Here is a 112,748-nt window from a genome sequence, read left to right on the forward strand (position 1 = left end):
CACGCAGCCAATAAGTGACGTCGTTGAGTGAAACGTGGAAGTGTGTCGCGATGAGGTCGGATCCGGCAGCTGCCCACATGACGCAGTACCAGGTGAAGCCGGCAACACCGATGGCCGTACGCGTCGGAGCGTTGCGGGGACGGTCGAGAACGTGGTGCTCACGGTTGTCCTTGGTGATCCAACGTTCGATCCACGGGTACATGAACAGCACCGTGAAGATGATGCCTGCCGGTACCAGCGCCGGGAGCAGGACATTCAACGTCAGTGTGTGCCCGAAGATGACGTATTCGAAGTGGAAGCCATTCACGACACCAGGCATCAGGCGCAGGGCACCGTCAACGAACCCGATGTACCAGTCAGGCTGGGTACCAGCCGAAACCGGGGAGGGGTCGTACGGGCCGTAGTTCCAGATCGGGTTGATGGTGAAAGCGGCTGCCATGAGCGCCAGGACACCGAAGACGATGAAGAAGAAGCCGCCGGCCTTGGCTGCGTAGACAGGACCGAGGGGGTAGCCAACAACGTTGCCGTCGTTGCGGCCCGGGCCAGGGTACTGGGTGTGCTTGTGGACAACAACCATGAACAAGTGCACGACGATCATCAGGAGGATGAGGGCAGGCACGAGCAGGATGTGCAGGACGTACAGGCGGCCGATGATGGCCGTACCCGGGAACTCGCCGCCGAAGAGGAAGAACGAGATGTACGTGCCGATGACCGGGATGGACTTGATGACGCCGTCGATGATGCGCAGGCCGTTGCCGGACAGCAGGTCGTCGGGGAGGGAGTAACCGGTGAAGCCTGCGGCCATCGCAAGGATGAGCAGGACGCCACCTACAACCCAGTTCATTTCACGCGGCTTGCGGAATGCGCCCGTGAAGAAGACGCGAAGCATGTGGACACCGAGGGAGGCTACGAACAGCAAGGCCGCCCAGTGGTGTACCTGGCGCATGAACAGGCCGCCGCGAACGTCGAAGGAGATGTTCAGCGACGAGTTGTAGGCCACGGACATTTCGACGTTGTACAACGGCGTGTACGAACCCTGGTAGTGCGTTTCCGCCATGGAGGGATCGAAGAAGAACGTCAGGAACGTTCCGGACATCAGCAGGATGACGAAGGAATACAGCGCCACCTCACCGAACATGAATGACCAGTGGTCGGGAAAGACCTTGCGACCGAATTCGCGCAGGATACCGGAGCCACCTACACGCTCGTCCACGAAGTCAGTAAAACGGCCAACCTTGGTCTTCGCTACGAAGGGGGCTTCAGCTGTTGATGAGGCGCTCATGCTCGTCACGCTCCCAGTAACTCGGTCCTACAGGTTCTTTGAAGTCGCTTGTGGCGACGAGGTAGCCCTCTGCGTCAACTGCGATCGGCAGCTGGGGAAGCGGACGGCTGGCCGGTCCAAAGATGACCTTGCATTCCTGCGTGAGGTCGAATGTGGACTGGTGGCAGGGGCACAGGAGGTGGTGGGTCTGCTGCTCGTAGAGGGCAACAGGGCAACCAACGTGCGTGCAGATCTTGGAGTACGCGACAATGCCGTTGTAGCTCCAGTTTTCGCGGCCCTCGGACGGGTTCAACGAGTTCGGGTCGAGGCGCATGAGCAAGACGACGGCCTTGGCCTTCTCGTTGAGCTTGCCCTCGTGAAGTTCGTTGAGGCCCTCGGGAATGACGTGGAAGGCCGAACCGATGGTGACGTCCGATGCCTTGATGGGGGTGCCATCGGGGTCGCGGGTGAGGCGCTTGAGCTTGCCATCCTGCGGAGCCCACATGGTGTGCGCCAGCTTGTCGTCGGGGCGGGGGCCGAGGTCGCCGAAGATCGCCAGCGCGGGCAGGGGAGCCAGTGCCACAGCTCCAAGGAGCGTGTTGCGGATCAGCGGACGGCGCTTGATGCCGGTCTCTTCGACGATGTCATCCACGATGCGGACCGCCGCCTGGCGGTCTTCCTCGGTGCGGATGGCGTGGCGCTCTTCAGATACTTCGTGGTCCGGCATGAGTGCCTTGGCCCAGTGGACGATTCCGGTGCCGATACCGAGCATGGCGAAGGCGGTGCCCAGGCCAAGCAGCAGGTTCTGCGTGCGGATCGTCGCGATCGTGGAGTCCTCGCCCAGATCGATGGCGAAGTACGCCACCAGGAACACCAGGGTGCCGATGACGGAAATGCCAAACAGAATGGCTACCTGACGCTCGGCGCGCTTTGCGGCTACCGGGTCCGTGTCAGCCAGGCGCAAACGATGCGGAGGAAGACCAGGATCCTGGAACTTCTCCACCTCATTCTGACCAGCCGTAGCTACGGTGCCCGAGTGGTTCGGACTGCCGTCACTATGGTTGCCCATAATTCGCCTCATCCTTCTCTCGTTGTCCCGGCCTGCGCCGGGTTTGTTTTCAGTTCAAAACTGCTGTCAGTGCAGCAGAAGTTTGTTTCCGCCTGGATCAGGACGTACGGGACGTCAGCCAGATGGTGAATGCGATGATCACGCCAAGGCCGGCCACCCACACGAACAGGCCCTCAGACACCGGACCGAGTGAGCCGAGGTCGGCTCCACCGGGCGAGCCGTTGGCTTCGATCGTCTTGAGGAAGGTGATGATGTCGCGCTTGTCTTCCGGGGTGACGTTCGAGTCGTTGAACACGGGCATGTTCTGCGGTCCCGTGGCCATTGCCTCGTAGATGTGCTTGCCGGTGACATCGGCAAGGGCGGGTGCGAACTTACCGCGGGTAAGTGCACCACCTGCAGCTGCGGCATTGTGGCACATGGCGCAGTTCACACGGAAGAGCTCGCCACCCTTGGCGGCGTCACCCTTCTCATCCAGGAGGTGTTCCTCGGGGATGGCAGGGCCGGCGCCGAGCGATGCGACGTAGGCCGAGAGCTGCTTGGTCTGCTCGTCGTTGAACTGAACGGGCTTCTTCTGTGCCTGCGGGCCATTCATCTGCATGGGCATACGGCCAGTGCCAACCTGGAAGTCAACTGCTGCTGCACCCACGCCGACCAGCGAAGGGCCGTCCTGGGTTCCGCTTGCACCCATGCCATGGCAGGTGGCGCAGTTGGCGGCAAAGAGCTTGCCGCCTTCCTCTACGTCACTGGCGCTGTAGCTCGTGGTGTCGGCTTTGGCCTGGTTGACGGAAGTGGCGATGGCGTAAAGCCCACCAGTGAGGAGGAGGCCCATCAGCAGCAGCGCAATGGCTGCCAGTGGGTGACGTCGCTTCTGCGAGAGTGCCTTCACGTGGTGGTTCCTTTATTCGATCCTGCGTCGGCTCCGTGAGCCGCTTCTTGAAATTCTGCCTCTTGTAGAAAAAGAGTCAAGGCCGGCTACTTGAGGACGTAGATGACCAGGAAGAGGCCGATCCACACGACGTCGACGAAGTGCCAGTAGTAAGAGGTGACGATCGCCGAGGTAGCTTCGAAGTGTCCGAACTTCTTGGCTGCGAAGGCGCGGCCAATGATGAAGAGGAACGCGATCAAACCGCCGATGACGTGAAGGCCGTGAAAGCCGGTGGTCATGTAGAAGGCGGAACCGTAGGCGTTGGAGGACAACGAAACGTGCTCGGAGACGAGCATGGCGTATTCCGTGGTCTGACCGGCTACGAAGAAGGCACCCATGATGAAGGTGAGGATGAACCATTCATTCATGCCCCAGCGGGTGAACTGGAAAGGGCCGCCCGTGCGGCGTGGTTCGAGCCGTTCGGCGGCGAATACGCCCATCTGGCAAGTGAAGGAACTGGCCACGAGGACGATGGTGTTTACGAGCGCAAACGGGAAGTTGAGCTTGGCCGTCTCTTCGGCCCACATCGCTCCCGAAGTGGAACGCAGGGTGAAGTACATGGCAAAGAGGCCGGCGAAGAACATCAACTCACTGGACAGCCAAACAACGGTTCCAACAGAAACCAGGTTGGGGCGGTTCAGCGTCGGGTGCGCCGGGGTACTGGGGGCATGGGTCGCAGATGTCACAAGGACATTATGTCTGTAAAAGTCCAGAGTTCCCAATGCAAACCACCGTTTGGGGAGACTTTTTCTACAAAGACGCGAAATCGCGCGGAAAAGTTCCCGGGCAGGTTCACATTGGTCATCAGCGCTGCTCGGTCGATAGCATCGGGGAGTGACTTCTCCGGCATCGGCACCTGCAGCCAGCAACACCTGGCCAGGGCTCATCTCTGCACTGATCAATGGCGACGACCTTGCGGTGGAGAACACGCAGTGGGCCATGAACACCATCATGGCCGGAGATGCGACTCCGGCGCAGATCGCCGGCTTCCTTGTGGCCTTGCGCGCCAAGGGTGAGACCGTGGAAGAACTCGCGGGCCTGGTGGAAGCCATGGTCCAGAACGCAAACCCCATAGAAATCTCCGGTGAGAAGCTGGACATTGTTGGTACCGGTGGCGACCGGCTCAACACGGTGAACATTTCCACCATGGCGGCCCTTGTTGCCGCCGGCGCCGGGGCCAAGGTTGTTAAGCACGGCAACCGTGCCGCATCATCCGCCTCGGGCTCCGCCGATGTCCTCGAAGCGCTTGGGGTCCGTTTGGACTTGTCCATAGAGCAGGTGGCCCGCAATGCGGAGGAGGCAGGAATCACCTTCTGCTTCGCGCAGGTCTTCCACCCGTCCTTCCGGCATACCGCTGTTCCCCGCAGGGAACTTGCCGTTCCTACGGCCTTCAACTTCCTGGGTCCCATGACCAATCCTGCCCACGTGCAGGCTTCCGCCGTAGGTGTGGCCAACGCCCGCATGGCCCCGCTGGTGGCCGGCGTGCTTGCGCGACGTGGCAGCCGCGGACTCGTTTTCCGCGGTGACGACGGATTGGATGAACTGACTCCCACGGGTCCCTCGACTGTCTGGGAGATCCGTGACGGCGTGGTTGCCGAGCAGGTCTTTTCTCCGGCGGACCTTGGAATCGGTCCGTCCACCGTGGCGGACCTCCGCGGCGGTGATGCCGGGGCAAATGCCCAGGTGGTTCGGGAAATCCTCGACGGCAGGACCGGCCCCGTGCGTGATGCCGTGCTGTTGAACGCGGCCGCAGGGCTCGTCGCTGCTGACCTTGCCGCGGAGGGGACGCTCGTGGACCGGATGCGGGCTGCTTTCGGCCGGGCCGCCGAGTCCGTCGATTCCGGTGCTGCCGCCGGTGTCCTGGCAAAATGGACGGACCTCAGCCGGAGCTAGGCTCCAGGGGATTTCAGGACGGGATCCCGGGGATTTACTCGAACCCGAGCGCAAAGGCAGCATCGAGGTCGTGCTGCGAGTAGGCGCGGAAGGCGATATGCGTGGTGGTGTGGACCACCGACGGAACCTTGGACAAGCGGTCTGCGATGACGTCTGCCAGGTCTTCATGCTTGGACACGCGTGCCACCGCGATCAGGTCCCATTCGCCAGTCACTGAATAGACCTCGCTGATGCCCTGGATGGCCGAAATCTGTTCGGCGGTTTCCGGGATGCGGGAAGCGTCGGTCTTGATCAGGACAAATGCGGTGATCACGTGGGGCCTTTCCGAAAAAAGCGTCATTGCGGACGCTCTCCAGCGTAGTGCATATGGTCTGTTCCGGTCCCTGTCAGGAGCGGCTGTGGCGTTTCCCCGAAAGCCTGCCTGCGATCGCCACAATCCCGCGGAAACCCAAGAGCAGGATGCCCAGGGCAAGGAGTGCCACAATCACGAAGGGCAACACGACGCTTTGGCCGGTGAGTGCCCTGAGCAGCATTCCCACAACGAGCGCGCCCATCCACACGGCGACTCCGGCGGGCCAGATTGCAAAGGGCCTGGCCCACACCCGCAAGGCCAGCCATGCTGCGGCGGCGCCCACCAGGAATGGCCAGGCGGTGAGGAACGCGCCGCCGATGATGTCGCCACGGGCATGGGCGTCACGTCCTATGGCGGCGAAAACAAGGATCAGGATGAGGTCACCGGCGGCAGCGAAAATCCACCGGCTCTTGGGGGTAGGCATGCAACCGACACTATCCATGCCCGGCGGATATCGCGAAGCGGGGGAACTTCCGTTGATTGGCGGGCTCCTTACCGGGACGTCCGGCGACCAGGCTGCGTTTCGCGGATCAGCGCCGGTGACCCGCGCCGCCGTCGGGCATTGTTCCGAACGCTCCGGAGCGCTAGCCTCAACCGGGGACGGCTTGTCCCGACGACATGGGAGGACCAAGGCAATGCAGAAGATTTCCACGTGTTTGTGGTTCGACGGCCAGGCGGCGGAAGCAGCCGATTTCTACACCTCGACCTTTGACAACGCAACCATGGGGCAGTCCATGCCAGGGCCGGATGGCCGGCCCTTGACGGTGGAGTTCGAGCTTGAGGGGCGGCAGTTCATGGCCCTGAACGGCGGCCCTGCCTTTACCTTCAACGAGGCCATTTCGCTGGTGATCAACTGCGATTCGCAGGAAGAGGTGGACCGCTACTGGGACGCCCTGCTGGTAGGCGGGGAGGAAAGCATGTGCGGGTGGCTGAAGGACAAATACGGGCTGTCCTGGCAGGTCATTCCCAAGGGCCTGACAGAAGTGCTCACCGGGCCGGATCCTGAGGGTGCCCGGCGTGCCATGGAGGCCATGCTTAAGATGCGGAAGCTGGACCTGGCGGCACTGCGGAAGGCTTACGACGGCGACTGAAGAGACACCGCGACAGGCACCTGATGCCGCTGCTAGCATGGCCGCACGGCGACTTGCGCGCCCACCACAACCATGAGGAGAACACTGCTATGACATCGCGCCTCAACCCCTACATCTCTTTCCGCGACAACGCCCGGGACGCCATCACCTTCTACGAGACGGTCTTCGGCGGAGAACTGACCATCAGCACTTTCGGTGACTACCAGGCCAGCCAGGATCCCGCCGAAGCCGACAAAGTGATGCACGGCATGCTTGTTTCGCCGAACGGCCTCACACTGATGGCTGCGGATACGCCCAACGGCATGGAGCACAACCCCGGAAACAACATCTCCGTATCCCTCAGCGGTGAATCGTCGGATGAAGCTGAACTCCGCGGCTACTGGGACAAGCTGGTTGATGGCGGCACCGTCACCATGCCACTTGAGAGTGCTCCCTGGGGCGACGTCTTTGGCATGTGCGTTGACAAGTTCGGCATTGCCTGGCTCGTGAATATTGCCGGAGAGCAGCCGGCACAATAGTTTCAACCGCAGGCTGGCGAGGTGCCCTCCCCGGAGTTCCGGGGAGGGCACCTGCATCTGGGGAACGGGGGAGGAAGATGGTTGATGTCCAGCATTTCCGCGTCCTGCTGGAGCGTGAGCGGGACGCGAAGCTGGCCCTGCTGGCCGCCCTTCGCGGTGACATAGCCTCGGTCAGTGCGGCGAGGGTGGACTCGAATGTGGATGACGAGCACGACCCCGAGGGCAGCACTATTGCCTTTGAGCTCTCGCAAGCGTCCGCGCTGATGGAGCAAAGCCGGGTCGGACTTGGCCACATTGAGGAGGCCTTGGCGCGTATCGCCGCCGGTACCTTCGGGATATGCATCGTTTGCGGGGTGGAGATACCGGAGGGGCGGCTCGAGGCGCGGCCGTGGACGCCGTACTGCGTCAATCACGCCTCGGTCGGTCGCTGAGCGTTCCTTCCTTCTAGGCCGCGGGGCCGGGTTGCCATTCGTCGTGTGCTGGCCCCTGTTGATCAGTGCCAGCCGGAGTCGAAGTCGAACGATCGGCCGCGGCCGACTGCCGCCGGCTGGCGATGAGGAACGGGACGGCGATGATCTCTATGACTCCGGCCATGGCCAGCGATGCCGGGTAGCCATAGAGATCGGCACCCCGCCCCAGCAGGGGCTGTACCACAACGCCACCGCTGGATCCTATGAGCGAGTCGAAGCTCAGGACCGTAGCACGCTGCTTGGAAGGAATCATGTCGTTGACGTAGGCCTGGCGCACCGGCATCGCGGCTGAACCCACAACGGCCCACACGGCAAGGAGCACCAAGGCAACCCAGAACACCCGGGTGAACCCGAGGACCAGCAGGATCACAGTGCCCGCCACACTGGAGAGGATCAGTACCGATGTGCGTTTGTGGAACAAGCTGCGGGCATGCGGCGCCAACCAACCTCCCAGTACCTGCGAACCGGCAACGATGGCGGCCGCAAGTCCGGCGATCGAATAGGCTTTCGGGTCGCCGAACAAATCCAACAGGAACGGCTGCAGGGCGTAGAAAACATAGATCCCGACGCCGGCACTGAAGGGAGCCGCCAGCATCACGTACCGTACGGGCGGGTTTTTCAGGCCGTTGTCGATCGAGGCGGCCAGGACCGTCCGGGTCGCCTCCAGGGGGTGCGTTGACCGCTCCGGCGAGAAGCCGACGTCGTGCATCAACCACAAAGCCACGGCGAACATCGCCACCAAGACCAGGACGCGCAACAGGAACGGCACACCGAGGTTGGTGGCCTGGGCAATGACGCCACCTGCCACGGAACCAACCAGCATGGCAACACCTTGGACCATCTGGCCCCGGCCGAGCACGGTCTCGAGGCCGCCCTCGTAGCCGGAGAAGCGCAAGGCATCGACGAGCCAGGCCTCCACCGCCCCTGAAAAGAAGGTGAAGCCGAGTCCCAAAAGCACCGAGACCACCGCCCACATCCAGAACGGTGCCGAGATCTGCCACATCACGTAGTACAAATAGGTGGACGCTGCCAAGGTGATGGTGCCCAGGAGGAACGAAACCCTTCGTCCCCATCCATCGGCCACCACGCCGGTGGGCACTTCGAAGAGCACCATCCCCGCGGTGAAGAACGCGTTCGCGGCGAAAGCCTCAAGGTTGCTCAAGCCAGCATCGAGCAGGAAGAGGGTGTTGATTCCCCAGATGAACGACGCGGCGATGGTATTGCCCAAAGTCAGCGTCAAATAGACGCGCTGGATTTTCCTGGCGGCATCATTCATGGTGTCGCCGCGTCCTTCACCACGAGGATTGGCCACCTGCTCATTCTCGTACCGTTCCCACCCTTTAGCCAGAGGCTGTGGGAGGGGCGGCGGCTAGGTTTCGTGCGTGGTGGGAATGTCCTGCGAGGCTGCCCATTCGCTGACGTCCCGGCGCTCAATGGCTGCGGCCATCAGGTCCGGAAACAGGTCCGGCGTGCAGGCAAAAGCAGGCACCCCAATCCCCGCCAAAGCGGCTGCGTGGCTGGAGTCATAGGAAGGATGGCCGCTGTCGCTCAAGGCAAGCAGGGCGATCATGGTGGTGCCCCCACCCACAATCGAGGCTGTCCGGCGAAGCATTTCCTCGGCAATACCGCCCTCGTACAGGTCGCTGATGAGTACCAGCACCGTTTCTGTAGGTTTGGTGATCTGGTCCTGGCAGTAGGCAAGGGCGCGGTTGATATCCGTCCCGCCACCAAGTTGCACGCCGAAGAGCACATCCACGGGGTCGTCGAGGTCCTCAGTGAGGTCCACGACTTCGGTATCGAACACCACCAGCCGTGTGCTGACAGAGCGGACGCTGCTGAGGACCGCGCCGAAGACACTCGAGTACACCACGGATTCAGCCATGGAACCGGATTGGTCGATGCAGAGGATGATGTCCCGCTGGATCTCGGTACTGCGGCGGGCATGGCCCAGGAGGCGCTCGGGAACAACCGTGCGATATGCGGGCTGGTAGTGCTTGAGGTTGGCCGCTATGGTCCGGTTCCAGTCAATGTCCCTGTGGCGTGGCCGACGTGTCCGGGCCGAGCGGTTGAGGGCCCCGGACACGGCTTGGATGGTCCGCGCCCGGAGCCGGTCTTCAAGTTCCTTGGTCACTTGCCGGACCACCGAGCGTGCCGTCTCCCTCGAGTGTTCCGGAATAACCCGGCCCAGCCCTACCAAGGTGCTGACAAGGTTGATGTCCGGTTGGACGGTGCGCAACATTTCCGGTTCGAGGAGAAGCTGCCGCAGGCCCAGCCTGTCCATGGCATCGGCCTGCATCACCTGAACCACGGACGACGGAAAGTATCCTCGAATGTCACCCAGCCACCGGGCAACTTTCGGACTGGAACCGCCCAGTCCGCCTCTTCCCTTGGTGGGCTCACCGTAAAGCTCTTCCAGGGCTTGGTCGCGCCGGGTATCTGCGGCCGAGAGCTCCACTGGCTGGCCGTTTGGCGTGGACACGCCGTCAGCGTCGTGTCCACCCAGCACCAGGCGCCACCGCCCAAGGCGTCCACGACCGCCGTCGTCTTGGGCCGGATTGGTGGTCATGCGGTGATCTCCCATCCCAGGAACCGGGTCATGGTCTTGATCGCGGGTCTTGCCCCGGCAAAGTCCAGCAGGTTTTCGGTCCCTTCGAGCGGCGCGCTCCCGTCGCGGCTGAGCTGTTCGCCGATTTCCCGGCGCTCCGGCTTGCTGAAGGCGGAGAAGGTCCTCCGCAGCAGCGGCAGGACGTCCTCAAAAACGTCATCCTGCACGCCATCAATCCAGTTATCGACGATCCGGAGGAGGCGGTGATCATGGATGAGCAGGGTGGCGTCGCCGGAAAGCAGGCCGTCAAGCCACGCTGCAGCCTGCAAAGCCGGCGTGGCAACCGACAGTCCACGGCTCAGGCTTGCCGCAACACGCTCTTGGTCGATGACACCCGCATCCAGGAGTAGCCTCGTGGCACGCCCCGCAACGGAACCATGGATCCGCTCCGAACGGGCCACCGCCATCAGTGCCGCATGCCAGTCGTCAAGGGGGAGGTCCGGGAGGAGGGACAGTCCGTCCTGTGCCGAGTCGATGGCGCTCCTCATGGTCGCAGCAGCGTCATCGTCAAGGCCGGCGCACGCCACGGGCAACCCAACACATGCCCGTACGGCGGTGACTTCAAGGATCTTCCGAACCGCGGTGACGTCCACTCCACGAACGTTTCCGTAACGGCACGTGCGGGCTAGCGGCGCGATGGTCTCCAGCAGGGGTGGTACATCATGTTGTAGCGCTGTGCGTTCCGCAAGGGCCTCGACGACCCCTGCAATGCCATCGGGCAGCTCGGCAAGCAGGCAGTTGGCCAGGAGTTCGCCCAGCTCTGCGAGCGATTCGGCCGACTGGGCCCGTTCAGAGACGATTGTCGCCGCTGCGCCGGAGACGGTGGTGCCGTACAGGCTGGCTTCCACCACGGTGATGGCCAGCTCGGGCCGCCACTGCAGCGTCCAGGCTTCCTTGAACGTTCCTGTGGTTCGCCCTGTTTCCGTTTCGACACCCCAGTCGATGCCAAGCAACGCGAGCCGATGGAGGAGCACAGACCGTGCCAGGTGGTTCGGCTTTCGCAGGTCAAGCACCATGGTTTCCTCCATGGCACTGGTTTTCATCCTTAGCTTGCGTTGGGTGGCGTTGAGGTCTGCCGCCAACGGAACGGTGGGGACGCTGTCCGGAACAGTTCCAAGGTCAATGCCGATGGTGAGTTCGCGGTGCACCAGGACCAAGGGCAAAGGAGAGCCGTCACAGAGCACGGTTTGGGTGGCGTCGTCCAGCTCGGGCAGGCCCGGGCTGGGGCGTCCCCGAACCGCCGCAAGGAGAGTCGCCATCCGGCTTGCCTCAACCACCGAGGCCGTGGACGCATCCAGGTTTTCGCGGCGCAGGGCGTGAGCCACCCTGACCAGCCACGTAGTGGCGACGTCGGCTTCCATTTTCGGTTCCGTCCAGTGCGCGAACAGGTGCTGGTACCAGCCGGGCGAGCTGACGCCGGCCCCGTAGCCGCTGCGCAGGCTCAGCCTGTCGGAGGTCCAGGGCACCCACGTTGCAGAGACTTTCACTTTGGGCAGTCCGGCCAGGACTCTGTTGTCCGCTGCAGCAGCCGGAAAGGCGTCGGGCAACAGCGCGGGCGCGTGGTAGGCGCCGCAGACCACTGCAATCCTTTTGTGGCCCTCCCGCATTGCGCTGCGCAGGGCCCGCCGCATGGAAGCTTCACGGCGGTGGTTCTCCACCACATCCGGGTGGTCATCCGGGCGTTCGTCCAGGACCCGTATTTCCGCGATCGCATCGATGAGGGCTTCAAAGCGATCGGTTGGCCTCGTGTTTCTGTGTTCTACGGCGTCTTCCCACCATCTCTCAGCATCGGTGTACCCGGCAGCGCTTGCAAGCATGGCGATGGCATCGGGCCGGTATGGTTGGCGATCCGATGCCGGCGGTTCGGCCACGGGCCCGTCTTTTGAGGCTCCTGATTCTGCCGCGGCTTCCACTTGGGCTTCCGCTTCGACTGCAGCGCGCCGCAGCGCGAAGCTGTTTGCGGCGGGAAGGTCGATCGCGCGGACCTGTGAACCAGTAGACAGGGCCCATTTGATCGCGACCCATTCCGGGGAAAAGGACGCCATCGGGTAGAACGAGGCAAGACGCGGCTCGTCGACCGCGTAAATGAGTCCGGCCACAGGAGGGACCATGCCGTGGTCTGCGATCAAGGGCAGCACCTGGTCCAGCTCCGGTGGCCCCTCCACGAGCACCAGACCAGGGCGGAGCTCCGCCAGGGCCTGCGCCACGGAGTGCGCGGAACCCGGTCCGTGGTGGCGGATCCCCAGGACGTGGACGTCACTCATGGCGTGAAGAACCCGTTCAGTTGCTGGATTCGAGGTCGCGGCAGGCCCGGTAAAGGTCCTTCCACTCCGGACGGTTCCGAACCACTGTCTCCAGGTACTCCTGCCAAATGACGCGGTCTTGGACGGGGTCCTTGACCACTGCGCCAACCAGGCTTGCGGCAACGTCGTCGGCACGGACCACACCATCACCGAAATGGGCTGCCAGGGACAATCCGTTGGTCATGACGGAAATGGCCTCGGCGGTGGACAACGTGGCAGACGGCGATTTGATGGTGGTCCGCTGGTCCTGGGTAACACCGGAACGCAGTTCGCGCATGACGGTCACTACCCGGCGGATTTCCGAGAGCGCGGCCAAGTCGGCAGGCAGCTCCAACGCCGTGCCGAGGCTGCGCACCCGGGTGCTGACGATGTCGACTTCCTGCTCAATGCTGTCCGGCAGTGGCAGGACCACGGTGTTGAAGCGTCGGCGCAAGGCCGAGGAAAGATCGTTGACGCCCTTGTCCCGGTTGTTGGCCGTCGCTATGACGTTGAAGCCCTTCCGGGCCTGCACCTCGGAGTTCAGTTCCGGAATGGGCAGGATCTTTTCGCTGAGGATCGTGATCAGGGAGTCCTGGACATCCGAGGGTATACGCGTCAATTCTTCAATCCGCACCAGGCTTCCGGTCTCCATGGCGCGCATGACCGGTCCCGCCACCATGGCAGCCCGGGATGGTCCCTCCGCGAGAAGCCGGGCATAGTTCCAGCCGTATCGCAGTGCTTCTTCGGGTGTTCCAGCCGTTCCTTGGACCACAAGCGTTGACGACCCTGAGATGGCAGCCGCGAGGTGTTCCCCGAGCCACGTCTTTGCCGTACCTGGAACGCCCAGCAGCAACAGGGCCCGGTCTGTGGCGAGGGATGCCACAGCGATTTCCACCAAACGCCCGGAGCCGAGATACTTGGGCGTGATGTCGACGCCGTTGGGCAGCGTGCCCCCCGTGATGTATCTCGTTACGGCCCACGGTGAGAGACGCCAATTCGGCGGCTTGGGTCGCTCGTCAACGGCTGCGAGGGCCTCGAGTTCGCCTTGGAATGCATCCTCGGCGTGGGCACGAAGAACATCGGTTCCGCTCTGCCCATCAGTTTGTTCATAGGTCATCGGAAGGCCTCCGTCAGGGATTGCAGGAACGATTGGTACTGGATGGCGTCGCGGAGGATGCGCCGGCGGGTGGCGTCGTCGTCGGAATGCCCAAGCATACTGCGGCACCGGTCCGCTGCCTCCGGTGGAAGCGCCGTTGGGAGCACCCCGGCCAGCCGGGCGGCCAGTAGTCCGCCGTTCTTTTCGGCAATGCGGTGGAGCACGGCTGCTGCCAGGTCTGCGGGCCAAGGACGCGGGATGTCAGCCAGCACGGGAACCAGCGTGAGCGTCAGTTCCGTACTGCTCCGGATGTGCTGTGCGAGGTAGTCGGACCGTTCGTCGGCCGGGAGGACGTTCAGCAGCGAAGTGTCAGTGAGGACTGTCAGCAGGGCCCGCACCCATGGCAGGTCGCCGCGCAGGGCCGCAGTGGCAGCCACTTGCCGCAGGATCCGGGCTTCGCCCTTGAGCAGCTTCACGGTGCCCTCGGGGTCCTTCCCGGATGCCGAGGACCACACCGTCAACGGGGCTCCACGAATGATGGTGTCGAGAAGGGCGAGCCTGTCCGGTTCACCCGATCGCGGGTGTGGTGCCAGCCCATCCCGCAGCCCGTCCGGGCCTGGCTCACCAGGCAGGTCAATCTCGATCCTCTTGGACAAGACGCCCCTGACGTGCAGCAGCGGCTCCAGGCGCCTGGCCATGCGGCCCGCCCGGGCGCTGTCCGGCAGCCGGTCCAACAATGCGGCGCCCACCTCCCGCACCGTCTTGGCTTTGTCATCCAGGGCGTGTTCAAGCAATGGCTCGTCGTCGGGGTTGAGGCCGGTGGCCAGGACCTCCAGGAACTTTGCCCGGTCGCGGGCGCTGAGTGTCTTCCACTGTGCCTGCAACTGCACGCGACCGTCGACAGGATCCTTGGCGCGCAGCCGTTCGAGTTCCACGGCGGCTTCGGCGCTGCCCAGCCCGGCCCAGTCCACTTCTGACGGGGCCGCCTCTGTGTCCTGGCCGACGGCATCCCGCCGTGACATCCGGCCGGCTGCGGCTCGCGTCCCGGGATCAAGACTTTGCAACCAGCGGCCTCGTGCGCCGATGGCAGGCTCCAAGTGATCCGCGACGGCGGTCCTGGCTGCAGCCAATCCGAACAACGCCGGCAGCAGCCGGTGCGGGACACGGCGTCGTGCATCTGCTGCCAGCTGAAGCCAGTCGACCACAAGCTGCCACCGCAGTTCCTGGCCCACAGGTGACTGGTTGAGCAGCAGGTCAAGGAGCCGGGCGGCCTCTGCGTTCGCTTCCGGTTGAGGATCGGCAGGAGCGGGTTCATGCCGGGGAGCACCCCTGGCTTCCGCTTTCCTTGAAGCCCGGGTGATTGCGTCGGCCAGCGCAGCCTGGCCAAGCAACAGTTCCTCGCTGGTCAGGCCAGGGGGCGGTTGGGCGGCAAGCCCGTCAGGAAGCGGCGGAACAGGGTGGCGTCCTGTTCCCACGAGCGCGGTGGTCCGAAGATCGTCGAACCAACTCATGGAGCCACCACCGCTTCGTCCACGACCACCGTGAGCGGGCGGAAGCGACCGTCCTCCATTTCGCCGAAAGCATCCACCGGGTGTCCACCAGTGATGGCGAGCAGCGCATCCAAGGGTGCGTCGACCAGTGGCAGCGCCCTGCCGGAGCCGTCCCGGACCCAGCCGGAGTCGTCGGGGGCGAAGCTGACGCCACCCAGGAGTATGGGGTGCCGTATGCGCCACGGCGATGCGGCGACGGCGGATGACTCGCGTTCCAGGGCTTCGTCGATGCTGACACCCGGCCCCAAGGTGGTGGCGAGGCCCTGCGTCTCAGCCGTGCCGGCGAACATGGCGCGACGCGGGGCGGAACCGGGATAGAGAGCCACTTTCGCGTCCAGGACCGCGCCGGCCAACTGCGGGACGGCGAGCCCTTGGCCTTGCCCGGCGAAATCGAGGACGACGACGATCATTGCGTCGGGCGCGCGCAGCCACGTCCGCTGCTGCTGCAGTCGTCCGTCGTCGCTCCGATGGGCTCCGAGAACCAGCCACGGTCCAGGGATCGCGTCGCCCGCCAGGACATCCGCCGACGCCGTGGCCCAGCCCAAGGCAGCCCGGACGTCTGCGAATTCGTCCTTCGTAAGGCCATCCCGCCCTTCCCAGGCCTTGGTGAGTGCCCACCAGCGGCCGGCGGTGAGGAACAAGTGATTGGTCCAGTCGGGCCGGCCATGAATGTCCGAGGCCATGCTCCGGACCTGATCGGCAAGGCCCGGCAATTGAGCGTCCACGAGCCTGGCCGCCACCCCGTCCCACCAGGAATAGGGCTGGTTTCGCGCGGCCGCAAGTCCCGTCCGGACAAGGTCCGTTAACCACCTGGAAAAATCTGCGATGCCCGCGTCCATCAACTCCAGCCGATCTGCCAAGCGCTTGGCCTGAGCCGCAGGATCGCCGGTTGGTTGTGCCTGCCGGCGCTCCCGTGCAGTGGCGCGTTCCGCCCGTTGGGCTGCCCAGTCCTCTGCGAAGTCCGCGGTAGCGGAACCGGAATCTGCTGCCTCACCCCGGGACCACATCAACAGCAAGGCCAACGCGTGCTTGCACGGGAACTTACGGCTGGGACAGGAACACCGGTAGGCGGGCGCCACGATGTCCACGCTGACTTGGTAGGGATTTTTCCCGCTGCCTTGGCATTTGCCCCATACCAAGGTGTCATTGCTTCCTGTTTCAGACCAAGGGCCGGGCTTGGCAAGCTTACGTGCGGCCGCCAGGGATGATGAGTCCGGGGCGGCGCCGACTACCCTCGCCTCGTCCCATCGCGCCATGGGAAACATTCTGCCCGAAGGCACTGACACAATTGAGCAAGACGGCTGCGTGGCCCGGAAGTTGCTCCAATCGCAGGATAAAGTGATGCCATGAAGTTGCCTGCCCCGAAGGTAGCAGTAGTGGTCATCGTCGGTGTGGTTGCGGCAGGCCTGGGCGTGGCCGTCGTCGCTGCCACACCAGGCTCCGAACCAGCGGACCCCGGCTATTGCAGCGCCCCCGGCAGCCGCGCAAGCCAGGTCAAGCAATACGTTGCTGACGGCTACAAGGACCCTGAGGACACCTCCAAGGCACTGCAAAAAGCCATTGACGATGCCGCAAGCGATGGCGGGGCAATCGTCCAGCTCCCTGAAGGGATCTTCACCTTGGACCGGCCCTTGGTCCTCAAAAACAACGTAGCCCTCAAAGGCCAGGGAGCATCCACGGTCCTGAAGGCCGGGCCGGGCTTCCTTGCTGGGAAGGGACCCTTTGGCGGGCATCCCCTCATCACCACCAACGGAGCCAACAACGTGACCATTGCGCAACTGACGGCCGATCAGAGCGGAAATGAGCTGAATGGCAATACTTCGGGGCGGTTGACCGAATATCTCGTTGACGTCAGGCATTCCACCAACGCGTTGGTTGAGGGCGTCCGGACCAGGAATCCCTTCACGTATTCCCTCGCCGTGGTGGCGAGCAGCAACTTCTGCGTCCGCAACAACGACACCCTGGCGGCCAGCAGTGGCACGTACGATCAGCTGGACGGAATCCACATCACCGACTCGCACGGCGGCATGGTGGAAGGCAACACGATCGACCAGGGCCAGGGAGCTGACGGCGACGACGGCTTGGTGGCCCAGTCCATCGGGGCGGCCGTTCATGACGTGACCTACAAGAACAACACCGTCCGCGGCGGCCCGCACGGATCAGGAATGCAACTGGCCGTGGGCAAGTTCGAGATCTACAACATCACCGTGACCGGCAATAAGTTCCAGGGTTCACCCAATGGCATCCAGACCGGTTACTACGACGGCAAGGCGGCGGTGCACGACGTCGGGATAGCCGGTAATACCTTCACGGACATGCCGGGTCCGTGGCTCGACTTCCACGGAGACCTCCGGAACATCAAAGTCACGGACAATACCCACTGCCGCACGGGCACCCTGCAACTCGGCAACGGCTCAGGAAATGTTGACTCCAACAACAGGGAAGCCTGTTAGCGGGGATTCTGCCCATGGGTTGGGTTTCAGCGGCTCCACGCAGGGACAAAATAGGTCTCCGCCCTTGCCGGTATATAGCCGTCAGGGAACAAGGCGTCAGCTTGCGTTGCGTATTGGCGGATCCGTTGCCGTTTGGCCGGGAGTCCAACATCCCAGGACCACGGCTCCAAACCCAGGCGTTGAAGCCTGGCGCTGTCCGGCCGTGATACCAGGTCATACGGGAAGTCCGAGTACAGGACGAGGCTGCGCGGATGGCCCGTCCCTGCTTCGCGGGTGATGAGGTGGTCCACGTGACGACCCACGCCGGCGGGGCAGAACAGGAGCTCGGCACCTGTCAGTGCCATGAGCTCGGCCACGTCTCCTTGGAGCCTGCCCATCATGTGGCGGTCTGCGCGGGAGACCCGGCCCAGGGCAATGTCGAAACGGTACGTGGGGTAGCAGTGGCTCAATTCGGGCAGGAGCCTGTCCCAGGCGGCGCTGCCGGGAGTCGCGGGCCGGCGCCTGCGGAACAAGGCATCCACGCCACCAAGATGAACGCAGCGTACCCCCATGGACTCCAGGACCATCTTGTCCTCGGCTCTGCGGGCCTCGAACAGCTCGCTTGCGACGCGGTGCGTGCACTGTCGCAGGAAGGACCGTGCAGCGCGGGTGTGTGGTCCCGGACTTGCCTCCGTGAACAGGGTCGCCACGATGATCTCCCGTCCGCGAGCCTGAGCTTCCATGAGGGCGCCGCAGGACAAGACCGCGTCGTCGAGGTGGGGAGAGAGGAACAGCCACGGAGCGTCGCCTTCGAGGGAACGTTCGATGCGGGATTTAATGGGCATGGGGCTCTCCTAGCTGGTGGCGTTCTCAAGGTCGCCGCAGGCATCCGCGACAGCAGCTCCGTGCGGGCTCAGGGCGGCCAGAGCGGAGCAGTAGGTGGTTGCTTGTTTGTCCGCGAGGGCGTCCCAGTCGTAGCCGGCAGCGAACTCCCGGCCTATGGCACCGGCCTTCTCCAGCCCGGGATCGTCGTAATGGCGCCGTATCGCCTGGGCGAGGGCGCCGGCGTCGAACGCGGGCACCACGCACCCGGCACCTGCCGGGACGTTCTCCCGCAAACACGGAATGTCGAAGGCTATAACGGGCGTACCAACGGCGAGGGCCTCGATAGCCACCAAACCGAAGGTTTCCTGCCTGGACGGAACCACCACCAGCCGGGCGTCTGCCATTGCCTGGAATTTCTGTTGACCGGAAAGCCAACCGAGGAACTGGACGCGGTCGGCAAGGCCTGCGGAGTCGATCGCCGCCCGTAATTTGGTTTCGTCCGGTCCGGTGCCGGCAATGAGGAGTTGTCCGTCAATGTAGCCGGCGGCTTCTGACCAGGCGGCGACGAGGAGATCCAGGCCCTTGCCGGTGAACTCGATCCGGCCAATACAGAGGACGTCCCGACCCCGATTGGACAGTACCTTCCGCGCAACGGGATCGACGCCGTTGCCGATGACATCCACGTGCAATGTGGGGTTCAGCATGGTGAGGCGCTCGGCTATTCCTTCTGAGACGGCGATGATCCGATGGTGGGTCCGGACACCAAACCGTTCCATCCAGTGCAGGGGGAGTTTGTATTCCCTGGCCTTATCGCGGGCGTGCAACCACTGAACGATTCCGATGGTGGGTGCGTTGGTCCATAGCGGAGCGGCCATGCTGGAGAAGGGGGCAAAGAAGTCTTCCACAACGAGGTCGACCGTTGAGCGGCGCCTACGCACTTCGAACGGCAAGCGTGCAACGTATCCCAGCAGGCGGGTGAGCCTGTTGTTTCCCTGGCCAAAACCCACCGGAATGTAGCGGACACCGTCCTGGACGCGTTCGGACCACCCCGGGAACCTCGTGGTCAGCACCGTCACGTCGAAGCCTTTGTTGGCGAGGCGCCGGTTGATCTGGTGGGTGCGGACGGATCCTCCGCCGGCGCCGGGCATCGCCGGATCCTCGAAGCCAAGATGGAGGATTTTCACGTTGCCCTACCGTTCCGTTTCATAGTTTTTGGACGGGATGCCGGTTCCGGTGGTTGCTCCGGAGTCCAGGACGGCCGGGGTGACATACCACAGGGTGGTGGCTCCGTTGGTAGGGCCGTCGACGCTGACCATGGGGGTGGCGTTTGCGGTGAGCCAGCGGAGCATTTCCGGTGTAGCGTATCCGTAGCCCTGGCTGGTGGGGTGCGATTGCGTGAGGATGTAGCTGGCTCCGGCGCCTTGCATGAGGGGCGCAGATGGCCACACTCCAAACCTCGGATCAGCTGCGAATGCGAATTCCGCGGTGCTGTTGGTCACACTGACGCGGGCGTCGGCGGGCAGGTTGCTGCTGACCCAGTCCCGTACCTGGACGAAGCCGTTGTCCACCGTCAGCACTGTCCGGACACCAAGGAACACGGTCAATGCCACAAATCCCAGGCCAAGGACGGCCAGCAGTTTCCGGCCCCTCACGAACCTTTCCCGCAGCTCCACCACAAGCAGTACGGAACAGAGCACCCCTGCGATCATGACGCCGTATCCGTACTGCTCTTCGAAGGTGCCAAAGGCGGCGCTGTAGGCCCCTGCGAACCCGAGGGCGAGCCCGGCCAGGCCGATCAGCCGGCGTCCGGCCCTGTGACTGAAGCAGAGCAAGGCCCCAGCGATCGGGCAAAGCGCCAGGAGGACGTAACTGGTGCCGAAGTGGCTGCTTTGGTCAAGGAGCCGCGCCACGATGTCGGGTGATCCCTCAGCCGTGAATCCGGTGCTCTTCTCAAGTCCGGAGGCCCGCAAGAGGCCGCTCGACTTCGCTGCCCACCAGTCCGGCAGGTGGCCTTGGGCTATGGCGACCGCGAGATAAACGGCGTAGGGGAGTGCTGCTACCGCGCTCACGACGGCGGCCTGCCGCCAAGGCAGCGTCCGTCGCCACAACACCGCCACGATCACGGGTGCCACGGTGCAGATGATGAAGAAGTCCTTGCAAAGGACCGCGTATCCGAGCAACAGGCCACCGGCGATCAGGCGTACGACGGCGGCCCGTCTGCCGGACCCGGTATTGCCTCCCAGGACCAGCAGGAAACCAGCCAGCACGGCGGTCATGGCCGATGTCTCCAGGAAGGCATGGCTGTTGTTGCGCAGGATGAAAGGTTCGAAGGCCAGGACGATGGCCGCAAGCCAGGCAGCAGCCGAACCGGCCAAACGGCGGACAAGCACGAAGCCCAGCCCCACCGTGATGGCTCCGAGGGCTGCATTAAGCCAGCGCAATTGCAGGACGATGTCCACGATTTCCCCGCTGATGCCGAAAAGCCGGATCACCCCGCCTTCGAGGAGGAAGTAGCCGGGCGGGTGCAGGAAGAAAGGCCCGTCCGGGAGCGTGGGGAACTGGCCTTGGCTGACGGATTGGCCCAACTGGACGTACAGCAGTTCATCCACCCACAGCTCGAACCCCCGGCCCAATCCGACCGCCCGGACCACAAACGCCGCAGAGGCCGCTACCAGGAAGCCCGTGAGTGTGCTGGCAGCGACGCCCGTTCCGACGCTGCGGAGGCTGCTCTTCAAAGGCGGTGCCACCCTGGAGTTCCGGCCGCTGGAGATGCTGTCAGTGGAAGCGGCAGGTTCGGCTGTCCGCCGTCGTGCGTTGCCTGGGCGCCTAAGCTGCAACAGCCCGCGCTGGTGGGCGAGCACCGCTACCCCGCTGACTCCTGCCAGGACAAGCCAGGCAACAGGCTCCAACCACGAGGCCACGGACAGCACCAGGACAAGCGCCAGCGTACCGGCCGCGGGCCGCGTCACGTCAGTCCCGGTCGTTTCGGCTTTCAGGACCGGTCTTGAGATAACCAAAAGCACGACGGCGGCAGCAACGGCGGCGGCAGCGGAACCGACGGCCATGCCGTCCACGGCCCCGAAGAGCCACCCGGTCCAGAGCCCGCCGACCACCAGCACGCACGCGCACGCAAGCCCCACTTGGCATCGACGGTAGGCGCGCAGGGCGAGAAGTATGGTTGCCAGCACCGTCAGGACGGCGTAACCCAGGCCTGCGGCAGCCAGCCAGGGCAGGAGCCCGAGGGAACCGTGGTACTTCTCAGGCACGATCACACCGGCAAGGGCCTGTGGAGCCGTGGCGATGATGGCAAAAGCCACTACGGCGAGTTGCGCGAACGATGAGAAGGCGGAGCCCAGGACCTTCCGGGTGTCGACTCCGGGGGTGCGAAGCAGCGGGAAGGCTACCAGGGCGGTACCTGCTGCCACGTACACAGGTCCCTTGGCGATGGTCGCCAGGGCTTGGAAGCCTGCCCCGGCCGGTCCTTGGTCGAGGAACGCCACGAGGACAACATCGACGCCCACCAGGACAGACACGACGCACAGCACCGAGGCGATATCGGCAGTTTCCGCCCATCGCCATTTCTCCTGCAGCACCTTGGGCCGCCACGTGAGGTCGCGGTAGAAGGACCACGGCACCGCGAGGAGTGCCACGGCCCCGATCGCGAAGCCAGCGACCGCGCCCACGGCGCCCCAGGCCAGGGTGACAACCAGGAGGCTGAACGCCAACCGCAGCAGGACCTCGCCAACGGTTGTGAGTGCGTACCACTTGAACCGCAATTCACCCTGCAGCCAGCCCGACGGCGCGGCCACCAGGAAAATGACCAGCGCCCCGAGAGCCACCGCCATAGCGAGTTGCGGGGTGGAGAAGGCCAGGGCCACGGCGCCGGTGACTCCCGCGGCGGCGAGACCGGCAAGGAGGGAAACGAAAACCGAGAAGGCCACACCGTCCCGCCTGCCCTCGGACCCCGCCGGATGGACTGCCACGAAGTGGGAGAGAGGCAAGGGCACCAGGGCGGAAGCAACAATGCCCACCACGCCCAGCAGCATCGCGGCAGCCGCGAACTGGGTGTAATCCTGGGTTGCCAGCAAGTTGGCCATGAGCAGCGTGCAGGCGTAGCTGACAACGCCCACGACGCCTGCCGACACAGACAGGAAGCCGCTGTTTTCAGCTACTTTGGTGCCCTCTTGGGTGAGTGGATGGCTTGCGGCTGCCTGCACGTCGGCATCATGCACGGTGTCAGTCATGTTCCCCCTTGGTTATGGCCACATCAATGTCATCTAGCGGGCATCAAGCGCATCGGCGGGCGAAAACCTGCTGCCCGGCCCGGCCAGGAGCGCGCTTCGTCCGGCCGGACGAAGCTCAGCCTGCACCACACCGAGCCGCCGCATCACGGCGAAAGCCTCGAACTCGTCCTTGCCCTTCATCAGGACAGAAACGTGGTTGCCGTGCTCCGCAAGTTCGTCCGTTGGCCGCATGGCGTTCCGCAGTCCCGTGCCCGCCGGCCCGGCGAAGCTGACCAGCGTGGACATGTCCGAATGTGCGTTGGCGTCATCCGACCGACCCCGGAGCCTCAGCCCTTCCTCCAGCAGTACGCCGGCCAACAGCTCGGAACTGCGTTCCCAGGTAAAGGAGCGAGCCCAGTCCCGGCACTCGGCGGAAATTCCACGCGCCACGTCCTGCCGCGACATGGTTTCAAGAGCAGCAACGAGTGCCGTTCCAAACTCTTTGGGAGTGTCAACGAGCCAGCCGGTGCGCCCGTCAACCACGGAATCGCGAATGCCCGGCACGCGGAGGGCCAGGCACGGCACACCCCACGCGGCAGCCTCAATCACCGAACAACCCCAACCTTCGGAAGCCGACGTCGACACGGTAAGCCACGCGCGGTTGAGCAGGGCGTTCCGTACGGCATTGGGCTGGTAGCCGTGGAACGTCACCGCGTCATCCAGGCCCAGGTCCATGGCGAGATGCTGCAGTCTTGCGCGTTCCGGGCCGTCCCCCATGATTTCGAGCCTGAGCTTTGGAACGCTCCTGGCGGCCACTGCGAACTGACCCAACAGCAGGTCCAGCCGCTTATGCGGCACGAGCCGGCTGACGACGGCGATGGTCGGCTCCGGATCGCGTGGCCCCACCGTTTGCGGGATCTCGATGGTTCCGTTGGGAACCACATGGATGGGGCCCTGGAAGCCGAGCTTCCGCAATTCGAGCCTGGTGGAGGGTGAAACCGCCGCGATGGCACGCCGCCCATAGACGGTCTTGGCTCCTGTGCTTTCCAGGAACCGCCCCACCGCTGCCAGCGGCGCCGAGAACCTGGTGCGGAATTGTTCCTGATGCACGTGGTGGATCAATTGGACAATAGGAGTATTCCTTGGGAGGAACGCCGGGGAAAAGAAGGGAATTCCGTTTTGGCAGTCCACCACGGCATCGAACTGCCCGCCGGTCTGCAACAGTTTCAACGCCGCGTGGGCGTAGAGTGCCAATGTTCCACCGCTGCGGAGAATTCGTATTCCATCAATGACATCCTCACCGGATTGCCCGGATTCGCGACCTGTAAACCAGGTGACTTCCGCGCCTGCACGAACCCAGTGAAGGGAAATTTCGTGCATGTATTGTTCGGCGCCACCGGCTTGGGTGTGTTTGACGTCCCGCCAATTGAGGACAAGGATTTTCTTCCCGGCAAGATGTGCAGTGTTGTTGCCGGGGTTCGGGGCAGAGTCGGTCATGGCATGGCTTTCTGCAGTTGAAGTACCGATGCGAAACTGGCGATTCCGTCCCGGAATGGTCGGAAGGTGGAGGCTGCGCCGTCGGTCCAGGCAACCGGCAATTCAATGATCCGCGCGTGTTCGTGCTGCAGGCGGACAAGCAGCTCCACGTCGAAGGCGAAACCGGTGGTGCGGCATTGGACCATGGCCGCAGTCAGGGCATCCCTTTCAAAGAACTTGAAACCGCATTGGGTATCCCGGATGTCTTTGACTTTTGATTTGGTCAAGACCCGAAAGGCCGTGCCCCCGAGGCGCCTGCCTATCTGTTGAGGCCGCACGAAGGTGGAACCCGGGGCGTGTCGGGACGCTATCACCGCCGCGGCACCTTGTTCCAAGTGCGCCATGGCGGCGGTGAGAGTCTCAACCGGCGTAGCGAGGTCGGCGTCGAAAAACCCCGTGTACTTGGAGGTTCCGCTCAGGAGGCCCCGCCTGACGGCTGCTCCCTTGCCGCGACGCGAGCACCCAATGAGGGAAATCGGAACGGAGTGGGAGCTGTCCCGGGAAATCTTGTCGACCACGGCACCGGTCTCGTCAACGCTTCCGTTATCCACCACGACAATGCGGGAAGACCACGGTTGGCGGGCCAGGAATTCGACAGTCTGGATCAGGGTGCCCGGTATTCTGGCGGCCTCATTGAAGGCTGGAATGATGACTTCAAGATCTACATTGGACCGTCGCAGGGATTCGGAATGCCGACGCGCCTGCGGGCCCCCATTACGTACGGTTTCGGTTTTGAGCGAGTGGAGCAAATCCACCTGGAACCTCCCATTAGTCAAACAAATTGACGTCGAGGTCCAAGCTATTGGGGGAGAGCACCATGTGGCACGAGTAGTGGCTACTCGAAAATTCCAGGCCAGGTTCCTGGTTCGCAGACCGAGTACGCAGTTTCCAAGCCAGGCCGATACTTGTAAGGTACCTGTTTGTCTTATTCCGGCTGGGTTACATAACCGTCACAGCGGATGCAGAAATGCTAGGCCTGTTGTGTTCTGCGGGCAAGCCCGCTGCAACCATGCACGTCAGGGAATATCGGCCTTCAAGGTGGACGGGCGAAGCCCGAGCATTACTGGCACAAGTGGTCCAGCGTTTCCTGTGCAGCCGAGACCATTTGCGCGGAATAGAGTCCCACGCGCCTGTTTACGGCCGCGTCGTCAGGGTCAGCCGGCAACGGCGGAAGTGCGAGGCCGATCGTGACCTGGCTGCCGCCGTCGTCCGTGCTGATCGACGCCGAAAGGTAGCCCGGGACGCTGCTTGTGTGGCCATACCGGTGGTCTGCAGCGCATCCGACACTGAACCGCTGCAAGCCCAGACCATAGTTGCCCAACCCGGTCTGTTTCATTTCTTTGACCAGCCCGGGGGAAACCACCCGGCCGGAGAGCAAACTCCGGTAGAAATCGTTGATATCGGCCGTGGTGGACACCACGCCACCGGCGGGGGAGCCCACCAGGGACTCAACCTGGGTGACGTCGACGCGATCGCTGCCGTCCAGCACGTAGCCGTGCAGGTTGTCCCGCGCTAACCTGTCCGGTTCGGCGAGGGAGGTCCTGGCCAGGCCAAGTGGCTGGAACAGATCATCCTGCAGTACCTTGCCCAGGGGCTTGGACCGGGCGTCCTCAATCAACAGACCCAAGACGAGGTAGTTGGACTCCGAGTAGTTGAAGAATCCCTTGTTGAAGGACTCCCACGGCAGCTGCGCCGCCAGGCGGAGGCCCTCCTGCATGCCGACCCTGGACTGCAAGGCGTCGCGCACGCTGAGGGACTGGAGGAGTTCGTGCCCAAAGTCCGGCAGTCCGGACGTATGGTTCAGCAGCTCCCTGACGGTTACGACCCCCGGCGGCTTCAACTCGGGCGCCACGCGCAGGAGTGCGTCGTTCACAGGCCCATCGAGGCTCAGCCGCCGCTCGGCCACCAACTTCAGGACCTCCGCGGCCACCATGGATTTCGTCACGCTGCCGGCTGCGAACCTGTCCAATGGCCGGGCGGGATCGTTGGTGGACAGGTTCCGGACACCGTATGCCTTGGACCATTCACCGCCAGGCCACCGGACCTGGACGACAACGGAGGTCACGCCATCCTCCAGGAAATGCAGGACCGTCCGCTCGAGCGGGTCCGTGGTACCGGGCGCCGGGGCAGGCAGGGGCGACGGCTCCGGCGGGCCGGCCGTGCATCCGCCCAGGAACCACAAACTGAGGCAAAGGGCCAGCAGCAACCTCCTGCGCCTGATGGCCATAAGCCCGTTCTACGCCGGGCACCGACCAAAAACCAGCGCCTCTTAGATGTGGGCGTTAGCGGTCCGGTCGGGTTAGTGCCACAGCCCCAGGGCGAATTCGGCGATTACGGCCGAGAGGAGGAACGACGCCGTGATGGCCACGAGGCCCACCGGAATGATCTTCCAGCCGATGTTGCGCAGCAGCGGGATGTCCTTGCCGAGGGAAAGTCCTGCCAAGGTCAGCATGACAGTAGCGATGGACAGGAAGTCCACTGTCTTGACGGCCTCGTTCAGCACGCCGGCACCGAAGAACCACGGGCTGGATATGTAGGCCCCGATGGTGGTGATGAACACGATCGCCGAGATTTTCCGCGTGATCTTCGCGAGCAGGAGGCTCACCAGGACCAGCGCCAGCATGATGCCGTAGCCGGCCAGGATGGACAGGCTCAGGCCCTTTGCCGCGACAGCCGCCGTGCCAACACCCAGGACAGTCAGGACAGAGAGTGAAAGCCACAAGGGCAACTGCATGTGCGCCGAGGACTTGGCGACTTCCTCACGGAAGCGACGGTTCTCTTCCGCCTGCGCCTCGTCGTGGTCATTGACGACGGCGATCCCCGCCTTGGGTGCGTTCGCCGTGCCGGCTGCCACCTTGTGCTCGTCCTTGTTCCGGGTCAGGAACTTGTAGAACTTGTCTGCCAGCGGAAGTGCGATGAAGATTCCCACGTACACGCCGAGGACCGTAGTGATGAGGTTCGAGACGGCGGCCATGCCCAGGATGGCATCCTGGTCGCCGGGGTAGGCAGCCACGATGCTGGCCGCCGAAGCCGCCATCATTGACCCGGAGCCAACGCCGGCACCCATGGCAAGGGCCAGCGGATCGAAGATCTTCCAGTTGGAGACGAGCGAGGTCAGCAGCGTGATGAACACGGCGCCGAACAGGGTGCCGAAGACGTACATCGCCAGAACCCCGCGGTACTGGTCCGAGTCGGGTCCGTACTTCTCAGAGACCATGGCGAAGGAAGGCTCGCGGTCCAGGGAAAACGTCGCACCTACCGTGGCCTTGCCCATGCGGAGCAGGACGGCAAGGGGGAGTGCAAGGACGATGGTCCCCAGGAGGTGTCCGACTTCCTGCAGCAACAGTGCCGGTCCTGCCTTGATCAGGCTGGGCAGGCTGGGGCCGATGTTGAAGGCCAGGCGTGCCACCAGGAGCAGGACGGCCACCCCCACCAGGGCAGAGGCGACGCGCTGGAGGTCAAGGCCCAGGGGCTTGAATTTCTGGATGGAGACGAGGAGGCCCAATATCAGGCCCCACACCATGGGGAAGATGATGATTGCGCCAATGCCGAGATCGATCTTGGCTTGGCCGATGAATTGGACAGCAAGGGCGATGACAAACGCCAGCGCGGCAATGGGGAGGGTCAGCCGCATACCGGCTTTGTCCGTCCGCGCAGTTTCGATGCGGGTGCTCATGATGTTGCTTCCTGGATCAGGGCTCCGCCGCGGTACGCCGCGTTGGCGAAGCGTTCTCTTTGTTGGGGATGGGTTGCGGCTCCGGCCACGGTCCAGGCAAGGGCCACGGCCGCCTCGAACATGACGTCGTAGGCCTCTGGGGTGTTGGCCAAGGCGGCGAAACCGTGCGAGTGGATGGGCACGTTGGCGCCGGGGATGCTGAGCCACGGGTGGAGCGAGGGGATGACCTGGGAGATGTTGCCCATGTCGGTTGATCCACCGCCCATTCCGGCGGACGGTGAGGTGTCCTTACCAAAGGCGTCCATGGCCTCGGTCCAGTGGGCGGCAAGGTCGTCGTCCTGGATCAGTGGTTCGTACAGTGGTTCGACGGCGCTGATCTCCAGGGTTGTCCCGGTGGCGAGGGCTGCCCCTTCGAAGCAATGCCTGACGCGTTGCAGGAGTGCTTCATATTCCGGCAGGGTGAACGCCCTGCATTCGAAGGGAACCACCGCGTGGTCCGGAATGATGTTGGTGACATGGCCGGCCTCGGCCACGTAGCAGGCGATCCGGTGATCCCCGGGGATCTGTTGGCGAAGCAGCCCGATGGCCACTTGACTGAGCACAGCCGCGTCCCCGGCGTTGACGCCAAGGTGCGGGGCTGCGGCGGCATGCGCCGCTTTACCGGTGAAGACCGCCTCATACCGCCCTACAGCCTGTGCAGTGGTACCGGCGGGGTTGTAGGTCACGCCGTCCTGTACGGGGTGCACCATGAGTGCCAGTCCCACTCCGTCAAAAGCGCCCCGCTCCCGCATCAGGGCCTTTCCGCCGCCGTGTTCCTCGGCGGGCGTACCTATCGCCTTCAACGTGATGCCCAGCTCGTCCACGTGGGGGAGGAGGGCGAGTGCTGCGGCTACCGATGCCCCTGCAATGAGGTTGTGGCCGCAGGCGTGTCCAACCGAAGGCAGGGCGTCGTATTCCACGCACAGGGCGACCGTCAGATCGCCGCTGCCGGCGGTGGCGGTGAAGGCGGTGGGAAGACCGGCTGTAGCGGTTGCTACCTCGAATCCGGCTTCGGCCAGTACAGCCGTGATGGAAGCGGCGGCCCGGACCTCCTCGAAGGAGAGCTCAGGGTTGGCGTGCAGTTCCTGCGACAGGGCCTGGACCCGTGGGCGCCAGCTTTCCACGCCGTCCTTGAGGGACCTGCGAAGAATGTCTTGTGGTGGGTGCGTGTGGCTTGCTTCCATTGCTTCTCCTGGTCTGGGGCCTTGGCTTGTATGGACAGCGGTTTAGTACGACAACGACGGGAACGGGGAGCCCGCGGCCCGCGTGGGCACCCAGATGGCCTTTGTTTGCGTGTATTCGTCCAGGACGCCGGGACCGGACGAACGGCCATGGCCGGAGTCACCGAACCCACCGAACGGAACCGCCACATGGATGGTCTTGTACGCGTTGATCCAGAAGGTTCCCGCCTTGACTTCGCGGGCCACATGGTGGGCCCGGGACACGTCCGAGGTCCAGACGGCCCCGGCCAGGCCGAAGTTGGTGTTGTTGGCCCGCGCGATAGCCTCTTCCTCAGTGTCGAAGGCATCCGCGCCCACTACCGGACCGAACACCTCGGTTGTTTCGAGGCGGTTCGACGGCGTCACGCCGTCCAGCAGGGTGGGCATGACCCAGTGGCCGCCGGCCAGGGCTGAGCCAGCCAGTGATTCAGGGAGGTTTCCGCTGGTGACCCGGCGGCCGCCGTCGTTCATTGCCGCTTCGATCAGCGAGGTGACCGTGGCGAATTGCCCGGGAGTGATGATGGGACCCACCTCGGTTTCGGCGTTCAACGGATCGCCCACGCGGAGGCGGGCAGCACGCTCGGCCACCAGTTCCACGAAGCGGGCGTGGACGCTGCGTTCCACCAGGAGGCGCGAACCGGCGACGCACGATTGGCCCGCGCCGGAGAAGATCGCGGAGATGGCACCGTCAGCGGCACGTTCCAGGTCCGCGTCGGCAAAGACGATGTTGGCGCTCTTGCCACCGAGTTCCAGCAACGCGGGGATGCCTGCCCCGGCAGCCGCGACGGCGACGCGGCGGCCCGTGGGTACCGAGCCGATGAAGCTGACCTTGCCGACGCGCGGGTCCGTGGTCAGGGCCGACCCCACCGTCTGTCCCAACCCGGTGGCCACGTTGAAGACGCCATCCGGGAGTCCGGCCTCATGGGCCAGTTGCGCCAGGCGAAGGGTTGAGGCCGGAGTGAATTCGCTGGGTTTGATGATCACGGAGTTGCCCGCTGCGAGGGGTGCTGCGGAGTTCCACCCTGCTGTGAAGAGCGGTGCGTTCCATGGAGTAATGGCCACCACGACGCCCCACGGCACGCGCTCGGTGTAGGTGTGCCAGTTGCCGGGTACCGGGATGGTCTGGCCGGTGAGTTTGTCCGCCCAGCCCGCGTAGTAGCCGAACATTTCTGCGACTTTGGCTGCTTCCGCGCGGGCGTCGCGGATGGGCTTGCCGGTGGTGGCCGACTCGAGGATGGCGAGCTCTTCGGTGTGCTGTTCGACGACGCGGCCCACGTTGCGGAGGATGGCCGCCCGTTCGAAACCGTTCAGTTTGCCCCAGGCTGCGGCGCCTCGGACGGAACTGGCCAGCAATGCGTCGGCACCTTCCTTTCCGGGGTCGGCGTAGCTGGCGAAGGGCTCGCCGGTTGCTGCAGCGGTGAGCGTGATGTGCTCGCCGGCGCCAGGTGCCACCGAGCCATCAACGAACGCGCCGAGGCCGGAGGGGAAGGCGGCGTCGAGGACTGCCCGGGCTGTGGCTGTGGATGATGCGGTGGGGAGTGTGGTGATGCTCAAAGTCGTTCCTTTGGTGCGTGGGGTGTGTCTTGGGGGGGGGTTAGGCGGCGTCGCTGGATGTCGGGGCGCCTGCGGGAGTGACTGCCGGCGCTACGGTCCGGGCGATTTCCGTGAAGTCCGCTGCCGGACCCAGAAGCGCCAAGGCTTCCTGCCATTGGCCCGCGGCCGCGGAGAGGAGCGCCGGCTGTTCGCCGATTTCACGGGCCACGTCGATGGCCAGGGCTGCGTCGCGGGCCATCAGGCCAAGGGAGAAGCCGGAGTCATGGGAGCCGCTCAGGACCCAGTTGGGGTACATATTTGCCGAGACCTTGCTGCCGCCCGAAGCGTTGCTGATGCTCTCAGCCGCCACCGCGGGGTCGATGCCGTAAGCCTTGGCCACTCCCAGGGCTTCACCCACTGAGACCAGGTTGGCCGCAGCGAGGACATTGTTGAGGAGTTTGACCACGTTGCCGCTGCCGGGTCCGCCGATGTGCGCAAACTTGCCTCCGGTCAGTGCCTGAAGGACAGGTTCGGCACTGGCGAGGGCGGCATCCGTTCCACCCACGAAGGCGCTCAAGGTCCCTGAGGCTGCGCCAGCCCGGCCGCCGGACACGGGGGCGTCCACGAAAGCGGCACCCTTGGACGCGGCGAGTTCCGCCATTGCCTTGCTGGTGCCGGGCTCGGAGGTGGTGGTATCCACGATGGCCACCACGCCGGGCTTTGCCAGCAGCGTCGGCACGGTGGCCTCGACGATCTTTGCCGAGGGGAGGGACAGCACTGCGTACGGGGTCCCTGCCGTGTCCTCGAGGCTGGCCGTAGTGGTGATTCCTCCCGCTGCAGCAGCGGTGCGGGCAGATTCGGAGGGGTCGAATCCGATGACGTCCCACCCTGCGGCGTGCAGGGTCGAGGCCATGGCTCCGCCCATGGATCCGAGGCCCACCACGGCGACGCGGCGTTTGGTGTTCATGAAGTACTCCTTTGGTCTTGAGAATGTAATGAGGGGGAAGCAGTTGCTAGTCGAGGTAGACGTCCAGGTCTTTCCACAACTGCTGGGTTCGGCGGATGGCGGCCCGGCTTCGTTCGGGGTGTGCCGCTTCCATGCCGGCGAGGAGCCCGTAGACCATGGAGTTGGCCGCGGTGACGGACTGAAAGAAGGAGATTCCCTCCGATGCGACGATCAGGAGGTGGTCGGCTGCTGCGGCGAGGCGGCCCCGGCGCATGTCGCTGATGGCGACGACGGTGGCTCCAGCCTCCTTGGCGGCCTCAGCCGTGAGGATGATCTGTTTGACCGAACGCCACATGTTGATGACCACCAGCACGTCGCCGGGTCCAAGGTTGTTGGCTGCCGAGGCGAAGTGCACGCCGGCCCGGTTCTCCAAGGTGATGGGGTAGCCCATGGTTGAGCCCAGGTGGGCCATGACGCTGGCCGGTCCAGCGAACGAACCGAGGCCAATCACGGTGATCGACTTCGCCGCGGCCAATGCAGCGATGGCGGCTTCGACGTCGTCCGGGGTGTTGGAATCAAGGGTGAGCCGCAGGTTTTCGATGTCGTGGTTGAGGGCGTCATGCAGGGGGCTGCGGTGCTCGCCGTGTTCATTGAGGGTGTCTTCTGTGGAGATCATCACCAAGTACCTGGACCGCAATTCACGCTGCAGGTCCGGCCAGCCGCGGTAGCCAAGCCGCTGGGCCGTGCGGACCACAGTGGAGTTGTTCACGTCCGAGCGTTGGGCGATTTCGGCGATGTCGGCGTAGGAGGACAACTGTGGATTGCGGGCGATGACTTCAACTACCCGGGCCTGCGACTTGGAAAGCGTGATGCTCGGAAGAGCGTCGCCCAACCACGCATAATCCGCGGATTCCCAGGTAGTTCCATTCGCGTTGCTGGCCTCGGTTTCGAGCTGCTCACTCCTCACGGCCTTCCTCCCTGTAACGTACATCACTATGCAATCAGCATTGCAACAAAGATACTCTGCAATTCTGATTGCCGCTAGTAGATTTCGTTTCCGCGAGGTAAAACTTGCCGGCCGTTCAGGCGAGTCCCCTTTAAAACACGGTTGCCGGGAGCCTTGCGTGGCTCCCGGCAACCTCTCTTTGTTGGTGTTTCGGTCAGGCGTTGCTGAGTTGGTTGGCGTTCCTCGGCTTGGCGTGGAGGCCTGCGAAGAATGCTCCGAGTTCGGCGGTTGCGGTCAGCGGCAGGATGTTGGCGACGTACTGGTCCGGCCTGACGACCACCACGACGCCGTCGCGGCTGAGGCCGCGTTGGTCGTAGATGTCGTTGGCGGGGTCGGTGCCGAAGACCTTTTCCAGGTAGGTCAGTTTGAACGGGCCGACCGTGGGCTTGAAGACCGCGGGGACGGCGTTGATGTCAACGCCTGTGTGGTCTTGCTGGTAGATCACTTTGATGTCGAACCAGGCGTCGCGGTCAAGGTACGACGGCGTCGCGGCCAGCGGCGAGTCGCCCGCGGTCGCGAGCCACTCGGCGAGGTCCGCCACGGCTCCCGGGGCGCCTGAGGCTGGGGTGTCGGCGAAGACGTAGATCCGCCAGCGGCCGTCGGCTTTGGCGTGGTGGCCCAGGTGCATGGGGTTGGTATCGCAGACCCGCTGTACCGGGGCGGACTTGAAGCGTTTGCCGATGGGGAACCCGGTGGCGAGATCCTGGTGCGTGGGCTCTGCGACCAGCATGGAAGGCGCGTACTGGGTCATGAACCCGGCCGGGAACTCCGCGGTGCTGGTGTAGAAGGTTTCCAGTTCGGTGGGGTCCTTGAATTCCTCGGGCTTCTTGGCCATGAGGGTGGACCATTCCTTATCGAAGTCGATCAGGTTCTTCGCCACCACCTGACGCTCGGCCGAGTAGGTATCCAGCAACGATTCGGGGGACCGGCCCTCGAGGACGTGGCCGAGTTTCCAGCCGATGTTGAATCCGTCCTGCATGGACACGTTCATGCCCTGCCCGGCCTTTGCCGAGTGCGTGTGGCACGCGTCTCCGGTGATGAACACCCGTGGAGTGCGCGTGCCGCGGTCCTCCGGCAGGACGTCGTCGAACCTGTCCGTGAGGCGGTGGCCTACTTCGTAGACGCTGTGCCAGGCGACGTTGCGCACATCCAGGGTGTAGGGGTGGAGGATGTCGTTGGCCTTGGCGATGATCTGCTCGATGGTGGTCTTGCGCACCGCCCCGTGGTTATCCGCTGCAACTTCACCGAGGTCCACGTACATCCGGAACAAGTGCCCGCCCTCGCGCGGAATCAGCAGGATGCTTCCACCCGTGCCGGACTGGATGGCGCACTTGGTCCGGATGTCCGGGAAGTCCGTCACCGCAAGCACGTCCATCACGCCCCAGGCGTGGTTCGCCTGGTCCCCGGCCAGGTGGCAGCCGATCGACTCACGGACCTTGCTCCGGGCACCATCTGCACCCACCACGTACTTGGCCCGCACAGTGCGTTCCTGGCCCTCGTCCGGACCCGCCGTGTGCACCAGGGTCACTGCGACCGGGTACTCACCTTCGCCCGTCACCTTCAGGCCGACGAACTCGTACCCGTAATCCGGGCGAAGGCGGGCCGGGGAGTTCGCCGCGAATTCGGCGAAATAGTCCAGCACCCGGGCCTGGTTGACGATCAGGTGCGGGAACTCACTGATCCCGGCGGGATCATCCACCGCCCGCGCAGCCCGCACAATCTTCGAGTGGTCCGCCGGGTCCGGCTTCCAGAACGCCATCTCCGTGATCCGGTACGCCTCGGCAATGATCCGCTCCGCGAACCCAAACGCCTGGAACGTCTCCACGCTCCGGGCCTGGATCCCATCGGCCTGCCCGATCGCCAAACGACCCGGACGCCGCTCCACAATCCGGGTGGTGACGTCCGGGAACTGCGCCAACTGCGCCGCCGTCAACATCCCCGCCGGGCCCGTACCCACAATCAGGACATCCACCTCGTCGGGAAGCACCTCCGGACGATCCAAACCAACCCCGGCAGCGGGCTCCACCCGCGGGTCACCGGATACATAACCGTGATGATGAAACTGCACGGGCTTTCCTCACTTCTTCGTGGGCACAAGTGCCTGGGATAGGTAGCGTGTTCGATAATAGAATTAGGTGTTCGATTATCGCTCACACAATGGTAATCCGGCTCACACAGACGTTCAAGTCCCCGTGGCAAGCGCGTTGGTCCCCAAAAAGGTCGGCGGCATGTCAGGATCAGGTATGCCTCGCCTCATGCTTCTGGATACCGCCTCGCTGTATTTCCGTGCCTTCTACGGCGTACCGGACACCATCCGCCGTTCCGACGGGACATCCGTCAACGCCGTCAGGGGGCTGATGGACATGATTGCCCGGCTCACTGCGGACTACGGTGCCACCCACCTGGTTGCCTGCTGGGACAACAACTGGCGCCCGTCGTGGCGGGTCGCCCTCATCCCCAGCTACAAAGCCCACCGGGTTGCGCGGCCGGTGAAGGGCGGGCCGGACATCGAGGAAGTCCCGGACGCCCTGGAGGCCCAGATTCCGCTCATCCGGCACGTCCTGTCCCTGGCAGGAATTGCCGTTGTGGGTGTGGACGACCATGAGGCTGATGACGTCATAGGCAGCTACGCAAGCCAGGCAACGCTTCCCGTGGACGTGGTCACGGGGGACAGGGACCTGTTCCAGTTGGTCGATGACCAGCGGGATGTCCGGGTCATCTACACCGCCCGCGGAATGCGGAACCTCGAAGTGCTGACGGACGTGGACGTGGTGGGAAAGTACCGTGTCCTGCCCCAGCAGTATGCGGACTTCGCGACGCTCCGTGGCGACTCCTCGGATGGCTTGCCCGGAGTGGCCGGCATCGGTGAGAAGACCGCCGCATCCCTTCTGGCCACGCACGGAACGCTGGACGGCCTCCTCGAAGCCGCGGGGCGCACCGACGGCGGGTTATCGGCCGGCGTGAAGGCCAAGCTGTCCGCAGCCGCGGACTATTTGGCCGTGGCACCCACCGTGGTCAAGGTGGCCCGTGACCTTAAAGTTCCAGCACTGGACGAAGCCGGAGCGGCCCTTCGGCCCGTGACCGGTACGGCAAGGAAGGAACTGGAAGGCCTGGCTTCTGACTGGAACCTCGGTGGCGCCGTCAAGCGCTTGCTTGACTCCCTCGACGCAGCAGGCCGGGGCTGATTCACAGCTTTCGGTGCTGCTTTCACAGCTAATCAACAGCTTCGCGACAGGGCGGACTGGGTTCCGTGCCGGATGCTGGGAACACGATGGCGCAACCTGCTGTCCGCATGTCACCAGCCGTACTTACGGTGCAGCAACTGTTCCGGCTGCCGAATCAGGAGAGGCATATGTCAAAAACCAAGAAGATCACGCTGGGCGTAACCGCCGGAGCGCTGGCATTGGGTGCCGGCCTGGGAGTCACGGGCGTTGCCTCGGCCACCAGCACCCCGACGCCCAGCACCCCGACATCCAGTGCCACCTCGTCCACTGACGGGGCCACGCAGGGCAACGGCCAGGGACGCCATGGCGGCCACGGTCGTGACGGTGCCCAGCTCGCATCCAAGCTCGCCACCAAGCTGGGTGTCGACGAATCCAAGGTCACCGACGCCTTGAAGGCGTTCCGTGATGCCAACAAGCCCACTACTCCGCCCAGCGAAGGTACCGAAGGCACCAAGCCGGACCGTGCGGCGCGGGAAGCGGCCTTGGCCAAGTCCTTGGCGCAGGCCCTTGGAATCGATGAGTCCAAGGTGACGGCGGCGCTTGAGGAAATCCGTTCCGAGGCGAAGGCCGACCGCTCCGCAGAGCTCAAGTCCCGCCTGGACAAGGCTGTTTCCGACGGCAAGCTGACGCAGGCCGAAGCGGACGCCGTCACCAAGGCCGTCAACGCGGGAGTCATTGGGGGCGGCGGCCGGTAGTTTTTCGGCCCCCGCCCGAAAACCGACAACAGAATCACCACAGGAGGGCAGGATCCGCCGGCCGACCGGAAGGATCCTGCCCCTTTTTTTGAAAAATTTTTGGTTTCCGTGTCGATTCTTCCTCGATCCGTTCGACCCATCAGTGAGAAGGTCGGAAAGCGACCTTCCACAACCGAGGAGATTGAGTGATATGGCCAAGTAGATGCTGATCATGCGGGCAACCGATGAGTCGATGGAGAAACTCCAGACCGCCGACTTCAACGAAATGCTCGAGGTCATGGGCAAGTTCAACGACGAACTCATCCGCGCCGGCGTGCTCCTGGCGGCGGAAGGACTCGACGACCCCAAGGAAGGTGTGGTGGTGGACTTCACCGGCGAGACTCCCGTGGTGACCGACGGCCCTTACGGGGAGACCAAGGAATTGTTCGCCGGGTACTACATTCTTGACGTGGCTTCCAAGCAGGAAGCGGTGGAATGGGCAAAGAGGGCGCCCATGACGGCGGGTACCAAAACGGAAATCCGCAGGGTCCCGGGGATTGACGAGTTCCCCCAGGACAACGAATGGATCCAGAAGGAACGTGCCTGGCGTGAACAGACCGGGCAGCTCTGATCGCCGGGCCTGATTCTCCGGGCGATACCTGACGTGGGCAACACTGCTGCAAGGGCCGCCGTCGAAGCTGTGTGGCGGAGTGAATCCGCCCGCATCGTCGGCGCCCTTGCCAGGTACACAGGCGACTTTCCGCTGGCTGAAGACCTCGCCCAGGAAGCAGTTGCCGAGGCCTTGGTGTCGTGGTCCGTTAATGGCGTCCCCACCGAACCGGTTGCCTGGCTGCTGACTGCGGGCCGCCGTCGTGCGATCGATGCTTTCCGCCGGCGCGCCGCCCGTGACGCAAAATATGCGGTGCTGGCCGGCGGGCTGTCAGAAGAGGACCCTTCAGTGGATGCGCTGTTCAACCCCGAAGCGGTCCAGGACGATGTCCTGGCGCTGATGTTCATCTCCTGCCATCCTGTCCTGTCCAAGGAGTCCAGGATCGCCTTGACCCTGCGTGTGGTGGCAGGCATGGGCACGGATCAGATCGCCAAAGCGTTCCTGGTTCCTGTGCCCACTATCCAGGCCCGCATTACCCGGGCAAAGAAGACGCTTGCCGCTGCCCACATTCCGTTCGCCGTGCCGGAAGAGCACGAACTCCCCGAGCGGCTGGGTTCCGTGCTGCAGGTGGTGTACCTCATTTTCTCTGAAGGGTCCTTCGCCACCGCCGGCGATGACTGGATACGTAAGGATCTGGCCGGGGAAGCCCGCAGGTTGGCCCGCACCCTGGTGCGGCTTTCGCCCGAACCTGAGGCTTTCAGCCTGCTGGCCCTGATGGAATTGACGGCGGCGAGGTTCCCTGCCCGGCTGGACGGCGCCGGGCGCCCGGTCCTCCTTGAAGACCAGGACCGACGGCTGTGGGACCAGTCCGCCATTCGGCGCGGCAAGGCGGCACTCGCCACCGCGGTTGCTGCTGGACGAGGGCTGGGCGCGTACGGACTGCAAGCGTCGATTGCGGAGTGCCATGCTGCTGCTGCCAGCGTCGCCGCTACCGACTGGGCCCGAATCGTGATCCTTTATGAGGCCCTTGGCAGGCTGACCCCCTCGCCGATCGTCGAACTGAACCGGGCCGTGGCCGTCGCCATGGCTTCGGGACCCGCGGCGGGCCTGGACATCGTGGACGGGCTGGTGGACGACGGCGGGCTGCGGGGCTCCCATGTTTTGCCGGCGGTGCGCGGCGAGCTGTTGACGCGCATGGGCAGGAAAGCAGAGGCCAGGGAAGCGCTCATGCTGGCGCTTGACCGATGTGCCAACGCTGCTGAACGGTTCGTGCTCGAGCGGAAAATCGAGGAACTGGGCGCTTGATCGGGGCGACGCCATGGGTAGGACTCCCAATCCCAGTCTCAACAGACACTCCCTCCCGTCGAAAAAAGCAGGTTTGATGGAAGCATCCACACATCATGATCAACAGGAGAAACATGCCTACCGCTATGTCATACGCAGCCCCTTCGGCCACCGGCGATCTGGTCCTGACCACCATTGAGCGCCGCGAGGTGGGACCGCACGACGTCCATATCGACATCAAGTTCGCGGGCATCTGCCACTCCGACATCCACACGGTCCGCGGCGAGTGGGGTCCACAGCAATATCCGTTGGCACCGGGCCACGAGATCGCCGGCATCGTCACCAAGGTGGGCGCCAAGGTGACCAGGCACAAAGTGGGCGACCGGGTTGGCGTGGGCTGCATGGTCAATTCCTGCAAGGAATGCGCAAACTGTAAGGCCGGGGAAGAACAGTACTGCTTGAACGGCAACGTGGGTACCTACGGCTCGGTGGACCGCGACGGCACCATCACCCAGGGCGGCTACTCCAGCGATGTGGTGGTGAACGAGGACTTCGTGGTCACCATCCCGGAGGGCCTCGAGCTCGACGTGGCCGCACCGTTGCTCTGCGCTGGAATCACCACGTACTCGCCGCTTCGCCACTGGGGTGCGGGCCCGGGCAAAAAGGTGGCGGTGGTAGGACTGGGCGGCCTGGGCCACATGGCCGTCAAGCTGGCACACGCCATGGGCGCCGAAGTGACTGTCCTGTCACAGTCGCTGAAGAAGATGGAAGACGGGCTCAAGCTGGGCGCAGACCAGTACTTCGCCACGAGCGATCCCGGCACTTTCGAGCAGCTTGCCGGCACGTTCGATCTCATCATCAACACGGTGAGCGCTTCGATCGACATCAGTGCCTACCTCCAGTTGCTCGCCCTTGATGGCACGCTGGTCAACGTGGGTGCCCCGGCCGAGCCGCTGCCCGTCAATGCCTTCGCCCTGATTGGTGGCCGCCGGTCCTTCGCTGGTTCCGCGATCGGTGGCATCCGGGAAACCCAGGAAATGCTCAACTTCTGCGCCGAACACCACCTTGGTGCGGAAATCGAGGTTATCCCCGCGGAGAAGATCAACGAAGCCTACGAGCGGGTCCTGGCGTCCGACGTCCGCTACCGCTTCGTCATCGACGCCGCCACCATCGCCTAGTCGTCAAGCCCGGCACCGGGTGGGCCGTGTGCCGGCGCAGCGCGTCCAAGGGAAGATGGTTCGGTGACTTTCAACCTGGATACCATCGGCAAAGGCCTGGTCTTCGCCGATTCCCTGGACAACCTGGCCTCGGCCATCAAGGCCAAACCCGGCGGCACGGCCGTGGTGCAGGCGCCGCCCGGTACGGGCAAAACGACCCTGGTGCCGCCCTTGCTGGTCAATCTGCTGCACCAGGAAGGCCACACCCGGCCCCGCGTCGTGGTTACGCAGCCCCGGCGCGTCGCGGCCCGTTCCGCGGCGCGCCGCCTCGCTGCGCTGGACAGCCTCACACCCTTGGAGAGTGGGACGGGCGGCCGCAATCCCGGAGGCCGCGTGGGCTACACCGTCCGCGGTGAATCCCGGGCGGGCAAGGACACCTTGGTGGAGTTCGTCACGCCGGGTATCCTGCTGCGGCGGCTGCTGTCGGACCCGGCGCTCGAAGGCACGCACGCGGTGGTCCTGGACGAGGTCCATGAACGTGGACTCGAAACGGACCTCCTGCTCGGCATGCTGGCCGAAGTCCGCCAGGTACGCGAAGACCTGCTGCTGGTGGCCATGTCCGCCACCCTGGATGCGCCGCGCTTCGCTGCCCTCCTGGGGGAGGCAACCCACGACGGCGGAACACCGGCACCGGTGGTTGACTGTCCATCCGCCCTGCATCCCTTGAGCGTTGAATGGGTTCCGGGGCCCTTCCTTCGACTGGATGACCGCGGTGTGGCCCGGAGCTTCCTGGACCACATCGCGGACACGGCGGCGCAGGCCCACCAGCGGATGCTCCACGACGATCCGGAGGTTGACGCGCTCGTTTTCCTGCCCGGTGTCCGCGAAGTAGCCCACGTTGCCGCGCGCCTGCGGAATCGCGCGGACCCTGGCACAGAGGTGCTTGAGCTGCACGGCCAGGCATCGCCACAGGAGCAGGACCGGGCAGTATCCGGCCGGAGCCCGGGCGGGCCGGCGCGGATCATAGTGTCCACAGCCCTTGCCGAATCGTCGCTGACCGTCCCGGGCGTCCGCTTGGTGATTGACTCGGGCCTGTCGCGGGAACCACGCAGGGACGCGGGCCGGGGAATGTCCGGGCTGGTCACCGTGTCCTGCTCGCGGGCTTCGGCCGGGCAAAGGGCCGGGCGTGCGGCACGCCAGGGCCCGGGAAGGGTGGTTCGCTGCTACGACCAGCAAGCCTTTGCCGCGGCCCCGGAACACCAGACCCCGGAGATCACCATAGCGGACCTGACCGGAGCCGCGCTGCTCCTGGCCTGCTGGGGTGCTCCGCGCGGACGGGGCCTGGCACTCCCCGACGCGCCGCCCACGGTGGCCATGGACGATGCCGTGGAGGTCCTCCGCGAACTCGGCGCGGTCACCGCAGACGGCAAGGCCACGGGTCTTGGCCGGACCCTGGCCGGGATTCCGGCGGATCCCCGCCTGGCCCGGGCGTTGTTCGACGGTGCAGCCGTGGTTGGTCCGCGGACAGCGGCGGAAACAGTGGCCCTGGTTTCCGGCGACCAGCGCGCTCCGGGCGCCGACCTGTCGCGCCTGCTCTCGGAAATGCGCTCCGGTTCGGGCTCGGCCGGCAAGCGCTTCGCCGAGGAGGCCAAGCGCTTCGAAGCGATCGCGCGGAAGGACGGAACCGCCGTCGTCCATTCCGCACCGCACCGAAGTCCGTTGCGCGACGAAGAGCCTGGGTTCGTCGTCGCCTTGGCGTTCCCGGACAGGATCGCGCGCCGCGTGGCGGAGGACGGGCCGGCGACTTACCTTCTCACCTCCGGCACCCGTGCCGGACTCCCGGGCGGCAGCCCACTCGCCGGGCACGAGTGGCTCGCCGTGGCTGAGGTCTCCCGTGCGCAGGGGCGGGATGCCGCAGGCACGGGAGCTGTGATCAGGTCGGCGGCCCCGCTTGCCGCGGACCTGGCACTCTCGGCGGCCCCGGACCTGCTGGAAGAGGCTGTCCGCGCACGCTTTGACGGGGGTAAAGTCACGGCACGGCTGGAACGACGCCTCGGTGCCATCGTGTTGTCGTCCACGCCGGTCCGACCGGACCCGGAAGCCAGCCGCGCTGCCGTGGCCGAGGCCCTCGCCAAGCGCGGGCTGTCCATGATCGGGTGGTCGGATGCCGCCGACGCGTTCAGGCGCCGCCTTGCCCTTCTGCACAACGTGCTCGGCGAACCGTGGCCGGACGTCGGCGAACCGGCACTCCTGTCCCGCCTGGACGAGTGGCTCGGCCCCGAACTGGAGGCCCTCGCCAACGGCAATGCGGCCACGGCGCTGGATCTTGCCGAGCCGCTGCACCGGCTCCTCCCGTGGCCCGAGGCTGTCCACCTGGACAACCTTGCCCCCGAGCGTCTGCAGGTTCCGAGCGGCTCCCGGGTGCGGATCGACTACCCTGACGTTTCAGGCCACCCTGGGGAGAACCACGACGTCGGCCGTCCGGTGGTGGCGGTCAAGCTGCAGGAATGCTTTGGCTGGGACAGCACGCCACGGCTGGTGGACGGCAGGGTTCCGGTCCTGTTCCATCTGCTGTCTCCGGCGGGCCGTCCGCTGGCGGTGACGGACGACCTCGCGTCGTTCTGGTCCGGCCCGTACGCCCAGGTCCGGGCCGAGATGCGGGGACGCTACCCCAAACACCCCTGGCCCGAGGATCCCTGGACAGCCCAGGCGACGGCCAGGACCAAGAACCGGATGTAGCCCCTACAACCTGTCCAGCATGAACTGGACCTCGCCATCAACAAAGGTGCCCAGGACGGAGCTTGCCGCAAGTTCGTCGGGCGCCGTGGTGAGGGGATCGAGGTCGAATACCGTGAAGTCGGCCCGTTTGCCAACGTCGATAGAGCCTGAGACGGCCCAGAGTCCGGCAGCCTTGGCGGCATGGGAGGTGTACCCCTCCAAAGCCTGCAGCGCCGTGAGCGCCTGGGCCGGAGCGATCGGTTCCTGCCCGGGGTGCCCGGAACGCCTGCGCAATTGGGCATCGGCCAGGATGGGCAGGGGTTCATAGGGGGCTATGGGCCAGTCCGAGCCGATGCCCAGGACGATGCCCGCGTCCCGGAGGTCCCGGCAGCGCCAGGCCCGGTCCGCGCGCTCCGGGCCCAGCCGTGTGGACCAGTTGTCGCTGTGGTCGGCGAGCGAATAGTGGGTGCAGTGCGTGGGCTGCATGCTGGCCACCACTCCGGCGTCCTTGAACCGCTCCACGAGTGCGTCGGGGACCGTCTCGATGTGCTCGATCCTGTGCACCGTCTGCTGGTAACGGGACCGGACAGACCGGGGGAGCGAGCCGAAGGCGTTGAGCACATGCTCCACTCCGGCATCACCGATGGCGTGCGTGGCCGTCGGAATCCCGCGGGCCGCAAAGAATTGGACTGCCGCGGCATATTCTTCCGGCCGCGGCCAGAAGGGCGCCGTGGATTGACCGTAAAGGTCCGGCTCGTAAAGCCACGCCGTTCCATTGTCGATGGTGCCGTCCACGAAGAGCTTGATGGCTTCGATGGACCAGCGTTGCCCTCCTGTCCCGATGGAGGCCGCCAACTGCCTCCACTCCGTTTCGACCGAGCCGGGCATGCACCAGGGTGCGGTCCGCAGCCGCAGCGGCAGCCCGCCGTCGGCTTCCAGGGCATCCAGGAGGGCGGCTGTTTCGTCCCCGTGGTCCATGACATGTCCGCCGGTCAGGCCCGAACGGGCGAAGTCCTGCAGCAAGCGGCCCAGCCGGACCTTCCGTTCCGCAAAAGATTCCCGGGGAATGTGCTGCTGCACGAGTCCCATGGCGGCCGCCTCCAGGAGCAACCCGGTGGGAGTGCCATCGGCATCGCAGACGACTTCGGCCGCTTGCGTGAAGTCCCGGCGACCGTCGACGCCGGCAATCTCCAAGGCACGGCTGTTGGCAAGTGCTGAGTGACCGTCGAACAAGCGGATCATCGCGGGACGGCCACCTGCGACGTCGTCGATCACCGAGCGGTGCAGCGGCTCGGTTCCAAATGCGTTCGGGTTCAGCCCCCACCCGCGCAACCAGCCGCCGTCGTTGGTCCGTTCCGCCTCCGCCTTCAGCAGCGCGCGGACGTCCTGCAGGCCCGCTGCTGCGGAGAGGTCGACGCCGATGGTCAGGTCCAGCCCGAACACCGGGTGGATATGGCAGTCCACCAAACCCGGCGTCAGGGTGGCCTCGCCCAGGTCCACCACCTGCGTGCCGGACCGTCGCCAGTCGTGCGCATCGGCTCGGCTCCCGACGGCGGTTATCACGCCGCCTGTGACGGCTACGGCTTGGATGGGCTGTTTTCCGCCGGCAGTTGTGCTGAGGGTGTGGACGGTATCCGCCAGGACGATGAGGTCAGGAGTCATGGGTTTCAAAGCTTCCAATGCGGTCGAAGACGTGTGGACGGGTGGTGCGCAGGCGGCGTGCAATCAGCAGGCCGGCCAGGAAGACAACGGGGGCGACCAGCAGGAGGATGGTGTTGGTCAGGGCGTCGGCGAAGGTCAGGAGTTCGATGTTGACGGCAATGAGCACCACGACGCCGAACAGAAGGATCGCGGACGCCACGCTTAGCGGAACCATCAGCCGGTTGGTGGCGGCTGCGGGAGTGCGGCGGAGGTAGATAAAACAGGCCACGGACACCAGTCCCTGGAGGGCCACGATTCCGAAGATGCCGGGGGTGTTCACCCAGATCAGCAACTGCTTGTAAGGGTCGGCCCCGGCAACGGCGCACACGGCAATCACGACGGCGGCAAGCAGCGTCTGGATCTGCCCGGCGCGGTGCGGGGATTTGTACTTGGGGTGGGTCTTGCCAAGGAAGGCCGGAAGGACGCCGTCTTTGGCGAGCATGTAGACGTAACGGTTGATGGCGTTATGGAACGCCAGTTGCGATGCGTAGACGCTCGTGACGATCAGGACGTACATCACCACTTCCGCCCACGGCCCCACGTAGTGGTTGATGGTGGCAAAGAACATCCCGTCGGCCAGTTCGCCCGCTGCCGCCACCACGTCGCCGTCGCCGAAGGCTTGCACCACCGTCCAGACGATGAAGGCGTAGAAGACAGACATGAAGCCCACGGCAATGTAGGTGGCACGGGGTACGGACTTGTCCGGGTTCCGGGCTTCGCGGCGGTAGAGCACAGTGGATTCGAAGCCCATGAAAGCGGCGAAGCAGATGGCCAGGATTGCGAGGACGCCGGGCGTGAAGGCGTTCCCGGGTTCGAACGATGCCCCGCTGATGCCGTGCGCCCCACCGGAGGCAAGGATGCCCGCGCCCATGATTGCCAGGATGGCTGTTTCGGCAATAAGCAGGACACCAAGGACCTTCGCTCCGACATCGATGCCGCGGTATCCGAGGAACCACACGGCGCCGATGGCCACGAGGGCCACGGCGGGCCAGGGCACGTCCAGGCCGAAGAGCGTCCGGAGCATGGCCTGCGTCTGAACGGCGAACAGTCCATAGACGCCGATCTGGAGGCAGTTGTAGGACACGATCGCCAGGATGGCGGAGGCCAGCCCCACCGTCTTTCCCACGGCCAAGGTGACGTAGGTGTAGAAGCCGCCGGCGGCTTTGACGTGTTTGGTCATGGCCATGAAGGCGACGGCAAAAACGAGCAGGACAGCGCCGGCGATGAGGTAGCCCATGGGGGCGCCTATGCCCCCGATGCCGATGGCTACCGGGGCCACACCGGCCATGACGGTAAGCGGTGCCGCCGCGGAGATGACCAGGAAGGCGATGCCTCCGGTTCCGATGGCATTGCGTTTGAGCCCATTGGCAGCCTCGGCTGCCGGCGGACGGGTTTCGGTGTCAGACATGGGAGTCCTCGAAGGGTCTGGAAGTTGGAAAGTGGGGGATCGAGGCGTTAGCGAAAGCCTTTCGTTTTATCGTAGGGCGTTGTGACCCGCCGCACAATACTTTCCTGCGAAGTTCCGGGAGATGTGGCTAGAGTCGTAGCAACAACCGATTGGAGTACCCATGCCGCGCCCGCCCGTCCCGCTCATATCCATCGACGCCTTGGTAACGGCCGCTTTGGAACTGGTGGACGAAGCCGGCGACTTCAGCTTGCCCAAGCTGGCCAGGAGAATCGGCGTCAGCCAATCGTCCATCTACAACCACGTCAGCGGCCGCGACGAAATCCTCGAGCTCATGCGCGGACGGATCATCTCCGAGAGCCCCTACCAGCTTCACGAAGGCCAGGGGTGGGAAGAGTCGCTCCGGGCCATCGTGCGCAGCTATCGGGACGCGTTCGCCCGGCACCCCCGGCTGGCGCCGCTGATGGTCCTGCAGACGGTGCAGGACCCGCAAGTGCTGGCCCTGTATGAAAATCTGGCGATCGCCCTCGAAGAGGCCGGCTTCCGCGGGCAGGACGTGGTGTCCGCCATCTCCACCATCGACAGCTTCGCGCTGGGCTTTGCCCTGGACCTGGCAGCGCCGGAGGTGGTCTGGGCTCCGCCGGTGGACGGATACCCGGCGCTGTCCGGTGCCCTGGCGCATGCGGGCCCGTCCGCGGAACGTGGTGAAGCGGCTTTCGACTTCGGCCTGGAGATCCTCATGGCGGGCCTGCGCTCCCGTCTCAAGCAGGCGTTGGTCTGATTCCCAGATTTCTTGCGTACCATTCGACGGTGACCCGTACCGCCTTCGATCCCGCGTCCGTGCCCGAGACCTGGTGGGCGGCCGTCGTCCGCGGCTTCACTGAGGTCCACACCACTGCAGTGCCCCTGCCTGTGCTCCTCGCCATCGTTGCAGGCGCCACGCTGCTGAGCATCCCCAGGGCGACGTGGCGGTGGTTCGGACTCTACGTCACATTCGTGCACGAACTCGGCCACGCATACGCGGCCCTCATGACCGGGCGTTTCGTGCACAGCCTGCGGATCGGCCTGGACCATTCCGGCCGCCTCGTCAGCAGCGGGCGGAGTGCCTTTGGAGCGGCGTGGTCCGGGTTCTGGGGGTATCCGGCCCCGGCGGTGGTGGGCCTTGCCCTGATCGCCGCTTTCTCCGCCGGACGCTCCGGAGCCGCCATGTCCATCGGCGCCCTCATCCTCTTGGTGTCCCTGGTCTTCCTGCGGAACCTGACCGGGATGCTGGTAGCCGTGGTCAGCGCTGCCACCGCCCAGTCATTGATCCTCTTCGCCCCACCCGAGGCTGTGAACTACGTGGTGCTGGCACTGGGTATTGCCCTCACGGTGGGTGGCCTACGTGACCTGCTGAAACTCGCCGGGGTGCACACCAGGCGCAGGGAGCGTCTCCAAGCCTCGGACGCCTGGATCCTGGGGCGCACCACGGGCGTCCCCAGCTTCGTCTGGATGACGGGCTTCACGCTGGTCATCACCGGATGTGCCGCTGTTTCCGCGGGGCTGCTCTGGGGGATGCTGGGGATAGTCGCTGCCTAACGACCCGAATCTGCGCTGCTGCCTCTTGCCCTGTGGTTGCCTCAGGGTGTCCAATCCTTGTACACGTTCGAACCAAGCCATGCGTTCGGACTCCGAGCCTGGATACGAACACCGGGAGGCGCCCATGTCCGCGAAGGGCACGCGCGAGACAGTCAAGGCCACGGGATCAAGCGCCACGGAACCCCGACGAAGCGAGAATGGTGCAGCACTGACTGCCAGCCACCCTGCCCGGATCAGGAACGTCGCCCTGGTGGGGCATTCGGGAGCCGGCAAATCGATGCTCGTGGAAGCGCTGCTCGCAGCCACCGGTGCGATCACCCGGATGGGTTCCATTACCGAAGGAACCACCGTCAGCGACTCGGATCCCTCAGCTGTTCATCAGCAACGTTCCGTCTCCTTGTCCGTGGCGCCGATCCTGGTGGGCGACATCAAGGTCAACCTGATCGACACCCCGGGCTACACCGACTTCACCGGCGAGTTGCGTGCCGGTCTCCGGGCCGCGGATGCGGCCCTTTTTGTTGTCTCCGCCATCGACGGAATAGACGGTGCCACCATCGCCCTGTGGGGCGAGTGCGAGCGGGTCCGGCTGCCGCGGGCCGTGGTTGTCAGCAAACTGGACCATCCGCGCGCAGACTTCAGTGCCGCCGTCGCGCGCTGCCAGGAAGCCTTCGGCGAGTCGGTGCTGCCGCTGTACCTTCCGGACGCTGACGGGGTGGCAGGAGTCCTGCACGGCGGCGGCCAGGCCGATGACGCCGCGCTCGAGGAAGCGCGCGGGCCTTTGATTGAGGGCATCATTGCGGAGAGCGAAGACGAGACACTCATGGACCGCTACCTCGGCGGAGAAGAGTTGCCACTGGGGGACTTGATCGAGGACCTGGAAAAGGCTGTTTCCCGGGGCAGCTTCTTCCCGGTCATGCCAACGTCGGCCGAAACGGGCCGGGGGCTTCAGGAACTGATGGCGCTCCTCACCGACGCCCTGCCGTCGCCCTTGGAACGTCCCGCCCCGCCAGCCATGAAGCTCGACGGGTCTCCGCTCAAGGACCTGGCATGCGACCCGGAGGGGCCATTGGCGGCCGAGGTGGTGCGCACTACAGTGGATCCCTTCCTTGGCCGGGTGTGCCTGGTCCGGGTGTTTTCGGGAACGTTGAGGGAAGACTCCTCCATCCATATCGGCGGAAGGGGTCTTTCGGGCAGGGGCCATGAGGACCACGACTCCGACGAACGGGTAACGCATCTTTACTCGCCAGTGGGGTCCAGCCTGAAGCCCGTCCGGGAATGCGTCGCCGGGGATATTTGTGCCATCAGCAAGATCGCCGGCGCAGAAACCGGGGATACCGTGTCGGACAAGGATGCACCGCTGCTTATCGAGACCTGGCACATTCCCGAGCCCCTGATGCCCGTAGCCGTGGAAGGCGCGTCCCGCAGCGACGAGGACGCCCTGGCCAAGAGCATCGGCAAGGTGGCGGCGGCGGACCCGACACTGCGGGTGGAACGCAACCAGGACACCCATCAGTTGGTCCTCTGGTGCATGGGGGAGGCGCACGCCGAAGTGGTCCTGGACCGCCTGCGTGGACAGGGAGTCAAGCTCCAGACCGTGGACGTGATCACGCCCCTGCGGGAGACGTTTGCCAGCAAGGCGGCCGGTCATGGCCGGCACGTGAAGCAGTCCGGTGGGCACGGCCAGTTCGCCATCTGCGACATCGAGGTTGAACCCCTGGGGCGCGGCGAGGGCTTCCAGTTTGTCGACAGGATTGTGGGCGGCGTTATTCCCGGAACCTTCGTGGCGTCAGTCGAGAAGGGCGTGCGCGCCCAGATGCTCAAGGGTGTCGCTGAAGGCTTCCCTGTGGTGGACATCAAGGTGACGCTGGTCGGCGGAAAAACGCACAGCGTGGATTCCTCGGACGCCGCGTTCCAGTCGGCCGGGGCACTGGCCCTTCGCGAAGCGGCTGCGGTGGCGAAAATCCAACTCCTGGAACCCGTGTCCCGGGTGGTCATCAGCGTCCCGGATGAATACGTGGGAACGGTGATGAGCGACCTTTCCGGACGGAGGGGGCGGGTCACCGGCACCGACAGCGGCGGCGGTGAAGGCGCCGAGGTCAGTGCCGAAGTGCCGGACCAGGAACTCCTGCGGTACGCCATTGAACTCCGGGCACTCACGGCCGGGACCGGACGGTTCCGGCGGGAGTACCTGCGCCACGAGCCTATGGCGAAGTAACCCCGGCCTTGTCGTCAGTGCGCATGAAGCCCGCCACGGCCGGTGCCAGCGATGCGCCGACCTCCGCTGCCGTGCGTTTGACGCCCTTGACGGCGAAGGAGTGGTCCCCGCCTTCTACCCATTGAAGGGTGGCCGTTGGCCCGATGCGGGACACCACGGACTCGAGCAGTTCCGGAGTCGCGAAGGTGTCCCTGGTGCCCTGAAGGAAAAGCATGGGCGTGGTGACCCCGTACAGGTGCTCGTCCCGGAGCTTTTCGGGTTTGCCTGGAGCATGCAATGGATAGCCGAGGTACACGAGGCCTTGGACGTCCATGCCCTCGGCCACGGCCATGGATGCCATGCGTCCGCCGAACGACTTCCCCGCCGCCCAGAGCGGCATACCGTTGGAGAGTTGGGCGGCTTTGGCCACCACTGCCCGCCACGTGGCGATGGCAAGCGGTGGACGGTCAGGGAAGCGGCGGCCGGCCGCACGGTAGGGGAAGTTGAAGCGGAGCGTCGCAACACCCTCTGCCACCATCGCCTCGCAGAAACCCTGCAGGAAGGGGTGCTCCATGCCCGCCCCGGCGCCGTGGGCCACCACCAGGGTGGCGGACGGGTCCTCCGGACTGAGGTGGATGCCCGGGACATCGGTGTCGTCGACGGGGATGGTCAGGGCGGTTTCGGTGTTTGGCATGCATCCATCATGGAGCAGGTTTAGATACGGACACGCACCAATTTCTCCCAAAACGATCCCAACCTGCTGACGGGCAGGGTCCGCGCACGGTAGCTTGTGGCCATGGCGAGCGAATCCACCACCCTGACCGTGCCCGGCCCCGATGGTCCCCGCGAGGTCCGTATCTCCAGTCCAAGCCGCGTCATCTGGCCGGAAGCGGGACTGACCAAGCTGGACCTGGCAAGCTACCTCTCGGACGTGGGGGAAGCCTTCGTCGCTGCCAACGGAAACCGGCCCGTCAGCCTGCAGCGCTATTCAGGCAATATCGAAGGAGACATGTTCTTTTCGAAGAACCCTCCCAAGGGTGCCCCGGACTACATCCGCTCGGTCATGGTCACCTACCCCAGTGCCCGGTCCCATCCGCAACTGGTGATTGACGAGCCCGCCGCCGCCGTGTGGGCAGCCCAAATGAACACCGTGGTCTTCCACCCCTGGGCTTCGCGGGCCAACGATCCGGACAATCCTGACCAGTTGAGGATCGATCTCGACCCTCAGCCAGGCACGGATTTCGCCGACGCCATCCCGGCGGCCCAGGAACTCCGCTCCGTCCTGGACGAGGCCGGCCTGACGGCCTTCATCAAGACCTCCGGCAACCGGGGCCTGCATGTCTATGCGCCGATCCATCCCAAGCACGAGTTCCTCGTTGTCCGGCACGCCGTCATTGCCGCGGGCCGGGAACTGGAGCGCAGGATGCCGCACCACGTCACCACGGCGTGGTGGAAGGAAGAACGCGGTTCCCGGATCTTCGTGGACTTCAACCAGGCAAACCGGGACAGGACCATTGCCGGCGCCTACAGTCCCCGCGCCGTGGCCCAGGCCCAGGTCTCCTGCCCGCTGGCCTGGGACGAACTGGAGAATGCCGACCCCTCGAAGTACACCATCCAGACCGTCCCGGACCGGCTCAGGACCATCGGCGATCCGTGGGCGGCCATGCATGAAAAGCCCGGCAACATCGATGTCCTTCTGCAGTGGTGGGAACGCGACGTGAATAACGGGCAAGGGGAGATGCCGTTCCCGCCGGAATTTCCCAAGATGCCCGGCGAGCCCATGAGGGTCCAGCCGAGCCGCGCACGCAAGCCGGAGGAACAACCGGAGAAGTGAAGTGAAGCGGGCGTCTGCACACAGGGCTGCCGGTGTTTGCTGCAGCCTGTTGCTCGCCGCCTGCCTGGCGTCTTCGTGCACCGATCCGCCGGACCCGCTCCCGCCGCCGCCACCGGCGTCGTCAACAGCGCCGGTGACGGGCACGACGACGGCCCCTCCTTCCGCCCGGACCGCACCGCCGGTTCCCGCCCCCTCAGCACCGTCAGCGTCCACGGATGCCACCACCTCCATGGTGTTCCTGGAGCTCCAAGCGTCCTTGGAAGTGTTCAGCAGGGACCTGATCAGCCAGGGAGCTCCGGCGGTACTGATTGAGGCGCGCTCCGGCCAGCAAAGCTGGGCGTATGCGGCAGGGGTCCGCAGCCTCGAAGATGGCCGGCCGGTGGAGTCCGCCGATCCGATCGTTGTGGGCGGGGTGCTCCGGAGCATGCTTGCCGTGTCCGTCCTGAATTTGGTCGAGGAAGGCAAGGCGGCCCTCGATGTCCCCGTCAGCGCCTACGTGCCGGACCTTGCCGATCAGGTGGCCGCGGGCAGTGACGGTCCCGTGGGAGAGGTTTCCCTCCGCAGGCTGTTGGCCGACCCGTCGGGCCTTGATTCGAGCCGATGGGCGGACACGGTGCTCACCCGTGTGGTGGAGCGGCTCAGGGGAGCAGCCCTCGCCGATGTGCTCCGCCGCGAGGTGTGGGGTCCCCTTGGGCTGGGATCCATGGCTCTCCTGGAAGACGCCGGGGCCATTCCCAACCTCGTCCACGGGTATGCCTCCATCGACGGCGGGACCGTGGACATCACAGAGACCCCATTAGCGTCAGGCCAGTCGCCGCCACGGCTGGTGTCCTCGGCGGTGGACGTGAACACCTTCCAGGCTGCCCTCCTCGCCGGGCGCCTGCTGGCACCGTCCAGCCTGCTCCTGATGAAGGGCGTGGTGTCGGCTGACTATGGGCTGGGACTGGACCAATGGGATGACAGGTGCACCAACGGAAACTACTACGGCCATGCCGGCGACCTTCCCGGCTTCGGAACCATCACCATGAGCAGCGCGGACGGAAACCGCCAGCTCACAATCGCGGTTGCCTCTCCGCCGGAACCCATCAGCGGCGAGCCCTCGGCACTCGCCCTTGAACTGACCAACGTCGCCCAGGTGGTCCTTAACGGAAGCTGCCGTTTCCGCTTTGGCTAGTGGCGGCGTCGTCCTATTCGAAGCGGGACGGGTCGCCGGTGCCGCGGCGGACCACCTCGGCCACGCCGCTGGAGAAGTCGATCACCGTTGTGGGTTCTGAGCCGGTGTCTCCCGAGTCGATGACGGCATCCACCTCGTTGTCCAGGCGCTCCTTGATCTCCCAGCCCTGCGTCAACGGTTCTTCCTCGTCAGGCAACAGGAGCGTGCTGGACAGGAGCGGCTCGCCCAGCTCGGCGAGGATTGCCTGGACCACCTTGTGGTCCGGAATACGCACGCCCACTGTTTTCTTCTTCGGGTGGAGCAGGCGCTTGGGTACTTCCCTTGTGGCGGGAAGGATGAACGTGTAGCTGCCCGGGGTCACGGCCTTGATGGCGCGGAAGACGTCGTTGTCCAGCATCACGAACTGGCCCAGCTGGGCAAAATCCTTGCAGACCAGCGTGAAATGGTGCTTGTCGTCCAGCTGCCGGATCGCCCTGATCCGGTCCAGGGCTTCGCGGTTCCCGATCTGTGCTCCCAACGCGTAGCAGGAATCGGTGGGGTAGGCGATCAGCCCGCCGTCCTGCAGCATGTTCACCACTTGGCCGATGGCCCGGGGCTGGGGATCTACAGGGTGCACGTCAAAGAATCTGGCCATGGGACGAGCCTACGCCAAAGCTAGGAAAGGACGTCCTTGGTGGAGAACTTCGCGTATGCCAAGGCACCGCACACAACCACGTAACCGGCCTGGAGGAGTGCGTTGTCAGCAAAGGAGTCCCACGCTATGGGTTGCCGCAGCAGGTCGGCAAACCCGAGCCAATGGTGGCTGAACAACCACGGATGCAGCCACTCGAGCTGGGGGAGATTGTCCAGTACCTGCGAGACGACGGCCAGGACGATTGTGGCAGCCATGGCACCTACCGGCACGTCCGTGAACGTGGAGATCAGCAGTCCGATCGCGGACAGGCCCAACAGCGAGACCGTGATGTAGGCGGCGATCAGCAACGACCTCACCACGGATTCGCCCACGCTGATGGTGTCGCCGGACAACAGCGTCACAGGACCGATCGGAAAGAGCACGACGCCGGCCAGGGCACCCGCAGCGGCGACGGTTGCCGTGGCGGCGAAACAGAAAGCGACGGCCCCGGCGTACTTGACCAGGAGAAGCCGTATCCGGCCGGCCGGTGCCAGCAGCAGGTACCTCAGGGTGCCGAGGTTGGCTTCGCCCGCAATGGTGTCGCCGGCTACCACGCCCACGGTCAGCGGGAGGAACAGCGGGACGCACACCACCAGTGCCGTCACCGCCACGAACAGGCCGTTCTGGCTCACCCGGTCAAGGAACAAGGGGCCACGGCCGGGCGGCACTTGACGCGAGGAGAGCTTCACCGCCACGGCTATCAGGATGGGCACTGCGGCCAGCGCCAACAGCATCGCCCACGTGCGGAGCCTGCGGAAAAGGACAGCCACTTCGGAGCCCAGGAGGCGCCAACCCACTCCAGGGCGGACGGATGGCTCGGAAACAGTGTCAGCCGACAACGTCGAACCCCTCTCCGGTCAGTGACACGTATCGATCTTCCAGGCTGGCATTCTCCACGGAGAAGCCACGCACGCGGACCCCGTCGCCAACCAAGGCAGCGACGATCGCCTCAGGTGCCATTCCGTCGAGGCCGCCACCCAGGACAGTGCCCGGCGTTGGTGCCGGGCCGGGGACCAGCCCCAGGCGGGCCAGGACACGGGTGGCAGGTTCGACGTCGGGCGTCGTCACCAGGACGGTGGACTGGCCCGTGGCGCGCAGCTCGTCCAACGGGCCCTGGGCCACGAGCCGGCCGGCGCTCATGATGCCCACATGGGTGCACATGTGTTCCACCTCGGCCAACAGGTGGCTGGACACGAAAACCGTGGTGCCACCTGCTGCCAGGGACCGCACCAGGTTGCGGACTTCGCGGGTGCCCTGGGGATCCAGGCCATTGGTGGGTTCGTCCAGGACCAGGAGCCTGCGCGGCCGGAGGATGGCGTTGGCCAGTCCAAGGCGTTGCTTCATGCCCAGGGAGTAGGCCCGCACCTTCTTTCCCGCGGCGTGGCCCAGGCCCACCCGTTCCAGGGCATCATCCACGCGCTGGCGGCGTGTTGCGGGTGGGGCATGCCTGTCCGCGGCATCGAGCCTCAGCAGGTTTCCCACGCCGGTCAGGAACGGATAGAAGCCCGGCCCTTCCACCAACGCGCCAACATCCGGCAGCACCTCGGAAAGGCTCCGGGGCATGTCCCGCCCCAGGACCTTGATGGTGCCCGCATCAGCCGAAACCAGGCCCAGGAGCATGCGGATGGTGGTGGTCTTCCCGGATCCGTTTGGACCCAGGAAACCGAAGACGGAACCACGGGGTACTGCCAAGGCAATGCCATCCACGGCAGCGCGGTGGCCGAAGCGTTTGGCTAGTCCCAGTGTCTCCAGGGCGAGCTCGGTGCTGTCCCCGCCGGGCGATTCCGTGGCACGGAGCCCCTCAGCCGGCGGCAGCGGCTGACTCAAGTCGGTCCAAGGGAACCATGCCCGCAAGCACGCGGCCGTCGTCGAGAATCAGCACGCTGGCCAGCGAAGTGGTCAACGCCCGTCCACCGGAAACCGGCTGGAGCAGTTGGCTGAGTTGCGGGTTGCTTGTGAGTTCCGCGGGTGCGGAACCCGCCGGCAAGGTTGCTATGGCGTCCCAGCCCTTGCCGGTCACCGCCGGACGGGCATGGGGCGACGGGTTCGCTGGATCTGCGCCCGGGGCCGGAACCGCTTCTTGGGGTGCCGGAACGGCCGGTACCGGGAGGGCGGGCTTGGCGGGGAACGCCTTCTCTGTCACGCTCGCCCCGGCTGGCAGCGTGAAGGTGAACAACGACGCATCCGGGGTGGCCAGGTTCAGGTCCGTGTAAGCGAGGGAGTAGGCAGGTTCCGCCTGTCCTTTGGCTCGCACGGTGACGCCGAGCGGCAGGCCTGTTTCAGCATCGACGCTGAGGGACACCGATTCCACCAGGGTTCCCTCGCTGCGCGGAGTCAACGTCAGGCTATAGGCGCTTCGACCGGCAACGGTTGCCGACTGGCCCACCGTCACGTCCGTGGTGGAGTCAATGGCCGCCAGGAAGCGGGTGGCGAGGGCCTCGGGGGTTGCGGCCAAGGGTCGGGGAATCTCCGAAGGCATGCTTCCCGCGCCGGGCCGTGGCGGCAACGCGGCATGCACCACGCTGTTGTCGGTCGAGTTGTAGTACCAGGCATCGCTTGCGTTGACCACAACGTCACGTTCGGCCAGTTGGTCCAGGATCTGTATGCGTGCCTTGCCGGGCGCATCGAGGTAGACGCGGGCCGTGTGCGTGCCGGTCAGGAACTCCAGGGGTGAGCCGGTGCCGGGCCCGCCGCCGGTGCCGGACAGATCCGGCAAACCAAGGTTTGCTTCCTGGGACACCGTCCCGGATAGCGACCGCACGTTGCTGTTGGCGATCATGACCATGAGGTCCTGGGCCGTCTTGGGCGGCAGGGACGGGGCCGCGCCTGCCTGGATGGAACCCACCAGGATTCCGGCGATCAGCACAAGCGGCACCAAGAGGGCCGGCAGCCACCGTTGCTTAACCCGTCCCATTGCTACCGACCACCGTCCGTGAGAGGCATGTTTCCAGACTACTCCGGTTGACTGCCTGCATCACGGGTGGACGGTAGCTGGAAAACCCAGCGGATCTTGCGCCACCGGCGGGGGCTACCAGGTTTCGGTGACCTTCAGCAGTCCCCGCGGCGCGTCAGTATTGTTGCCACGCTCCACGGAATGGAGGAGGTCCGCTCCGGAGAACGCATGCGCCGGAAGGTAGGAGGTCTCCGTGAGCTTGAGGGCGTGGGGTCACGCCTGAAGGAGTTCGACTGCAAGCCGCACTGCACCGCGTACCGGCGAGTCGGTGAGGATGCGGACGGCCGACGGGTCCTCCAGTTCCACCTTCCGCGCGACGGCCCCGGCCAGTTGTTGTTGGTTGACCAGCAAACCTCCGGCCATCACCAATGGCAGGTCGAGGCCGAGTTCACCCAGCACCTGGCGCGCCATGGTCGCAAGTGAGTGGGCCGCCTCCGCCTGGATGCGCAGGGCGGCCGGATCGCCGTCCACTGCCAGTTCCAGGACCAGTGGAGCGAGGCTTGCCCAGTGGTCGGGCTCGGGTTTCGCGTAGAAGAAGTCCATCAACTGCAAGGCATCACCGCTGCCCGTGGCTGCCAGGAGTGCCTGCACCAAAGTTCCCGGTTCCAGCCCCGCGTAGTGCTCGCGGAGGGCCTCCCTGACGGCATCCCGGACCACGGAGTAGCCGCCCCCCTCGTCGCCCAGCAAGTAGCCGAAGCCGCCGCTGCGGGCCTCCCGGCCTTCGCGGCTCCGGCCCCAGGCCACCGAGCCCGTTCCGGCAACCAGCACGGCTCCGGCGTCGAGGCCAGCCGCGGCGAGGATGATGCGGGTGTCATGGACCACGTCGATCCTGGCACCCGGGAAGTGCTCGGCCAGGAGCCCCGAAAGCACCGCGCGACTGGCGGGCGTATCGGCACCTGCTGCTCCCGCGCACACCGCGCGGACCTCGCCGCCTGCGGCTCCCGCGATCCGGCGCAGGACGGCGTCCACGCCGTGGAGTCCAACGGACGAGAGGTTGGCGCTGGACTCAGTGATTTCCGGAAGGTCAACGCCGTCGTCGTCGCCGGCATTGTCCAGCTCTGCGCGCAGGGCATGTGTCCGGGATCCGCCGATGTGCAGGCCGAGGACGGCGGGGCTCATTCGCCTGCCGCCTGGAACGCGGGGGCTTCGAGGGAGCTCGGGACTTCGAGGTAGCAAGGGCGGTGCGTGGCGAACTTCATGGGACGATCCTTCCGCTTCAGGCCAACTCGGACTAGATTGGCATAGACCAATATTTGTGTCTACAAGTAGGATGTCCAACATGTCCACAGATGTCGCGCCGGGTGCTCCAAAGTATTACGTCCTCAAGACCGAGGTCCTGGCGCTCATCTCAGGACTCCAGCCGGGCACCCTCATCCCCACTGAACGGGCACTCGCTGAGACGTATAAGACTTCACGCACCACCGTCCGGCAGGCCATCAGCGAGCTTGTGGCTGAAGGCAAGCTTGGCCGGGTCCAGGGCCGCGGAACGTTTGTGGCGCCTCCGAAAATGACGCATGTCCGCCAATTGACGTCATTTTCGGACGATGCCCGCAGCCAAGGGCTCCGCCCCGACTCAAAGCTCCTGGCGCTGGCGGTAGTGAACGCGGACGCCGAGGTGGCGGCCCACTTGGGGCTGGAGCAAGGAGATCCCGTGACGCGGCTGGAGCGGATCCGGCTTATCGACGGCGAACCGCTGGCGCACGAGGTTGCCTGGCTTCCCGGGCGGCTTCCCCGGTTCAAGGCCAACCTGTCAAAGGCGGGTTCGCTGTACGCGGCTCTGGCCGATGCGTACGGCATCCGGATTTCCGACGTCGAGGACACCGTGGAAACCGCCCTCGCCGGGCCTGGCGACGTGCAGTTGCTCGGCATCGAAATGGGTGCGCCCCTGTTGGTGGTCCACCGTCTGGGCCGGGATGCCGAGGGCCGGCCGGTGGAATGGACCCGCAGCGCGTTCCGCGGGGACCGGTTCAAGTTTGTCTCGCGGGTCCAGGCGGACCGCGGGGAGTAGGCCGGAAGCCGTCCACGTCATAGTCTGGGGCGAGCTACCAGGAGGCATCGTGGCCAATTCGCCCACCGGAGAGTCCGTGATCAGAAGAGTGGTACGTCTGGTCGAAGCGTTCGACGACGAGCACCGCACCATGAGCGTCGCTGCCTTGTCGCGCCGATCCGGCCTCCCGGTGAGTACCACGTACCGATTGGTCGGTGAACTGCTCGCCGAAGGGCTCTTGGAACGGGAGCCAAATTCGGAAGTAAGGATCGGGACCAAGCTGTGGGAACTCGTCTCCCGCAGTTCCCGCATGGTGGGCCTGCGGGAAGCCGCGCTGCCCTTCATGGAGGACGTACAGTCGGTAGTCCAGCACTCCACAACCCTGGGCATCCTCGATTCCGGCGAAGTTCTGTACATTGAGCGGATCGGTTCCCGGGAATCGATGGTGGACATTACCAAAGTGGCCGGTCGGCTCCCTGTCCACGGGACCTCCTCCGGCCTGGTCTTGCTGGCCCATTCCCCGGCCGCCTACCAGGAACTGTTTCTGTCACGACCTTTGCAGAAATTCACGGATTCAACATTGACTGATCCCCCTGAGTTACGGCGGCACCTGGCCCAGATCAGGCACCGTGGGTTCGCCGTCATGCCAGGAATCATCGTCCCGGAATCCAGTGGCATCGCCGTGCCCGTTTTTGGGCGGTCCAACACCGTGGTTGCCGCGCTCAGCGTCGTGGTGCCCAGGAATGAGGAGAATGCGCCCGTGCGTGTTCCCGTCCTCATGACGGCTGCCCGCGGTATCTCCCGCGCCCTCGGATGGCGGGGAGAGCTGAAAGGCGCGCTTCGGCAAAGCAACGGACAGGCCTGATTCCCGTTCATCGGTAATGCTGTGGTTCCACCCACACTGAAGCTGCCAGAGTGGAAACAAGCGCCGGGCAACTCGCCCACCAACCCTTCCTGGCAATACCTGCCTTGATGCGTGCTGCCCTGCGCCGACAGCAAGGTTCTACCTGCCGCAAGGACGCGGCAAGCAAGGAGAAGGACGTGCCCACAGTATCCAGCCCCGGCCAGGAGACCGCGGCAGAAGCAGGAAGCACACATTCCCCAAGACAGCAGCGCGTCGCGGGGAAAGTCGCAATCGTGACCGGCGGTAGGGGAGACCTGGGCAGTGCGACTGTCCGTCTGCTGGCGGCCCAGGGTGCGCGGGTGGCCAGCCTGGACCGGAAGGGTACCGCAGCTGCCGTCGCCCACCCCTCGGTGACTGAATACGACGTTGACGTTACCGACGAGGCCAGCATCGCCGACGTTGTCCAACAAGTGACCCGGAACTTCGGCGGTACGGACATCCTGGTCAACGCAGCGGGCATCATCGGTCCCGCGGGCGCCAGCCACACGGCATCCACGGCGGACTTCGACCTCCTCTTTGATGTCAACGTCAAAGGGGTCTGGCTGATGACCAAGCACGTGGTCCCCTTGATGCTGGAGAGGAAGGCCGGGAGCATCATCAACTTCTCCTCGATCCACGGGATCACCGGTGGCCGCAACGTGCCCTTGTACCACGCCACGAAAGGCGCGGTTCGCCTCCTCAGCAAGTCCGATGCCGCCGCCTACGGTTCCCACGGCATCCGCGTCAATTCCATCCACCCCGGATCCATGAACACCCGGATGAGCCGGCGCTCGGCCGAACAATCGGACATCGGACCCGAGGCCTACTACAAGCAACTCGTGGGTGGGAACCCGGTGCCCCGCCAGGGTGAGCCGGAGGAAATCGCCTACGGCGTGCTGTACCTGGCCTCCGACGAATCGCGTTTCACCACGGGATCGGAGCTTGTCATTGATGGCGGCTACACGGCTGTCTAACGCCCCCGCCCCTACGGACGACCAAGCAAAAGACCTGGAAAGGTTCCCCATGAAATACCTGAACGGCACTCCATCAAATACCTTCGACGTCGTGGTTGCAGGTTCCGGAGCCGGCGCTTTGACGGCGGCCGCGACCGCAGCGCGCGCCGGAAAATCCGTCGTCGTGCTGGAAAAGACCGACCTCCTTGGCGGCACGTCGGCAGTGTCCGGCGGCATGCTGTGGGTGGCGGACAATCACCACGCCCGCGAAGCCGGCCTCACCGACTCCAAGGAGGCGGCGGCGCAGTACGTCAGGGCCGTCGCCCGGGGCAGGGGCCGGGACGAACTCCTGGACGCCGCGCTGAACCATGGCGACACCATGCTTCGCTTCGCCGAGGAAGAATGCGGCGTGCGTTTCATCTTCTTGAACAACTTCCCCGACTATCGCCAGGACCTGCCCGGTGCAGTGGACGGTGGCCGGACCGTTGAGCCGGATCTGTTCAATGCCCGCGAGGCCCTCGGTGACCTCGCCCCGCACGTCCGGTCGGATGGCCGTGCTCCCTTCACCATGCAGGAATACGAGACCTGGGGCGCGTTCACCAAGTTCCCCTGGGCGGAACTTGCAGAGCGCCAGGAGCAGGGACTGGTTGCGAAGGGCCACGCCCTGGTGGCTATGCTCCTGGCCAGCCTCCTCCGGGACGGTGCGGCACTGGTCACCGGGGCCCGCGGGCAGAGGCTGCTGTACGACGGCGGCAGGGTAGTGGGCGTCGAGCTCGCCTCGGGCGAGACTTTTCACGCGAACGACGGCGTGGTGCTCGCCACAGGAGGGTTCGAGTGGGACAAAGCATTGGCCGACTCACTCCTGGCATCCCGGCTCTACGTGATGTGCTCGCCACCGTCCAACACTGGCGACGGCCTCAAGATGGCACAACGCATCGGGGCGCAGACCCGTGGAACGCGCGAGGCCTGGTGGGCGCCGATGGCTATCACCGGAGACACCAGGGACGGCCAGCCGGTGGGCACGCTGCTCCGTTTCGAGCGGCAAGGGCCAGGATCCCTGATGGTCAACCGCCATGGGCGCAGGTTCGCCAACGAATCCCAGAACTACAACGATCTGGCCCGCTGCCTGCAGTCCTGGGACTCGCCAAACAACCAGACACTCAACACCCCTGCCCACGTGGTCTTCGACCACAGCTACCTGGAACGCTACGGAATCCTCGCCCACCGGGCGGGCCAACCCACTCCCGGCTACCTCATCGAGGCCCCCACGCTCGAAGAACTGGCTGTGAAGATCGGAGTTCCCGCGGAGAACCTCAAGGCCACCGTGGAGCGCTTCAACACCTTTGCGGTCAAAGGCGAAGATCCTGATTTTGGGCGCGGCCAGAGCAAATACGACCAGTATTGGGGAGACGACGCCTGCCCTTGGCCCAATCCGTCGCTTGGCCCGCTGCACAAGGGTCCGTTCTACGCACTGGAAGTGGTCAATGGCGCCTTCGGGAGCAACGGTGGCGTGGCAACGGACGGCCTGGCCCGCGTCCTGGACGTGGACGGACAACCCATTGCCGGCCTGTTCGCGGCCGGCAACACCGCAGAGAATGCCTACGCCGCAGGCTACCCGGGCGCCGGGGCGACCTTGGGACCGATCATGACCATGGGCTACCTGGCCGGCCGCACCGTGTCCGGCCAGCCCGCGGCCTACACCCCCGTTGCGGCCGGAGTCGGCGGATGATCCGCCACACTGTCCTGTTCAAGTTCAGGCCCGGCTTTCCTCCAGCAGACATGGCTGCGTGGATCGCAGGCCTGGACCGGATGCGTGGAACCATTCCGGGGATGCTGCACCTGACCCACGGACCCGATGTCCTCGGGAACGAGCGGTCCTTCGACTACGCGATTGTGGCCGACTTCAACACTGTCGAGGACATCGGGGTGTACAACAGCCACCCCCTCCACGAACCACTCAAGAAATATTCGTTTCCCAACAGCGAGCAGATCATCGCCGTTGACTTCCACTTGTAAGCAGGACAACGCCGTCCAAGGAGAGATCCACATGCAAAGCACCACCACGCAGTCATCACGGCCGCGAAAGACACCCCGGAAAGCTGCCCTCGCCTCGTTCCTGGGCAGCACGCTTGAGTACTACGACTTCTTTATCTATGGCTCGGCGGCGGCCCTCGTTTTCGGGCCCCTGTTCTTCCCCTCGGAGGATCCCACCGTAGGCCTGGTGGGTGCCTTCGCCACGTTCGGCGTTGCCTACGTCGCGCGGCCCGTCGGAGGTCTGGTCATGGGCCACTTCGGCGACAAACTGGGCCGGAAGAAGATCCTGCTCATCACGCTCGGCGTGATGGGGCTGGCCTCACTGGGAATTGGTTTCCTTCCCAGCTATGACCAGATCGGCATCTGGGCGCCTGTTTTGCTGGTCATCGGACGGCTCGCCCAGGGTTTCTCGGCCGGAGCGGAATCCGCCGGAGCCTCCACCCTGACCCTTGAGCATTCCCCCGACGGGCGGCGCGGCTTCTTCACGAGCTTCGTCATGACCGGGTATGCCTCGGGAATGGTGCTGGCAACCCTGGTGTTCATCCCTGTGGCCGCACTGCCGGCGGAATCGTTGATGACGTGGGGATGGCGGATCCCGTTCTGGCTGTCCATCGTTGTCCTCGCCATCGCCTATTGGGTCAGGACCCACCTTGACGAGACCCCGGTCTTCGACGAGGCAAAAGAGCGTTGCGCCGTCACCAGGCTGCCGCTTCGGGACGTCTTGCGGTTCCAGTGGGCGGATGTGCTCCGTGTTGTTGGGATGTCCATCATGTCCGTCATGCAGACCATCTTCACGGTGTTCGGCCTCGCGTACGCGACGGGTTCAGTGGGCTTCGACAAGGCGTCCATCCTGACCGTCAACGCGGTCGCCATCGGCCTGTCGATGTTCGTGATGCCTCTGGTGGCGAAGCTTTCGGACGCCGTTGGGCGCAGGCCCCTGCTCCTGACGGCGGCAATCGGGTGTTCCGTCACGATCTTTGCCTATTTCGGCGCGTTGTCCACCGGAAACATCGTCCTCGTCTTCGCCGCAGCTTTCGTCAACATGACGTTGTTGTACTCGTGCTTCAACGGCATCTGGCCAGCGTATTTCGCGGAGTTGTTCGCGGCGCCTGTCCGCTACACGGGCATGGCCCTGGGCAACCAACTCGGCTTGGTCGTAGCGGGATTTGGTCCACTGATCGCGGGCCTCCTGCTCGGCAAGGGCGCCGACGGATGGCTTCCCGTCGCATGGTTCGCGGTTCTTTGCATGGGCTTGGCTGCTGTCTCCGTCTTCCTCTCCCGCGAAACAGCCAGGACCCCCATCGGGCAACTCGGGGAACCTTACCTGCGGGGTATTGCCGGGCAGAACCAGCAGCAGCCAGGGGAGACTGTCAGCGTCCAGCAGCAAGCGACGCCGTGACGCCCAGGGTGTCCCGCACGAACTCCGCACTGGGCCCTGCATAGGCTTCCACGATCCGGCGAAACAGGGCGGTCCCTTGGGTCCCTGGCCAGTCGTCGGGCAGGAATGTGGATGGCAGGCCGGGGTCGAGGTAGGGAATGATCCGCCAGCGGTCGATGCTTTGGACGTACGTAGCAAACGCCTTCGCTCCGGTATCCACGGCCTCATCAGGGGCGGAGGCGTTGTGCTCACGGAGAAAATCCCGGTGCAATCCGGCCACGGCATCGAGGTCCCACCACTTAGCGGCCGCTTCCTTCGGGGTGACGCCGACCAGCGGAGCCTGCGTCACGAAAAGTGTGGCCATCTCCCGAAGTGCCAAGTCAGCCAGGATTTCCTCCACCTCGTCCCGCAACGTGTCGGGACAGATCCACAGGCCCGCGGCCACAGTGCCGCAGCCAATCCAATGGAGCCGGCGGCGCAACTGGTGGCGTTTCTCCCGTTCGCTTTCCGGGATGGAAAAGGAGACGAGGCACCACGGATCGCCGGGATCCATGGCGCGGGGCGTGAAGATCCGGCGGTCGCCACGGGCCAGCATGGTTGCTGCGCCCTCGGTCAGGGTGAAGCCGGGTGTGCCGTCTCTCGATTCCGAGCGGACCACGTCCTTCTTCCGCAGCCGCCCCAGCGCGGTCCGGGTGACCGTCCCGGACGCTCCCAGGGCTTCCATCAGCAGCACGAGGTCCTTGGTGGACATCCACCCACCGGCCTCGCGCAAGTAGAGTCCGATCACGGTCCGCAACAACGACGTGGTGCTCCCGGGGCGGGAGTCCATGTCGTCGAGGACGGCGCTCACTGCAGTTCAGTCAGGACGTCGCGGATGGCCAGGACGCCGAGTTCGACTTCGGCGTAGCTGGTGCTGAGGGGGGACAGGCCGATGCGGAGGCCGTGCGGGGGACGGAAATCGGGGATGACCCCGCGTTCCCAGAGCCGGGCGGTGACGTCGGCGAAGAGGGGGTGGTCAACGGTGATGTGGGATCCCCGTTCTGCGGGGTCGCGGGGGCTGACGATTTCCGCGCCGAGGGGGACCAGGTACTCTTCGGCCAGTTCGATGGCGTAGTCGGTGAGTTTGATGGATTTTTCCCGGACGGCGTCCATGCCGACCGACGCTATCAGTTCCACCATGTCCTTGAGGGGCTGCATGGCCAGCACTGGCGGGGTTCCGGTGATGAACCGGCGGATTCCCTTGGCCGGTTCGTAGGCCTCGGTCATGCCGAAGGGGTTGGCGGCGCCCATCCAGCCCCAGATGGGTTGCTGCAGAAGGTCTTGGCGGGCGGCGTTCACGTAGGCGAAGGCGGGGGAGCCGGGTCCGCCGTTGAGGTATTTGTAGGTGCAGCCGACGGCGAGGTCGACGTCCCAGGCGTCCAGTTCCAGGGGTACGGAGCCCACGGAGTGGCAGAGGTCCCAGAGCATCAGGGCGCCAGCGTGGTGGACGACGTCGGTGATTGCCTTCGCGTCGGCCAGGAACCCTGAGCGGTAGGCCACATGGCTCAGGACCACGACGGCGGTCCGCTCGCCCAGCAGGCCGTCCAGGTCTGCGGCGCGGACGCCGCTGGCGGGGTTGGGGGCGATCCAGGTGATGGTGGCGCCGCGTTCGGCGGCGATGCCTTCGATGATGAAACGGTCCGTTGGGAAGTTGTCCCGGTCGATGATGATTTCGTTACGGCCGGGCTGGGCGTCCACTGCGGCGCGGATCAATTTGTAGAGCATCACGGACGTTGAATCGCCCACTGTCACTTGGCCGGGGGCGGCGCCGAGGGCCACTTCGCCGATCCGGTCACCGACGCGGGTGGGTTCGTCCATCCACTGTTCGTCCCAGCCGCGGATCAGCCGGCTGCCCCACGCGTCTTCGACGAAGGACTGCAGGGTGGCGGCAGTGGCCTTGAGGGGCCTGCCGAGGGAGTTCCCGTCGAGGTAGGAGGTGAGTTGACCGGCGTCGGGAGTGTAGAAGGCCTCACGCTGGGCTGCGAGGGGATCGTTTGCGTCCAGTTCCGCGGACGCGGGCGGCCGGGTTTGCTGTGTGCTCATGGTTGCTCCTGCTGGGTGGGGCCGGAAAAGGGTCAGTTGCCGATCTCGGTGCGGACGGCGTACAGCTCGGGGAAGAAGGTCAGGTCCAGCGCGCGTTTGAGGAAGTCGACGCCCGAGGAGCCACCGGTTCCCACTTTGAAGCCGATGGTCCGCTGGACCGTGCGAAGGTGGCGGAAGCGCCAGGCCTGGAAGTTGTCTTCGACGTCCACCAGGTCCTCGCAGGCCTCGTACAGGCCCCACGGCGTGTCATCGGATTCGTAGATCTTCTGGAAAATGGGAACCAGGTCCTTGCGGTAGGACCACGGTTCGCTGGTGTCCCGGTCCAGGATGTCGGCAGGAATGTCGTAGTCGGCGCGGGCCAGGACGCGGAGGAAGGAGTCGTAGAGTGTGTGCTCGGTCAACAGCGCGCTCAGCAGGGCGTGAGCCTCGGGATCGCTTTCGAAGACCCGCAGCATGCCCCGGTTCTTGTTGCCGAGGAGGAACTCCACTGCCCGGTATTGGTAGGACTGGAAGCCGGAGGAACTTCCCAGGAAGCCACGGAATTGCGCGTATTCGCGGGGTGTGAGTGTGCCGAGCACGGACCATTGCTCAGTCATGGTGCGTTGAATGGCCTTCACCCTGGCGATGCACTTCAAGGCCTTCCCAAGGTTGTCCTGGTCGAAGAGGCGGCGGGCTTCCAACAGTTCGTGGAGCACCAGCTTGAGCCACAGCTCACTGGTCTGGTGCTGGATGATGAACAGCAATTCGTCATGGTGCTCCGGCTGGCTCAGCGGATGCTGGGAGCTCAGCAGCCGGTCCAGGCCCAGGTACCCGCCATAGGACATCGCATGCCGGAAATCCGTGCGCACCGTCTCCTCGATGGGGCGGACGCTTCGGTGCGAATGGGCGTTCGGCGACTCTGCCGCAGGCTTTTCCATGTCTCCAGAATATCATTCACATGACGCACGTCAAGGAATTGATTTGGGCCGTTTTTCCGTCCGGAACGCGTGCCGTACGCTGAACGTGAACCTTTGGGGAAGGGAGAACGATGCCGATGTCCATTGTGCCCGTATCCATTTATCTGGACGTCGACGGCGTGGTGAATCCGTTCAGTCCGCTGGGCGTCACAGACTGGGGCGGCGAGTGGCACATAGCCGATGCCGGCATTCTTGACGTCGCCTATGCTCCCGGGCTGGTTGCCGAACTCAACCTCATCGCCGAGCATCCGGCAGCGCGCTTTGTGTGGCTCACCACGTGGGAGCGGCTCGCTCCGGAGTTCCTGTGCCCCGCAATCGGCCTCAATGGCCAGGAGTGGCCCGTTCTTTCCAGTGAGGGTTGGGATGCGGGCCCTGAATGGTGGAAATTGACGGCCCTCCAGAAGGATCTCGCCACTTCCGGGGCCGAACGGTTCATTTGGCTCGATGACCAACTCGGGCAGGAGGCGGAAGCGCAGTCCTGGGCGGATTACCAGCGGGACCGTGTGCTGTGTATCTCACCGGATCCCCGGCGAGGGCTTTCCCGGCGCGACCTGGCGGCGGTCAGGTCATTTTTGGGCTGAGGACGCCCGGGATTCGTTTGTCCCCCCCGGGGGCTGGCACGTAGGATTCTTAAGGTTTCAAGCCCGCCGTGAAGAATTCGGCAAGTCCAGTGAGTGAACATCTGCTGAACTATGCTGTGCGTGGCAGGTACGGGGAAGTGAAACTGCTGAACGTCGACTCTGCAGATTGGGCAACAGGTGGAAATCACCTTCATGGTCGCGCTGGTAATAGCGTTGGCCCTTTTCTTTGACTTCACCAACGGGTTTCACGACACAGCCAATGCGATGGCCACGCCCATCGCCACGGGGGCGATCAAGCCCAAGACGGCAGTTGCCTTGGCGGCCGTCCTCAATCTGGTGGGCGCCTTCCTCTCGACGGAGGTAGCCAAGACCATCTCCGGCGGCCTCATCCGGGAAGGATCCGACGGTATCCATATCACCCCGGACATTATCTTCGCGGGGCTCATGGGCGCTGTCCTGTGGAACATGGTCACGTGGCTGAAGGGCCTCCCGTCCAGTTCCTCCCACGCACTCTTCGGTGGCCTCATTGGTGCTGCAGTGGTGGGCATTGGCCTGCATTCGATCAATTTTGAGACCGTGCTCCTCAAGGTCATCCTTCCGGCCGTTTTCGCCCCGTTGATCGCCGGTGTAGTGGCCTACATTTGTACCCGCCTCGCCTATGCGCTGACCTCGCGCCACGATCCCGAAACGGGGGACAAGCTCACCCAGAAACGCGGCGGATTCAGGACCGGCCAAATCTTCACCTCCAGCCTGGTGGCGTTGGCGCACGGCACCAATGACGCACAGAAGACCATGGGCATCATCACCTTGGTCCTCATCGCCGCGGGCACCCAGGCCCCGGGCTCAGGACCACAGTTCTGGGTGATCGCAGCCTGTGCCTTCGCGATCGCCATCGGAACGTATGCCGGTGGCTGGCGCATCATCCGCACCATGGGGTCTGGCCTCACCGAGGTGAAGCCGGCCCAGGGCTTCTCGGCCGAAACCAGCACGGCCACGGCAATCCTTGCGTCCTCGCACCTGGGTTTCGCGCTCTCCACCACGCAGGTTGCTTCCGGTTCGGTGATCGGCTCCGGCCTGGGCCGCAAAGGCACCTCGGTGCGGTGGGGCACGGCGGGCAAGATTGCCCTTGGCTGGTTGTTCACACTCCCGGCTGCCGCCATTGTTGGAGCCTTGACCGCGTTGCTGGTCAACATTGGGGTGGTGGGAGTCGTCATTGCGGCCGTGGCAGGAACCGCCGCCGTCCTGTTCATGTTCGTTGCCTCGCGGAAATCCCATGTGGGCCACCACAACGCTGTGGAAGTCGAAGAAGCCGGGTACGCCGTCCGGTTCCGGAAGAAGAAGAAAGCCAAAACCACGATGAACAAGGATATGCAGCGATGAAATGGTTGGAATTGCTGCAGGTTGCCGGCGTAACCCTCGTGGCGGCCGTGACCCTCGTGGTCCTGTACTCCCTGGGTGTGCGCCTGACTGCCATCGCGGGTGACGCACAGCAGAAGTCGCCGATGATTATCAGATCGCTTGCCTACGTTTGCTTCGGGATCTGCGGCCTCGCGGTCCTGTTCGGCATCTACTTGATCGTGCCGTACTTCGGGAAGTAGCCCCCGTACCCCGGTGCCGCTCTGGCAGTAAAGTCCATTCGGGAGAATAATCAGCAGTGAACTTACATCACTGCACGATGGTGATCCGGCAGATGTGGGGCTGTCATGAAGAGCCAATCCCTAAGCCACTTCATCGGACTGGCCCTTGTTCCCGTCCTGATGCTGGGACTTTCTGCGTGCCTCCCACCAGCCACAAATCCGGATAGTCCGTCGCCCAATCCAGCACCGGCGGCAACGTCCGCTTCCTCCGCGGCCCAGCCAACCGCCGTCGGACCTACCGCGCAACAGCCGGTGGGCCCTGCCGGTCCGGCAGCCCCTCAAGCTGAAGCGCCCGTGGTCCGCTGGGTCCCCATCGGACCCGTTGGCCCCAACGACCCGACATCCGGCCAGCGCTACCTCCTGCTGCAGCAGTTCCAGTGCGATGCTCTTGCAGAGAGCGCCGAGGGCGATCCGGACGCCGCCGTGTGGCAGGCCGCCGCCGCCGTCTGCAAAGCCGTGCAAAGTGGCAGCCAACAGGACTGGCTGAAAGCTTCCAACGCCGTCGCCGCAACACCCCGTGTGCCGCAGACCCAGTGCTTGGAATCCACAGTGGCAGCAACGTCGGCCGCGGTCCTCGCCCAGCACCGCGCGACTCCGGCACTTCCCCTGAAGGCGACGACGGCACCGGGCCAAGCGTGTCCGAGGCACCTCAGCGGACTCACGGTGGTGGATGAAAACCTGGTTCCGATACCGGGACTGCAGCGCGCGTCCGGACCCCGGAGCGGCGGCACGATCGTAAGGCTGGACGGCTACTACGCGCGGGTGGGCGACATTCTCTTCGACGGACAGCCGGCGTTCCCCGAGATCGTTTCGGGCGGCGGCGACTACCAGACGATGTACATCCAGATGCCGCCGGCCGCACCCGGCAGCGACACCGTCAAGGTTTCCATCACGGACACGGTGGACATCACCGGCACGGTGACCTTCTTCTACGAGGACGCAGCCTCCGCCCAGCCGAATCCCACGGCAGGTCAGGGACAATCGTCGGCCGGTACCAGTCCCATGCCCGGCAGCCCTTCCGCGACGCCGTCACCGACGGCAACGCCATGAGCGCAGGTGCAGTACCCGATTCTGCCCAGGAATCGGATCCGCAACCAGAGCCAACCGCCTCCGCCGAAACAGCGGACCTGAATCTGGCTAACACCCGCTGGCAGCGCACCCTTGACGTGCTGTCTGTGATCGGTCCGCCCCTGACGGTAGCCACGGCCCTCCTGGTCTACTTTGGCTGGGCGCGCACCGACGCGCAGGCCAAAGCCATGGGGCTGGACGTGAGCCTGTTTGGTTACACCGTCCAGGACTTCATCCTGCGGAGCATACAGTCGCTTTTCCAGCCCCTCGCATGGCTCGTGGTGCTCGGCTTGCTGTGGCTGATGCTGGACCGTGCGGTCTCCCGGCTGTTGGGCGCAGCCCGGCACAGGGTTCTGCTTCACCGGACAGCCATGGTGGTGGTGGTCCTCGGCTTCGCGTATGCCGCGGTGATGTGGGTGGTTGTGGTTGCCCAACCGGACCGCACGCTGCTCTACGTTCCCTTCCTGATTGCTGCCGGACTGGTGGTGGGCGCCTGGGGCCTCAGCGTCCGTCGCCGTTCTGCTCCGCCATCCAGGAACCTTCGGCTGACGCCGAAGGCACTTGAGCGGTCCTTGGTCTTCGTACTGGTGACGTTGCTGCTGTTTTGGGGCACCTCGGATTACGCCCAGGCGTTGGGCCGTGGTGCCGCCGTCGATTACCAGCAACGGTCCAGCCTCCTGCCAACGGCAGTGGTGTACAGCAAGGAACGGCTGGCCGTCACCGCGCCCAATGTGCGCGAGGAATCGGCGGGAACCGAGGCCAACCCCCTGTACCGGTATTCGGGGCTGCGGCTGCTGGTAGTGAGCGGCGGGAGGATCTTCCTCCTCAACGACGGCTGGACGCTCGCTCAAGGCCGCGTGGTGGTGCTTCGCGATGACGGCAGCGTCCGGGTGGAGTACGGAAACGCCGGATCCAACTGAAGCGCCCCTACTGGCTGCTCCAGGCGCGCCGATTGGCTAGTCTGGGGCCATGTCACTCTTCCAGTACTACGTTGCGTCCACCATTGACGGCTTCATCGCCTCACCCGAGGACGATCTCGGATGGCTGCTCCAATTCGACAGGGTGGAAGGCGTCAGCGGAAGCTACGAGTCCTTCTTCGCTGGAGTGGGAGCCATTGCGATGGGCGGCGAAACGTATCGCTGGCTCATGGAGCATGAGGCCGGGAAATGGCCCTACCCGGACCATCCCTGCTGGGTCTTCACCCACCACGAGTATCTTGCGCCAACTGGTGCCAACGTGACGTTTGTCCGGGGCGACGTCCGCGAGTTCGCTCCGGACCTCGTGGCCGATGCCGGGGACAAAAACGTTTGGCTTGTGGGTGGCGGCGACCTCGTGGCGCAGTTCGCCAATGCGGGACTGCTCCACGAAATGATCGTCACCATCATTCCCGTGGTACTTGGCGCGGGAAAACGGCTCTTGCCGTTGAAGGGCCCGACGGCGCCACTTGAGTTGGTCTCGTCGCGCATCCTCGGTGGCGCGGCGGCCGAGCTCCATTACCGGATGCCCCGGAAGGGGGCCTAGTCCGCAGGGGTGCCTGCCGGGCCGTCGGTCCGTTGCGGACGGTTGTCCCGGATCATGTTGGTGATCCGGGCGGTGGACAGCCGGCGGCCCTTCTCGTCGGTGATGACGATTTCGTGGGTGGCCAGGGTTCCGCCCAGGTGGATGGCGGTGCAGGTGCCCGTCACGGTGCCGGCGGCAATGGACCGGTGGTGCGTGGCGCCCACTTCGATTCCCACGGCATGGCGGCCCCGTCCGGCGTGCAGGGATGCGGCAAAGGAGCCCAAGGTTTCCGCGAGGACCACGTGCGCCCCGCCATGCAGGATTCCGGCCACTTGCGTGTTTCCTTCCACGGGCATCGTGGCAACGGTGCGCTCGGCGCTGAGCTCGGTGAAGCGGATGCCCATTTTGACTACCAGTGAACCCACGCCGTAGGCGGAAAGCCAACCATGGAATTCCTCGGGGATGCCTGCCTGGTTCAGTTCGTCGACAAACCGGTTCGGCGTGAAATTGTCCATCATGCCAACTAGGCTGGCACCTGTGAGTGAAACAACCAAACCGGACCAGGATCCAACGGCCCAGGCTGCTGCCGTCGCAACGGCACCAGCACCCTCTTCCGCAGCAACACCTTCCATCACAGGGGAGGAGCGGCCCCGGCTGCTGGTCCTGGATGGCCACTCCATGGCGTTCCGTGCCTTCTACGCGCTTCCCGCAGAGAATTTCTCCACCGCCCGTGGCCAGTTCACCAATGCCGTCCACGGCTTTACTTCCATGCTGATCAACCTGATCAAGGACCAGAAGCCCACCCACGTTGCAGTGGCCTTCGACGTCTCTGACGACACCACCTTCCGCAAGGCCGAGTACAGCGAGTACAAGGGCGGCAGGAATGCCACGCCGGCCGAGTTCGCGGGACAGATCGGCCTGATTGCGCGGGTGATGGAAGCGTGGGGCATCAAGACCATTGCGCTGCCCGGCTACGAAGCGGACGACATCCTCGCCACCCTGGCGTCCCAGGCCGACGCCGAAGGGTTCGAGGTCCTGCTGGTCTCGGGAGACCGGGACTCCTTCCAGCTCATCAATGACAACGTGTTTGTCCTCTACCCCAAGCAGGGCGTCAGCAACATTCCCAAGCTTGACGCGGCTGCCATCGAGGAGAAGTACTTCGTCAAGCCCGCCTTCTATTCGGACCTCGCAGCGCTGGTCGGCGAGACGGCGGACAACCTGCCGGGCGTTCCGGGCGTGGGTCCCAAGACGGCCGCCAAATGGATCAACCTCTACGGCGGACTCGAAGGCATCCTCGAGAACCTGGACTCCATTGGCGGCAAGGTCGGTGGAGCGCTCAAGGAAAACGTCGAGAACGTCAAGCGCAACCGGCGCCTTAACCAACTGCTGACGGACCTGGAACTCCCGGTTTCGCTGGCCGACCTCCATGAACCCCGTCCGGACCGCCAGGCGGTGGAGGACCTCTTCGAGGAACTCGAGTTCCGCACCCTCCGCACGCGGCTGTTCGACCTCTACGGCGATGACACCGCCGGCGCGGCCCCGGACACCATCGAGGCCCCGGAGTTCGGTGTGTTGTCCGATGCTGCCGGCCTGGAAGCATTCTTCGCTGCCGGCTCGGGCATGCGCTCTGCGGTTTCCGCCCAGTTCGTTCCCGGACGCATCGGCGAAGACGCTGCAGCCATTGCCGTGGTCCGGAACAACGGCGCCGCGTTCATCGAACTCACCGGGCTGGATGCCGCTGCGGAAGCGGTCCTGGCCACCTGGCTCAAGGACCCCGAGGAAGCCAAGATCCTCCACGAGTTCAAGTCTGCCCTCAAGGCCCTGCACAACCGTGGCCTGGGCCTGGAAGGCGTGGTGGATGACACCTCCATCTCCGGTTACCTCATCCAGCCTGACCGGCGCAGCTACGATCTCGCCGAACTCGCCCAAGTGCACCTGAAGATCACCCTCGGTGCGGCCGCGGCTCCCTCGGGCCAGCTGGAGCTGGACCTTGCCGGGGACAGCGACCAGGCCGCCGCCGCGGCGCTGGTCCAGCATGCCGCCGTCGTGCATGCCCTCAGCAAGCACTTCGAAAAGGAGCTTGCCGAGCGCAAGGCGGAGGCCTTGCTGACCACGCTGGAACTCCCCGTGGCCCGCGTCCTGGCGCAGATGGAACTGACTGGCGTCTACGTTTCCCAGGACCGGATGAACGAGCAACTCGCTGACCTCACCAAGGTGATCGAGACAGCCCAGGAGGAGGCGTTCGCCGCGATCGGCCATGAAGTGAACCTCGGATCCCCGAAGCAATTGCAGACTGTCCTGTTCGAGGAACTCGGCCTGCCCAAGACCAAGAAGATCAAGTCCGGCTACACCACGGACGCGGCCTCCCTGAAGGCCCTGCTGGAGAAGACCGGCCACGAGTTCCTGGTTCAACTCATGGCCCACCGCGAATCGTCCAAGCTGGCCCAGATGGTGGAGACACTCAAGAAGTCCGTTGCGGAGGACGGCCGGATCCACACCACGTACGCGCAAAACATCGCCGCGACCGGACGTATCTCCTCCAACAACCCCAACCTCCAGAACATCCCGGTCCGCAGCGAGGAAGGCCGCCGGGTCCGTGGCATCTTCGTGGTGAGCGAGGGCTACGAATGCCTCTTGTCTGCAGACTACTCGCAGATCGAAATGCGCATCATGGCCCACCTTTCCGGGGACGAGGCACTGATCCAGGCGTACCGGGACGGTGAGGACCTGCACCGTTTTGTGGGTTCCCGGATCTTCAATGTGGCCCCCGAGGACGTCACCAGTGCCATGCGCTCCAAGGTGAAGGCAATGTCCTATGGACTCGCGTACGGCCTGACGTCCTTCGGCTTGTCCAAGCAGCTGGAAATCTCCGTGGACGAGGCACGCACCCTCATGAAGGACTACTACGACCGCTTCGGCGCGGTCCGTGCCTACCTCGACGGCGTGCGGGACCAGGCCCGTGTTGACGGCTATACCGCCACCATCGAAGGCCGCCGCCGTTACCTGCCGGACCTGACGAGCACCAATCGCCAGGCCCGCGAAGCTGCCGAGCGCATCGCGTTGAACTCGCCCATCCAGGGTTCGGCCGCGGACATCATCAAGCGGGCCATGCTCGGCGTGGCGGCCGAATTGGCAGGCCAGGGCCTGAAATCCCGCCTCCTGCTGCAGGTACACGACGAACTCGTCCTGGAAGTGGCCCCCGGCGAACGCGAGGCCGTGGAGAAGCTCGTGGCGGAGCAGATGGGTGCCGCTGCGGAGTTGTCCGTTCCCCTCGATGTCCAGATCGGAGTCGGTTCGAGCTGGCACGAGGCCGGACACTAGGACATCCGAAGGTCCGCAGGAGGGCGCGCCGCCGGGATGGTGGCGCGCCCTCCTGCTGCTGGCTAGGCTCGGGATCGTGGCTGATCCCAATGAAACACACCAGGCAAAGTACACCGTCCACCGATTTCCCGCCGCAGGCCAGGACAAGCCTGGTTACGCACGCAGCGCGGCATGGGTACACGCAGTCTCCCACGGCTTCCACCAGCACCGTCGGAACGAGGATTTCGTCGCCAAGACACTCGCCAGTTACGCCGTCGACCAGCGCGAGCTGACCGGCGTATACGTCCAAGGCGATGTACCCCGACACTCCGTAGGCGCCGACGTTCCGGTAGCCACTTACGGCACCATGCGCAAGCCCCTCAACATCGGCTTTGGGCGGCAACTCGAGGCCAACCTCGTCACTGCCGTCACCGTCCGCGGTACACACCGGCGCCAAGGCATCCTGCGCGGCATGATCACTGCCGACCTCGAAGGGGCCAAGGATGACGGCCTGGCCATGGCGGCGCTTACGGCCTCCGAGGGCACCATCTATGGACGCTTCGGGTTTGGCGTATCCACGTTCGAGCGGAGCATCAAGGTGGATACCGGACCCCGGTTCCGTGTCCGCGGGCAGATGACGGGAACCGTGGAAGTGGCAGATCCGGCAGTCCTGCTGGACATCGCACCGCAGATTTTCGAGCGCGTCCAGCGCGCCACCCCGGGGTCCGTTGGACGGCAGGAGTACTACCGGCTCCTGGCTTCGGGTTCGATCGGCCACGATGGGCAACCGGACCTGGCAGTACGCAGTGCACTGCACTATGACGCCAAAGGAACCGTTGACGGCTACGTCTCGTACCGCTTCAAAGGGTGGGACGCCAAGCCCTTCACCATGGAGGTAGTTGACCTCGTGGCCGGCAACGATGCCGCGTACCTCGATCTGTGGCGCTTCCTGGGCAGCATCGACCTGATCGACGTGGTCACCTGGAACGAGGCCCCGGTGGATGATCCCCTGGTCTGGGCGCTGGAGGATCCGCGCTGCATCGATTCCTCCGATGTCCGCGACATGCTGTGGCTCAGGATCCTCGATCTGCCCGCGGCTTTGACGGCCAGGCACTATCCCGTCACAAGCAAACTGGTCCTGCAGGTTTCGGATACCCTCGGCTTGGCGGGCGGCACGTGGGAAATCGCGTCCGACTCCGGTGCCGCCACCGTGAGGGACGTTGCCGGCACGGATCCGGACCTCAGCCTTGATGTCTCAGACCTGGCCTCGATCTACCTCGGCTCCGTGTCGCCTGTGACCCTGGCCGCGGCCGGCCGGATCCAGGTGCACGCGCCGGGGGCAGCTTTTGCGGCCCAGCAGCTGTTTGCCGTTGAACGGCCGGCGCACTGCCTCACGCATTTCTAGTTCCATCCACAGCTCAACAACTGCATAGCACGCAAAAAGAAGAGGACATCCATGGGGGATTCCAAGCGGCGGCCGCTGGCCGGCCGGCGATCAGTGCTGCTTGGAATGGCGGGCCTCGCGTCCGCCGCCCTGGCCGCATGTTCCACCGACGGCGGGAGCGGCGTGCCATCTGCGGCGTCCAGCTCCGGCGGTGCCGGTCCGGCAACTCCGCCGCCGTCCATTGCCGAACTGTCCAAGGAGGAAGAAGCAGCGGCCCTGGCGGTGCGGAACCAGAGTCCGCAAGCTGGAGGCGTCGACGCCGGCAGGGGTGAAGCGACCGGCGGCGTGGACACCGGAAGGGGATCACCGGCGTCGAACGCCGTGTCTGCGCCGCCCGGCAGGGAACAAATCCTGGCCGAATTCAGTGCCTTGCGCCCCAAGGAGTGGGGACTGCACGTGACAGGCGTGGTGGACAATTCACCTGGCCGCCAGGTGGCCCTTACGTTCGATGCCTGCGGCGGTCCGGGCGGAGCCGGCTGCGACCAGAGGCTCCTGGCTACCCTCCGCAGCCTCAGGGTGCCGGCCACGTTGTTCGTCAACAGCCGCTGGCTGGCCGCCAACCCTGCGCTGGCAGCCGACCTCGCCGCCGAGCCGTTGTTCGAGCTTGCCAACCACGGAACGCGGCACCTGCCGCTGTCCGTCAGCGGACGGGCGGCCTACGGCATCACGGGCACGGCCAGTGTGGCGGATGCCTACGATGAATTGACCGGGAACCAGGCTGCCCTGCACTCGCTGACCGGCAAATGGCCCCGGTTCTTCCGTCCCGGTACGGCCTATTACGACGACGTCGCGGCGGCCATGACGCGCAGGCTCCGCATGCTGCCCGTCAATTTCACCATCAATGGCGACGGCGGAGCGACCTTTCCGCCGGCGACCGTCGCAGCCGAGGTGGGCAAGGCGAAAGCCGGCGACATCGTGATCTCGCACTTCAACCGGCCGGCTTCCGGTACCGCCGAAGGCTACGCCAGGGTGTTGCCCCGGCTCCTGGACGGCGGAACCACCTTTGCCCAGTTGGGACAGGTCCTCCCGGCCTGAGGCTGCATGGCGTCCTTTTGACCCTGCTTTGCAGAATCGACTACAATAAACGGGCGTGTACTACGTGCGCGCATCCATTTTGTAATAATCCACAAATCAGGATGACCCGGCACTTCGCCGTGTTCTGCAGTCCGGACCCGGGCGGCAGCGGTTTGCCTGACCGACATACTATCCACAACGGAGCCCCTACTACATGACCATCACCTCCACCGAGAAGCCCGGTACCCCCGTAGTCGCGATCAACGACATCGGTACCGCTGAGGACTTCCTCGCAGCTGTCGACGCCACCATCAAGTACTTCAACGACGGCGATCTCGTCGAAGGTACCGTCGTCAAGGTTGACCGCGACGAAGTCCTGCTCGACATCGGTTACAAGACCGAAGGTGTCATCCCTTCCCGCGAGCTTTCCATCAAGCACGACGTTGACCCCGGCGAAGTTGTCGCCGTTGGCGATCAGGTCGAGGCCCTGGTTCTCACCAAGGAAGACAAAGAAGGCCGTCTGATCCTCTCCAAGAAGCGTGCTCAGTACGAGCGTGCCTGGGGCGACATCGAGAAGGTCAAGGAAGAAGACGGCGTCGTTACCGGTACCGTCATCGAGGTTGTCAAGGGTGGCCTCATCCTGGACATCGGACTGCGCGGCTTCCTGCCCGCCTCCCTCGTCGAAATGCGTCGCGTCCGCGACCTCGCTCCGTACATCGGTCAGCAGATCGAAGCCAAGATCATCGAGCTGGACAAGAACCGCAACAACGTTGTTCTGTCCCGCCGTGCATGGCTCGAGCAGACCCAGTCCGAGGTTCGCTCCACGTTCCTCAACAAGCTGGAAAAGGGCCAGGTCCGCCCCGGCGTTGTTTCCTCCATCGTCAACTTCGGTGCCTTCGTGGACCTTGGCGGCGTAGACGGCCTCGTCCACGTTTCCGAGCTGTCCTGGAAGCACATCGACCACCCGTCCGAGGTTGTCGAGGTTGGCCAGGAAGTCACCGTCGAGGTCCTCGAAGTGGATCTGGACCGCGAGCGTGTCTCCCTGTCGCTCAAGGCTACGCAGGAAGACCCGTGGCAGACCTTCGCCCGCACCCACGCCCTCGGCCAGGTTGTTCCGGGTAAGGTCACCAAGCTGGTTCCGTTCGGTGCGTTCGTTCGCGTCGAAGACGGCATCGAAGGCCTCGTGCACATCTCCGAGCTGGCTGTCCGCCACGTGGAGCTCGCCGAGCAGGTTGTCTCCGTTGGCGACGAACTGTTCGTCAAGGTCATCGACATCGACCTCGAGCGTCGCCGCATCTCCCTCTCCCTCAAGCAGGCCAACGAGGGCGTTGACGCAGACAGCACCGAGTTCGATCCCGCTCTGTACGGCATGGCCGCTGAGTACGACGAAGAGGGCAACTACAAGTACCCCGAGGGCTTCGACCCCGAGTCGAACGAATGGCTCGAGGGCTACGAGGCACAGCGTGCCGCTTGGGAGCAGCAGTACGCTGACGCCCAGGCACGTTGGGAATCCCACAAGAAGCAGGTTGCACAGCACGCTGCCGACGACGCTGCTGCTGCAACGTCCGGCGAAGGCGACTCCGGCGCGACCAGCTACTCCTCGGAGCCGGCTGCTGCTGAGTCCAACGCGGGCACCCTGGCTTCCGACGAGGCCCTCGCCGCTCTGCGCGAGAAGCTCACCGGCAACTAATTCGGCCGCCCTTCGGGGCTGTGCTGAATAGCCAACAAAAGACCCCCACCCTTCCCGGTGGGGGTCTTTTGCGTTGCCCCGCTCCTTAGGCCTGGCGGGGAACGTCGATCCATTCGGTACCCCGGGGCTCCAAGGTGGAACTCCCGGCCGTCAGCGCAGCCACCCGCGACCGTGCCTCCTCGATGGCCGGGGCTTCGTCGGGAAGGGCCAGCCTCAGCACGGCCTGTTGTGCCTGGTACTCCGTTTCCGCCATGACGAAGCCGCTGCTGCGGAGCTCGTTTTCCAAGCGGCCCGCCTCGGCGTGGGGGACACCGAGGTCGCAGAGCCGCAAGCGGTTCCTGTTAACCAGCGGCGCCAGCTCCAGTGCCGAAGAGACTGATTCGGAGTAGGCCCGCACCAGGCCGCCGGCACCCAGCAGGATCCCGCCGAAGTAGCGCACGACGACGGCACTGATGTCGCTGAGGTCAGTCACCCCGGGGGCCGTCTCCCGTTTGATCAACGCCTCAAGCATGGGTATCCCGGCGGTGCCGGACGGCTCTCCGTCGTCGGAGGAACGCTGGACCATGCGGTCGGGCCCGATCACGAAGGCCGAGCAGTGGTGACCGGCATCGTGGAACTCCCGGCGTAACGAGGCAACAAGTTCGCGTGCTGATTCTTCGTCCGCTGAGCGGCGGAGGACGGTGATGAAACGGGACCGGCGGATCTCGAGTTCGTGGCGGAAATCGGGTCCCGATGCGAGGGTCGTGTAGCTGGTCGCGCGGCTTTCGTCCTCATTTTCCACCGCTTCAGTCTAGTGTGGAGGGGTGCTGAAGATTGGGCTGACGGGCGGCATAGCCTCGGGTAAATCGTTGGTGGCCGCTCGACTCCAGGAACTGGGGGCCACCCTCGTTGACGCGGATATCCTCGCCCGGCAGGTGGTTGAGCCCGGTACTCCCGGACTTGCCCAGGTGGTGGAGGCTTTCGGAGAGGGTATTCTTGCTGCGGACGGCAGCCTGGACCGTCCGGCGCTGGGCGCCATCGTTTTCGAGGAACCATCCAAGCGGCAGACGCTCAACAGCATCATCCATCCCCTGGTCCGTGCGTCGGCTGCTGCAACGCTGGCCGCGGCCGCGCCCGGCGCGATCGTGGTCCAGGACATTCCGTTGCTCGTCGAGACAGGGCAGGGGAGTTCCTTCCACCTCGTCATCGTGGTGGATGCCCCTGACGACCTGCGGATCCGGCGCATGGTGGAGCTCCGTGGAATGTCTCCGGACGAGGCCCGCTCCCGCATGGCTGCCCAAGCCGGCAGGGAGGAACGCCTGGCAGCGGCGGACGTCGTCCTGGACAACTCCGGCAGCCGTTCGGCCATCCTCGGCGCTGTCGACTCCCTGTGGACCGAGAGGCTGGTGCCCTTCGCAGGGAACCTCGAGCGGAACCGCCGCGCTCCCCGTACAACCGGCCCGGTACTGCTGGAATCCCTGCCGCAGTGGCCTTTGGAGGCCGCACGCCTCCTCTCCCGAATCAAGGCAGCAATACCGGCCGGCGTTCTCTCGCTGGATCATGTTGGATCCACGTCTGTCCCTGGCTTGGCCGCGAAGGACGTCCTGGACCTTCAGTTAGGTGTTCCGGACCTCGGGATGGCCGATCGGCTTGCTCCGCTGCTGGGTGCCGCGGGCTTCCCGGTGGTTCCGCATGTCACCATGGACACCCCCAAGCCCTCGAAGCCGGATCCCTCCGGCTGGCTCAAGCGGTTCCATGCCAATGCGGACCCCGGAAGGCCCGTGAACCTGCACATTCGCGTGGCGGGCTCGCCGGGATGGCGGTACGCCTTGATGTTCCGTGACTGGTTGCGTGCGGACGCCGTCGCCCGGGATTCCTATGAGTCGCACAAACGGGACCTGGCTGCGCGCTTCGCCGATAACCAGGACACCGCCGGGTACGCCGATGCCAAAGAGCCGTGGTTCACCGAAGTTGCCTGGCCCCTCATGGAGGCGTGGGCCGCGGACTCAGGGTGGGAGCCGCCGTTGTTCACCGCCGAATCCCGGCTCCCGGGTTCTCCCTTGGCGGAAGGGTCCCATTCCGGACAGTAGCTGTCCGCGGGCAGGGGTAGATTGATTCCATGAGCCTTGCCCAGGAAATCAACCGCGTCGTTGCGCCCTTCGAAGTCGTCAGCGAATACAAGCCCGCCGGCGACCAGCCCACGGCCATCGCCGAGCTGACCGAGAGAATCAACAACGGCGAGAAGGACGTTGTCCTCCTCGGCGCCACCGGTACCGGTAAGAGCGCTACGACTGCCTGGCTCATCGAGCAGGTCCAGCGGCCAACGCTGGTCCTTGTCCAGAACAAGACGCTGGCAGCCCAGCTCGCCAACGAGTTCCGGGAACTGCTCCCCAACAACGCGGTGGAGTACTTCGTCTCGTACTACGACTACTACCAGCCCGAAGCCTACGTAGCGCAGACGGACACCTTCATTGAGAAGGATTCCTCCATCAATGAAGAAGTGGAGCGGCTCCGCCACTCGGCCACCAACTCGCTGCTGACCAGGCGGGATGTCATCGTCGTGGCCACCGTGTCCTGCATCTACGGCCTGGGTACGCCCGAAGAGTACATCGCCGGCATGGTGACCCTCCGCAAGGGCGCCGAACTCAACCGCGACCATCTGCTCCGGAAGTTCGTGTCCATGCAATACACCCGCAACGACATGGACTTCCACAGGGGTACCTTCCGGGTTCGCGGGGACACCGTCGAAATCATCCCGATGTATGAGGAACTCGCCATCCGGATCGAGTTCTTCGGCGATGAGATCGAGAACATCCAGACCCTCCATCCACTGACCGGCGAAGTCATCCGCGATGAGGAGGAGATGTACGTCTTCCCGGCCTCGCACTACGTCGCAGGGCCCGAGCGGATGGCACGGGCCATCAAGCGGATCGAAGATGAATTGGCAGACCGGCTCAAGGTCCTGGAAAGCCAGAACAAGCTGGTGGAAGCCCAGCGCCTCAGGATGCGCACCACCTACGACCTCGAAATGATGCAGCAGATGGGATTCTGCAACGGCATCGAGAACTACTCCGCCCACATCGACGGCCGCAACGCGGGGACGGCTCCGCACTGCCTCCTTGACTATTTCCCGGATGACTTCCTCCTGGTGGTGGACGAATCCCACGTCACGATCCCTCAGATCGGCGCCATGTACGAAGGTGACATGTCCCGGAAGCGCAACCTCGTGGACTTCGGCTTCCGCCTGCCCTCAGCCATGGACAACCGCCCACTGAAGTGGGACGAGTTCCTGGAGCGCATCGGCCAGACCGTGTACCTGTCTGCCACGCCCGGCAAGTACGAGCTCGGCAAGGCAGACGGCTACGTCCAGCAGATCATCCGGCCCACCGGACTCATCGACCCGGAAGTGGTGGTCAAGCCCACCAAGGGCCAGATCGACGATCTCCTCGAAGAGATCCGGACGCGGACCGCCAAGGACGAACGTGTCCTGGTGACCACCCTGACCAAGCGCATGGCCGAGGACCTCACCGACTATCTGGTGGGCCACGGCGTCAAGGTGGAGTACTTGCACTCGGACGTTGACACCCTCCGCCGAGTGGAGCTGCTCCGCGAGCTCCGGATGGGCGTCTTCGATGTCCTGGTGGGTATCAACCTCCTCCGTGAAGGCCTCGACCTGCCTGAAGTCTCGCTGGTCAGCATCCTGGACGCGGACAAGGAAGGCTTCCTGCGCTCCTCCACTTCACTGATCCAGACCATCGGCCGTGCGGCCCGTAACGTCTCCGGCCAGGTCCACATGTACGCGGACAAGATCACCGATTCCATGGCGCATGCCATCGACGAAACCAACCGGCGCCGCGCCATCCAGGTGAAGTACAACCAGGAGAATGGCATCGATCCCCAGCCACTGCGCAAGAGGATCGCGGACATCACGGACCAGCTCGCCAAGGAAGACGCCGATACGCAGGAGCTGCTCAACAACAACCGTTTGGCCAAGGGAGCGAAACGCAGCAAAACCACGGCCAAGGGTGCAGCCACCGTCCGGCAGGATGGCCTGGCGGCCGCACCGGCGGAAGACCTGGTTGGCCTTATCGAGCAGCTGACGGAACAAATGCATGGCGCCGCCGCCGAGCTGCAGTTCGAGGTCGCTGCAAGGATCCGTGACGAAGTCAAGGAGTTGAAGCGCGAATTACGCCAGATGCAATCCGCAGGGCACGCCTAAGGTAAAGTTAGGTCAACGTAGGGGAGTATCCCAAGCGCTACGTCCGTCAACACGCAAGGCACAGATGCCTCGCCGGGCCTAGCGGGCCGCCGCATCATGCCTTCAAGCGCATTCGGCTGGCCGGAGAGACTTACACCGCTTTCCCGTACCCTGCGAAAGGCCTTCTTTTATGGAGCTCCCTGTCTGGTTCGAAGTCGGCTCGTTTGTCGTCCTCGGAATCATCTTGCTGATCGACCTTCTCCTGGTGGTCAAGCGTCCCCATGAACCCTCAATGAAGGAAGCCGGCCTCTGGGTCGCCTTCTATGTGGCCTTGGCGTTGGTTTTTGCCGGCGCGATGTTCTACTTCACGGGTGCCGAGTACGGTAGCCAATTCGTCGCAGGCTGGGTGACTGAATACAGCCTCAGCATCGACAACCTCTTTGTTTTCATCATCATCATGGCCCGCTTCTCGGTGCCCAGGAAGTACCAGCAGGAAGTGCTGATGGTGGGCATCATCATCGCGCTTGTCCTGCGCGGCATCTTCATTGCCCTGGGCGCCGTGGTGATCGAGCAGTTCAGCTGGATCTTCTACATCTTCGGTGCGTTCCTCCTGTGGACTGCGTGGAAGCAGGCCACTGATTCCGGTGAACACGAAGAAGACGTTGAAAACCCCCTGATTGCCCGTATCCGCAAGGTGCTGCCCATGTCGGAGAAGTTCGACGGCGGCAAGATCCGCACCACTGTCAACGGCAAAAAGGTGTTTACCCCCATGCTGATCGTGTTCATCACCATCGGCATGACGGACCTCCTGTTCGCGGTGGACTCCATCCCGGCGATCTTCGGGCTGACGCAAAGCGCTTTCATCGTGTTCACGGCCAACATCTTCGCGCTGATGGGCCTGCGCCAGCTGTACTTCCTGCTCGGTGGCCTCATGACCCGATTGGTGTACCTCAAGCACGCCTTGTCCGTCATCCTTGCGTTCATCGGCGTCAAGCTGGTCCTGCACGCCATGCACGTCAACGAACTTCCGTTCATCAACGGCGGCCACCACATCGAGTGGGCGCCTGAAATTCCTACTTTCGTCTCGCTGGGCGTCATTATCGGCACCATCGTCATCGCTGTCGTCGCCAGCTTGTTGAGCCCCGCCGCACGGCAGGCGCACATCGATGCCCGCCTGGAAGAAGACGCCAAGAAGAGCATGAGCGAGGCGGAGTAACCGTACTGCGGACGTTGTAGTCTCGTGAGGTGACTACCACTTCATCTACGGCGCTGGATCCCCAAAGGGTCCAGCGCCGTACCGTTTTCCTGCTCAGTTCCTCGCAGCTGCTTAGCGGCATCGGAAACGGCGCCACCCTGTCCATCGGTTCCTTGCTGGCCGTGGATCTCTCGGGTTCCGAGGCCTGGGCCGGGTCGATCACCACTGTGCTCACCCTTGCTGCGGCGTTGACCGCGTTGCCATTGGCCAGGCTCGCCGAAGCCCGCGGGCGCAGGGTGGGCCTCGTTACCGGGTTGGTTGCGGCTTTGGCCGGAGCCTTGCTCATGATGGCCTCGGTGGTGGCAGGATCGTTCCTGTTGCTCCTCCTGGGTGGCGCCTTCCTCGGGCTGGGCACCGCCGCAAACCTTCAGGCGAGGTTTGCCGCCGTCGACCTCGCCGAAGCCGAGCACCGCGGCAGGTCGCTGTCCACCGTCGTCTGGGCCATCACCATTGGGGCAGTTGCGGGTCCCAACCTCATCCAGCCGGGCGCGGTGGTCGGTCCTGCGCTCGGCTTGCCGCCGATCGCCGGGCCCTTTGTTTTCTCGGCCGTGGGACTCTTCCTGGCTGCGGCCCTCTTGTTCATTGGGCTGCGGCCTGATCCCTTGCTGCTGGCCCGACGCCTTGCGTCGGAGGCTGCAGGAACAGCGAAGGCGCCAGTGCGGGGCAGCGTCCGTTCGGGGCTTGGCGCCATCCGCTCCTCGCCGCGGGCCCTCCTTGCGCTGGCGGCTGTGGTTGCCGCGCACGGAGTCATGGTGGCTGTCAATACCATTTCAAAACGTCTTGCATGGCCCAAAAGGTACGGGCATGAATCCAACATCTCAGTCAGGCTGCGCAAGTCTGCGACAGCCATTGGGACTAGGCCCTGGCTTCCTTCCGGGCTTCCGCTGCAGCCTTTAGCTTACGGAGCTCTTCCCGTGCCTGGTAGACGGCCTGGAGGATCACATCCATGAACTTCAGTAGACCGTCTGCCTCTTCGGCTTCGATGTCTATGTCGAAGTCGCCGTGGGCCATCTCGTTGCCGAAGACACGGATAGTGTGTGCCACCTCGGCAGTGAAGTCATCGATAAGACCTTTAGCATTCAAGGCATCGATTTTCGATACGAGATTGCCGGAGTCGATACCGTGGTCTTTGGCTACTGCCTCAATCACAGAGCGCGCCATTAACACCGCTGACATCAATGCGTCGATACTCCGACAGCGGTGGGCCTCTGAAGCAGCCTTCGCGATGTGCGCGGGCACGTGGATGAATGACTGCCCCTGGACGTACTTAGGAGACCAATCAGTGGGGTCAATCCTGTCCCACCAGTTTCTATTTTGGCTGAGATCTTCTGGGCGTGCAGGCTTGTCACCGCCTTGGGTTCCACCTATGTTGAGGCGGTGGCACTCGTCACAACTAAAAACTGATTCATAGAATCCTGTATTCGAACCGTAGCCATCCGGCACCCAGTTACCCACACCAATCACGGTCATGTGGGTGCGTGTTCCGCAGCGTCCACAAATGGTCCTGGCCATTTTCTCCCATCCTGTAACTTGGTTTGCAGCCAACATTAGCCGCTCTGTCGGGTGCCGTGGATGCATGCGCCCAATTGGCATCCGAGCGGTTATGTCGGCAGCTGACAGTTCTCCCTGACAACTTCTATCCTCAGTTGGTTGCCTAAGATGTGAGGCATGATCTTCGCCGAAATTGCTGCCACCGCAAACCCCACGACGGACTACACACCGGCCGCTATCGGACTTGCAGGCACCCTAATCGGCGCGGGCATCGGTTTTGCCTTCAACTCCTTCTCGCACACGGAACAGAAACGTCGGCACATCAATGAGAAAGTCGTCGAACTGCTACGCCACACAGACGCAGTTCGATCCGCTTTCGTCGTGGTCCTGGATGACAACCGCCGGTATGCTGCCAACAACACCCGAGCAGGCATTGACAGGCGAAAAGCTGCCATCGGTCCCAGCCTGGACATCGCGCAATCGGAGACAGACCAAGCCCGAATCGCATTTGATTACATTCGCCTCACAGCCGACCCCACAACCACTTGGATGGCCCGCGAAGTAACCAACTGTGGCAAGGTCCTTCTCGTGTCCATCAGACGATACGCGGAGGATGGTCGCCTAGTGCGGCGCTTGTATCTGCAGAATTATGCGGCGGCACGGAACGCTCTTATCTCACATTTGTCTCCAGCACCCCCGGCGCCGTATGGCCCCAGGCTACTCACCAAGAGATTCTCCCTTTGGGCACGGCGAAACCGAACAGACAGCCCTGATATGGAAATAGATCCTGAGACGGAAGATGTCGCCGAGAAATCCACGCCGCAAGACGATTCGGCTGCGCTGGTGGCGAACCTAACCGGCAAACCAGCGGATCCAGCCGGCCCCACCTCATAGGGTGAAGTCGGGCCAAAGGTGGCCCATAGTGAAAGGACCGTAATGACTGAATCCGTCGATAACAATGACTTCGCCCTTGACCCAGCAACTGCTGACAGTCGCCAGAGGCTGCGCGAGCAGCTCGCATACGACGTCGACTACAAGCTTGACATGTTCCTCGGCCTCATTTTCGGGCCTGAAGGAGACAATACTGACGGCCAGGCAAGCATCACACTGGTCACGCCCGGTGGTGTCATCGAAGGAACTCTGGTGCACCACGACAAATATGAGCAGGCGCAGATTGACGCCATGGAAACACGCAGTGAGACGATGGCCCGCTACATGGAAATGCAGCGTGAGGTGGTGCAGAAAGCGCGCGCAGCCATCAAAGCCGGTGACCCGAAGGAACACCCGACAACAACTGGCTTCTACCACTTTCTTGATGCCACACTGACCAACGGTGCGCACCGAGTGCAGCTGAAGAACCTTCGCGTCTCAGCAAAATCCGTAATTGCGTGGTCCCTGGACGCCCGCGTGTATAACAGCGATCAGGTGTAGTCGTCTGCGGTGCGCGGGACGATCACTCCAGCGCACCGCAGGCGCAAGTCCGCGTGGCCAGCAGGCTACGGGCGTAGTATCCCAGAATGCAGCCCCGACTCTGCAGCGGCCCGATCCAGCACCCGCCCGCAATACGCCTCCAGATGCACCCACACATCCTCCGGCCTCGCCGCGGCGCGCTCCCGAATTTCCCGGACAATGGGGAGCGGAGTCTTCGGGTTGGACACAACGCGGCCCAGAATCCTGCAATCATCAAACGTCGCCGCCCACGCCAACTGCTCGACGGTCAAACCCCAGCGGCCCATCACGCCAGATACCACCTCCACGTGCGCATCAGACGTCATCAACGCCTCCAACACCTCCGGTTTGATAGCAGCCCGAGAGAGGACCGTGCAGGCCGCCCGCCAGTCACCGGCCAAGGCTTTGCGTTCATACTCGTCCATGCGGGCAGCGTACGCCTAGGCACTGACAACAGAGATAGCCGTTCGATTAGGAGCAGCCCGCACTTTTCGCTTTGAATGGACTCCAAGCATCTCTGATGGAGGACACCACCTTGCGCGACCAATTCCGTGGCTACTACAAACCCAAACAAGAAGAGACCGACAAGATCTGGGATGAGGGCATCATCACCCTTGACACGAATCTCCTCCTGTTCTTCTATGACGTTCAAGAAGCCACGGCTGCTGAGCACTTCGAGGCGCTTTCAAAACGCCAAGAACGCCTGTGGATCCCGTACCAGGTGGCCGAGGAGTTCCATCGGAACACTCACAAGCAGCGGGCGAAGCAGACTGAAGCTCACCAGCAGCGCATCAGCAGAATTGGCTCGTTCAAGAACGAGCTGGGGAACCTCCCGACCCAGTCGAGGTTGAAGGCGTCAGCCGCTCAGGCGGAAGCGATTAAGGCGTTGGTAGCATACCGTGACGAACTGACCGCGGAACTCAATGCCATCAAGGACCTGACCAGCACGAAGAATCCGGACACGATTCTGGACCGAATTACAGAGTTGTTTGATGGTTGCATAGGTACCAAGCCCACAAAGCAAAAGCTGGAAGCGTTATTCAAGGATGGCGCTAAGCGGTTTTCCGAAGAGGTTCCTCCAGGTTACATGGATGCCAAGAACAAGCCTGGTAACCGGAAGTACGGTGACTATGTCCTCTGGAAACAACTCATCGAGCATGCATCTGCGGAGAAGAAGGATGTCATCTTCGTCACGGAGGACGGAAAAGAGGACTGGTGGATGAAGCTGCATCCGGGGATACCGCGTCCGGAACTTATCCAAGAATTCCGCGAGGAAACGGGCCAGAACATCCTGATCACGAAAAGCGCGCATTTCTACAAACGTCTCTTCCAAGAAACCGCAGGAGACGACCGCCAAGCTGAGGTCGAAGCAGCCCTGCAGGAGATGGAGGCCGTCGTCGCTGATGCACGAGCCGCCCGCGAGTTGACGGTTGAGTCCGTAATGCGCCAGGTCGCGCTTGCCCACCCTGTAGGTGGGAGCCAAGCCGCGATGGCAGCCGCTCAACAAAGCCTCCAAAACGGGATCGCGCAGGGCTGGCAACTTGATGATGCTGCCATAGGACATGCGCTCAAGGAAGCGGTGAGGGTCGATCATGCGAAGGTTGTCGCAGAGATCGAAGAAATCGAGACCAAAGCCGGTCACCTCGAAGCTTTCGCGATGACTTTCAGCCCCGATAGTCCCGATGCTGAATACCATCGGCGGAAAGCCGAAGAGCTTCGCACCCCGATCTGTGCTCTCGTTGACCGGCGGGTTCAGCTAGAGACTTCCGGGCTGCTGTGAGACCTTCTAATCCAAGGAAAGGATAAGCATGAAGCATCTCGTTGACTCTGTGCGGAGTTCCCTTGCCCTGGAGAACTGGTATGCCGCGTTGAGTCTTGCACTCACGCTGCCGGACATTTGCGGACGTTTGGAATCCCCGGAACTTAGATCACAGAGGCGATATGTGCAGTGGTGCAAGACGTACCTTGAACCGAAATACACCGCGCCGGGTTCCAGCGGGGCCAGATTGTTTCTCAGCGGGAAAGACTGCTACGCCTTGCGGTGCGCGGTACTTCATGAGGGTCAAGATGACATCGTTGATCAGCGAGCGAAAGAAGCGCTTGGTTCCTTCGCTTTTACGACGCCGTTCCCTGGAGTCTTCATGCACTGCAACCAAGTGGACAACAAGCTTCAGCTTCAAGTCGATCGGTTTTGTCTTGATATCTGTGCTGGCGTCGATGCGTGGATGAAGGAGGTTTCGGGCCGGCGGTCGGATGTCCAGGACCGAATGGGTAAGCTCATGTTGCTGCAGGACCTCGCAGGCAGCGGCACCATCGAGATCTAGCAATTACGAAGGCTCAGAGCGCAAGGGCAGCGAAGGCGCTTGGCTTAAGTCTAGGAACAAGAAAAGACCCCCACCCGGTAAAGGGTGGGGGTCTTTGTCTTATCGGTTGTCCTCGGGGGCGAGGAAGGGCAGGTACTTGCGGAGCCAGTCGTTGACGCCCGGGACCGCGAGGACGCGGGTCACCAGCGCGGTCAGTGCTGCGATTGCCACGAGGATACCGTTGAGCGCTGGGAACACCCATGCGGGTAGGTACACCTCGTAAGGCTTCAACGCTTCAACTGTCGCCAAAAGGATTCCGTTGAGTAGCGGAATCAGCGCGACGACCGCGAATACGGTGCGGAGGACGGCGGAGCGCGGGTTACGCTCCTGCGTGGACAATGCGACGTGATCTGCCATGGGTCAGCCTTCCTGACTCAGTGTGACGGTGGTGGTGGCGGTCGCCTGCAGGTCAGCCAATGCTGCTGCGGCGCCGCGTTCGGCTGCTGCTTCCACGGCGGCCAAGTCAACGGGGGAACCGGGCTTGTCAGCCAACTGCTTCACTGCCTCCAAGAGACCTGCTTGCTGCCCCTGGATGGAGGCCAGCAAGCCCGGGATAGGGCCAGCAAACCGGACCTTCTCAACGCCTGGCCGCAGAAGATCTCGGGCCTCTTCTGCTGCGTCTTTGGCGGCCTTGACGTTGCCAGCCACGCCAAACAAGGCGCCGGCGTTGCGCTTCTGCGCGATGCCTTCCTGGGTCAGTGCGGCGATCTCTTCCCGGACAACGGTGCGTACATCTTCGAGCGATGCCATGACATCCTCCTCTGGTTGAATGATTTCGCCTTGCAGGACAAGGCCTGTGCGGGGACGCAGATAGCCAAGCAAGCCCTGTTTGGGCAGCCACTGGTCCATGGTTGGTCCGGACGACTGCCCGGGGTATGGGTTGTCCCAGCGGGACGGGGAGCTGTTCTGTGAGGCGCAGCGAAGGTGTGTTGGGCCTTCGTCGCTGATCACCACGGCCACGTGGGTCGCTGGGTAATACCAGAACGAGTCACCCCACACCGCGAGGTCACCCGGCTGGCCCGGCTGGGTGGCCGGCACCTGTATGTAAGCCGCCTCTATAGCGGCCGTCTGCGGGAAGTCGCGATACATCGTTCCCGCGTACCCAGCCCACTTTCCGGACCCCCCAGTGGTGTTGATGACTGGCAATCCGAAGAACTTGGAGAATGCCGCTGCGAGGTCCCAGCACTGGGCCCCGGCGAACCGGTCCACGTCGGTGTACCTGCCCATCACCGAGTCCAGCCAGAACTGGAAACGTGAGATTTCGAATGCCATGGCTCTCCTATGTCTTCTTGGGCGCCGGGTTGGCAGCGCAGGTGTAGGTGGTGGATCCGGGCGGGTTCGGCGTGCAAGTCTGTTGCCTGCCGTCCTGATCGGTGAAGGTGAACGAGGACGGTGGGGCGCCGTCCTTGCCGTCTATGCCGTTGGTCCCGTTCGCTCCGGCGGGCCCAGCCGGACCCATAGGGCCTTGTTCGCCCTGTGGTCCGGCAGGGCCGGGGACTGTGGAATCCAAACCGTCAGTGCCGTTACTTCCGGCCGCCCCCAAAGCGCCAGCGGTCCCGGTGTCGCCCTTGTCGCCCTTGTCACCTTGGATACCCTGGACTCCCTGAGCCCCCTGGATCCCGGGCTCGCCCTTCGGGCCAGGAATGCCTTGGATGCCCTGCACGCCCTGCGGGCCTTGACTTGGCTCCGTGGCTGCCCTCTCCAAGTTCCGGCAGGTCTCGGACGCCGCCGCGGTGGTCTGGTCGGCGGGCTGGCAAAGATTGTCGGTGGCCGCCTGCGCGAGGTTCTGCTTCTCCTGGGCCTGCTCCACCCCGTACAGGGCGTTGGCGACTGCCAGCCGGTGGTTGTCGAACGCCAGCCAGCCAGCGATCACCACCACGGCCAGGAGAAGCAGAGACAGGCCAGCAAGCAACAGTTTGGTGCGCTTGTCGGCCCGTCTCGATTTCGCAGCTTCCGCCTGCGCGGCTTCCAACTCCGGGTCATTCGTTGTCGTCATGGTCATCCTCCGGCCATTCGGCGGGATCCGGTTGGATGTCGTTGGCGATCAACTGTTCCCGCCATTTGCCAGCGGCCGCCTTGATTCGGGAGTTGTACCGGGCCAGGGCTTTGATCCTCTTCAGGAGTTCCGCGATCCGTGCCGTCAGGAGTGCTTCCACGGCGGCCTCCCGTCGTTCGCGCTTCTTGTCTGCACGGTCGATGAGCTTCCAAGCCCCGCCGCCGGCGCCAAGGAGGATCGTCCCAATGGCTGTGAGCATCGCTGCATCCACACTTCCGCCCCTCCTGCTTTCTGCCGACGAGGCAACGGGTTAGAGAACATCACAGAGCAGCTGCTCGTACGGGCTTACGATCTTCAGCCGCCCGGCCGTTTCCTCGGCCTTGACGTAATCGAGGATCGAGATAAACGTTGCGAGGCTCGTGTTCGTGCCGTTGTCGGTCAGCGACGGGTGCAGCATGAACTGCAGCGCCCGCTTATCGATTTCCGCCGATTGAATGAGCGACTGGGCCGTGGCAAGCGTGAAGGGCGTGGAGACTGTGCCATCAATGGTGTAGTGGCCCAGTCCTTGCCGGACCATGCCGTCTTGCCACCGGCTGCTCGCGCCGAGGTATCCGGCGGCCACGGGGTGATGCTCCAGGATGAATTGCCCACCTGCTGTTGCGTAGAACTGTTCAAGAGTCTTGCCGTCAAGAAACCCGCCAAAGTCAGTTCCGGCTGTCCCCGGAGGCGCGAACCCGTCAATTGACGCGGCCGGGATCTGCGTCCGCAATTCTGTGAGCCCGTCCAGGATCGCGGCCTTCCACGCAGCTTCGGAGTTGTCACCAGAACCATGGTCTTTGGAGTGGTTCCAGATTTCGGCCAGCCCGGCGAGGACCCAGGCGTTCACCATTTCGGCGGTTACGCCGACGTTCTCTGGCCGGGACCACTGACCGGAGCAAAGAGCGAGTGAATACTTGAAGTTACGGGCCTCCATTTCCGGGCGGTGCTTGGAGTTGAAGTTCGCCAGGCCGTGATCGAAACGGAAAGCCAGCGTCGCGGTGCTGACCTTTTTCCGGCCGCCCATTCTGCGGGTCCAGTCCTGCAGGAGGACCGCGTTCGCGAGACCGGCGTTGCTCACCACCGTCACGGGCGGGGTGGTGCCGGAACCAACGGGCTTCCACGTTATGCCACCCCACCCGGCGAGAACGGAAGCGGTCCTGGTGTATACCCGTCCGTCAGCGGTGGTGAGCCGCTGCAGGGCCGTGCCCGTCTTCGCGGACACAAGGTTCTCGACCGTGACCAGCCCAGTGGTCACATCAGCCGGTACACCGGTCAGCAGAGCAGGGTTGGTGTGCGTCCACACGCCGAACTCACGGTACGTGTCCAGGTTGGTGCCGTCCGGCATCGGCCCGCGGGTCCAGCCCTTGTACCCCCACGGCGTCCAAGTCGTGTTTCCGCTGGATCGGGTGGTGCGGGTGTAGTGGTCCGGCGGGGCCACGGTGGAGACCAGGGCGATGACTTCCTGGCTGGTGTACAGCCCGGCCTTCGCTTTGCCGACGATCAGCGCACCGGTGAAGCTGCCGGCGGGCCAGTTGATCAAGGTCCCTGCCACGGTGGTGCTGGGGCAGGTGTAAACGCCCGGGTCGCGGATCGCGTTGATGTCCTCGCCCGTGACCAGTTCCCGCTGCGGGAACCCCCGAAGATCTAGGTTCGTGGAAAGTGCCGAAGGGGTCCAGTTCGCCGCGCTGTACGTCGCCCCGGATGTGAACGCAACCGTGGCCGTGACAATATCGCCGCCCGGGGAGAGGACCTGCTGCCCGGCTGTGTACGCGGTGTTGGCCTTCCAGCGGGGGAGTGCCTGCACGGTGCTGGACTCGACCGCGGCCAGTCGGCCGTCCTGCGTGGAAGCGTTCCAGTTGGCGGGGTTGTAGGTCGCCCCCGCGGTGAAGTCAGCCTTCGCGGTTACGATGTCGCCGTTCGGTGCGGCGACTCGCTCACCAGCCTTGTACGCCATGTTCGGCGTCCACCGAATCAGGCCCGGGATTCCTTTAGCAACCACGAGGGGCCTCCTTAAAAGCGAAGGGGTGGACCGTTGGGAGGTCCGCCCCAGGAATGTGAGGGTTGTCGTTTCGCAGGGTCATCGGATGAGCTCAGTCCCGACAGGATCGGTGGTGGCCATCAGGGATTCACTCGTGCCCAATACCACGAGCTGACCGGCGGCCACCTTCGTGTCGATGTACGCGAACACGTCAGTGAGCCCCGCGAGAGTAAGGTAGCCGGGCTGGTCGATGTTCCGGGGGTGGAGCATGAGCTGCAGCGCGGTCTTCGTGGACGCTGCAATGTCGATCTGGGCTTTGATCGCCGTAACGGTCTGGTCCTCGATGGTGTAGTGCTGCTGGGCTTGCTTGAGGCGCCCATCCAGCACCCGGAACCGGGTGTTCGGGATACTGCCGGAGACCACTGCGTGGAAGGTCAAAGCCAGGGAACCGCCGTAGGTGCCGCAGAACGCGTCAAGGCTTGCCCCGGTCCCGAGACCGCCCATGCCGTTGACCGTGCCTGGCATGATGAAATGCTCAACCGGCCGGCCAAGCTGGGCTTCCAGTTCCTGCTTGCCCACCACGATGCCGTCCCACAGCGCGGCCTTGGTGTCCATGTCCTTATGCGTGCCAGTGGCGTTCCCGTCAGCGGTATGGTTCCCAAACTCGTGCCCCGCGTCAATCAGTGCCGTGGCTTCCGCCTGGGACATGCCGGAGTTCTCGGCCTTGGCCCAGTTGCGGGAGTTCATCGCGATCAGACACTTCCAGTTGCGGCCGCCGGAGTTCAGCATCGGAATGATCGTGGACTTCAAGTAGGTGAGTCCGTGATCGAAGCGGAACATCACCGCGCCCTTACCGCTGGTAGAGGTGACGGGGTGGCGTGCTTTGAACTCCTCGATCCGGGCCACGTTCGGGGTGCCGTAGTGACCGGAGTCCAGGGCAAAGTAGCCTGCGCCGTCGACGCGCTCCCATTCGGACCATGTACCTACCGCGGTGAGGGTCCTCCACCACTTCGAGGGGGTGGTTTGCATGACCGTGTACACCTGTTCGGTGTACGACATTCCCGACGCCGGACCGGAACGGACCACAAGGTAGGAGACCTTGTTCGCTGCCCCGGCGGGCTTGTTGACCAGCGACGCGGCCGAGACGTCGTTGGGGATGTAGTAGCTACCGACGTTGTTGTACCCGGCGAGGGTATTCAGGTCTGTGCCGTCAGGCAGGACCGTGGATCCGTTGTCCAGGCGCTTCCACACGGACCACGTGGACCCGGTGAGCATCTGCCGCCACCACTTCTGCGGCGACGTTCCCATGACCGTGTACGTCTGGGCGGTGTACCCGTAACTGGCCGGGCCGCGTTCCACCACGAGTGTGCCCGGGCCGGTCACAACGCCTGGTGGCAGGTTCGTCATGGTCAGGGCGGAGGCGGTGTTGGCGACGTACCAGAGGCCAACTTGAGACAGGCCTGTGACGGCGTTGAGGTCAGAACCGTCAGGCAGGAGGCCCTGCAGCCATGTCCCCAGGTTACCTTTCGGTCCCTTCAGGTTCCCGATCTTCACCCATGTCAGCGCCATCAGACATTCCTCAATTCGTAAAGGTCTCCGGTATTGGCCGGGTTGTCAGGGTTATCAGGATCGCTGGGGTCCATCTGCAGCCACATCGCTGCCAGACCCACCCACAGCGCAGGGGGTGTTGGTGAAGTGATGACCAAGGCCGGGCCGAGTGGAAGACGGGCCAGATCAGCGATAGCACCACCGCCGGCAGGGACCTGCAGTTTCCAGTTCGGGTTGTCGGCCCGGATGAATTTGCCTTTGCCGTCCAACCAGCGGATGACGATCTTGTAATGCACACCAGCCGGGAGGATGTCGTCTGTGGTGTGCAGCTGCAGTGTTCCGTTGCCGTTCGAGTCCGGGACTGCCCGGATCGGAGCCGTGGCCATGAGCTTCCCGCCAGTACCGAGGCCCGGATCGCTGGGTTGGAACTCGATCTCTGGCTGCAGCCCAGCGATCGGTTCGAGGCCGAAGTCCGACAGCTTGAAGGTGACAGTTTCGAGTGGCAAGAGTGCCTCCTGGGCATGAAAAAGGCCCCGAGGTGAGGGGCCGGGATGTATTAATCTGTCGAGCTGCCCGATAGAATCGGCGCATGCGAAAACTTGGGGGACTCATCCTTATTGGCCTGCTCGGGCTTACCGCGTGCTCGGCGCCTGCGGCTGACTCAACACCAACGGCCACCAGCACTGAATCAGCAGCTCCGGAGGCGGCTCCCGTGGCCCAAAAATGGATAACCAAGGATGGGCAGCCGTTCGATATCAGCTCGGTCCAATTCAAGGAGTCTGAACTGGGAGCATTCGCGGCTGCTGCTGCTGGCATCCCCAAGTACTCTGGCCTCTCGGAGAAGTCCCTGGTGGAAATTGGGCATGACCTCTGCGAGCACTACGCGGGAGGCTTCACGACCGATGATCTGCGCGCAGCCAACAGCGAAGCGCTTGCTAGCCTCGGTGAAGCTGCCAAGAAGACGGTGTGCGCTAAGTAGTCCGGAACAACCGTCCTGTTGACGGATCCCGATACATATTCGGCGCGTTTGTCGTAGTCGGAAGGCTGCCCGTGATGAATGCCCCATTGCTGTTGAGGATGAACGCGTAGCCTGCAGCGCCCATATCAGCTTGGCCGGAACCAACCGTCACTGCCCCGTTACCTGGCCCTGTGCGAACAAGCTGGGCTCCATTAGGCGTGGCAGCGAGGTAAGTGCCGTTGGCAAAACGGAGGCTGCCGTCAAGAAAATCAGGGTCTATTGAAACCCCGTCAGCAACAATCCGTCCACCGCTAGACACAATCAGATCATTTTTGAGGGTTGTAACCCCAGAGACCTCCAACTCGCCCGTGATTTTGGTGAGACCCGTGATGTCCACTGGCCCATCGGTGACGAGCTTGCCTGTCACTGTGGTGTCGCCGGTGATGTTGGTGATGCCGTTGATGGTGAGTTCACCGTTGAACGTGGTGTTGCCGTCCACCAGGAGTGGCCCGTCAATGTGGAACTCGCCGGTGGCCACTGTGGTGCCGTTGAGCTGCATCTCACCGGAGGCGATGAATATCCCGGTCATGTTGATGGTTCCGTTGGCGTTCAGGGTGCCGACTATTTCCGCGGACCCGGTGACACGGAGGCCGCCGTTTTCGATGGTGATCATGCCGCCGTCGTACACAGAGAGCCCGCCGCGGCCGATGGCTGAGCGGTTCTGGTTGGTGTTGTTCTCCAGCCGTTCGATCCTGCGGACCAGGGCCTGGATGGCTTTCATGGGGTCGGACAGGTTATCGATTGCCACCATTGGGTTAGCCGCCTATCTGCTGGAACTGGAGGTTGATCCATTCCTGGTCGAAGTCGAACGAGATGAGCCGCCAGTCATGCCAGCCGGCGTCGAGGTAGTAGAAGCCGGATGATTTGACCCGGGCGGTGCCGCCGAGGCGCAGGTCCGCGACGGAGACCGTCCCGTTGGCGGGGATGCTGAAGCTGAGTTCCTGGGTTGGGTCGTTGCTGGAGTGCAGCCCCGCAGTGGTGCGGGCCTGCAGCTCCGTGAAGTCTTTGCTGCCGAAGTTCTTGACCAGCTCCAAGGCAGGGATGGGGCGGCTGAAGTCCGCGGCGTCCCTCACGAGGCGGTCACGTTCGGACCCTTCACCTGTGCCGATGACCTTGTTGACCATGTTCTGGGCGTTGGTCTTCAGCTTCAGCTTGTGCACTTCGGTCTGGGCTGCGGTGGAGTCCCATTCCCACAGCCCTGCGGTTAGCTCACCGGAACGCATGACCCATTCGAGGCCCGGGCCGTTCCAGTTGCAGTCGAACTCGACGTTCGGGCCGCCGTCAGCGGTGATGATGTCATCCAGTGCTGCGGCGCCGTTGAGGAACTCGTAGCCGAAGTATTCGCGCGTCTCGGTGCCGGCCACGGTGGCGCTGGTGATGACCGGCATGTTGTATCGGGCCACCGGGTCGCCCGTGAGGAGTTTCTTCACGATGAGGTTCGCGAGGGAGGCGAGGGTGACGTTGCTCCACCGGATCGGGGGTGCGGACTGGTCACCGTTGCCGCGGATGGATAGCAGGTACCGGCGTGCGAGGATCCACCAGATGTCTTGGTGCTGGACGGTGAGGGTCCCGGCGGTCTGGTCCTCGTCGGCGTCCACGAGGAACCCTGCGTACACGGCGTTCTCATTCCATGTGGCCACCAGCGCCCGTTCCATGAGCTGGACCGAGGACAAGCTGAGGACTTCGGCAACGGTGGAGTCTTTGACCTTGAACGTTGCCGATCCGCTGCTACCGGTGTTCAGCGCCCGGCCGCCGGTGAAGGCCGTCGCGGGAATCTCGATCTTGTCAGCCCATGAGGCGGTGCTGATCGAGTAGTACTTCCACACGAGGCGCCTCCTAGATGAACGTGTCGTACAGCCACAGCGTGGCTGAGGCGGTGCCGGTGAACGGGGGCCGCGGCGCGATGGAAACCGCGGTGGGCAGGCCGGGTGTCACCAAAGGGGTGAAGCCGTACCCGATGCCTCCGTGAATCACGGCCCCGTTGATGCGGACCCGCCCGGTCCCGTAGTCAACTTCGTGGGGCTGGCCCGGGACGAGCGGCTGGGTGACGGTGAAGACCTGGCCTTTGATAGTCAGAACGTACCCGCCGGGCATGTTGCCCTCCACCTGGAAAACAGCTGTTGCGCCGGCGTTTCCCTTGTGGTGGACGTTCAGGGCGTTCGATCCAACGGATGCGACGAACGGGCCGCGGGCCTCACCGAACTTGCGCGGTTCCGGGCACCACAGCTGCAGCTGGAACGTGGCGTTGTAACTGCCGCGCACCTCATCGATGCTGAGGCTGTCCCGGGACGCGTCAGCCCATTGCGTGAGTCCACCTTTGGTGACTTGCACCCTGCCGAGCTGCCCATAGGCGAGCAGCCCGGACAGGGTGTTCATCTGAATCTCACGGTCTGCGTGATTCTTGCCAAGGATCGCGCCCGTCAGGGTGACCGTGCGGGATTCCTGGTAGCGGGGAAGAACCAGTGACCCGTGACCTTGCGGCCATGGCAGTTTCTCACCCCGCAACGGGACACTGTCCGTCCAGCCGTCCAGGCCGTCCTTCGTGATCGTGAACGGGCCAAGCCCCGGCCTCCCGTGGAACTCCAGCCCGTCCACGACCACATACAGTTCGTCAAGCATTCACTGTCCTCAGCTTGTAGTTGAGTTGGTTATCGAATGCCCGTGCCACACCCTCAGGGCTCATATGGTCCCGGATGGGCATGTTCACCGTGACCTGCGCCCCAGCCAACGCGGATCCCGGCGTGCCGGGCCTCGTGGCCGTACCGGTGCTGGTGGCCCCTTGCTCTCCGGTCAGCGACGCTGCGTTCATGATGGTGTTCGCAGCGGACTGGACCTTGTTCTGCTCACTGACGATTCCTTCAGCGAAGTCCCCGGCCAGTGCCTTTCCGGAGTGGGTGGTGTACCCGCGCCCGGAGAACGGGCCGCGCTTGGCGGGGGAGAACGGGAAGAAGTCCCGGACCCCTTCCAGGACGCCTCCCACGGCGTCACCGATGGCCCCTGCCGCGCCAGTGATCCCGTCAATGAAGCCTTGGATCAGGGCCTTGCCGGAGTCCAGCAAGACGCCGCCGATGTTGCCCAGGGCCTTGACGACGGAATCACCGATGCCGCCGAAGAACCCCAGCAGGTCCGCGAGCATCCCTTGGGCGCCGGTGATGATCGAGTTCCACGAGGTCACGACGTAGTTGACGATCCCGGTGAAGGCCGAGGTGAAGAACCCCACCAAGGCATTCAGGCCGTTCAGGACCACAGAGATGACCAGCTGGATCGCGCCAGAGATGACGCTGATGATCAGGTTGAAGACCCCGCCGATGATGTTCAGGATCCCGGACCAGACCTGCGCCCAGTTCCCGGAGATGATCCCGGTGACCACCTCGATGATGCCCTGGACGATCTGCATCGCCGCGGTGATGATGTCCACGATGACGCCGAAGACAGTCACCACAATGGGCATCAGTGCCTGAATGATCGGGATCAGCAGGCTGGCAAGGGTGGTCACCAGCGGCGCGATGGCCGACACGATGTTCCCGATGATCGAAACCAGCGGGGGCATTATCGCCGTGATCAGCTGCATGAAGATCGGCGCCAGCTGCGACAGCAAGGTGGACACCAGCGGGATGATCGCGGCCAGCAGGCTCATCACCACCGGCACGATGGCCGCAAGGATGGTCTGGAACAGCGTGAATAGGTCAGTGACGAAGGGCATCATGCTGACGAAGTTCCCTGCCAGCATGGTGACCAGCTGCTGCACCAAAGGGGTCAGCTGGACCATGGCCTGCGTGAGCATGGCACCCACAACGGTGGCCAGGCTGCTGAGCATTGCCACGATCTGCGGCAGGACCGGCTGCAGGGCCTCGAAGATCAGCCCGATGGGGGAGAACGCCGAGAGGAACTGCAGCACCGTTGGTGCAAGGCCGCCGAAGATCGCCCCGAACTGCTGGAACAGTGGCCCCAGCAAGCCGGTGACGGTCCGGAGTCCGTTGGCGAGTATCTCCATGAAGCCCGGGAAGCCCGAGGACGTCACGTCGCCGTCGTTGTTCTTCCACGCGACCCCGAAGGCGCGGATCCCGCCGGTGAACTCGGTGATGAATCCACTGAGGCGGGGGAACATACCGGCCAGGCCGCCGTCGCCCAGCCCGTTCACCATGTTCTGGATCGTGGGCAGGATGCTGGTGTTGATGAAGCCGTAGACCTTGGTCAGCACCGGAAGGAACAGCCCACCGATGGAGGTGGTGATGTTCTTCCACCCGGCGGCTGCGCGCTGCTGCTGCCCGGCGAGGGTGTCGTTCTCCTTGGCGAAGTTGCCCTGCGCGTCGGCCGTCTGCTTCATGATCAGCGACAGGGTGGCCGCTTGCTGGGCGTTGTTCTCGAACGCCCCATCGACCTTTTTGAAGCCCAGTGCAGCAGCTTCGGCGTCGATCTTGGCTTGGTTCAGGGAGACGCCGTAGCGCTCAATGGGGTCCCGTTCCCCCTTCAGGGCAGAGGACAGGGCCTCGATGGCTTCCCGGGAGGTGCCACCGAACATGGAGGACAAGTCAGCGCCCAGGCCGATGAGCTGGTTGGTCTTCGGTGCCAGCTCGTCCATGGCGGTGCCGCCGTTTTTGAGCTGCGAGCCGATGAGTGTGCCGAGTTCGTTGAACTCGTTCTGGGTCAGGCCGACGCTGTTCTGCGCCTGGGTGGACCATTTGAGCATCTCCGAGGCGTTGCCCTTGAAGACGGACTGGATCGCCCCGGCGGACTGCTCCAGATCGCCAGCGCCCTTCACGGCACCTGAGAAGAAGTCCTTGACGGTATCGAAGGCGAACACGCCCGCGAGGGCACCCATGGCGCCCTTGAACCCTGCGCTGAACGCCCCGCCGGACTTCTTGCCGGCGTCCTCAGCCGAGGACTTGGCAGCGTTCCCTGCGTCGTCCACAGAGCTACGGACGGTGGAGGAGAGGCGCTGCTTCAGGGTCTGCCAGCCGCGGGCGAACCGGTTTGCGGACTGCTCACCGGATCCGTCGGCGTCGTTGGTCGCGTCAGCCAGTTTGGCCTGTGCGTCCTTCAACTGGTCCGTGGACTGCTTCGTTTTGGTCTGCGCGTCCACAAGCTTCCGCTGCGCCGTGGCGAGGCGTTCCTCAGCGGCGATGGCCCGGGAGCTGGTTTCCCCGCCCTTGGCCCGCGCCTCCGCCAGTGCGGCTTCTGCCACGCGGACCCTGCCTGCTGCGTCCTGCTCAGCGAGGCGGGCGCTGGAGAGTGCTTTGGATCCGGAAGCGACCTGGGCGTTGAGCTTCTTGATGAGGGCCTGGCCCGGGTCGCCGGCGCCGACGTTGAAGGCGGAGTTGAAGCTCCTGCCGCCCTCGCGGCCAGCGCCGGACATTTCCGCGTTGGTCTTGCTGCGGAAACCGCGGAACGTAGGGAAGATGGCTACCTGGCCGGACCCAACCTCGGAAGTCATCAGCCCTCCTCTATGTGCGTAGTTGACCGAAGGCGCTGCTTTGCTTCAGCTCGGCTGTCAGCTGCTCGCGCTCTTCGGCGGTGACCTTTTCCGCCTCTGGCGTTTCCTGCGCGTCCCACGGCCACGGCAGCCTCAACGGGGCATCACCCTTGGAGGACAGCGCGTTGTGGACCTTGGTGAGCAGCAGGGCTCCGTAGAAGCTCTCCCGGTCCATGGCGAAGGACCAGCCGCTCATGGACGCGAACAAGTGAGAGCCCATTTCCGTGCGGAGCCGGTTCACCAGGTCGATGGCTTCGCGGTAGCCCACAGCGTCACCGACGTCGGCCAGGGAGATGTGGAAGCGGTGGCGGAAGTCGTAGGTCAGTGCGGGGCGGTGCTCCTCGATTACTTCAAGGAGCGCTGCAATTCCCCCATGGTGGCCTGCACCTTGTCCTCGAACACCTTGAAGAACTCGACCATGATTTCGGTGGTCTCCATGATGTCCAGCTCATCGATCGTTGCCACCGTTTCGGGGCCGCCGATTTCATCCACGATCAGGAAGAACGCGTCCATCTGATCGAGGCTGCCGAACTGGCGCAGGAGCTTGGTCTTGAAGCGCAGCGGGAGAGCGATTTCGCCCTCGGTGGTCTGGCAAACAAGCTTGTCCTCGACCACGAGGAAGCGTGGCTTCTCGGCTGCTGCTTTGCGGGTAGTCATGATGTGCTCTCACTATCCGATGGGTGGTGATGGGTTGGTGCTGTGGCCCTGCGCCCACCCATCACGGAGCGCAGGACCACAGGTAGAGGGGCGACTAGGAGTCGCGGGTGTAGGGGAACGCCGCCGAGGCGCCCACCGAGTTGGTGACGACGACGTTGGCCGCGCCAGCCGCGCCGGCGGGGAGAACCGCGGTCAGTTCGGTGTTGGACACCACATCGAAGTCGGACACGGCCGTGCCGCCGATGGTGACTGCCGTGGTGGTCGCGAAGCCGGTGCCGGTGATGGTCACCAGCTCGCCCGTGCCGGCTGGGTCAGGGGTGCCCTTCACCGCGGTGATGCTGGCGGCCGTGATGGACGCCAGGGCGGGGATCAGCCACTCACCGAAGTGTTCGTTGTTCACCAGCGGGGAGCGGTGGATGGTCAGGGTGACTTCGTAGCCGAGGACGTTGCCGCGCTCGTTCTTGTCTTCCTTGACGGTCTTGATGCTGACCTTCGGTGCCCAGCGGCGGCGGATCACGCCGTTCTTGAAGATTTCCTCCGTGAACACGGAGTACTGCACGGCGTGGCCGCCGGCGTCGACGGTCATGTAGCCGTTCTCATCGGCGGTCTTGCCACGGGTGATGGAACGGACAATCTCATCGGTCTGGGCCAGTTTCAGGACCAGCTCGGCGGTCGCGATGCCGGTGGGCAGGGAGTATCCGTCCTGCCAGAACACGATGGGATCGCCGTCCGGCTCCAGGGTCCACTCGAAACCGCCGTCCTCAGTCAGAAGACCGGGCACCTTGTAATCCGGGTCAAGGACGAAGGAACGGGAAGCGCCCGCGGCGGGCGTCGGCCCGGCAGTGCCTTCAGGTGCGAAGCCGATGTGACCGGTTACCGGTACACCAACGGCAGAAACATCGTTGCCGAGTTCATCAGCAGCCATTATTTGCCTCCAAATAGAAAAACCATCCACAGGCGTGAATGGCTGGTTGATTGGTTTGGGTAGTGCTTAGGGGTAGGGAGTGCCGACAACGGCCAGGTCGAAGGTCATGTACCGGCGGGGCTGCCCTGATTCCTCAGTGACCTTGTAGGGGCCGGTGGCGTTGAGAACCCTGGCAACAGGATTCTCAGGTTCCGTGCCCGCGCAGTCGGCAACGATCATGAAGACGACGTTGGCGAGCTCGGTGGCTTGTTGGCCTTGGGTGGGGTCCTCGCCGGCCAGTACGGTGATTCCGACGCTCGGTTCCTTGGTGATGATCGAGGTTCGGGGGCCGCTGTCGTCCCGGACAACCACGGTCTTGGGCCTGGCAGGGTTCGGGAACTGGTTACTGACGAACACGTTTTGAGTGATCGGGGTACCGATGGCGGCCAGCTCGGCGCGGATCCGGCCGGTCAGGTACAGTTCCAGATCTGTGAACAGGACCCGGCTACCCACCCTTCTTCACCTGATTCAGGGCCCTGGCGAGGTTCCCGGTTTTGGATTCAGTAAGCAAGGACTTCGAATCCTTGGCTACCACCAAGGCGACATTGCGGCGGCCCCGCTCCACAACCTCAACGCTGATGCCGTCGGCATAATCGTTCGTGTCTCGAGGAGCGGTTGCGCGAGCTGCTGAGGCGACCTCGTTGGCGACATTGGAGCAAAGGTCTGTGACCTCGGCAGACTTGCCCAGCCGTTCAAAGAAGGCGTCGTTGTACTCGATGCCTGCCATCAGCCCACCACCTTCTTCACTCGGAACTCCACGCCTGGATTCCAGCCCGTAAAGGCGTTCTTCCAATCGGCGACTTCACCTTCGACCTCCCATAAGCCCGAGCGGGCGCGGATGCGATCGAAAGGAAGTACGTCGATTCCTGGCGGACCATAGAGGCTCATCGATGTCGTGACCGTGTTCCGATCCGAAGCCAGCGATTCATTGCTGCTAGACGGGGCGATGGCGACACCGACGAGGTCAATAGTGTCCGGGTCTGACCATTCGCGAACGGTTTGTTCTCCCGAGAAGGGATCTTCGGCGAGCGCGGCGCGCTCTCGCTGGACGGTTTCTCCGTTCGGTAGCGGAAACATCAGTTCTTGCCTTCCGGCCATTCGAAGAGGTTCTCGTATCTGCCCGATGGTGGGGCGTGGAACTGCGGAAGGACGGTACTTCGCCCTTCGATGACTTCCACCATCCAGTCTTCGATGTTCGCGGGGTTTGTACTGCCAGCTTGTAGCGTCGCTGAGCGCGACATAGGGCCGACGGATTCGGAGAAGGACTTGGCGCCACGGACAGGTGGGCCGTCTACAGCGCTGAGCACCATTTGCACCACGATGTCGGCGACGTCGTCAGCATTCAGTTTGTCATCGGGGTTGGCGATCCGCTGATCGACGTCCGGCCAACGCCGTCGGACAGCCCGCGAGGCCATCCCCAGGTAATACTCCGCCCGTGGCCGTTCTGTAGCGGTGAGTGAGCGCCACGCCTTTTCCAGCGTCGAAAGCTCAGCCAGATCTTCGGCCATGACGCTCACCCCCTCTACTTGGTTGCTGCTGCCTTGCCAGCTGCTGTCTTGGCGTCCGCTGCGGCTTTCGCGTCAGCGGCTGCCTTCGCGTCGGCCGCGGCTTTCGCGTCAGCGGCTGCCTTGGCATCGGCCGCGGCTTTCGCGGCGGCCTCCTTGTCGGCGTCCGACTCTTCCGCGGGGGCGGCCTTGACCTTCTCGATGCGGCCCAGCTCCTCAAGCTTGTCCAGGAGGTCTTGCTCAACGCCGTCGGGAATGATGTCCCCACGGTCCACGAAGCGGGCGATCCGGTTGCCGTCAGCGGGACCGACAGACACTTTCACAACCGGGGCCTTGGCCTTGTACGTTGCTTTGGTTCCAGCCATTGCTTAGGCCCCCGTTCCGGTCAGGTGGAACCCGGCGAGCGGGTTCACTACGACAGGCACATGCGGGTTACGTGCCTGAATGCGGGTCTTGTCCGACTTCTCACGGAAGGACGCGATCTCCACGCCAGTGTCACCACCCACCGGGCGGTACTCTGGCGAAGGGATCTTCTCCCGGCCAATGCCACCAAGGCGGCGGCGGTCAACAAAGAGCGGATCGGAGAACTCGTCGTCATCACTGGCGACCCAGGTCAGGCCTCCGATGGTGGGGAAGGCGCCTGTGACCGCGGTGTTGTCGTTGTCAGGGAGAACGTCCAGCAGCTCAGGGATAACCTCGGCGTGCTGTTCGCCGTTCAACACCACGGTGTCCAGGGAGTAGCCCAGCTTCAGCCGGCGTGCAGCAGCCTGCACACGGAGCGCGTCCTTGAGGATCTGCTTGCCGTTCGTCCAAGCTGCTCCAGCGGTGAGCGTCTGGGTGATGGCGGACATGATGACGCCGAGAGCCAGCTCGTTGGCACTGAAGACCAGCTCCGTCTGCAGGAACAGCATGGCCTCATCGATGGGGCGGCGCAGGCTGCGACCAATTTCCTCATCGGTGATTTCGGTGGCAATGCCGTCCTTCTGAGCGGTGTAGATCTCGTACTGCTCGGCGCTCAGCGGTGTGAGCTTGTACTCGGCTCCCGGCGCGACCTTTTCCGCGCCACGGTCGGTGCGGATCTTCTCGTTCACCGGAACCGCGATGGCCCCGCCCTGGATGTCGTATCGTCCCTGCAGCAGGAACAGCCCGAGGAACTGCTGAGCCGTCAGGATTTCACCAAGGCGGCGGGCCAGCTGCGTGGGGCTCTGGGTAAATGCGATCAGCTCGGTCGCAGTCGCCTGCGATACCTGGCTTGGGGTGAGGGGGTAAGTCCTCATCTAGCTACCTTCCCTTCTAGAGTTCGAGAGCCTCAACGGCAGCGCCGTCAGCGGCCGATGTGAGCGCGATGTAGTACGCCGTGCCTGCTGCCAAGGTGCGGACCTTGCCCGCGCCGGCTATTTCCAGCCGCTGGCCTCGGGTGACGGCCCCGGAAGCGGTGAGCAGGTGGACCGTCTTGTTCACCTCGACGGTTACCTTGTCGCCGACGGCGGCGTCATGGCCGGCGACGCCGACGACCTTGGTGGAGGCAGCTCCCGCAGGAGCCACGGAGCGGTCAGAGGCTCCGACCTCGACCGGGTGACCGCCGGTGACGGCGGTAGTGACTCCGAAGGTCACGGTCTGGCCTGGGCGGAAAAGGGGCAGGTACTGACCCATAATCAGGACTCCTTCGGGAAGATGTGGTCGTAGGCGCGGGCTTCGTCCGTGGAGTCCTCCACGCCGCCCGTGTAGCCCACCGTGTTTACCGGGACCAGACCCGGCTCAAGGGAGGCGAGGGTGTCAGCCATGCCCGGATCCGCCTCAAGGGAGTTGAGCCAGTGATCACGGCGGGCCGGGGGGATGCGGCCGTCCTGCACGGCTGCGTTGACGAGCGCGTTGCGTTCGTCCGCCAGCTGCTGCTGACGGGCCAGACGGCCATCATCAGCGGCGTTGCGCAGCTCCTGGTACTGTGCTGCGTCCAGCACGACCGTTCCCGGCGCGTGGGCGGCTGCCGCGGCCGCCGGGGCCTCTTCGGTCTCCTGCTCTTCGAGTACCTCATCCAAGGCTTCGAGCAGCTGGTCTTCGTCGAGTTCCGTGTCAGCCCGGATGCCGAGCCGTTCACGAAGCCCCTGGTTCAGTTTTGCCGACATAGTGCCGGTTCCTTTCTCTTCGGGGGTGATGGTGTCCTTCGGCTCGGCCGGAGGTTTCTGGATGGTCTTCTCGACCATGTGGGCCGCCGCTGCGAGCGCTGAGCCGTTGACCAGGCTGAGCTGGGGGCGGCGTTCGCGGTGGCTGTTGACTGCCGGTGCCGGTGCGTTTTGGCGTCCGGCGTGGGCAAAGATGGAGAGGTCGAAGCGGTTGCTGGCGTCCTCGGTTTCGGGTTTCTTGGCGATCTTGGCGACGCGGTCAGCGAGCCCGGCGGTAACGGCTTCATCGGCCGTGTACCAGGTCTCTGCTTTCATGGCCTCGCGCCATTCATCTACGGTGCCGCCAGCTCGCTCGGCGTAGATCCCGGCGATGGTCCCGGAGATCCGGTCAAGGTCCCCTGCTACCTTCTGCAACGTTTCGGCATTGCCGTAGGCGAAGGACCACGCCTCATGGATCATCAGCTCCGAACCTTGGCCCATGACCACCTCGTCGGCCGCCTGAATAATGAACGATGCCGCCGAGGCGGCGAGCCCGTCAACCGTGGCCACAACAGTGGCCTTGTGCCGGCGAAGGGCGTTCATAATGGCGACGCCGTCATAGACCGAACCGCCGGGGGAGTTGACGTAGAGGTTGATCGTGGACACGTCCAGTTCGGACAGCTCGCGGACGAAGCGGGACGCACTCACGCCCCACCAGCTGTCGATCATCTCGTAGATGTAGAGGTCTGCCGTGTCGGTCTCGGTAGAGGCTTCCATCCGGTACCAAGGCCCCGACGCTGCGGAGGGCTTGAGCATTTGAAGTGTCATGTTGTCTCCGTTGCTGTTCGGGGGAGTGGCTCCCGTGCGGTGGCTTCATCGAAACCGGGCAGGCCATAGACCGTGCGCAGGAAGTCGTCCAGCTTCTGGTCGGCCTTGATCGCCCCGCAGTCGATGAGCATCTTGATCGCCTCTGCCGTGGGAGCGTGCCGGGAGCCGATTTCTTCGAAGACCAACTTGGGGGCCGGTTCGTTGGCTCCCCAGTTGACATCCACGATGTCTTCGATGATGTGCTGAGTGGCGGTGTCGGCGATCTGCATCGCGAGTGTCTGCAGCGAGAGAGTGAAGAAGTCCGCGAAGGTCGATCCCAGCGCCCAAGAACCCGTCTCGGTGCCGAGGTTCAGGAAGTGCGCGAGCACGGCCCTGGCGATCTGTTCGTCGTAATAGCGGATCGGTACGTCAGCATCCGGCAACGTGCCGGTGACGCCCTTCAGTTCCAGATCGGCCCCGTTAGGTGCAGCGCCGCCGGAGTTGTCGCCGGAGCGGATACCCTTGGCGAGCTTCAGGCCCGCTTCGATTTCCTTGTTCTCCCGCGCAACCCTGTCCTCTCCGGTGACAGAATCCGGGAGCTTGGACGCCTTATAGAACGGGACGCCCATGCCTTGCCGGTCCAGCGTCTGCGCCTGAACGCGCAGCGCCCGATCCTTCAGCAGCCAATTCTTGTACGCGGGCCGCAGGATGGACTGGCCGAGCCAGTTGCCGCCCTCCCGGTCGTTGACGTAAACAACCAGCCGCTCCACGCCCATGGGCTCTTTGGCGTTGTGCTGATGAATGGCCACCAGCCCGCCATCCGGTGCCACATCGATGCGGGAAAGCGTCTTGGGCGGGCGCCAGGCCAGCTTCCGAAGTCGGGCTTTGCCGGCTTCGTCGATGCGGTACTGCTGCTCGAAGACCGAGTGACCGAAGGGGAGCATCAGCAGGGCGAGCCGCAAATGCTCCGACCAGGAGAAGCGATCACGGGTCCGGATCACCGGACTGTTTTCGGCTCCGACCAGCGGAAGGCCAAGATCGTCGGCAACCCTTTGGGCGACCTCGGGGCGGCAACCGTTCGGATCGATCCGCCACTTGGTGCGGCGGATAGGCAGGGTCATGGCCCGCAAAACCGACGTGATCTGGGCGTCTTGCCGGCGCATCCGGTCATAAACCTCGACATTGTGAGGCCACCGCAGCTCGGGCGTTTCCTCTACGTCCAGATCAGACCACCACTCACTGGCTGACGTAGCGTAGCCAACTTCCGTGACGGGAGCCGCTGTGACAGGTTCGGCTTTGTTCTTGCGTGAGCTTGCCGATTTGAACCACTTCACCAAGGCGTACTCCTTTCATCAAAAGCCCACGAGGGCCACGTTGTCTTCGACGTAGGTCGTTTCCTCGGTCGTCACCGCAGCTGGTGGCGGCGGCGGCGGTGGCGGCTCGATCACCCGGCGGCTCATCAGCCACTTGGCCGCGATGAAAGCCATCAGCGGGGCGATCTCCGCCGGAGAGGCATTGCGGTCCGGAAGGGCAGCGCCGCCACTGAAGACCTTAAGGACCGCAACGGCCGCCGCGGTGTCCAGAACCGGCTGTGGGTTGTGCCTGACCGTCTCATCGCGGACGGCGTCAAAGACATCGGCCCAGCCGCTCGTGAGGTCGCTTCCTGACCACTCAACAACCGGGATGGTGAACTCTTCATCGGCCGCCAGATCCTCCATCAGCGGGGAGATCGGCGCTCCTCTGGACTGGCCGGCAACCGCCTTGATCCTGCCCCGGCGCCTGTCGTCCATCAGCCATTCCTTGACCCAGTCCGAGCCAGGTCGGGCGGTCACGACTTCGACCTGATACTTCCCATCGGCCCTGAAGCCGCCAAAGGCGATGTAGGTCATGGACCGGTCGTGCGACTGATCCACGCCCGCCCACACTGGGGAGCCCGGCATGATCCGGTCCTCGTCGGCAACGCCCACCGTTCCGTCTTCACGGTTGACCAGGACGTTCTTGCCCTTGTCCCACGCACCTGGCGGGAACGGCCCCGTCAAGGTGCCCTCCGACCATTGGCAGCCGACCTCAGTGCGGAAGACCCATTCGGGATCCGTGCGGCAGGCTGCGGCGATGGTGCGCTCGGTGAAGCCCGGATTCCAGTTCAGCGAGGGATTCGCCTGCGCCCAGCCCTTACGGTCGCGCTTGTCCGTCCCGGGGGCCATGGACCACTCCCAGAGGCCAAGGGTGTCTTCGTCCTGTTCGAACTCGGCCAGCTCGTCATCGTCGATGTCGTCAAGGTCGCCCTCAACCAGATCAGCGACGTCGAGCGCCGTCGGCCCGGAAGCTCCGATTTCTTCACAGATGCCGTCCGGATCCCCGATGGCCTCGTGCGCCATCTTCCGGAGGTACTTCAGGACAATGGAGGTCATATCGCCGGCATTGGACAGCGCAAGGATCAGCGCCTCGGCCTGCGCCATGGTCGTCTTGGTGATCGCGCCCCAAGCTTCCCAGTTCTGATGCTCGCGCAGCTCATCGAGCATGATCAGGTTGCCGGTGAAACCACGGCCTGCCCGCCGGTTGGCTGCCTTGACCTTGTACCTAGGGCCGGTCTTCTTGCCCGTCTTGTTGTCTGCGTCCTGCGGCTTTAGCTCAAGAGCCTTTTTGCCGTTGACCTTCACTACTCGCTTGAGGAGCTTGGAGAGGTTCTCGTCCTCCTCCACGAGGTCTACGGCACCCTGCCAGACTTCCTCAGCGGTTTCGAGATCCTGCGCGGTGCCCATGACCAGGGGCCAGCCCCAAACGATCATGAACCACAGCGCCAGCACCTGTGACAGCGTGCTCTTGCCGTTCTGCCGTGCGATCAGCACAACGGCCGTCCGGAACCTCAGCGAGCCATCCGGGAGCAGCTCCAGCATCCGGCACAGCAGCACCTTCTGCCACGGATACAGATCCACGCCCAGGACGTCGCGTGCGAAGTCGATGACGTCATAGCCAAGCGTCGTGTCCGGTGTCAGCGCCCGCAGCGGCGGGGTGCAGATACGGGGCTCGGCGTAGCCGTAGATCTTAGGCTTCTTGACCCCGGTCTGATCCGGTTCCGGAACGTGGCAGACCTGGCGGTAGCAGTCGCCCGGGTCAACCGCGTTAGGTCCACTAACCGGAGCGGCGTGCCCTGGCGCGAGCTTGGAAGTCTGTGACACTCGCACCCTCCGGCTTAGATTCATCGGCCGGCGCATCGCCCTCTGCAGGTGCAGCGGCGGGAACTCCGACACCCGGGATCGAGGCCGGTGTTACCTGCAGCTCGGCGCAGGCTTTCAGATACTGGGGAACCGTCGTGGTCATGGCCTTCTGAAGGGCCTCCATGCTGTCCCGCTGGGCTTCGTCGATCATCCAGGCCAGAGTCTTCAGCGCAGCGACAGGACCGGCGAAGCGCGCCCCGTGCAGGTGCTTGGCCTCAGTGATGGTCCGCGCGGTCGCGTCGGCGATATAGCCGCTCTTCCTGGTCGGCTTTACAAGAGGGGCAAACCGGTCGCCCCACACTCGGATCTGCTCGGCCGTGGACCGTTCGACGGCGAGCGCTGGATGGGGGATGACCTTGCCCCGGGTGTCGGTGACAACCATGCCTTCGTCTTCGATCCGGACGCGGGCTTCGCGTAGGCGAGCGGTCAGGGTGCAGTAGGTTTCCAGTGCGACCCGGTCAACCTTTCCCACGAGGTCATTGCTGGCCACGATTTCGCGCCACACGTCCGCGACGGGTTTGGGCAGGTGGTCGGGGGCCTCGACCGCTTCAAGGGTGTCGGAAGGTTTGCGCTTGGTCATAGGTTCAACTCCCCGATCTTCATCTTGCCGACGTCGAGCGGCTTCGTGGACAGGCGGCCGATGGTGATCGAGTGCAACGGGCGGGCCTCAATGGCAGGCCATTCGGAGACGGTCCGGGGCCGCAGTCGGGCCACCAGGTCTGACAGTTGCCGTCGGGACTTGCGCCAGTCGATCAGCAGGGCGATGTCCGTGACGCTCATTGCTGGGTAGTCCGCCAGAACGTCCCTTACGGCCGGTTCGGCGTCCTCGGAAGCCGAGGGCCGATAGTAGCTATCCCTCGCTCCCGGGCGTAGCGCCCGGCGGACAGCGTTCCGTGACGCCCCGCGGCCCCGGCTGATGCCTCGGATCGATTCGCCGCCTTCGTGAGCTTCCCTGAAGGTCTGGCGGTCATGCATTCTACGGCTCTGACTGCCACGTGTCGGCGTGGCAGACGGTCACCAGCCGCAGCGATGACCTCAGACCGAGAAGGTCCGCAAGGATCTGATCCGTCTCGTCGATGCCGTACTCAACACCCTTGCGAGCGCCCTGGTTGATCAGGGTCCGGTAGCCGATGATGCTGGCGTCTCGGCGTGGGCGTCCACGCCCCATGTTGAGATGCTCAGCCTGATTGCCATCTTTGACGATCAAGACACGAGTCACGCCCTCCGGGGCGTCGTCCAGCCACTTCAAAGCCAACCGAGTCTTACCTTCTTGCCGCGCCCCGATGATCACATGCTCCGGGATGTCCGCGGGAAAGAAGTGCATTGCCATCCGCCGCTTTGAGTCGGCCAGCCCGGCAGCGAACTCTGGCGATGGCGGATCGATCTCCAAGGCAGGTCCGATCATCCTGGCCACGCGCTGGCTGAGCGGTTCCGAGGTGGAAGTAGCGCTTTTCTCATCTTCGACAATTGCCACGTTTGAACCAGCCTTTCGGGTAAGATGATGGGTCCGTTTTCCCCGCCAATTCAACGATTCCGGGCCAAATCCATGCGGCGCGACCCCGGGGGGAGAGGGAGGTGCAGGCGGGGAGTGTCCGGGGTGGCGGCGGGCTGGATTTTTTGGGGCCTACCAGTCGTCGGACACCACACCGAGGTCCGGTTCATGGATCCCGGACCAGCCGGGGAAGTCTCTGACGCCGTCGGCACGGTCGAATCGCTCGAACCAAGTCCTGACACCAACAAGGGTGTTGACCTTGTCGGCCCGGTCTCGTTGCCTGATGCGATGGGCCAGCTCGTTCTGCTCAGCGGTCAGTAGGTAGACGTGAGTGGCAGCGACCAGTTGCGCGGCCTTGGCCCGGGCCGCTGACGTGGCCCCGGTCCTGATGACCACAGCTTGAGCCCGTCGATCCGAGCTGAGTGCGGCGAGTGCCTCGGTGAACTGCTTCTCACTCGACCACTGTGGGTCGTCGCGGTCGAAGACCTCCAAGCCTGACTGCCTGGCTGCCATGGTCTTGCCGGCACCTGGTGGGCCACACAGCAGAACGACTGTCCGGGCCACGGTTACCAGTCCTCGGATGTGACGCCCATGCCGAGGTCTTCACCCGGGCCAGCTGCCTTGTTGCAGGAGAGGTGAGCGGGTTCCCAGTTGCTGGGCTCCCATGTCAGATGCGGGTACAGCTTCCGTGACTTCACGTGCTGCACGCTGCAAGACTGCTCATGCGGGTAGGTCAGCGAGTAGTCGATGCCTTGCTTGCAGATGCAACATGGCTTGCCCTTCCGGCGACCCTCGGCCTTGACCTTGAGAAGCGCCTCGCCAGCTCGACGTCCTGACCAGGCGGGGATGCTCATGCCGTTCACGCCAGCGTCACCACCTCGGACACGACAAAGGCCCCGACGGTAATCCGTCGAGGCCTTCATCCAAAGCTTTGGGGACAGCTATCCCCTCGTTTTGAGGGTACTACATTCTGAGCTACAAA

At 64.2% G+C, this 112,748-nt stretch carries 108 protein-coding genes and 1 pseudogene (1 of these 109 running past the window's edge); 41 read left to right on the forward strand and 68 right to left on the reverse strand.

Features of this window, described 5'->3' with window-relative positions; all coding sequences use genetic code 11:
• The 4 genes from ACIPV6_RS01965 to ACIPV6_RS01980 form a co-directional block, all read right to left on the reverse strand.
• Positions 1-1,282, reverse strand: the 5' portion of a protein-coding gene (locus ACIPV6_RS01965; RefSeq protein WP_400269280.1) for a cytochrome bc complex cytochrome b subunit. The gene continues 392 nt to the left of window position 1, outside the view; the window shows 1,282 of its 1,674 coding nt (coding positions 1-1,282); the start codon lies at positions 1,280-1,282; its stop codon lies beyond the left edge, outside the window.
• A complete protein-coding gene (locus tag ACIPV6_RS01970) occupies positions 1,260-2,330 on the reverse strand; it encodes a Rieske 2Fe-2S domain-containing protein (RefSeq protein WP_400269281.1) in 1,071 nt (356 codons plus the stop codon). The genes ACIPV6_RS01965 and ACIPV6_RS01970 overlap by 23 nt, the downstream gene beginning before the upstream one ends.
• 97 nt (positions 2,331-2,427) lie before the next feature.
• Positions 2,428-3,216, reverse strand: coding sequence for a c-type cytochrome (locus tag ACIPV6_RS01975; RefSeq protein ID WP_397321700.1), 789 nt, complete (start codon positions 3,214-3,216; stop codon positions 2,428-2,430).
• 86 nt (positions 3,217-3,302) lie between these two features.
• A complete protein-coding gene (locus ACIPV6_RS01980; RefSeq protein ID WP_400269282.1) occupies positions 3,303-3,941 on the reverse strand; it encodes a heme-copper oxidase subunit III in 639 nt (212 codons plus the stop codon).
• A 148-nt stretch (positions 3,942-4,089) separates the two neighbouring features.
• On the opposite strand from ACIPV6_RS01980, the gene trpD reads away from it, so the two are divergent.
• Entirely contained in the window at positions 4,090-5,148 is a 1,059-nt protein-coding gene (gene trpD, locus ACIPV6_RS01985; RefSeq protein ID WP_400269283.1) for an anthranilate phosphoribosyltransferase, read from the forward strand.
• 34 nt (positions 5,149-5,182) lie between these two features.
• Here the strand turns inward: trpD and ACIPV6_RS01990 are convergent, their stop codons facing one another.
• Complete coding sequence (locus ACIPV6_RS01990) at positions 5,183-5,461, reverse strand: Lrp/AsnC family transcriptional regulator (protein WP_018777675.1); 279 nt, start codon at positions 5,459-5,461, stop codon at positions 5,183-5,185.
• A 73-nt stretch (positions 5,462-5,534) separates the two neighbouring features.
• Positions 5,535-5,924 (reverse strand): DUF3054 domain-containing protein, encoded by a 390-nt coding sequence (locus tag ACIPV6_RS01995; protein ID WP_400269284.1) that lies wholly within the window; start codon positions 5,922-5,924, stop codon positions 5,535-5,537.
• A 211-nt stretch (positions 5,925-6,135) separates the two neighbouring features.
• On the opposite strand from ACIPV6_RS01995, the gene ACIPV6_RS02000 reads away from it, so the two are divergent.
• The 3 genes from ACIPV6_RS02000 (at position 6,136) to ACIPV6_RS02010 (ending at position 7,540) form a co-directional block, all read left to right on the forward strand.
• A complete protein-coding gene (locus ACIPV6_RS02000) occupies positions 6,136-6,591 on the forward strand; it encodes a VOC family protein (RefSeq protein ID WP_400269285.1) in 456 nt (151 codons plus the stop codon).
• 89 nt (positions 6,592-6,680) lie between these two features.
• Positions 6,681-7,109, forward strand: a complete 429-nt coding sequence (locus tag ACIPV6_RS02005; RefSeq protein WP_400269286.1) for a VOC family protein — start codon at positions 6,681-6,683, stop codon at positions 7,107-7,109.
• A 77-nt stretch (positions 7,110-7,186) separates the two neighbouring features.
• Positions 7,187-7,540 carry a TraR/DksA family transcriptional regulator gene (locus tag ACIPV6_RS02010; RefSeq protein ID WP_400269287.1) on the forward strand — a complete coding sequence of 118 codons (354 nt, stop codon included), beginning with the start codon at positions 7,187-7,189 and terminating at the stop codon, positions 7,538-7,540.
• 13 nt (positions 7,541-7,553) lie between these two features.
• Here the strand turns inward: ACIPV6_RS02010 and ACIPV6_RS02015 are convergent, their stop codons facing one another.
• From ACIPV6_RS02015 to ACIPV6_RS02040, 6 genes are all read right to left on the reverse strand, one after another.
• Positions 7,554-8,855, reverse strand: coding sequence for an MFS transporter (locus ACIPV6_RS02015; RefSeq protein WP_400269514.1), 1,302 nt, complete (start codon positions 8,853-8,855; stop codon positions 7,554-7,556).
• A gap of 93 nt (positions 8,856-8,948) precedes the next feature.
• Positions 8,949-10,145, reverse strand: a complete 1,197-nt coding sequence (locus tag ACIPV6_RS02020) for a VWA domain-containing protein (protein WP_400269288.1) — start codon at positions 10,143-10,145, stop codon at positions 8,949-8,951.
• Positions 10,142-12,448 (reverse strand): DUF5682 family protein, encoded by a 2,307-nt coding sequence (locus ACIPV6_RS02025; RefSeq protein WP_400269289.1) that lies wholly within the window; start codon positions 12,446-12,448, stop codon positions 10,142-10,144. Before ACIPV6_RS02025 ends, ACIPV6_RS02020 begins: the two co-directional genes overlap by 4 nt.
• 16 nt (positions 12,449-12,464) lie before the next feature.
• The gene (locus ACIPV6_RS02030; RefSeq protein ID WP_400269290.1) at positions 12,465-13,583 is read right to left on the reverse strand and encodes an AAA family ATPase; all 1,119 of its coding nucleotides are present in this window, start codon (positions 13,581-13,583) and stop codon (positions 12,465-12,467) included.
• A complete protein-coding gene (locus ACIPV6_RS02035; protein ID WP_400269291.1) occupies positions 13,580-15,073 on the reverse strand; it encodes a DUF5691 domain-containing protein in 1,494 nt (497 codons plus the stop codon). The genes ACIPV6_RS02030 and ACIPV6_RS02035 overlap by 4 nt, the downstream gene beginning before the upstream one ends.
• The gene (locus ACIPV6_RS02040) at positions 15,070-16,368 is read right to left on the reverse strand and encodes an SWIM zinc finger domain-containing protein (RefSeq protein WP_400269292.1); all 1,299 of its coding nucleotides are present in this window, start codon (positions 16,366-16,368) and stop codon (positions 15,070-15,072) included. Before ACIPV6_RS02040 ends, ACIPV6_RS02035 begins: the two co-directional genes overlap by 4 nt.
• Positions 16,369-16,458: 90 nt before the next feature.
• Here ACIPV6_RS02040 and ACIPV6_RS02045 point away from each other — a divergent pair, with 90 nt between their 5' ends.
• Positions 16,459-17,565 carry a glycosyl hydrolase family 28-related protein gene (locus ACIPV6_RS02045; protein WP_400269293.1) on the forward strand — a complete coding sequence of 369 codons (1,107 nt, stop codon included), beginning with the start codon at positions 16,459-16,461 and terminating at the stop codon, positions 17,563-17,565.
• Positions 17,566-17,591: 26 nt separating this feature from the next.
• Here ACIPV6_RS02045 and ACIPV6_RS02050 read toward each other — a convergent pair whose 3' ends face one another.
• The 12 genes from ACIPV6_RS02050 to ACIPV6_RS02105 form a co-directional block, all read right to left on the reverse strand.
• Positions 17,592-18,389 carry a PIG-L deacetylase family protein gene (locus ACIPV6_RS02050; protein WP_400269294.1) on the reverse strand — a complete coding sequence of 266 codons (798 nt, stop codon included), beginning with the start codon at positions 18,387-18,389 and terminating at the stop codon, positions 17,592-17,594.
• Positions 18,390-18,398: 9 nt separating this feature from the next.
• Complete coding sequence (locus ACIPV6_RS02055) at positions 18,399-19,553, reverse strand: glycosyltransferase family 4 protein (RefSeq protein ID WP_400269295.1); 1,155 nt, start codon at positions 19,551-19,553, stop codon at positions 18,399-18,401.
• Between the two features lie 6 nt (positions 19,554-19,559).
• Entirely contained in the window at positions 19,560-22,613 is a 3,054-nt protein-coding gene (locus tag ACIPV6_RS02060) for a hypothetical protein (protein ID WP_400269296.1), read from the reverse strand.
• Between the two features lie 33 nt (positions 22,614-22,646).
• Positions 22,647-24,089 (reverse strand): glycosyltransferase family 4 protein, encoded by a 1,443-nt coding sequence (locus ACIPV6_RS02065; RefSeq protein ID WP_400269297.1) that lies wholly within the window; start codon positions 24,087-24,089, stop codon positions 22,647-22,649.
• Positions 24,086-24,883, reverse strand: coding sequence for a glycosyltransferase (locus ACIPV6_RS02070; RefSeq protein WP_400269298.1), 798 nt, complete (start codon positions 24,881-24,883; stop codon positions 24,086-24,088). Before ACIPV6_RS02070 ends, ACIPV6_RS02065 begins: the two co-directional genes overlap by 4 nt.
• A gap of 305 nt (positions 24,884-25,188) precedes the next feature.
• Positions 25,189-26,355, reverse strand: coding sequence for a serine hydrolase domain-containing protein (locus tag ACIPV6_RS02075; RefSeq protein WP_400269299.1), 1,167 nt, complete (start codon positions 26,353-26,355; stop codon positions 25,189-25,191).
• A gap of 72 nt (positions 26,356-26,427) precedes the next feature.
• Complete coding sequence (locus tag ACIPV6_RS02080; protein WP_400269300.1) at positions 26,428-27,804, reverse strand: DUF3100 domain-containing protein; 1,377 nt, start codon at positions 27,802-27,804, stop codon at positions 26,428-26,430.
• A complete protein-coding gene (locus tag ACIPV6_RS02085) occupies positions 27,801-29,027 on the reverse strand; it encodes an amidohydrolase (RefSeq protein WP_400269301.1) in 1,227 nt (408 codons plus the stop codon). Before ACIPV6_RS02085 ends, ACIPV6_RS02080 begins: the two co-directional genes overlap by 4 nt.
• Positions 29,028-29,069: 42 nt before the next feature.
• The gene (locus tag ACIPV6_RS02090; protein WP_400269302.1) at positions 29,070-30,617 is read right to left on the reverse strand and encodes an aldehyde dehydrogenase family protein; all 1,548 of its coding nucleotides are present in this window, start codon (positions 30,615-30,617) and stop codon (positions 29,070-29,072) included.
• A 40-nt stretch (positions 30,618-30,657) separates the two neighbouring features.
• Complete coding sequence (locus tag ACIPV6_RS02095; RefSeq protein WP_400269303.1) at positions 30,658-31,563, reverse strand: NAD(P)-dependent oxidoreductase; 906 nt, start codon at positions 31,561-31,563, stop codon at positions 30,658-30,660.
• Positions 31,564-31,609: 46 nt separating this feature from the next.
• Positions 31,610-32,509, reverse strand: coding sequence for a MurR/RpiR family transcriptional regulator (locus tag ACIPV6_RS02100; protein WP_400269304.1), 900 nt, complete (start codon positions 32,507-32,509; stop codon positions 31,610-31,612).
• A 193-nt stretch (positions 32,510-32,702) separates the two neighbouring features.
• The gene (locus tag ACIPV6_RS02105) at positions 32,703-34,616 is read right to left on the reverse strand and encodes an FAD-binding monooxygenase (RefSeq protein WP_400269305.1); all 1,914 of its coding nucleotides are present in this window, start codon (positions 34,614-34,616) and stop codon (positions 32,703-32,705) included.
• A 160-nt stretch (positions 34,617-34,776) separates the two neighbouring features.
• Here ACIPV6_RS02105 and ACIPV6_RS02110 point away from each other — a divergent pair, with 160 nt between their 5' ends.
• From ACIPV6_RS02110 to hrpB, 6 genes are all read left to right on the forward strand, one after another.
• Positions 34,777-35,733, forward strand: a complete 957-nt coding sequence (locus ACIPV6_RS02110; RefSeq protein WP_400269306.1) for a 5'-3' exonuclease H3TH domain-containing protein — start codon at positions 34,777-34,779, stop codon at positions 35,731-35,733.
• Between the two features lie 167 nt (positions 35,734-35,900).
• Entirely contained in the window at positions 35,901-36,467 is a 567-nt protein-coding gene (locus ACIPV6_RS02115) for a hypothetical protein (protein WP_400269307.1), read from the forward strand.
• A gap of 202 nt (positions 36,468-36,669) precedes the next feature.
• Positions 36,670-37,077, forward strand: coding sequence for a YciI family protein (locus ACIPV6_RS02120; RefSeq protein WP_400269308.1), 408 nt, complete (start codon positions 36,670-36,672; stop codon positions 37,075-37,077).
• A 33-nt stretch (positions 37,078-37,110) separates the two neighbouring features.
• A complete protein-coding gene (locus tag ACIPV6_RS02125; RefSeq protein ID WP_400269309.1) occupies positions 37,111-38,361 on the forward strand; it encodes an RNA polymerase sigma factor in 1,251 nt (416 codons plus the stop codon).
• A gap of 113 nt (positions 38,362-38,474) precedes the next feature.
• Positions 38,475-39,518 carry an NAD(P)-dependent alcohol dehydrogenase gene (locus ACIPV6_RS02130; protein WP_400269310.1) on the forward strand — a complete coding sequence of 348 codons (1,044 nt, stop codon included), beginning with the start codon at positions 38,475-38,477 and terminating at the stop codon, positions 39,516-39,518.
• Positions 39,519-39,581: 63 nt separating this feature from the next.
• Complete coding sequence (hrpB, locus tag ACIPV6_RS02135; protein ID WP_400269311.1) at positions 39,582-42,236, forward strand: ATP-dependent helicase HrpB; 2,655 nt, start codon at positions 39,582-39,584, stop codon at positions 42,234-42,236.
• A 3-nt stretch (positions 42,237-42,239) separates the two neighbouring features.
• Here the strand turns inward: hrpB and ACIPV6_RS02140 are convergent, their stop codons facing one another.
• Together ACIPV6_RS02140 and ACIPV6_RS02145 are read right to left on the reverse strand one after the other, a co-directional pair.
• On the reverse strand, positions 42,240-43,877 hold the full coding sequence (locus ACIPV6_RS02140; RefSeq protein WP_400269312.1) for an amidohydrolase: 1,638 nt from the start codon (positions 43,875-43,877) through the stop codon (positions 42,240-42,242).
• Positions 43,867-45,324, reverse strand: coding sequence for an APC family permease (locus ACIPV6_RS02145; protein WP_400269313.1), 1,458 nt, complete (start codon positions 45,322-45,324; stop codon positions 43,867-43,869). Before ACIPV6_RS02145 ends, ACIPV6_RS02140 begins: the two co-directional genes overlap by 11 nt.
• A 160-nt stretch (positions 45,325-45,484) precedes the next feature.
• Between ACIPV6_RS02145 and ACIPV6_RS02150 the strand changes: the two genes are divergently transcribed.
• From ACIPV6_RS02150 to ACIPV6_RS02160, 3 genes are all read left to right on the forward strand, one after another.
• Complete coding sequence (locus ACIPV6_RS02150) at positions 45,485-46,102, forward strand: TetR/AcrR family transcriptional regulator C-terminal domain-containing protein (RefSeq protein WP_400269314.1); 618 nt, start codon at positions 45,485-45,487, stop codon at positions 46,100-46,102.
• Positions 46,103-46,131: 29 nt separating this feature from the next.
• Positions 46,132-46,899 carry a M50 family metallopeptidase gene (locus ACIPV6_RS02155; RefSeq protein ID WP_400269315.1) on the forward strand — a complete coding sequence of 256 codons (768 nt, stop codon included), beginning with the start codon at positions 46,132-46,134 and terminating at the stop codon, positions 46,897-46,899.
• A 124-nt stretch (positions 46,900-47,023) separates the two neighbouring features.
• Positions 47,024-49,114, forward strand: coding sequence for an elongation factor G-like protein EF-G2 (locus ACIPV6_RS02160; RefSeq protein ID WP_400269515.1), 2,091 nt, complete (start codon positions 47,024-47,026; stop codon positions 49,112-49,114).
• Here ACIPV6_RS02160 and ACIPV6_RS02165 read toward each other — a convergent pair.
• Positions 49,101-49,787 (reverse strand): alpha/beta family hydrolase, encoded by a 687-nt coding sequence (locus tag ACIPV6_RS02165; RefSeq protein WP_400269316.1) that lies wholly within the window; start codon positions 49,785-49,787, stop codon positions 49,101-49,103. The genes ACIPV6_RS02160 and ACIPV6_RS02165 overlap by 14 nt on opposite strands.
• 102 nt (positions 49,788-49,889) lie before the next feature.
• On the opposite strand from ACIPV6_RS02165, the gene ligD reads away from it, so the two are divergent.
• Positions 49,890-50,927, forward strand: a complete 1,038-nt coding sequence (gene ligD, locus ACIPV6_RS02170) for a non-homologous end-joining DNA ligase (protein WP_400269317.1) — start codon at positions 49,890-49,892, stop codon at positions 50,925-50,927.
• Positions 50,928-51,060: 133 nt separating this feature from the next.
• On the forward strand, positions 51,061-52,101 hold the full coding sequence (locus ACIPV6_RS02175; protein WP_400269318.1) for a serine hydrolase domain-containing protein: 1,041 nt from the start codon (positions 51,061-51,063) through the stop codon (positions 52,099-52,101).
• Between the two features lie 13 nt (positions 52,102-52,114).
• Here the strand turns inward: ACIPV6_RS02175 and ACIPV6_RS02180 are convergent, their stop codons facing one another.
• From ACIPV6_RS02180 to ACIPV6_RS02200, 5 genes are all read right to left on the reverse strand, one after another.
• Positions 52,115-52,735: an L-threonylcarbamoyladenylate synthase gene (locus ACIPV6_RS02180; protein WP_400269319.1), complete on the reverse strand. Its 621-nt coding sequence runs from the start codon at positions 52,733-52,735 to the stop codon at positions 52,115-52,117.
• 20 nt (positions 52,736-52,755) lie between these two features.
• Positions 52,756-53,508, reverse strand: coding sequence for an ABC transporter permease (locus ACIPV6_RS02185; RefSeq protein ID WP_400269516.1), 753 nt, complete (start codon positions 53,506-53,508; stop codon positions 52,756-52,758).
• Between the two features lie 94 nt (positions 53,509-53,602).
• Complete coding sequence (locus ACIPV6_RS02190) at positions 53,603-54,589, reverse strand: ABC transporter ATP-binding protein (RefSeq protein WP_400269517.1); 987 nt, start codon at positions 54,587-54,589, stop codon at positions 53,603-53,605.
• A complete protein-coding gene (locus tag ACIPV6_RS02195; protein WP_400269320.1) occupies positions 54,576-55,688 on the reverse strand; it encodes an outer membrane lipoprotein carrier protein LolA in 1,113 nt (370 codons plus the stop codon). Before ACIPV6_RS02195 ends, ACIPV6_RS02190 begins: the two co-directional genes overlap by 14 nt.
• Positions 55,689-55,940: 252 nt before the next feature.
• The gene (locus tag ACIPV6_RS02200) at positions 55,941-56,846 is read right to left on the reverse strand and encodes an N-acetylglucosamine kinase (RefSeq protein WP_400269321.1); all 906 of its coding nucleotides are present in this window, start codon (positions 56,844-56,846) and stop codon (positions 55,941-55,943) included.
• A 151-nt stretch (positions 56,847-56,997) separates the two neighbouring features.
• Between ACIPV6_RS02200 and ACIPV6_RS02205 the strand changes: the two genes are divergently transcribed.
• From ACIPV6_RS02205 to ACIPV6_RS02230, 6 genes are all read left to right on the forward strand, one after another.
• Positions 56,998-57,735, forward strand: coding sequence for a GntR family transcriptional regulator (locus ACIPV6_RS02205; RefSeq protein ID WP_400269518.1), 738 nt, complete (start codon positions 56,998-57,000; stop codon positions 57,733-57,735).
• Between the two features lie 49 nt (positions 57,736-57,784).
• Entirely contained in the window at positions 57,785-58,579 is a 795-nt protein-coding gene (locus tag ACIPV6_RS02210; protein ID WP_400269322.1) for an IclR family transcriptional regulator, read from the forward strand.
• Between the two features lie 176 nt (positions 58,580-58,755).
• A complete protein-coding gene (locus ACIPV6_RS02215) occupies positions 58,756-59,571 on the forward strand; it encodes an SDR family NAD(P)-dependent oxidoreductase (protein ID WP_400269323.1) in 816 nt (271 codons plus the stop codon).
• Positions 59,572-59,620: 49 nt separating this feature from the next.
• A complete protein-coding gene (locus ACIPV6_RS02220) occupies positions 59,621-61,279 on the forward strand; it encodes an FAD-dependent oxidoreductase (RefSeq protein WP_400269324.1) in 1,659 nt (552 codons plus the stop codon).
• Positions 61,276-61,566 carry a Dabb family protein gene (locus ACIPV6_RS02225; RefSeq protein ID WP_400269325.1) on the forward strand — a complete coding sequence of 97 codons (291 nt, stop codon included), beginning with the start codon at positions 61,276-61,278 and terminating at the stop codon, positions 61,564-61,566. The genes ACIPV6_RS02220 and ACIPV6_RS02225 overlap by 4 nt, the downstream gene beginning before the upstream one ends.
• Before the next feature lie 31 nt (positions 61,567-61,597).
• Positions 61,598-62,983 carry an MFS transporter gene (locus ACIPV6_RS02230; protein ID WP_400269326.1) on the forward strand — a complete coding sequence of 462 codons (1,386 nt, stop codon included), beginning with the start codon at positions 61,598-61,600 and terminating at the stop codon, positions 62,981-62,983.
• Here the strand turns inward: ACIPV6_RS02230 and ACIPV6_RS02235 are convergent.
• From ACIPV6_RS02235 to kynA, 3 genes are read right to left on the reverse strand one after another with little or no spacing between them, the layout of a single operon-like run.
• Positions 62,955-63,812, reverse strand: coding sequence for a PaaX family transcriptional regulator C-terminal domain-containing protein (locus ACIPV6_RS02235; RefSeq protein ID WP_400269327.1), 858 nt, complete (start codon positions 63,810-63,812; stop codon positions 62,955-62,957). The two genes, ACIPV6_RS02230 and ACIPV6_RS02235, sit on opposite strands and share 29 nt — an antisense overlap.
• Positions 63,809-65,044: a kynureninase gene (gene kynU / locus ACIPV6_RS02240; RefSeq protein WP_400269328.1), complete on the reverse strand. Its 1,236-nt coding sequence runs from the start codon at positions 65,042-65,044 to the stop codon at positions 63,809-63,811. Before kynU ends, ACIPV6_RS02235 begins: the two co-directional genes overlap by 4 nt.
• Before the next feature lie 32 nt (positions 65,045-65,076).
• A complete protein-coding gene (gene kynA, locus ACIPV6_RS02245; RefSeq protein WP_400269329.1) occupies positions 65,077-65,961 on the reverse strand; it encodes a tryptophan 2,3-dioxygenase in 885 nt (294 codons plus the stop codon).
• A gap of 110 nt (positions 65,962-66,071) precedes the next feature.
• Between kynA and ACIPV6_RS02250 the strand changes: the two genes are divergently transcribed.
• The 6 genes from ACIPV6_RS02250 to ACIPV6_RS02275 all read left to right on the forward strand — a co-directional run bounded on the left by ACIPV6_RS02250 (position 66,072) and on the right by ACIPV6_RS02275 (position 70,807).
• The gene (locus ACIPV6_RS02250) at positions 66,072-66,581 is read left to right on the forward strand and encodes an HAD domain-containing protein (protein ID WP_400269330.1); all 510 of its coding nucleotides are present in this window, start codon (positions 66,072-66,074) and stop codon (positions 66,579-66,581) included.
• A gap of 177 nt (positions 66,582-66,758) precedes the next feature.
• Positions 66,759-67,961, forward strand: a complete 1,203-nt coding sequence (locus tag ACIPV6_RS02255) for an anion permease (RefSeq protein WP_400269331.1) — start codon at positions 66,759-66,761, stop codon at positions 67,959-67,961.
• Positions 67,958-68,179 carry a hypothetical protein gene (locus ACIPV6_RS02260; protein WP_400269332.1) on the forward strand — a complete coding sequence of 74 codons (222 nt, stop codon included), beginning with the start codon at positions 67,958-67,960 and terminating at the stop codon, positions 68,177-68,179. The genes ACIPV6_RS02255 and ACIPV6_RS02260 overlap by 4 nt, the downstream gene beginning before the upstream one ends.
• 105 nt (positions 68,180-68,284) lie before the next feature.
• The gene (locus ACIPV6_RS02265; protein ID WP_400269333.1) at positions 68,285-69,268 is read left to right on the forward strand and encodes a hypothetical protein; all 984 of its coding nucleotides are present in this window, start codon (positions 68,285-68,287) and stop codon (positions 69,266-69,268) included.
• Complete coding sequence (locus ACIPV6_RS02270; RefSeq protein ID WP_400269334.1) at positions 69,265-70,206, forward strand: hypothetical protein; 942 nt, start codon at positions 69,265-69,267, stop codon at positions 70,204-70,206. The genes ACIPV6_RS02265 and ACIPV6_RS02270 overlap by 4 nt, the downstream gene beginning before the upstream one ends.
• 49 nt (positions 70,207-70,255) lie before the next feature.
• A complete protein-coding gene (locus ACIPV6_RS02275; RefSeq protein ID WP_400269335.1) occupies positions 70,256-70,807 on the forward strand; it encodes a dihydrofolate reductase family protein in 552 nt (183 codons plus the stop codon).
• Here ACIPV6_RS02275 and ACIPV6_RS02280 read toward each other — a convergent pair.
• On the reverse strand, positions 70,804-71,304 hold the full coding sequence (locus ACIPV6_RS02280; RefSeq protein ID WP_400269336.1) for a hotdog fold thioesterase: 501 nt from the start codon (positions 71,302-71,304) through the stop codon (positions 70,804-70,806). The two genes, ACIPV6_RS02275 and ACIPV6_RS02280, sit on opposite strands and share 4 nt — an antisense overlap.
• A gap of 160 nt (positions 71,305-71,464) precedes the next feature.
• On the opposite strand from ACIPV6_RS02280, the gene polA reads away from it, so the two are divergent.
• The 4 genes from polA to rpsA all read left to right on the forward strand — a co-directional run bounded on the left by polA (position 71,465) and on the right by rpsA (position 78,234).
• Complete coding sequence (gene polA / locus ACIPV6_RS02285) at positions 71,465-74,107, forward strand: DNA polymerase I (protein WP_400269519.1); 2,643 nt, start codon at positions 71,465-71,467, stop codon at positions 74,105-74,107.
• Positions 74,108-74,183: 76 nt separating this feature from the next.
• On the forward strand, positions 74,184-75,491 hold the full coding sequence (locus ACIPV6_RS02290) for a GNAT family N-acetyltransferase (RefSeq protein ID WP_400269337.1): 1,308 nt from the start codon (positions 74,184-74,186) through the stop codon (positions 75,489-75,491).
• A 51-nt stretch (positions 75,492-75,542) separates the two neighbouring features.
• Positions 75,543-76,565, forward strand: a complete 1,023-nt coding sequence (locus ACIPV6_RS02295) for a polysaccharide deacetylase family protein (protein WP_400269338.1) — start codon at positions 75,543-75,545, stop codon at positions 76,563-76,565.
• A gap of 193 nt (positions 76,566-76,758) precedes the next feature.
• Positions 76,759-78,234 (forward strand): 30S ribosomal protein S1, encoded by a 1,476-nt coding sequence (rpsA, locus tag ACIPV6_RS02300; protein WP_397321759.1) that lies wholly within the window; start codon positions 76,759-76,761, stop codon positions 78,232-78,234.
• An 85-nt stretch (positions 78,235-78,319) separates the two neighbouring features.
• Here the strand turns inward: rpsA and ACIPV6_RS02305 are convergent, their stop codons facing one another.
• Positions 78,320-79,015, reverse strand: coding sequence for an IMPACT family protein (locus tag ACIPV6_RS02305; protein WP_400269339.1), 696 nt, complete (start codon positions 79,013-79,015; stop codon positions 78,320-78,322).
• Between the two features lie 22 nt (positions 79,016-79,037).
• On the opposite strand from ACIPV6_RS02305, the gene coaE reads away from it, so the two are divergent.
• The 4 genes and pseudogenes from coaE to ACIPV6_RS02325 all read left to right on the forward strand — a co-directional run.
• A complete protein-coding gene (coaE, locus tag ACIPV6_RS02310; RefSeq protein ID WP_400269340.1) occupies positions 79,038-80,303 on the forward strand; it encodes a dephospho-CoA kinase in 1,266 nt (421 codons plus the stop codon).
• 29 nt (positions 80,304-80,332) lie between these two features.
• The gene (gene uvrB / locus ACIPV6_RS02315) at positions 80,333-82,432 is read left to right on the forward strand and encodes an excinuclease ABC subunit UvrB (RefSeq protein ID WP_400269341.1); all 2,100 of its coding nucleotides are present in this window, start codon (positions 80,333-80,335) and stop codon (positions 82,430-82,432) included.
• A gap of 169 nt (positions 82,433-82,601) precedes the next feature.
• Positions 82,602-83,627 carry a TerC family protein gene (locus tag ACIPV6_RS02320; protein ID WP_400269342.1) on the forward strand — a complete coding sequence of 342 codons (1,026 nt, stop codon included), beginning with the start codon at positions 82,602-82,604 and terminating at the stop codon, positions 83,625-83,627.
• A 29-nt stretch (positions 83,628-83,656) separates the two neighbouring features.
• Positions 83,657-84,439: pseudogene (locus ACIPV6_RS02325) on the forward strand (MFS transporter); the annotation flags it as partial.
• Positions 84,440-84,521: 82 nt separating this feature from the next.
• On the opposite strand, the gene ACIPV6_RS02330 reads toward ACIPV6_RS02325, so the two are convergent.
• Positions 84,522-85,136, reverse strand: a complete 615-nt coding sequence (locus ACIPV6_RS02330) for a DUF4145 domain-containing protein (protein ID WP_400269343.1) — start codon at positions 85,134-85,136, stop codon at positions 84,522-84,524.
• Between the two features lie 198 nt (positions 85,137-85,334).
• On the opposite strand from ACIPV6_RS02330, the gene ACIPV6_RS02335 reads away from it, so the two are divergent.
• Both ACIPV6_RS02335 and ACIPV6_RS02340 read left to right on the forward strand, forming a co-directional pair.
• On the forward strand, positions 85,335-86,051 hold the full coding sequence (locus tag ACIPV6_RS02335) for a hypothetical protein (RefSeq protein ID WP_400269344.1): 717 nt from the start codon (positions 85,335-85,337) through the stop codon (positions 86,049-86,051).
• Positions 86,052-86,093: 42 nt separating this feature from the next.
• Positions 86,094-86,588 carry a hypothetical protein gene (locus ACIPV6_RS02340; RefSeq protein ID WP_400269345.1) on the forward strand — a complete coding sequence of 165 codons (495 nt, stop codon included), beginning with the start codon at positions 86,094-86,096 and terminating at the stop codon, positions 86,586-86,588.
• A 65-nt stretch (positions 86,589-86,653) separates the two neighbouring features.
• On the opposite strand, the gene ACIPV6_RS02345 is transcribed toward ACIPV6_RS02340, so the two are convergent.
• Positions 86,654-87,031 (reverse strand): hypothetical protein, encoded by a 378-nt coding sequence (locus ACIPV6_RS02345; protein ID WP_400269346.1) that lies wholly within the window; start codon positions 87,029-87,031, stop codon positions 86,654-86,656.
• Positions 87,032-87,126: 95 nt separating this feature from the next.
• Between ACIPV6_RS02345 and ACIPV6_RS02350 the strand changes: the two genes are divergently transcribed.
• Both ACIPV6_RS02350 and ACIPV6_RS02355 read left to right on the forward strand, forming a co-directional pair.
• Positions 87,127-88,386 (forward strand): PIN domain-containing protein, encoded by a 1,260-nt coding sequence (locus ACIPV6_RS02350; protein WP_400269347.1) that lies wholly within the window; start codon positions 87,127-87,129, stop codon positions 88,384-88,386.
• Positions 88,387-88,414: 28 nt separating this feature from the next.
• Positions 88,415-88,930, forward strand: a complete 516-nt coding sequence (locus ACIPV6_RS02355; RefSeq protein ID WP_400269348.1) for a hypothetical protein — start codon at positions 88,415-88,417, stop codon at positions 88,928-88,930.
• 99 nt (positions 88,931-89,029) lie between these two features.
• Here the strand turns inward: ACIPV6_RS02355 and ACIPV6_RS02360 are convergent, their stop codons facing one another.
• The 7 genes from ACIPV6_RS02360 to ACIPV6_RS02390 all read right to left on the reverse strand — a co-directional run bounded on the left by ACIPV6_RS02360 (position 89,030) and on the right by ACIPV6_RS02390 (position 95,036).
• Positions 89,030-89,326 (reverse strand): hypothetical protein, encoded by a 297-nt coding sequence (locus ACIPV6_RS02360; protein WP_400269349.1) that lies wholly within the window; start codon positions 89,324-89,326, stop codon positions 89,030-89,032.
• A gap of 3 nt (positions 89,327-89,329) precedes the next feature.
• The gene (locus ACIPV6_RS02365) at positions 89,330-90,241 is read right to left on the reverse strand and encodes a hypothetical protein (protein WP_400269350.1); all 912 of its coding nucleotides are present in this window, start codon (positions 90,239-90,241) and stop codon (positions 89,330-89,332) included.
• Between the two features lie 7 nt (positions 90,242-90,248).
• The gene (locus ACIPV6_RS02370; RefSeq protein ID WP_400269351.1) at positions 90,249-90,965 is read right to left on the reverse strand and encodes a hypothetical protein; all 717 of its coding nucleotides are present in this window, start codon (positions 90,963-90,965) and stop codon (positions 90,249-90,251) included.
• Positions 90,949-91,224 carry a hypothetical protein gene (locus ACIPV6_RS02375; protein WP_400269352.1) on the reverse strand — a complete coding sequence of 92 codons (276 nt, stop codon included), beginning with the start codon at positions 91,222-91,224 and terminating at the stop codon, positions 90,949-90,951. Before ACIPV6_RS02375 ends, ACIPV6_RS02370 begins: the two co-directional genes overlap by 17 nt.
• Before the next feature lie 51 nt (positions 91,225-91,275).
• On the reverse strand, positions 91,276-93,003 hold the full coding sequence (locus ACIPV6_RS02380) for a pyocin knob domain-containing protein (protein WP_400269353.1): 1,728 nt from the start codon (positions 93,001-93,003) through the stop codon (positions 91,276-91,278).
• Between the two features lie 78 nt (positions 93,004-93,081).
• The gene (locus tag ACIPV6_RS02385; protein ID WP_400269354.1) at positions 93,082-94,551 is read right to left on the reverse strand and encodes a hypothetical protein; all 1,470 of its coding nucleotides are present in this window, start codon (positions 94,549-94,551) and stop codon (positions 93,082-93,084) included.
• Complete coding sequence (locus tag ACIPV6_RS02390) at positions 94,551-95,036, reverse strand: hypothetical protein (RefSeq protein WP_400269355.1); 486 nt, start codon at positions 95,034-95,036, stop codon at positions 94,551-94,553. The genes ACIPV6_RS02385 and ACIPV6_RS02390 overlap by 1 nt, the downstream gene beginning before the upstream one ends.
• A gap of 83 nt (positions 95,037-95,119) precedes the next feature.
• Here ACIPV6_RS02390 and ACIPV6_RS02395 point away from each other — a divergent pair, with 83 nt between their 5' ends.
• The gene (locus ACIPV6_RS02395) at positions 95,120-95,509 is read left to right on the forward strand and encodes a hypothetical protein (protein WP_400269356.1); all 390 of its coding nucleotides are present in this window, start codon (positions 95,120-95,122) and stop codon (positions 95,507-95,509) included.
• Here the strand turns inward: ACIPV6_RS02395 and ACIPV6_RS02400 are convergent.
• The 22 genes from ACIPV6_RS02400 to ACIPV6_RS02505 form a co-directional block, all read right to left on the reverse strand.
• Positions 95,502-96,299, reverse strand: coding sequence for a hypothetical protein (locus ACIPV6_RS02400; protein ID WP_400269357.1), 798 nt, complete (start codon positions 96,297-96,299; stop codon positions 95,502-95,504). The two genes, ACIPV6_RS02395 and ACIPV6_RS02400, sit on opposite strands and share 8 nt — an antisense overlap.
• Before the next feature lie 4 nt (positions 96,300-96,303).
• Positions 96,304-97,374, reverse strand: a complete 1,071-nt coding sequence (locus ACIPV6_RS02405; protein WP_400269358.1) for a hypothetical protein — start codon at positions 97,372-97,374, stop codon at positions 96,304-96,306.
• A 10-nt stretch (positions 97,375-97,384) separates the two neighbouring features.
• Entirely contained in the window at positions 97,385-98,167 is a 783-nt protein-coding gene (locus tag ACIPV6_RS02410) for a hypothetical protein (protein ID WP_400269359.1), read from the reverse strand.
• Positions 98,160-100,982, reverse strand: a complete 2,823-nt coding sequence (locus ACIPV6_RS02415; protein ID WP_400269360.1) for a hypothetical protein — start codon at positions 100,980-100,982, stop codon at positions 98,160-98,162. Before ACIPV6_RS02415 ends, ACIPV6_RS02410 begins: the two co-directional genes overlap by 8 nt.
• Before the next feature lie 10 nt (positions 100,983-100,992).
• Positions 100,993-101,289 carry a hypothetical protein gene (locus tag ACIPV6_RS02420; RefSeq protein ID WP_400269361.1) on the reverse strand — a complete coding sequence of 99 codons (297 nt, stop codon included), beginning with the start codon at positions 101,287-101,289 and terminating at the stop codon, positions 100,993-100,995.
• A gap of 77 nt (positions 101,290-101,366) precedes the next feature.
• Entirely contained in the window at positions 101,367-101,678 is a 312-nt protein-coding gene (locus ACIPV6_RS02425; protein WP_071416610.1) for a hypothetical protein, read from the reverse strand.
• Positions 101,679-101,772: 94 nt separating this feature from the next.
• A complete protein-coding gene (locus ACIPV6_RS02430; RefSeq protein WP_400269362.1) occupies positions 101,773-102,603 on the reverse strand; it encodes an IPT/TIG domain-containing protein in 831 nt (276 codons plus the stop codon).
• Between the two features lie 66 nt (positions 102,604-102,669).
• Positions 102,670-103,095 (reverse strand): hypothetical protein, encoded by a 426-nt coding sequence (locus ACIPV6_RS02435; RefSeq protein ID WP_400269363.1) that lies wholly within the window; start codon positions 103,093-103,095, stop codon positions 102,670-102,672.
• Positions 103,088-103,369, reverse strand: a complete 282-nt coding sequence (locus ACIPV6_RS02440) for an HK97 gp10 family phage protein (RefSeq protein ID WP_400269364.1) — start codon at positions 103,367-103,369, stop codon at positions 103,088-103,090. Before ACIPV6_RS02440 ends, ACIPV6_RS02435 begins: the two co-directional genes overlap by 8 nt.
• A complete protein-coding gene (locus tag ACIPV6_RS02445) occupies positions 103,369-103,740 on the reverse strand; it encodes a hypothetical protein (RefSeq protein WP_400269365.1) in 372 nt (123 codons plus the stop codon). Before ACIPV6_RS02445 ends, ACIPV6_RS02440 begins: the two co-directional genes overlap by 1 nt.
• Positions 103,719-104,150 (reverse strand): Gp19/Gp15/Gp42 family protein, encoded by a 432-nt coding sequence (locus tag ACIPV6_RS02450; RefSeq protein WP_400269366.1) that lies wholly within the window; start codon positions 104,148-104,150, stop codon positions 103,719-103,721. Before ACIPV6_RS02450 ends, ACIPV6_RS02445 begins: the two co-directional genes overlap by 22 nt.
• Positions 104,151-104,164: 14 nt before the next feature.
• Positions 104,165-104,512, reverse strand: a complete 348-nt coding sequence (locus tag ACIPV6_RS02455; RefSeq protein ID WP_400269367.1) for a hypothetical protein — start codon at positions 104,510-104,512, stop codon at positions 104,165-104,167.
• A 3-nt stretch (positions 104,513-104,515) separates the two neighbouring features.
• Complete coding sequence (locus tag ACIPV6_RS02460) at positions 104,516-105,424, reverse strand: hypothetical protein (protein ID WP_400269368.1); 909 nt, start codon at positions 105,422-105,424, stop codon at positions 104,516-104,518.
• 16 nt (positions 105,425-105,440) lie between these two features.
• Positions 105,441-105,800 carry a capsid cement protein gene (locus ACIPV6_RS02465; protein WP_400269369.1) on the reverse strand — a complete coding sequence of 120 codons (360 nt, stop codon included), beginning with the start codon at positions 105,798-105,800 and terminating at the stop codon, positions 105,441-105,443.
• Between the two features lie 2 nt (positions 105,801-105,802).
• A complete protein-coding gene (locus ACIPV6_RS02470; RefSeq protein WP_400269370.1) occupies positions 105,803-107,077 on the reverse strand; it encodes a head maturation protease, ClpP-related in 1,275 nt (424 codons plus the stop codon).
• The gene (locus tag ACIPV6_RS02475) at positions 107,074-108,390 is read right to left on the reverse strand and encodes a hypothetical protein (protein ID WP_400269371.1); all 1,317 of its coding nucleotides are present in this window, start codon (positions 108,388-108,390) and stop codon (positions 107,074-107,076) included. The genes ACIPV6_RS02470 and ACIPV6_RS02475 overlap by 4 nt, the downstream gene beginning before the upstream one ends.
• Positions 108,391-108,408: 18 nt before the next feature.
• Complete coding sequence (locus ACIPV6_RS02480) at positions 108,409-110,235, reverse strand: hypothetical protein (RefSeq protein ID WP_400269372.1); 1,827 nt, start codon at positions 110,233-110,235, stop codon at positions 108,409-108,411.
• Complete coding sequence (locus tag ACIPV6_RS02485) at positions 110,189-110,854, reverse strand: P27 family phage terminase small subunit (protein ID WP_400269373.1); 666 nt, start codon at positions 110,852-110,854, stop codon at positions 110,189-110,191. Before ACIPV6_RS02485 ends, ACIPV6_RS02480 begins: the two co-directional genes overlap by 47 nt.
• Complete coding sequence (locus ACIPV6_RS02490; RefSeq protein ID WP_400269374.1) at positions 110,851-111,249, reverse strand: hypothetical protein; 399 nt, start codon at positions 111,247-111,249, stop codon at positions 110,851-110,853. Before ACIPV6_RS02490 ends, ACIPV6_RS02485 begins: the two co-directional genes overlap by 4 nt.
• A gap of 1 nt (position 111,250) precedes the next feature.
• Positions 111,251-111,748 (reverse strand): hypothetical protein, encoded by a 498-nt coding sequence (locus tag ACIPV6_RS02495; RefSeq protein ID WP_400269375.1) that lies wholly within the window; start codon positions 111,746-111,748, stop codon positions 111,251-111,253.
• A gap of 150 nt (positions 111,749-111,898) precedes the next feature.
• Positions 111,899-112,330, reverse strand: coding sequence for a hypothetical protein (locus tag ACIPV6_RS02500; protein WP_400269376.1), 432 nt, complete (start codon positions 112,328-112,330; stop codon positions 111,899-111,901).
• 2 nt (positions 112,331-112,332) lie between these two features.
• Complete coding sequence (locus ACIPV6_RS02505) at positions 112,333-112,620, reverse strand: hypothetical protein (RefSeq protein ID WP_400269377.1); 288 nt, start codon at positions 112,618-112,620, stop codon at positions 112,333-112,335.
• Between the last annotated feature and the right edge of the window lie 128 nt (positions 112,621-112,748).

This window comes from Paenarthrobacter sp. NPDC089988 (genome assembly GCF_044748465.1).
In the GTDB taxonomy this organism is placed as follows: Bacteria; Actinomycetota; Actinomycetes; order Actinomycetales; family Micrococcaceae; genus Arthrobacter.

What these genes read in the sequence shown, in the direction of transcription:
- ACIPV6_RS01970 (WP_400269281.1), bottom strand. Translation starts at nt 2,330, where the DNA reads ATGGGCAACCATAGTGACGGCAGTCCGAACCACTCGGGCACCGTAGCT.
- ACIPV6_RS01995 (WP_400269284.1), bottom strand. Translation starts at nt 5,924, where the DNA reads ATGCCTACCCCCAAGAGCCGGTGGATTTTCGCTGCCGCCGGTGACCTC.
- ACIPV6_RS02000 (WP_400269285.1), top strand. Translation starts at nt 6,136, where the DNA reads ATGCAGAAGATTTCCACGTGTTTGTGGTTCGACGGCCAGGCGGCGGAA.
- ACIPV6_RS02005 (WP_400269286.1), top strand. Translation starts at nt 6,681, where the DNA reads ATGACATCGCGCCTCAACCCCTACATCTCTTTCCGCGACAACGCCCGG.
- ACIPV6_RS02010 (WP_400269287.1), top strand. Translation starts at nt 7,187, where the DNA reads ATGGTTGATGTCCAGCATTTCCGCGTCCTGCTGGAGCGTGAGCGGGAC.
- ACIPV6_RS02015 (WP_400269514.1), bottom strand. Translation starts at nt 8,855, where the DNA reads ATGAATGATGCCGCCAGGAAAATCCAGCGCGTCTATTTGACGCTGACT.
- ACIPV6_RS02020 (WP_400269288.1), bottom strand. Translation starts at nt 10,145, where the DNA reads ATGACCACCAATCCGGCCCAAGACGACGGCGGTCGTGGACGCCTTGGG.
- ACIPV6_RS02025 (WP_400269289.1), bottom strand. Translation starts at nt 12,448, where the DNA reads ATGAGTGACGTCCACGTCCTGGGGATCCGCCACCACGGACCGGGTTCC.
- ACIPV6_RS02030 (WP_400269290.1), bottom strand. Translation starts at nt 13,583, where the DNA reads ATGACCTATGAACAAACTGATGGGCAGAGCGGAACCGATGTTCTTCGT.
- ACIPV6_RS02035 (WP_400269291.1), bottom strand. Translation starts at nt 15,073, where the DNA reads ATGAGTTGGTTCGACGATCTTCGGACCACCGCGCTCGTGGGAACAGGA.
- ACIPV6_RS02040 (WP_400269292.1), bottom strand. Translation starts at nt 16,368, where the DNA reads ATGGCGCGATGGGACGAGGCGAGGGTAGTCGGCGCCGCCCCGGACTCA.
- ACIPV6_RS02045 (WP_400269293.1), top strand. Translation starts at nt 16,459, where the DNA reads ATGAAGTTGCCTGCCCCGAAGGTAGCAGTAGTGGTCATCGTCGGTGTG.
- ACIPV6_RS02050 (WP_400269294.1), bottom strand. Translation starts at nt 18,389, where the DNA reads ATGCCCATTAAATCCCGCATCGAACGTTCCCTCGAAGGCGACGCTCCG.
- ACIPV6_RS02060 (WP_400269296.1), bottom strand. Translation starts at nt 22,613, where the DNA reads ATGACTGACACCGTGCATGATGCCGACGTGCAGGCAGCCGCAAGCCAT.
- ACIPV6_RS02065 (WP_400269297.1), bottom strand. Translation starts at nt 24,089, where the DNA reads ATGACCGACTCTGCCCCGAACCCCGGCAACAACACTGCACATCTTGCC.
- ACIPV6_RS02075 (WP_400269299.1), bottom strand. Translation starts at nt 26,355, where the DNA reads ATGGCCATCAGGCGCAGGAGGTTGCTGCTGGCCCTTTGCCTCAGTTTG.
- ACIPV6_RS02080 (WP_400269300.1), bottom strand. Translation starts at nt 27,804, where the DNA reads ATGAGCACCCGCATCGAAACTGCGCGGACGGACAAAGCCGGTATGCGG.
- ACIPV6_RS02085 (WP_400269301.1), bottom strand. Translation starts at nt 29,027, where the DNA reads ATGGAAGCAAGCCACACGCACCCACCACAAGACATTCTTCGCAGGTCC.
- ACIPV6_RS02095 (WP_400269303.1), bottom strand. Translation starts at nt 31,563, where the DNA reads ATGAACACCAAACGCCGCGTCGCCGTGGTGGGCCTCGGATCCATGGGC.
- ACIPV6_RS02110 (WP_400269306.1), top strand. Translation starts at nt 34,777, where the DNA reads ATGTCAGGATCAGGTATGCCTCGCCTCATGCTTCTGGATACCGCCTCG.
- ACIPV6_RS02115 (WP_400269307.1), top strand. Translation starts at nt 35,901, where the DNA reads ATGTCAAAAACCAAGAAGATCACGCTGGGCGTAACCGCCGGAGCGCTG.
- ACIPV6_RS02120 (WP_400269308.1), top strand. Translation starts at nt 36,670, where the DNA reads ATGCTGATCATGCGGGCAACCGATGAGTCGATGGAGAAACTCCAGACC.
- ACIPV6_RS02130 (WP_400269310.1), top strand. Translation starts at nt 38,475, where the DNA reads ATGCCTACCGCTATGTCATACGCAGCCCCTTCGGCCACCGGCGATCTG.
- ACIPV6_RS02140 (WP_400269312.1), bottom strand. Translation starts at nt 43,877, where the DNA reads ATGACTCCTGACCTCATCGTCCTGGCGGATACCGTCCACACCCTCAGC.
- ACIPV6_RS02145 (WP_400269313.1), bottom strand. Translation starts at nt 45,324, where the DNA reads ATGTCTGACACCGAAACCCGTCCGCCGGCAGCCGAGGCTGCCAATGGG.
- ACIPV6_RS02150 (WP_400269314.1), top strand. Translation starts at nt 45,485, where the DNA reads ATGCCGCGCCCGCCCGTCCCGCTCATATCCATCGACGCCTTGGTAACG.
- ACIPV6_RS02160 (WP_400269515.1), top strand. Translation starts at nt 47,024, where the DNA reads ATGTCCGCGAAGGGCACGCGCGAGACAGTCAAGGCCACGGGATCAAGC.
- ACIPV6_RS02165 (WP_400269316.1), bottom strand. Translation starts at nt 49,787, where the DNA reads ATGCCAAACACCGAAACCGCCCTGACCATCCCCGTCGACGACACCGAT.
- ligD (WP_400269317.1), top strand. Translation starts at nt 49,890, where the DNA reads ATGGCGAGCGAATCCACCACCCTGACCGTGCCCGGCCCCGATGGTCCC.
- ACIPV6_RS02180 (WP_400269319.1), bottom strand. Translation starts at nt 52,735, where the DNA reads ATGGCCAGATTCTTTGACGTGCACCCTGTAGATCCCCAGCCCCGGGCC.
- ACIPV6_RS02185 (WP_400269516.1), bottom strand. Translation starts at nt 53,508, where the DNA reads ATGCTGTTGGCGCTGGCCGCAGTGCCCATCCTGATAGCCGTGGCGGTG.
- ACIPV6_RS02195 (WP_400269320.1), bottom strand. Translation starts at nt 55,688, where the DNA reads ATGGGACGGGTTAAGCAACGGTGGCTGCCGGCCCTCTTGGTGCCGCTT.
- ACIPV6_RS02200 (WP_400269321.1), bottom strand. Translation starts at nt 56,846, where the DNA reads ATGAGCCCCGCCGTCCTCGGCCTGCACATCGGCGGATCCCGGACACAT.
- ACIPV6_RS02205 (WP_400269518.1), top strand. Translation starts at nt 56,998, where the DNA reads ATGTCCAACATGTCCACAGATGTCGCGCCGGGTGCTCCAAAGTATTAC.
- ACIPV6_RS02220 (WP_400269324.1), top strand. Translation starts at nt 59,621, where the DNA reads ATGAAATACCTGAACGGCACTCCATCAAATACCTTCGACGTCGTGGTT.
- ACIPV6_RS02225 (WP_400269325.1), top strand. Translation starts at nt 61,276, where the DNA reads ATGATCCGCCACACTGTCCTGTTCAAGTTCAGGCCCGGCTTTCCTCCA.
- ACIPV6_RS02230 (WP_400269326.1), top strand. Translation starts at nt 61,598, where the DNA reads ATGCAAAGCACCACCACGCAGTCATCACGGCCGCGAAAGACACCCCGG.
- kynU (WP_400269328.1), bottom strand. Translation starts at nt 65,044, where the DNA reads ATGAGCACACAGCAAACCCGGCCGCCCGCGTCCGCGGAACTGGACGCA.
- kynA (WP_400269329.1), bottom strand. Translation starts at nt 65,961, where the DNA reads ATGGAAAAGCCTGCGGCAGAGTCGCCGAACGCCCATTCGCACCGAAGC.
- ACIPV6_RS02250 (WP_400269330.1), top strand. Translation starts at nt 66,072, where the DNA reads ATGCCGATGTCCATTGTGCCCGTATCCATTTATCTGGACGTCGACGGC.
- ACIPV6_RS02260 (WP_400269332.1), top strand. Translation starts at nt 67,958, where the DNA reads ATGAAATGGTTGGAATTGCTGCAGGTTGCCGGCGTAACCCTCGTGGCG.
- ACIPV6_RS02265 (WP_400269333.1), top strand. Translation starts at nt 68,285, where the DNA reads ATGAAGAGCCAATCCCTAAGCCACTTCATCGGACTGGCCCTTGTTCCC.
- ACIPV6_RS02270 (WP_400269334.1), top strand. Translation starts at nt 69,265, where the DNA reads ATGAGCGCAGGTGCAGTACCCGATTCTGCCCAGGAATCGGATCCGCAA.
- ACIPV6_RS02275 (WP_400269335.1), top strand. Translation starts at nt 70,256, where the DNA reads ATGTCACTCTTCCAGTACTACGTTGCGTCCACCATTGACGGCTTCATC.
- ACIPV6_RS02280 (WP_400269336.1), bottom strand. Translation starts at nt 71,304, where the DNA reads ATGATGGACAATTTCACGCCGAACCGGTTTGTCGACGAACTGAACCAG.
- polA (WP_400269519.1), top strand. Translation starts at nt 71,465, where the DNA reads ATGGCGTTCCGTGCCTTCTACGCGCTTCCCGCAGAGAATTTCTCCACC.
- ACIPV6_RS02295 (WP_400269338.1), top strand. Translation starts at nt 75,543, where the DNA reads ATGGGGGATTCCAAGCGGCGGCCGCTGGCCGGCCGGCGATCAGTGCTG.
- rpsA (WP_397321759.1), top strand. Translation starts at nt 76,759, where the DNA reads ATGACCATCACCTCCACCGAGAAGCCCGGTACCCCCGTAGTCGCGATC.
- uvrB (WP_400269341.1), top strand. Translation starts at nt 80,333, where the DNA reads ATGAGCCTTGCCCAGGAAATCAACCGCGTCGTTGCGCCCTTCGAAGTC.
- ACIPV6_RS02320 (WP_400269342.1), top strand. Translation starts at nt 82,602, where the DNA reads ATGGAGCTCCCTGTCTGGTTCGAAGTCGGCTCGTTTGTCGTCCTCGGA.
- ACIPV6_RS02330 (WP_400269343.1), bottom strand. Translation starts at nt 85,136, where the DNA reads ATGACCGTGATTGGTGTGGGTAACTGGGTGCCGGATGGCTACGGTTCG.
- ACIPV6_RS02335 (WP_400269344.1), top strand. Translation starts at nt 85,335, where the DNA reads ATGATCTTCGCCGAAATTGCTGCCACCGCAAACCCCACGACGGACTAC.
- ACIPV6_RS02340 (WP_400269345.1), top strand. Translation starts at nt 86,094, where the DNA reads ATGACTGAATCCGTCGATAACAATGACTTCGCCCTTGACCCAGCAACT.
- ACIPV6_RS02345 (WP_400269346.1), bottom strand. Translation starts at nt 87,031, where the DNA reads ATGGACGAGTATGAACGCAAAGCCTTGGCCGGTGACTGGCGGGCGGCC.
- ACIPV6_RS02350 (WP_400269347.1), top strand. Translation starts at nt 87,127, where the DNA reads ATGGAGGACACCACCTTGCGCGACCAATTCCGTGGCTACTACAAACCC.
- ACIPV6_RS02355 (WP_400269348.1), top strand. Translation starts at nt 88,415, where the DNA reads ATGAAGCATCTCGTTGACTCTGTGCGGAGTTCCCTTGCCCTGGAGAAC.
- ACIPV6_RS02360 (WP_400269349.1), bottom strand. Translation starts at nt 89,326, where the DNA reads ATGGCAGATCACGTCGCATTGTCCACGCAGGAGCGTAACCCGCGCTCC.
- ACIPV6_RS02365 (WP_400269350.1), bottom strand. Translation starts at nt 90,241, where the DNA reads ATGGCATTCGAAATCTCACGTTTCCAGTTCTGGCTGGACTCGGTGATG.
- ACIPV6_RS02370 (WP_400269351.1), bottom strand. Translation starts at nt 90,965, where the DNA reads ATGACGACAACGAATGACCCGGAGTTGGAAGCCGCGCAGGCGGAAGCT.
- ACIPV6_RS02375 (WP_400269352.1), bottom strand. Translation starts at nt 91,224, where the DNA reads ATGCTCACAGCCATTGGGACGATCCTCCTTGGCGCCGGCGGCGGGGCT.
- ACIPV6_RS02385 (WP_400269354.1), bottom strand. Translation starts at nt 94,551, where the DNA reads ATGGCGCTGACATGGGTGAAGATCGGGAACCTGAAGGGACCGAAAGGT.
- ACIPV6_RS02395 (WP_400269356.1), top strand. Translation starts at nt 95,120, where the DNA reads ATGCGAAAACTTGGGGGACTCATCCTTATTGGCCTGCTCGGGCTTACC.
- ACIPV6_RS02400 (WP_400269357.1), bottom strand. Translation starts at nt 96,299, where the DNA reads ATGGTGGCAATCGATAACCTGTCCGACCCCATGAAAGCCATCCAGGCC.
- ACIPV6_RS02410 (WP_400269359.1), bottom strand. Translation starts at nt 98,167, where the DNA reads ATGCTTGACGAACTGTATGTGGTCGTGGACGGGCTGGAGTTCCACGGG.
- ACIPV6_RS02415 (WP_400269360.1), bottom strand. Translation starts at nt 100,982, where the DNA reads ATGACTTCCGAGGTTGGGTCCGGCCAGGTAGCCATCTTCCCTACGTTC.
- ACIPV6_RS02425 (WP_071416610.1), bottom strand. Translation starts at nt 101,678, where the DNA reads ATGACTACCCGCAAAGCAGCAGCCGAGAAGCCACGCTTCCTCGTGGTC.
- ACIPV6_RS02430 (WP_400269362.1), bottom strand. Translation starts at nt 102,603, where the DNA reads ATGGCTGCTGATGAACTCGGCAACGATGTTTCTGCCGTTGGTGTACCG.
- ACIPV6_RS02440 (WP_400269364.1), bottom strand. Translation starts at nt 103,369, where the DNA reads ATGGCAGGCATCGAGTACAACGACGCCTTCTTTGAACGGCTGGGCAAG.
- ACIPV6_RS02445 (WP_400269365.1), bottom strand. Translation starts at nt 103,740, where the DNA reads ATGGCCGGAAGGCAAGAACTGATGTTTCCGCTACCGAACGGAGAAACC.
- ACIPV6_RS02450 (WP_400269366.1), bottom strand. Translation starts at nt 104,150, where the DNA reads ATGGCCGAAGATCTGGCTGAGCTTTCGACGCTGGAAAAGGCGTGGCGC.
- ACIPV6_RS02455 (WP_400269367.1), bottom strand. Translation starts at nt 104,512, where the DNA reads ATGGCTGGAACCAAAGCAACGTACAAGGCCAAGGCCCCGGTTGTGAAA.
- ACIPV6_RS02460 (WP_400269368.1), bottom strand. Translation starts at nt 105,424, where the DNA reads ATGAGGACTTACCCCCTCACCCCAAGCCAGGTATCGCAGGCGACTGCG.
- ACIPV6_RS02465 (WP_400269369.1), bottom strand. Translation starts at nt 105,800, where the DNA reads ATGGGTCAGTACCTGCCCCTTTTCCGCCCAGGCCAGACCGTGACCTTC.
- ACIPV6_RS02470 (WP_400269370.1), bottom strand. Translation starts at nt 107,077, where the DNA reads ATGACACTTCAAATGCTCAAGCCCTCCGCAGCGTCGGGGCCTTGGTAC.
- ACIPV6_RS02485 (WP_400269373.1), bottom strand. Translation starts at nt 110,854, where the DNA reads ATGACCAAGCGCAAACCTTCCGACACCCTTGAAGCGGTCGAGGCCCCC.
- ACIPV6_RS02490 (WP_400269374.1), bottom strand. Translation starts at nt 111,249, where the DNA reads ATGCATGACCGCCAGACCTTCAGGGAAGCTCACGAAGGCGGCGAATCG.
- ACIPV6_RS02505 (WP_400269377.1), bottom strand. Translation starts at nt 112,620, where the DNA reads ATGAGCATCCCCGCCTGGTCAGGACGTCGAGCTGGCGAGGCGCTTCTC.